91 protein-coding genes, 1 tRNA gene and 8 pseudogenes (2 of these 100 only partly in view) are annotated in these 115,343 nt (G+C 72.4%); 43 read left to right on the top strand and 57 right to left on the bottom strand.

The genetic code is table 11. From position 1 onward, the window contains the following. Positions 1-1,103, top strand: the 3' portion of a protein-coding gene (purB, locus tag CXR04_RS33580; protein ID WP_101425959.1) for an adenylosuccinate lyase. 337 nt of this gene lie to the left of the window's left edge; only the last 1,103 of its 1,440 coding nucleotides appear in the window; its start codon lies off the left edge, out of view; its stop codon occupies positions 1,101-1,103. A gap of 35 nt (positions 1,104-1,138) precedes the next feature. Here the strand turns inward: purB and CXR04_RS33575 are convergent, their stop codons facing one another. Then, a complete protein-coding gene (locus CXR04_RS33575; RefSeq protein ID WP_101425958.1) occupies positions 1,139-1,870 on the bottom strand; it encodes an ABC transporter permease in 732 nt (243 codons plus the stop codon). 3 nt (positions 1,871-1,873) lie between these two features. Beyond that, positions 1,874-2,620 (bottom strand): ABC transporter ATP-binding protein, encoded by a 747-nt coding sequence (locus tag CXR04_RS33570; RefSeq protein WP_101426738.1) that lies wholly within the window; start codon positions 2,618-2,620, stop codon positions 1,874-1,876. A gap of 100 nt (positions 2,621-2,720) precedes the next feature. On the opposite strand from CXR04_RS33570, the gene CXR04_RS33565 reads away from it, so the two are divergent. The 3 genes from CXR04_RS33565 to CXR04_RS33555 are packed head-to-tail and all read left to right on the top strand — an operon-like array spanning position 2,721 to position 5,822. Continuing rightward, a complete protein-coding gene (locus CXR04_RS33565) occupies positions 2,721-3,956 on the top strand; it encodes a sensor histidine kinase (protein WP_101425957.1) in 1,236 nt (411 codons plus the stop codon). Positions 3,957-3,960: 4 nt separating this feature from the next. Then, positions 3,961-4,620, top strand: a complete 660-nt coding sequence (locus CXR04_RS33560; RefSeq protein WP_101425956.1) for a response regulator transcription factor — start codon at positions 3,961-3,963, stop codon at positions 4,618-4,620. 44 nt (positions 4,621-4,664) lie between these two features. Continuing rightward, positions 4,665-5,822 carry an ROK family transcriptional regulator gene (locus tag CXR04_RS33555; RefSeq protein ID WP_101425955.1) on the top strand — a complete coding sequence of 386 codons (1,158 nt, stop codon included), beginning with the start codon at positions 4,665-4,667 and terminating at the stop codon, positions 5,820-5,822. A 111-nt stretch (positions 5,823-5,933) separates the two neighbouring features. On the opposite strand, the gene CXR04_RS33550 is transcribed toward CXR04_RS33555, so the two are convergent. Further along, positions 5,934-6,671: a GntR family transcriptional regulator gene (locus tag CXR04_RS33550; protein ID WP_101425954.1), complete on the bottom strand. Its 738-nt coding sequence runs from the start codon at positions 6,669-6,671 to the stop codon at positions 5,934-5,936. A 167-nt stretch (positions 6,672-6,838) separates the two neighbouring features. Between CXR04_RS33550 and CXR04_RS33545 the strand changes: the two genes are divergently transcribed. Next, the gene (locus CXR04_RS33545; RefSeq protein WP_101425953.1) at positions 6,839-7,585 is read left to right on the top strand and encodes an SDR family oxidoreductase; all 747 of its coding nucleotides are present in this window, start codon (positions 6,839-6,841) and stop codon (positions 7,583-7,585) included. A gap of 27 nt (positions 7,586-7,612) precedes the next feature. Here CXR04_RS33545 and sigJ read toward each other — a convergent pair whose 3' ends face one another. Then, positions 7,613-8,503: an RNA polymerase sigma factor SigJ gene (sigJ, locus tag CXR04_RS33540; protein ID WP_101425952.1), complete on the bottom strand. Its 891-nt coding sequence runs from the start codon at positions 8,501-8,503 to the stop codon at positions 7,613-7,615. 224 nt (positions 8,504-8,727) lie between these two features. On the opposite strand from sigJ, the gene CXR04_RS33535 reads away from it, so the two are divergent. From CXR04_RS33535 to CXR04_RS33525, 3 genes are all read left to right on the top strand, one after another. After that, positions 8,728-10,257, top strand: coding sequence for an alkaline phosphatase D family protein (locus tag CXR04_RS33535; RefSeq protein ID WP_101425951.1), 1,530 nt, complete (start codon positions 8,728-8,730; stop codon positions 10,255-10,257). Positions 10,258-10,318: 61 nt separating this feature from the next. Continuing rightward, complete coding sequence (locus CXR04_RS33530; protein WP_101425950.1) at positions 10,319-10,828, top strand: DUF1990 family protein; 510 nt, start codon at positions 10,319-10,321, stop codon at positions 10,826-10,828. A gap of 89 nt (positions 10,829-10,917) precedes the next feature. Beyond that, a complete protein-coding gene (locus CXR04_RS33525; protein WP_101425949.1) occupies positions 10,918-11,583 on the top strand; it encodes a GNAT family N-acetyltransferase in 666 nt (221 codons plus the stop codon). On the opposite strand, the gene CXR04_RS33520 is transcribed toward CXR04_RS33525, so the two are convergent. Next, positions 11,549-12,751 (bottom strand): trans-sulfuration enzyme family protein, encoded by a 1,203-nt coding sequence (locus CXR04_RS33520; protein WP_101425948.1) that lies wholly within the window; start codon positions 12,749-12,751, stop codon positions 11,549-11,551. The two genes, CXR04_RS33525 and CXR04_RS33520, sit on opposite strands and share 35 nt — an antisense overlap. A gap of 60 nt (positions 12,752-12,811) precedes the next feature. On the opposite strand from CXR04_RS33520, the gene CXR04_RS33515 reads away from it, so the two are divergent. Next, positions 12,812-13,282 (top strand): Lrp/AsnC family transcriptional regulator, encoded by a 471-nt coding sequence (locus CXR04_RS33515; protein ID WP_101425947.1) that lies wholly within the window; start codon positions 12,812-12,814, stop codon positions 13,280-13,282. A gap of 57 nt (positions 13,283-13,339) precedes the next feature. Then, a complete protein-coding gene (locus CXR04_RS33510) occupies positions 13,340-15,025 on the top strand; it encodes a DUF885 domain-containing protein (RefSeq protein WP_101425946.1) in 1,686 nt (561 codons plus the stop codon). 89 nt (positions 15,026-15,114) lie between these two features. Here CXR04_RS33510 and CXR04_RS33505 read toward each other — a convergent pair whose 3' ends face one another. From CXR04_RS33505 to CXR04_RS33495, 3 genes are read right to left on the bottom strand one after another with little or no spacing between them, the layout of a single operon-like run. Then, positions 15,115-18,129: an AAA family ATPase gene (locus tag CXR04_RS33505; protein WP_101425945.1), complete on the bottom strand. Its 3,015-nt coding sequence runs from the start codon at positions 18,127-18,129 to the stop codon at positions 15,115-15,117. After that, positions 18,126-19,295: an exonuclease SbcCD subunit D gene (locus CXR04_RS33500; protein ID WP_101425944.1), complete on the bottom strand. Its 1,170-nt coding sequence runs from the start codon at positions 19,293-19,295 to the stop codon at positions 18,126-18,128. Before CXR04_RS33500 ends, CXR04_RS33505 begins: the two co-directional genes overlap by 4 nt. Positions 19,296-19,346: 51 nt before the next feature. Then, positions 19,347-19,973 carry a YigZ family protein gene (locus tag CXR04_RS33495; protein ID WP_101425943.1) on the bottom strand — a complete coding sequence of 209 codons (627 nt, stop codon included), beginning with the start codon at positions 19,971-19,973 and terminating at the stop codon, positions 19,347-19,349. An 84-nt stretch (positions 19,974-20,057) separates the two neighbouring features. On the opposite strand from CXR04_RS33495, the gene CXR04_RS33490 reads away from it, so the two are divergent. Then, positions 20,058-20,465, top strand: coding sequence for a CoA-binding protein (locus tag CXR04_RS33490; RefSeq protein ID WP_101425942.1), 408 nt, complete (start codon positions 20,058-20,060; stop codon positions 20,463-20,465). Between the two features lie 43 nt (positions 20,466-20,508). Here CXR04_RS33490 and CXR04_RS33485 read toward each other — a convergent pair whose 3' ends face one another. Both CXR04_RS33485 and CXR04_RS33480 read right to left on the bottom strand, forming a co-directional pair. Next, positions 20,509-21,063, bottom strand: a complete 555-nt coding sequence (locus CXR04_RS33485; protein ID WP_101425941.1) for a YbaK/EbsC family protein — start codon at positions 21,061-21,063, stop codon at positions 20,509-20,511. A gap of 20 nt (positions 21,064-21,083) precedes the next feature. Beyond that, positions 21,084-21,656: a helix-turn-helix domain-containing protein gene (locus CXR04_RS33480; RefSeq protein WP_101425940.1), complete on the bottom strand. Its 573-nt coding sequence runs from the start codon at positions 21,654-21,656 to the stop codon at positions 21,084-21,086. A gap of 105 nt (positions 21,657-21,761) precedes the next feature. On the opposite strand from CXR04_RS33480, the gene CXR04_RS33475 reads away from it, so the two are divergent. Continuing rightward, on the top strand, positions 21,762-22,625 hold the full coding sequence (locus CXR04_RS33475) for an EamA family transporter (protein ID WP_101425939.1): 864 nt from the start codon (positions 21,762-21,764) through the stop codon (positions 22,623-22,625). A 155-nt stretch (positions 22,626-22,780) separates the two neighbouring features. Here CXR04_RS33475 and CXR04_RS33470 read toward each other — a convergent pair whose 3' ends face one another. Then, entirely contained in the window at positions 22,781-23,485 is a 705-nt protein-coding gene (locus CXR04_RS33470; RefSeq protein WP_101425938.1) for an acyltransferase, read from the bottom strand. A 119-nt stretch (positions 23,486-23,604) separates the two neighbouring features. On the opposite strand from CXR04_RS33470, the gene CXR04_RS33465 reads away from it, so the two are divergent. After that, the gene (locus CXR04_RS33465; protein ID WP_101425937.1) at positions 23,605-24,141 is read left to right on the top strand and encodes a gamma carbonic anhydrase family protein; all 537 of its coding nucleotides are present in this window, start codon (positions 23,605-23,607) and stop codon (positions 24,139-24,141) included. A gap of 92 nt (positions 24,142-24,233) precedes the next feature. On the opposite strand, the gene CXR04_RS33460 is transcribed toward CXR04_RS33465, so the two are convergent. Then, complete coding sequence (locus CXR04_RS33460) at positions 24,234-24,686, bottom strand: DUF4442 domain-containing protein (protein ID WP_101425936.1); 453 nt, start codon at positions 24,684-24,686, stop codon at positions 24,234-24,236. Positions 24,687-24,749: 63 nt separating this feature from the next. On the opposite strand from CXR04_RS33460, the gene CXR04_RS33455 reads away from it, so the two are divergent. Next, positions 24,750-25,706: a hypothetical protein gene (locus CXR04_RS33455; protein ID WP_101426737.1), complete on the top strand. Its 957-nt coding sequence runs from the start codon at positions 24,750-24,752 to the stop codon at positions 25,704-25,706. Between the two features lie 51 nt (positions 25,707-25,757). Next, positions 25,758-27,203 (top strand): MFS transporter, encoded by a 1,446-nt coding sequence (locus tag CXR04_RS33450; protein WP_101425935.1) that lies wholly within the window; start codon positions 25,758-25,760, stop codon positions 27,201-27,203. On the opposite strand, the gene CXR04_RS33445 is transcribed toward CXR04_RS33450, so the two are convergent. The 3 genes from CXR04_RS33445 to CXR04_RS33435 form a co-directional block, all read right to left on the bottom strand. Next, positions 27,134-27,997 carry a spermidine synthase gene (locus CXR04_RS33445; protein ID WP_101426736.1) on the bottom strand — a complete coding sequence of 288 codons (864 nt, stop codon included), beginning with the start codon at positions 27,995-27,997 and terminating at the stop codon, positions 27,134-27,136. The two genes, CXR04_RS33450 and CXR04_RS33445, sit on opposite strands and share 70 nt — an antisense overlap. Positions 27,998-28,097: 100 nt before the next feature. Further along, positions 28,098-29,267, bottom strand: coding sequence for an elongation factor Tu (gene tuf, locus CXR04_RS33440; protein ID WP_101425934.1), 1,170 nt, complete (start codon positions 29,265-29,267; stop codon positions 28,098-28,100). 293 nt (positions 29,268-29,560) lie between these two features. After that, positions 29,561-30,331, bottom strand: coding sequence for a DNA alkylation repair protein (locus CXR04_RS33435; RefSeq protein ID WP_101425933.1), 771 nt, complete (start codon positions 30,329-30,331; stop codon positions 29,561-29,563). A gap of 74 nt (positions 30,332-30,405) precedes the next feature. Between CXR04_RS33435 and CXR04_RS33430 the strand changes: the two genes are divergently transcribed. Continuing rightward, positions 30,406-31,221: a TVP38/TMEM64 family protein gene (locus CXR04_RS33430; RefSeq protein WP_101425932.1), complete on the top strand. Its 816-nt coding sequence runs from the start codon at positions 30,406-30,408 to the stop codon at positions 31,219-31,221. A gap of 48 nt (positions 31,222-31,269) precedes the next feature. Further along, positions 31,270-32,139, top strand: coding sequence for an undecaprenyl-diphosphate phosphatase (locus CXR04_RS33425; RefSeq protein ID WP_101425931.1), 870 nt, complete (start codon positions 31,270-31,272; stop codon positions 32,137-32,139). Positions 32,140-32,169: 30 nt separating this feature from the next. On the opposite strand, the gene CXR04_RS33420 is transcribed toward CXR04_RS33425, so the two are convergent. The 3 genes from CXR04_RS33420 to CXR04_RS33410 form a co-directional block, all read right to left on the bottom strand. Then, entirely contained in the window at positions 32,170-33,303 is a 1,134-nt protein-coding gene (locus tag CXR04_RS33420; RefSeq protein WP_101425930.1) for a CapA family protein, read from the bottom strand. A 106-nt stretch (positions 33,304-33,409) separates the two neighbouring features. Then, positions 33,410-34,312, bottom strand: coding sequence for a Gfo/Idh/MocA family protein (locus tag CXR04_RS33415; RefSeq protein ID WP_101426735.1), 903 nt, complete (start codon positions 34,310-34,312; stop codon positions 33,410-33,412). 79 nt (positions 34,313-34,391) lie between these two features. Further along, positions 34,392-35,609 carry an FAD-dependent monooxygenase gene (locus CXR04_RS33410; RefSeq protein WP_101425929.1) on the bottom strand — a complete coding sequence of 406 codons (1,218 nt, stop codon included), beginning with the start codon at positions 35,607-35,609 and terminating at the stop codon, positions 34,392-34,394. A 99-nt stretch (positions 35,610-35,708) separates the two neighbouring features. Between CXR04_RS33410 and CXR04_RS33405 the strand changes: the two genes are divergently transcribed. Next, the gene (locus CXR04_RS33405; protein WP_101425928.1) at positions 35,709-36,350 is read left to right on the top strand and encodes a TetR/AcrR family transcriptional regulator; all 642 of its coding nucleotides are present in this window, start codon (positions 35,709-35,711) and stop codon (positions 36,348-36,350) included. Between the two features lie 662 nt (positions 36,351-37,012). Here CXR04_RS33405 and CXR04_RS33395 read toward each other — a convergent pair. The 13 genes and pseudogenes from CXR04_RS33395 to CXR04_RS33325 all read right to left on the bottom strand — a co-directional run. Further along, positions 37,013-37,693 (bottom strand): uracil-DNA glycosylase, encoded by a 681-nt coding sequence (locus CXR04_RS33395; RefSeq protein ID WP_101425926.1) that lies wholly within the window; start codon positions 37,691-37,693, stop codon positions 37,013-37,015. Positions 37,694-37,787: 94 nt separating this feature from the next. Next, positions 37,788-39,368: an ABC transporter substrate-binding protein gene (locus CXR04_RS33390; protein ID WP_199850583.1), complete on the bottom strand. Its 1,581-nt coding sequence runs from the start codon at positions 39,366-39,368 to the stop codon at positions 37,788-37,790. 128 nt (positions 39,369-39,496) lie between these two features. Then, on the bottom strand, positions 39,497-40,279 hold the full coding sequence (locus tag CXR04_RS33385; protein ID WP_101425925.1) for an SDR family oxidoreductase: 783 nt from the start codon (positions 40,277-40,279) through the stop codon (positions 39,497-39,499). A gap of 17 nt (positions 40,280-40,296) precedes the next feature. After that, positions 40,297-41,055, bottom strand: coding sequence for a 3-oxoacyl-ACP reductase FabG (gene fabG, locus CXR04_RS33380; protein ID WP_101425924.1), 759 nt, complete (start codon positions 41,053-41,055; stop codon positions 40,297-40,299). A 167-nt stretch (positions 41,056-41,222) separates the two neighbouring features. Continuing rightward, positions 41,223-41,615 (bottom strand): DUF3037 domain-containing protein, encoded by a 393-nt coding sequence (locus tag CXR04_RS33375; protein WP_101425923.1) that lies wholly within the window; start codon positions 41,613-41,615, stop codon positions 41,223-41,225. After that, the gene (locus CXR04_RS33370) at positions 41,612-42,436 is read right to left on the bottom strand and encodes a HipA family kinase (RefSeq protein ID WP_199850690.1); all 825 of its coding nucleotides are present in this window, start codon (positions 42,434-42,436) and stop codon (positions 41,612-41,614) included. The genes CXR04_RS33375 and CXR04_RS33370 overlap by 4 nt, the downstream gene beginning before the upstream one ends. A gap of 78 nt (positions 42,437-42,514) precedes the next feature. Continuing rightward, positions 42,515-42,730, bottom strand: a pseudogene (locus CXR04_RS36735) (site-specific integrase); the annotation flags it as partial. Between the two features lie 12 nt (positions 42,731-42,742). Then, positions 42,743-43,328: pseudogene (locus CXR04_RS33360) on the bottom strand (transposase family protein). A 127-nt stretch (positions 43,329-43,455) separates the two neighbouring features. Beyond that, the gene (locus CXR04_RS33355) at positions 43,456-44,775 is read right to left on the bottom strand and encodes an epoxide hydrolase family protein (RefSeq protein WP_101425920.1); all 1,320 of its coding nucleotides are present in this window, start codon (positions 44,773-44,775) and stop codon (positions 43,456-43,458) included. 161 nt (positions 44,776-44,936) lie between these two features. Beyond that, positions 44,937-45,779 carry an alpha/beta fold hydrolase gene (locus CXR04_RS33350; protein WP_101425919.1) on the bottom strand — a complete coding sequence of 281 codons (843 nt, stop codon included), beginning with the start codon at positions 45,777-45,779 and terminating at the stop codon, positions 44,937-44,939. Between the two features lie 570 nt (positions 45,780-46,349). Continuing rightward, positions 46,350-47,075 carry an NADPH-dependent F420 reductase gene (locus CXR04_RS33340; RefSeq protein WP_101426733.1) on the bottom strand — a complete coding sequence of 242 codons (726 nt, stop codon included), beginning with the start codon at positions 47,073-47,075 and terminating at the stop codon, positions 46,350-46,352. Beyond that, positions 47,075-48,184, bottom strand: a complete 1,110-nt coding sequence (locus CXR04_RS33335; protein ID WP_234380619.1) for an LLM class flavin-dependent oxidoreductase — start codon at positions 48,182-48,184, stop codon at positions 47,075-47,077. The genes CXR04_RS33340 and CXR04_RS33335 overlap by 1 nt, the downstream gene beginning before the upstream one ends. A 642-nt stretch (positions 48,185-48,826) precedes the next feature. Further along, positions 48,827-49,045 (bottom strand): annotated as a pseudogene (locus CXR04_RS33325) (DUF5655 domain-containing protein); the annotation flags it as partial. Positions 49,046-49,282: 237 nt separating this feature from the next. Here CXR04_RS33325 and CXR04_RS33320 point away from each other — a divergent pair. Both CXR04_RS33320 and CXR04_RS33315 read left to right on the top strand, forming a co-directional pair. Then, positions 49,283-49,819 carry a MarR family winged helix-turn-helix transcriptional regulator gene (locus tag CXR04_RS33320; RefSeq protein ID WP_101425918.1) on the top strand — a complete coding sequence of 179 codons (537 nt, stop codon included), beginning with the start codon at positions 49,283-49,285 and terminating at the stop codon, positions 49,817-49,819. Then, complete coding sequence (locus CXR04_RS33315) at positions 49,816-50,199, top strand: hypothetical protein (RefSeq protein WP_101425917.1); 384 nt, start codon at positions 49,816-49,818, stop codon at positions 50,197-50,199. Before CXR04_RS33320 ends, CXR04_RS33315 begins: the two co-directional genes overlap by 4 nt. Before the next feature lie 182 nt (positions 50,200-50,381). Here the strand turns inward: CXR04_RS33315 and CXR04_RS35010 are convergent. After that, positions 50,382-50,447: transfer RNA gene (locus CXR04_RS35010), tRNA-Ile, on the bottom strand. Positions 50,448-50,573: 126 nt separating this feature from the next. Between CXR04_RS35010 and CXR04_RS35005 the strand changes: the two genes are divergently transcribed. The 3 genes and pseudogenes from CXR04_RS35005 to CXR04_RS36275 all read left to right on the top strand — a co-directional run. Next, on the top strand, positions 50,574-50,732 hold the full coding sequence (locus tag CXR04_RS35005) for a hypothetical protein (protein WP_159072422.1): 159 nt from the start codon (positions 50,574-50,576) through the stop codon (positions 50,730-50,732). Between the two features lie 426 nt (positions 50,733-51,158). Continuing rightward, positions 51,159-52,589 (top strand): hypothetical protein, encoded by a 1,431-nt coding sequence (locus tag CXR04_RS33305; RefSeq protein ID WP_101425916.1) that lies wholly within the window; start codon positions 51,159-51,161, stop codon positions 52,587-52,589. A 61-nt stretch (positions 52,590-52,650) separates the two neighbouring features. Beyond that, positions 52,651-52,897 (top strand): annotated as a pseudogene (locus CXR04_RS36275) (two-component sensor histidine kinase); the annotation flags it as partial. Here the strand turns inward: CXR04_RS36275 and CXR04_RS33295 are convergent. Further along, positions 52,894-53,106 (bottom strand): annotated as a pseudogene (locus CXR04_RS33295) (MmyB family transcriptional regulator); the annotation flags it as partial. The pseudogenes CXR04_RS36275 and CXR04_RS33295 sit on opposite strands and share 4 nt — an antisense overlap. A gap of 42 nt (positions 53,107-53,148) precedes the next feature. Between CXR04_RS33295 and CXR04_RS33290 the strand changes: the two are divergent. Together CXR04_RS33290 and CXR04_RS33285 are read left to right on the top strand one after the other, a co-directional pair. After that, a pseudogene (locus CXR04_RS33290) lies at positions 53,149-53,370 on the top strand ((R)-mandelonitrile lyase); the annotation flags it as partial. Between the two features lie 584 nt (positions 53,371-53,954). Beyond that, a complete protein-coding gene (locus CXR04_RS33285; RefSeq protein WP_101425915.1) occupies positions 53,955-54,983 on the top strand; it encodes a 3-oxoacyl-ACP synthase III family protein in 1,029 nt (342 codons plus the stop codon). 51 nt (positions 54,984-55,034) lie between these two features. Here the strand turns inward: CXR04_RS33285 and CXR04_RS33280 are convergent, their stop codons facing one another. The 5 genes from CXR04_RS33280 to CXR04_RS33260 all read right to left on the bottom strand — a co-directional run bounded on the left by CXR04_RS33280 (position 55,035) and on the right by CXR04_RS33260 (position 65,366). Beyond that, positions 55,035-55,601 (bottom strand): MOSC domain-containing protein, encoded by a 567-nt coding sequence (locus CXR04_RS33280; RefSeq protein ID WP_101425914.1) that lies wholly within the window; start codon positions 55,599-55,601, stop codon positions 55,035-55,037. Positions 55,602-55,697: 96 nt separating this feature from the next. After that, complete coding sequence (locus tag CXR04_RS33275) at positions 55,698-57,122, bottom strand: nitroreductase family protein (protein WP_101425913.1); 1,425 nt, start codon at positions 57,120-57,122, stop codon at positions 55,698-55,700. A gap of 12 nt (positions 57,123-57,134) precedes the next feature. Then, a complete protein-coding gene (locus CXR04_RS33270; RefSeq protein ID WP_101425912.1) occupies positions 57,135-60,320 on the bottom strand; it encodes a non-ribosomal peptide synthetase in 3,186 nt (1,061 codons plus the stop codon). Next, positions 60,317-62,158 (bottom strand): non-ribosomal peptide synthetase, encoded by a 1,842-nt coding sequence (locus CXR04_RS33265; RefSeq protein ID WP_101425911.1) that lies wholly within the window; start codon positions 62,156-62,158, stop codon positions 60,317-60,319. The genes CXR04_RS33270 and CXR04_RS33265 overlap by 4 nt, the downstream gene beginning before the upstream one ends. A gap of 97 nt (positions 62,159-62,255) precedes the next feature. Beyond that, positions 62,256-65,366: a non-ribosomal peptide synthetase gene (locus tag CXR04_RS33260; protein WP_101425910.1), complete on the bottom strand. Its 3,111-nt coding sequence runs from the start codon at positions 65,364-65,366 to the stop codon at positions 62,256-62,258. 144 nt (positions 65,367-65,510) lie between these two features. Here CXR04_RS33260 and CXR04_RS33255 point away from each other — a divergent pair, with 144 nt between their 5' ends. Beyond that, positions 65,511-66,338 carry a GNAT family N-acetyltransferase gene (locus CXR04_RS33255; protein ID WP_101425909.1) on the top strand — a complete coding sequence of 276 codons (828 nt, stop codon included), beginning with the start codon at positions 65,511-65,513 and terminating at the stop codon, positions 66,336-66,338. Positions 66,339-66,356: 18 nt separating this feature from the next. On the opposite strand, the gene CXR04_RS33250 is transcribed toward CXR04_RS33255, so the two are convergent. From CXR04_RS33250 to CXR04_RS33215, 8 genes are all read right to left on the bottom strand, one after another. After that, positions 66,357-66,614 carry an acyl carrier protein gene (locus CXR04_RS33250; RefSeq protein ID WP_159072421.1) on the bottom strand — a complete coding sequence of 86 codons (258 nt, stop codon included), beginning with the start codon at positions 66,612-66,614 and terminating at the stop codon, positions 66,357-66,359. Between the two features lie 62 nt (positions 66,615-66,676). Then, a complete protein-coding gene (locus CXR04_RS33245) occupies positions 66,677-68,560 on the bottom strand; it encodes an HAD-IIIC family phosphatase (RefSeq protein WP_101425907.1) in 1,884 nt (627 codons plus the stop codon). Beyond that, positions 68,557-69,588, bottom strand: a complete 1,032-nt coding sequence (locus CXR04_RS33240; RefSeq protein ID WP_101425906.1) for a 3-oxoacyl-ACP synthase III family protein — start codon at positions 69,586-69,588, stop codon at positions 68,557-68,559. The genes CXR04_RS33245 and CXR04_RS33240 overlap by 4 nt, the downstream gene beginning before the upstream one ends. Before the next feature lie 35 nt (positions 69,589-69,623). Next, positions 69,624-71,024, bottom strand: a complete 1,401-nt coding sequence (locus CXR04_RS33235; RefSeq protein ID WP_101425905.1) for an MFS transporter — start codon at positions 71,022-71,024, stop codon at positions 69,624-69,626. Continuing rightward, the gene (locus tag CXR04_RS33230; RefSeq protein ID WP_159072420.1) at positions 71,021-72,601 is read right to left on the bottom strand and encodes a GNAT family N-acetyltransferase; all 1,581 of its coding nucleotides are present in this window, start codon (positions 72,599-72,601) and stop codon (positions 71,021-71,023) included. The genes CXR04_RS33235 and CXR04_RS33230 overlap by 4 nt, the downstream gene beginning before the upstream one ends. 14 nt (positions 72,602-72,615) lie before the next feature. Then, complete coding sequence (locus CXR04_RS33225; RefSeq protein ID WP_101425903.1) at positions 72,616-77,181, bottom strand: condensation domain-containing protein; 4,566 nt, start codon at positions 77,179-77,181, stop codon at positions 72,616-72,618. Beyond that, positions 77,178-81,614: a non-ribosomal peptide synthetase gene (locus CXR04_RS33220; RefSeq protein ID WP_101425902.1), complete on the bottom strand. Its 4,437-nt coding sequence runs from the start codon at positions 81,612-81,614 to the stop codon at positions 77,178-77,180. The genes CXR04_RS33225 and CXR04_RS33220 overlap by 4 nt, the downstream gene beginning before the upstream one ends. Before the next feature lie 43 nt (positions 81,615-81,657). Then, a complete protein-coding gene (locus CXR04_RS33215) occupies positions 81,658-82,359 on the bottom strand; it encodes a hypothetical protein (protein ID WP_234380617.1) in 702 nt (233 codons plus the stop codon). An 827-nt stretch (positions 82,360-83,186) separates the two neighbouring features. On the opposite strand from CXR04_RS33215, the gene CXR04_RS33210 reads away from it, so the two are divergent. From CXR04_RS33210 to CXR04_RS33195, 4 genes are read left to right on the top strand one after another with little or no spacing between them, the layout of a single operon-like run. Beyond that, positions 83,187-83,453: an acetyl xylan esterase gene (locus CXR04_RS33210; protein ID WP_101425900.1), complete on the top strand. Its 267-nt coding sequence runs from the start codon at positions 83,187-83,189 to the stop codon at positions 83,451-83,453. Continuing rightward, on the top strand, positions 83,450-84,202 hold the full coding sequence (locus CXR04_RS33205) for a hypothetical protein (protein ID WP_101425899.1): 753 nt from the start codon (positions 83,450-83,452) through the stop codon (positions 84,200-84,202). The genes CXR04_RS33210 and CXR04_RS33205 overlap by 4 nt, the downstream gene beginning before the upstream one ends. Positions 84,203-84,260: 58 nt before the next feature. Then, positions 84,261-85,109, top strand: a complete 849-nt coding sequence (locus CXR04_RS33200) for a diiron oxygenase (protein WP_234380615.1) — start codon at positions 84,261-84,263, stop codon at positions 85,107-85,109. Then, positions 85,106-86,317 carry a cytochrome P450 gene (locus CXR04_RS33195; RefSeq protein WP_159072418.1) on the top strand — a complete coding sequence of 404 codons (1,212 nt, stop codon included), beginning with the start codon at positions 85,106-85,108 and terminating at the stop codon, positions 86,315-86,317. Before CXR04_RS33200 ends, CXR04_RS33195 begins: the two co-directional genes overlap by 4 nt. Before the next feature lie 11 nt (positions 86,318-86,328). On the opposite strand, the gene rsgA is transcribed toward CXR04_RS33195, so the two are convergent. Continuing rightward, positions 86,329-87,429 carry a ribosome small subunit-dependent GTPase A gene (gene rsgA / locus CXR04_RS33190; RefSeq protein ID WP_101425896.1) on the bottom strand — a complete coding sequence of 367 codons (1,101 nt, stop codon included), beginning with the start codon at positions 87,427-87,429 and terminating at the stop codon, positions 86,329-86,331. Positions 87,430-87,631: 202 nt separating this feature from the next. Beyond that, on the bottom strand, positions 87,632-88,192 hold the full coding sequence (locus CXR04_RS33185) for a GNAT family N-acetyltransferase (RefSeq protein WP_199850581.1): 561 nt from the start codon (positions 88,190-88,192) through the stop codon (positions 87,632-87,634). Between the two features lie 233 nt (positions 88,193-88,425). On the opposite strand from CXR04_RS33185, the gene CXR04_RS33180 reads away from it, so the two are divergent. The 3 genes and pseudogenes from CXR04_RS33180 (at position 88,426) to CXR04_RS34650 (ending at position 90,039) form a co-directional block, all read left to right on the top strand. Beyond that, positions 88,426-89,166 carry a class I SAM-dependent methyltransferase gene (locus CXR04_RS33180; RefSeq protein ID WP_101425894.1) on the top strand — a complete coding sequence of 247 codons (741 nt, stop codon included), beginning with the start codon at positions 88,426-88,428 and terminating at the stop codon, positions 89,164-89,166. 50 nt (positions 89,167-89,216) lie between these two features. Then, positions 89,217-89,376 (top strand): annotated as a pseudogene (locus tag CXR04_RS33175) (transposase); the annotation flags it as partial. Positions 89,377-89,655: 279 nt separating this feature from the next. Continuing rightward, positions 89,656-90,039, top strand: coding sequence for an MFS transporter (locus CXR04_RS34650; RefSeq protein WP_199850580.1), 384 nt, complete (start codon positions 89,656-89,658; stop codon positions 90,037-90,039). On the opposite strand, the gene CXR04_RS33165 is transcribed toward CXR04_RS34650, so the two are convergent. After that, the gene (locus CXR04_RS33165) at positions 90,027-90,776 is read right to left on the bottom strand and encodes a polysaccharide deacetylase family protein (protein ID WP_101425893.1); all 750 of its coding nucleotides are present in this window, start codon (positions 90,774-90,776) and stop codon (positions 90,027-90,029) included. The two genes, CXR04_RS34650 and CXR04_RS33165, sit on opposite strands and share 13 nt — an antisense overlap. An 8-nt stretch (positions 90,777-90,784) precedes the next feature. After that, on the bottom strand, positions 90,785-91,045 hold the full coding sequence (locus CXR04_RS35000; protein WP_159072417.1) for a hypothetical protein: 261 nt from the start codon (positions 91,043-91,045) through the stop codon (positions 90,785-90,787). A 190-nt stretch (positions 91,046-91,235) separates the two neighbouring features. On the opposite strand from CXR04_RS35000, the gene CXR04_RS33160 reads away from it, so the two are divergent. The 4 genes from CXR04_RS33160 to CXR04_RS33145 all read left to right on the top strand — a co-directional run bounded on the left by CXR04_RS33160 (position 91,236) and on the right by CXR04_RS33145 (position 97,089). Then, positions 91,236-92,423 carry a sensor histidine kinase gene (locus tag CXR04_RS33160; protein ID WP_101425892.1) on the top strand — a complete coding sequence of 396 codons (1,188 nt, stop codon included), beginning with the start codon at positions 91,236-91,238 and terminating at the stop codon, positions 92,421-92,423. Further along, positions 92,420-93,091: a response regulator transcription factor gene (locus CXR04_RS33155; RefSeq protein ID WP_101426731.1), complete on the top strand. Its 672-nt coding sequence runs from the start codon at positions 92,420-92,422 to the stop codon at positions 93,089-93,091. The genes CXR04_RS33160 and CXR04_RS33155 overlap by 4 nt, the downstream gene beginning before the upstream one ends. Positions 93,092-93,413: 322 nt before the next feature. Next, positions 93,414-94,532 (top strand): ROK family protein, encoded by a 1,119-nt coding sequence (locus CXR04_RS33150; protein ID WP_101425891.1) that lies wholly within the window; start codon positions 93,414-93,416, stop codon positions 94,530-94,532. A gap of 136 nt (positions 94,533-94,668) precedes the next feature. Beyond that, positions 94,669-97,089 (top strand): Ig domain-containing protein, encoded by a 2,421-nt coding sequence (locus CXR04_RS33145; RefSeq protein WP_101425890.1) that lies wholly within the window; start codon positions 94,669-94,671, stop codon positions 97,087-97,089. A gap of 150 nt (positions 97,090-97,239) precedes the next feature. Here the strand turns inward: CXR04_RS33145 and CXR04_RS33140 are convergent, their stop codons facing one another. Continuing rightward, on the bottom strand, positions 97,240-98,310 hold the full coding sequence (locus CXR04_RS33140; RefSeq protein ID WP_101425889.1) for an enolase C-terminal domain-like protein: 1,071 nt from the start codon (positions 98,308-98,310) through the stop codon (positions 97,240-97,242). A gap of 397 nt (positions 98,311-98,707) precedes the next feature. Between CXR04_RS33140 and CXR04_RS33135 the strand changes: the two genes are divergently transcribed. The 3 genes from CXR04_RS33135 to CXR04_RS33125 are packed head-to-tail and all read left to right on the top strand — an operon-like array spanning position 98,708 to position 101,837. After that, positions 98,708-100,009 carry an ABC transporter substrate-binding protein gene (locus CXR04_RS33135; protein WP_101425888.1) on the top strand — a complete coding sequence of 434 codons (1,302 nt, stop codon included), beginning with the start codon at positions 98,708-98,710 and terminating at the stop codon, positions 100,007-100,009. Continuing rightward, positions 100,009-101,007, top strand: a complete 999-nt coding sequence (locus tag CXR04_RS33130) for a carbohydrate ABC transporter permease (protein WP_101425887.1) — start codon at positions 100,009-100,011, stop codon at positions 101,005-101,007. Before CXR04_RS33135 ends, CXR04_RS33130 begins: the two co-directional genes overlap by 1 nt. A gap of 2 nt (positions 101,008-101,009) precedes the next feature. Next, complete coding sequence (locus CXR04_RS33125; protein WP_101425886.1) at positions 101,010-101,837, top strand: carbohydrate ABC transporter permease; 828 nt, start codon at positions 101,010-101,012, stop codon at positions 101,835-101,837. 64 nt (positions 101,838-101,901) lie between these two features. Here CXR04_RS33125 and CXR04_RS33120 read toward each other — a convergent pair whose 3' ends face one another. Then, entirely contained in the window at positions 101,902-102,675 is a 774-nt protein-coding gene (locus CXR04_RS33120; protein WP_101425885.1) for a FadR/GntR family transcriptional regulator, read from the bottom strand. Between the two features lie 373 nt (positions 102,676-103,048). Between CXR04_RS33120 and CXR04_RS33115 the strand changes: the two genes are divergently transcribed. Both CXR04_RS33115 and CXR04_RS33110 read left to right on the top strand, forming a co-directional pair. After that, positions 103,049-104,218, top strand: a complete 1,170-nt coding sequence (locus tag CXR04_RS33115) for a Gfo/Idh/MocA family protein (RefSeq protein WP_101425884.1) — start codon at positions 103,049-103,051, stop codon at positions 104,216-104,218. 256 nt (positions 104,219-104,474) lie between these two features. Next, entirely contained in the window at positions 104,475-106,844 is a 2,370-nt protein-coding gene (locus CXR04_RS33110; RefSeq protein WP_101425883.1) for an Ig domain-containing protein, read from the top strand. Positions 106,845-106,941: 97 nt separating this feature from the next. Here CXR04_RS33110 and CXR04_RS33105 read toward each other — a convergent pair whose 3' ends face one another. From CXR04_RS33105 to bla, 3 genes are all read right to left on the bottom strand, one after another. Further along, positions 106,942-110,331, bottom strand: a complete 3,390-nt coding sequence (locus tag CXR04_RS33105) for a S8 family peptidase (protein WP_101425882.1) — start codon at positions 110,329-110,331, stop codon at positions 106,942-106,944. A gap of 224 nt (positions 110,332-110,555) precedes the next feature. Then, on the bottom strand, positions 110,556-111,632 hold the full coding sequence (locus tag CXR04_RS33100) for a helix-turn-helix domain-containing protein (RefSeq protein ID WP_101425881.1): 1,077 nt from the start codon (positions 111,630-111,632) through the stop codon (positions 110,556-110,558). Between the two features lie 223 nt (positions 111,633-111,855). Next, positions 111,856-112,797 carry a class A beta-lactamase gene (bla, locus tag CXR04_RS33095; RefSeq protein WP_199850579.1) on the bottom strand — a complete coding sequence of 314 codons (942 nt, stop codon included), beginning with the start codon at positions 112,795-112,797 and terminating at the stop codon, positions 111,856-111,858. Between the two features lie 83 nt (positions 112,798-112,880). Between bla and CXR04_RS33090 the strand changes: the two are divergent. Further along, positions 112,881-113,021: pseudogene (locus tag CXR04_RS33090) on the top strand (helix-turn-helix domain-containing protein); the annotation flags it as partial. Here the strand turns inward: CXR04_RS33090 and CXR04_RS33085 are convergent. Continuing rightward, a complete protein-coding gene (locus CXR04_RS33085) occupies positions 112,978-113,676 on the bottom strand; it encodes a hypothetical protein (RefSeq protein WP_159072416.1) in 699 nt (232 codons plus the stop codon). The pseudogene CXR04_RS33090 and the gene CXR04_RS33085 overlap by 44 nt on opposite strands. A gap of 1,019 nt (positions 113,677-114,695) precedes the next feature. Then, on the bottom strand, positions 114,696-115,343 hold the final stretch of the coding sequence (locus tag CXR04_RS33080) for a glycoside hydrolase domain-containing protein (RefSeq protein WP_234380614.1). It continues 3,324 nt past the right edge of the window; the window shows 648 of its 3,972 coding nt (coding positions 3,325-3,972); its start codon lies beyond the right edge, outside the window — the gene reads right to left on this strand; the stop codon is at positions 114,696-114,698.

Raw genomic sequence — 115,343 nt, 5'->3', positions numbered from 1 at the left:
TCCAGGTGCGGCAGTCCCTGGAGCTGGTACGCGACCGCGCGGTCGCCGTGCTGGTCCGGCTGGGCGGGCTGGCCGGCGAGCACGCCGGTCTTGTGATGGCCGGCCGTTCGCACAACGTCGCCGCGCAGGCCACCACGCTGGGCAAGCGGTTCGCCACCGCCGCCGACGAGTTGCTGACCGCGTACGGCCGGGTGGAGGACCTGCTCGCGCGCTATCCGCTGCGCGGCATCAAGGGCCCGGTCGGCACCGCGCAGGACATGCTCGACCTGCTCGGCGGCGGTAAGGAGGGCGCCGCGAAGCTGGCGGAGCTGGAGCGCCGGGTCGCAGGACACCTCGGCTTCGCCCGCGCCTTCACCTCCGTCGGCCAGGTCTACCCGCGCTCGCTGGACTACGACGTGGTCGCGGCGCTGGTGCAGGTCGCCGCAGCGCCGTCGTCGCTGGCGAAGACGATCCGGCTGATGGCCGGGCACGAGCTGGTCACCGAGGGCTTCAAGCCGGGGCAGGTCGGCTCGTCCGCGATGCCGCACAAGATGAACACCCGCTCCTGTGAGCGCGTGAACGGCCTCATGGTGATCCTGCGCGGGTACGCCTCGATGACCGCGGAGCTGGCCGGCGACACCTGGAACGAGGGCGACGTGTCCTGCTCGGTGGTGCGCCGCGTGGCGCTGCCGGACGCGTTCTTCGCACTCGACGGGCTGCTGGAGACGTTCCTGACGGTGCTGGACGAGTTCGGCGCCTTCCCGGCGGTGATCGCCCGCGAGCTGGACCGCTATCTGCCGTTCCTGGCCACCACCAAGGTGCTGATGGCGGCGGTACGGGCCGGGGTCGGCCGGGAGGAGGCGCACGAGGTCGTCAAGGAGCACGCGGTCGCCGCGGCCCTCGCGATGCGCGAGCGCGGCGCCGAGCGCAACGAACTCCTCGACCGGCTCGCCGCCGACGCCCGCATCCCGCTGGACCGGGACCGGCTGGAGGCGCTGATGGCCGACCGGCTGTCGTTCACCGGCGCGGCCGAGGAGCAGGTGGCGGCGGTGGCGGCGCGGGTCGAGGAGGTCGTCAAGCGGCATCCGGAGGCGGCGGGGTACGCGCCCGGGGCGATCCTGTGACGCCGCCCGCCCCGGCCCCGTAGCGGACCGCGGCGCTACGCGTCCCGCCGCCGCAGCGTCCACCAGCCGGCCAGCACCGCCGCCCCCGCCCAGAGCGCGGTGACGGCCAGCCCGGCGAGCGGCGGCAGGTCCGTGGGCGGGTCGGCGTACATCACCTGCTGCCCGGCGCGGTCCGGCAGGAAGTCCGCGACGCCCGCCGACCCGCCACCGAACACCATGGACACCGCCAGCACGAACGGGATCAGGATGCCCAGCACCGCGACGCCGCTGCGCAGTACGGCGGCGAGCCCCGCGGCGAGCAGCGCCATGAGCGCCAGGTAGACCGCGCCGCCGACGATGCCGCGCAGCGAGCCGTCGTCGCCGAGGCCGGGGGCCCGGTCGCCGAGCGCGGCGCCGCCGGCCAGGAACGACACGAGGGTCGTCACCAGCCCGACGGCGAGCGTGAGCCCGCCGACGTGCGCGAGCTTGGCGCCGTAGAGCAGCCCGCGCCGCGGCACGGCGGCCAGCGTGGCGCGGATCAGCCCGCTCTGGTACTCGGACGACACCGCGAGCGTCCCGAAGACGATCGCGGCGATCTGCCCGGGGCCGACGCCCACGAGGACGGAGAACAGCGGGTCGAAGCCCTCGGGTTCGGCATCGGAGAGGGAGGCGTTGGCGAGGATCCCGAAGCCGGCGGTGGCGACCAGCACGCACGCCAGCGACCAGACGGTGCCGCGCAGCGTCGTGATCTTGATCCACTCGGCGCGGAGCACGGCGGTGGCAGTCATCGTTCAGACCTCCCGGGTCTCGCTGGTGAACTCCGCGGCGGAGGCGGTCAGCCGGAGGTACGCCTCCTCCAGCCCGCCGGCACTGCCCGCGACGAACTCCGCGAGCGGCACGTCGGCGAGCAGCCGGCCGCGGCCGAGCACCACGAGGTGGTCGGCGTACGCGGCGGTCTCCCCCATCAGATGGCTGGAGACGAGCACGGTGCGGCCCTCGTCGGCCAGCCGGCGCAGCAGCCCCCGGATCCACACGATGCCCTCGGGGTCGAGCCCGTTGGACGGCTCGTCCAGCAGCAGCACGGGCGGGTCGCCGAGCAGCGCGGCAGCGATGCCGAGCCGCTGGCGCATGCCGAGCGAGTACGTCCGTACGCGCCGGCCCGCGGCGGACTCGATCCCGGTCAGCCGCAGCACCCCGGCGACGCGGGCGTCCGGCAGGCCGTTGCTCGCGGCCAGCGCGCGCAGGTGGGCGCGGCCGGTGCGGGAGCCGTGGGCGGCCTGCGCGTCGAGCAGGGCGCCGACGTGCCGGAGCGGTTCCGCCAGCTCCGGGTACCGCCGGCCGCCGACGGTGGCGGTGCCGGAGGTGGCCCGGTCCAGGCCGAGGACGAGGCGCATGGCGGTGGACTTGCCGGCGCCGTTGGGGCCGAGGAAGCCGGTGACCCGGCCGGGACGGACGGTGAAGGTCACGGCGTCGAGCGCCCGGACGTCCCCGTAGTCCTTGGTCAGTTCGCGGACCTCGATGGCTGTTGCTGCTGTCATACGGGCCACGCTGCCGGTCGGGACGGTGCCGGGGCCTCCCCCGCGCGCGGGTCCGGCCTCCCCCGCGCGGGGGAGCCGCGGGCCGGACGGCGCTGGCACGATGAACGGCATGCCGCGCCTTCTCCGAACCCTCTCCCGCCCGCTGCGGCCGGTGCTGCGGTCAGTGACGTACACGCGGTGGCTGCACCTGTTCATCGCCGCGACCCTGGCCCTGCTGGGCGCCTTCGTCTGGGGCGTGGAGGACGTGCCGCCGGTGGTCAGCTATGCCGTCCTCGCCCTCGGCCCGGTGCCGCTGCTCGGCGTCGCGGCGGCCATCCCGGCCACCCGGCTCCTGGAGACGATGCAGGCCCGGCTCCTGCTGTTCCCGGGTCCGCACGGCACGGATGCGCAGCCGGATCCGGGGCTCGCACGCACGCCGGCCGACTCGTGGGCCGACCGGGGCCGGGTGTTCGTCTGGCTGGTGCTGCGGATGTGGGTGGGGCTGCTGGCCGCCGTGGTCGGCATCCAGGGCATCTTCCTGACCGTCGCGCTGACCTCCGCGCACCACTGGTCCTCGTTCGAAGAGGAGATCCTGCCGCTGCCGGGCCCGTGGCACGGGTCGTACCCGCTGCTCGTCCCGGTCGTGGTGCCGGCCCTGCTGGCGGCCGGCTGGGGGCTGGGCGTGCTGATCGCCGCGCTGGCGCCCCGGCTGCTCGGGCCCTCGGCCGCCGAGCGGCTGGCCGCGCTGGAGGAGCGCACCGAACGGCTACTGGAGCACAACCGGCTCGCCCGCGAGCTGCACGACACCATCGGGCACGCGCTGACCGTCGCCGTGGTGCAGGCCGGGGCCGCGCGGGCGGCGGGCTCGCCGGAGTTCACGGAGCGGGCGCTGGGCGCGATCGAGGACACCGGCCGGGAGGCGCTGGAGGACCTGGAGCGGGTGCTGCGGCTGCTGCGCCAGGAGGGTGCGCCGCCGTCCCGGCGGCCCGGGCTGGCCGAGGCGGAGCGGCTGGTGGCCTCCGCGCGCGGGGCGGGGGCGGAGATCAGCGCGGAGATCGACGGGCCGCTGGAGTCGGTGCCGGGGCCGGTGTCCCGGGAGGGCTACCGCATCGTGCAGGAGTGCCTGACGAACGTGCTGCGGCACGCGGGCCCGGTGCCGGTCAGGGTCCGTATCGCGGCCTCGGCGGACGGTCTCGAACTGCACGTACGCAACCGGCTGCCCGCGGGCGCGGCGCCTCCCGGACCCGGCGGCGGCCTGCGCGGCATCCGCGAGCGCGCCGCGCTGCTCGGCGGCGAGGCGGTCGCCGGCCCCTCCGACGGCGAGTGGCGGGTACGCGTCACCCTGCCGATACAGTGACGCCGTGCCCGTCTCCGTCCTCCTCGTCGACGACGACGCCCTGGTCCGCGCCGGGCTGCGGGCGATCCTCGAAGCGCAGCCGGACATCGAGGTGGCCGGCGAGGCCGCCGACGGCGCGGCGGTGATCCCCCTCGTGCGGCGACTGGCGCCGGACGTGATCGCGATGGACGTACGGATGCCGCTCATGGACGGCATCGAGGCCACCCGCGCCGTGCTCCGCGCCTTCCCCGAGCCGCCGAAGATCCTCGTCGTGACCACCTTCGAGGAGGACCGGTACGTGTACGGGGCGCTGCGCGCGGGCGCCGACGGGTTCCTGCTCAAGCGGGCCCGGCCGGCGGAGATCGTGCACGCGGTGCGGCTGGTCGCCGAGGGCGAGTCGCTGCTCTTCCCGGCCGCGCTGCGGTCGCTGGCCGCAGGGCACGGCAACGACGAGGCGCGCGCGGCGCTGGCGGCGGCGCGGCTGACCGAACGGGAGGGCGAGGTGCTGCGGCTGATCGCCCGCGGGCTGACGAACGCCGAGATCGCCGCGGAGCTGGTGCTGGGCACCGAGACGGTCAAATCGCATGTCAGTGCGCTCCTGGCGAAGCTGGGAGCCCGGGACCGGACGCAGGCGGTGATCACGGCGTACGAGTCGGGGTTCGTCGCTCCCGGCGCGGCCGGATAGCGGATACGATCCGCTATCCGGAAGCACGCTCAGGGAGGCTGACGTTGGCGCAGCTCACCGGCGGGGATCCGTCCCTGCTGCGGCGGATCAACTCGGCCGTCGTCCTGCGCGCGCTGCGCGACGCGGGCTCGGCGACGCTGACCGAACTGGTGCGTACCACCGGGCTCTCGCGGCCCACCCTGGACGGCGTGCTGGAGGGGCTGGCCGCCAGCGGGCTGGTGGTGGAGGCCCCGGCCGACGAGGGCACGACCCGGCGCCAGGGCCGGCCCGCGCGCAAGTTCCGCTTCCACGCCGAGTCCGGCCATCTGCTGGGCATCGAGATCGGCCCGCACCGGGTCTCCGTCCTGCTCTCCGACCTCGACGGCCGGCTGCGCGGCTCGGCGCTGCGCACGGTGGACGAGGCCGCGGAGGCCGACGACCGGCTGGCGAACGTACGGACCGTGGTGCAGGAGGTGCTGCGCAAGACCGGCGTGGCGCGCAGCACGCTGCGCGCGGTGGGCGTCGGCAGCCCCGGCATCGTCGAGGCGGACGGCATGGTGCGGCTGAGCACGGCGCTGCCCGGCTGGACGGGCCTCAACCTCGCGGAGCGGCTGGGGCGTTCGTTCCGCTGCCCGGTGCTGGTGGAGAACGACGCGAACACCGCGGCGGTCGCCGAGCACTGGAAGGGCGCCGCGCGGCACTCGGCGGACGTGGTCTTCGTCCGCGCCGGGCTGAGCCCCGGCGCCGGGTCGCTGATCGGCGGGCGGCTGCACCGCGGCTTCGGCGGGGCGGCGGGCGAGATCGGGGCGCTGCACCTGCTGGGCCGGGAGGCGACGCCGGAGAAGCTCCTCAGCGTCACCGGGGAGCCGCTGCACCCGCTGGACGAGCCGGCGGTGGCGGAGGTCTTCTCGCTGGCGCAGGACGGCGACAAGCGGGCACGCCGGGCCGTGGACCGGTTCATGCAGCGGCTGGTCCACGACGTCGCCGCGCTGGTGCTGGCGCTGGACCCGGAGCTGGTGGTGATCGGCGGCTGGGCGGCGGGCGTGGACGACGTGCTGGAGCCGCTCCACGCCGAGCTGGCCCGCTACTGCCTCCGGCCCCCGGAGGTCGTGCTGTCGCTGCTGGGCGAGGCGGCGGTGGCCACGGGCGCGCTGCGGCTGGCCCTCGACCACCTGGACGAGGAGCTGTTCGCCGTGGAGAGCACGGTCACGGCGAGGCGGTGAGCCGGCGGGCCGCCGGCCGGACGGGGTGTGCGCTCCCGGCCCGGCCGTCTCGCTGCGGCTTCCCGCTCCGCGCGGGGTGTCCCGCCCGGTCCGTACGATCCCTGCGGCGGCTCAGCTCGCCAGCACCGCCGCGTCCGCGTCGAGGGTGAGCCGGCAGGTGTCCGCGCGGTACGTCGAGACCGCGACGGCGGCGGTGCGCCCCCGGGAGACGTAGCGCGTGGTGACCACCAGCACCGGGGCGCCCGGCAGCCGGTCCAGCTCGCGGGCGTCCTCCGCGCGCGCCGAGCCCAGCTCGACGGTGCGGTCCTGGCCCTCCAGCGGCAGCCGGTGCAGCTCGTGCAGCACGTTGCGGGCGCGGGCGGCGCCGACGGAGGAGTCGCCGCGGCTGAAGCCGGGCGCGGAGACGCCCGGCACGTAGATCAGCTCGGCCGCGACCGGCTGGCCGTTGCGGCTGCGGGAGCGGTGCACCCGGTGCACCGGCTCCGTCGGGTCGGTGCCGAGCATGCGCGCGACGGCCGCGGGGGCCGCCACCGCGGCGGCGTCGACGGCCTCCCAGCCGTCGTCGGCCTCGCCCGGCCACATCTCGCGCGGGGAGCCCACCGGCACGCCGACGCGCGGCGGCGCGACGGTCGTCCCGACGCCCCGCCTGCGCTGCAGCCGGCCCTCCAGCTCCAACTGGTCGAGCGCCTGCCGCAGGGTCGCGCGGGCGACGCCGAAGCGGGCCGCCAGCTCGCGCTCGTTGGGCAGGATCTCCCCCACCGAGAACTCCGACTCCAGCGCCTCGCTGATCACGCCCTTGAGATGCCAGTACTTCAGCTCGGTCACGGTGTCCGGCTGCGTGGTCCCCACCTGATCCTCGCAATCCCCGTCGGCCTGGCCGCCTTTATGCGCGGTTGTTTATGAAAGGTTGTTGCAGTATCTCTCGCCGACAGTAGGACGCGACCCGGGCTTGGTCAAGACCAATGCCCCTGGGGTACGGTCCGTCCGGCGATCCGACGGACGGCGGAAAGGCAGCGATGGACCAGGTCACGGTGGTCACGGGGGGCAGCCGCGGCATCGGCGCGGCTGTCGTGCGGAGACTGGCCCACGCCGGTCACGGCGTGGCGCTCGCGTACGAGCGGGCGGAGGCCGCCGCGGAAGGGGTGGCGGCGGAGGCGCGGGCCGAGGGGGTGGCGTGCGTGGCCGTACGGGCAGACGTCAGCGACCCCGAGCAGGTCGACGCCCTGTTCGACACCGCCCGCGAGCGTCTGGGGCCCGTGACCGGGCTGGTGAACAACGCCGCGATCACCGGGCCGCTGGGCCGGTTCGACGAGACGTCCCTCGACGTGATGCGCCGGGTGCTGGACGTCAACGTCATGGGCACGTTCATCTGCACCCGCCGCGCGGTGCGCGAGATGTCCACCCGGCACGGGGGCGGCGGCGGCGCGATCGTCACCATCTCCTCCGGCGCGGCCACCCTCGGCAGCCCCGGCGAGTACGTGCACTACGCGGCGAGCAAGGCCGCCGTGGACACCATGACGCTCGGCCTGGCCAAGGAGCTGGGGCCCGAGGGCGTACGGGTCAACTCCGTGCAGCCCGGGATGACCGTCACCGACATGCACGCGGCGATGGGCGACCCCGAGCGGCCGTGGCGCAACCCGGAGCGGGTGCCGATGCGCCGCCCCGGGGAGCCCGAGGAGATCGCCGGCGCGGTGGCGTGGCTGCTGTCCGCCGAAGCGTCGTACACCACGGGCGCCGTGCTGCGGGTCTCCGGCGGCCTCTAGCCGCGCCTCCCGCCGCGGCGGGAGGCGCTAGGTCCGGACGCCGCGGAGCTTGTCCGGGTTGCGGATGACGAAGATGCGGGCGATCAGGCCGTCCCTGAGCTGCGGCACCATGACCGTGTCCGGCTCGCCCTTCGACAGGAGCAGCAGCCCGGGCTGGCCGTTGATCTCGCGGAACAGCAGCTCCGGCTCGGGCACCTCGTGGATGCCACTCGCCCTGCCGATGAAGATGCGGGCCGTCTTGTCGGCGCCCTCGATGACGCGGCGCGGCGCCTTCGCCTTGCCGCCGGAGTCCGAGATCACGTCCACGTCCGGGGCCAGCAGCGCCATCAGCCCCTCCAGGTCGCCGCCGGCGGCGGCTTCGAGGAACCGTTCGGTGATGTCGCGCTGCGCCGCGGTGTCCACGTCGTAGCGCGGCTTGCGCTGCGTGACGTGCCGGCGGGCGCGGCCGGCGAGCTGGCGCACGGCGTCCTCGGAGCGTTCGAGCATCGCGCCGATCTCCGCGTACGGGAAGCCGAATGCCTCCCGGAGCACGAAGACGGCCCGCTCCAGCGGCGACAGCGACTCCATCACGACGAGCATCGCCAGCGTCACCGACTCGGCGAGCAGCGCCCGCTCCGAGCTGTCCGGCGGCGTGTCCCCGAGCAGGTCGGTGGCCAGCGGCTCCGGGAGCCAGGAGCCGACGTACGCCTCGCGCCGCGCCTGGGTCTGGCGCAGCCGGTCGAGGGAGAGGCGGGTGGTGATGCGCACGAGGTAGCCGCGCGCGTCGCGGACGTGTTCGCGGTCCGCGCCCGACCAGCGCAGCCAGGTGTCCTGCACCACGTCCTCGGCGTCGGCGAACCCGCCGAGCATGCGGTACGCCACGCCCATCAGGACGGATCGGTGCTCCTCGAAGGCGTCGAGATCAGTGCCGTATGCCACCCCTCCATATCACCTGACGAGACACCCGCCTGTCCAATCCGGCCGCTCCCGGACACCCTCCGCCGCGCGGCGCACTTCCGGCATTGCAGGGGCAGTTGTTCACTTGTCGTTCGTGCCACGGGCAACACACGCCGGTAGGTCTGACGGCGCACGAGATCCGCACGTCGACGGGAGACCAGGTGAACACGGGAGACAGAGCGAGCGGCGGCCCAGCGCGCCGGTCGGTGCTGCGCGGCGGCCTCGCGGCGTCCGCCGCGCTGGCGGTGCCCACGCTGTCCGGCGGGGCGCCCGCACAGGCGCTCGCGGGCCGGCCGGGGGCGGCGTGGGGCGTACAGGTGGGCGATGTGACGGCCCAGGGCGGCACCGTGTGGGTGCGCGCCGACCGCCCGGCGCGGATGGTCGTGGAGACCTCTGCGACGGACTCGTTCCGCAAGGTGCAGCGCCGCCGCGGCCCGCTGCTCGGTCCGGGCACCGACTACACCAGCACCGTACGGCTGCACGGGCTGCCGCCCGGTGAGCAGGTGCACTACCGGGTGGTGCTGGAGGACGCGGACGACCCGCGCCGTTCCGGCGAGCCGGTCGCGGGCACGTTCCGTACGGCCCCGGGGCGCCGCCAGGACGTGCGCTTCGTCTGGTCGGGCGACGTCGCGGGACAGGGCTGGGGCATCAACCCCGACCGCGGCGGCTACCGGGTGTACTCCGAGATGCAGGGGCTCGATCCCGACTTCTTCCTGCACAGCGGCGACACCGTATACGCGGACGGGCCGCTGAGCGCCGAAGTGCCGCTGCCCGACGGCACGGTGTGGCGCAATCTGGTCACCGAGGAGAAGTCGAAGGTCGCCGAGACGCTCGCCGAGTACCGCGGCAACTTCCGCTACAACCTGCTCGACGAGAACGTGCGCCGCTTCAACGCGCAGGTGCCGATCGTGGTGCAGTGGGACGACCACGAGGTCGTCAACAACTGGTACCCGGGCGAGATCCTGACCGACGAGCGGTACACGGAGCGCCGCGCAGACGTGCTCGCGGCCCGCGCCCGGCAGGCGTTCGCCGAGTACTTCCCGGTGCCCACGCTGGGCGCCGACGGCGCCGGGCGGGTCTACCGCAAGGTCTCGTACGGGCCACTGCTCGACGTCTTCGTGCTGGACATGCGCACGTACCGCAACGCCAACTCCGACGGGCACGCCCCCGACGACGTCCACGGCATCCTCGGGGGCGAGCAACTGGCCTGGCTCAAGCGGGAGCTGCAGCGCTCCCGCGCGGAGTGGAAGGTCATCGCCTCCGACATGCCACTGGGCCTGGTCGTGCCGGACGGCACGAACATCGAGGCCGTCGCGCAGGGCGACCCCGGCGCGCCGCTGGGGCGTGAGCTGCAGATCGCCGAGCTGCTGCGGCACATCAAGCAGCGGCGGATCACCGGCACCGTGTGGCTGACCGCGGACGTGCACCACACCTCCGCGCAGCACTACGACCCGGCGCGGGCGGGGTTCAAGGACTTCGCCCCGTTCTGGGAGTTCGTCACCGGGCCGCTGCACGCGGGCGCGTTCCCGGGCAGTGCGCTGGACGGCACGTTCGGTCCTGAGCGGGTGTTCCTCAAGGCGCCGCAGACGGGCAACGTGGCGCCGAGCCAGGGCTTCCAGTTCTACGGCGAGGTGCGGATCGACGGCGGCAGCCGCGAGCTGACGGTGCGGCTGCGCGAGGAGGGCGGCGCGGTGCTGTTCACGAAGGTGCTGCAGCCGGGGCTCGTCGGGCAGTAGCCGGAACATCCGCGGACGCCCCGCGGCGGCGCGTCGCCGGCCGGCGCGTACGCTGCGGGGCGTGGACGACCTCACGTACGCCCCGGTCGGCGCCACCCGCGAGGGCCGCAGTCCCGCGGGCTACGACTCCTTCACCGTACGCACCCGCATAGGCGCAGGCCCGGCGGCGTACCGGGCGGCGACCGAGGCGGTGCTGACGTTCCGGATGCACCGGGCGGTCGGGGTCACCATCGACGCGGAGGGGCCGCGCGCCGCGCCCGGCGTGCGGCTCGTCGTCGGCCTGGGCCGGCGCCCGCTGCGTATCCTCGCGCCCTGCCGCGTGGTGTGGGCGGAACAGGGCGAGCGGCGCGGCGGGTTCGGGTACGGAACACTCGCGGGTCACCCGGAGACGGGTGAGGAGGCGTTCGTCGTGGAGTGGGCGGACGACGGCGCCGTCTGGCTGACCGTCACGGCGTACAGCCGCCCGGCCGCGCGGTGGGTGGCAACCATGGGACCGCTCCTCGGCGTCTTCCAGCGCGGGTATGCGCGGCGCTGCGGCCGGGTGCTGCGACGGCTCGCGAACGTCGGCTGAAAACCGCCCTCATAGGTCCGATTCACCCTTTACCATCCGGTCACAGCTCGTTCTTGATCACGCAATACCCGTCCGGAAAGCTGGAGTTCATGGCCGATCACACCGCACCGAGGGGGCAGGGCCCGCGGCGCGCGTCCGCGGCGCCCGGTCCGTCCACGATCGCCGCCGTCCTCCGGGCGGGTGGCAGGGCCCACCCCGTGCCGGACCGCCGTCCGGGGGCGCGCCCGCCGCGCCGCCGGGACGCGCCGGGGCCGCGGGCCGCCAGCCCCCTCACGGTCCGCGACGCCGGGCCCGAGGACCACGTCGCCGCGCTGGCGCTGCACCGGCGCTGCTCCCGGCGGACCCTGGCCATGCGCTACCAGGGCCCGCCCGACGAGGCCGACGGCTATCTGCGGCACCTGCTGAGCCCGCACTTCGGCCGGACGCTGGCGGTGCAGACGGCCGGCGGCCGGCTGGCGGCCCTCGGGCACCTGCTGTGGGACGACGACGAGGCCGAGTTGGCGCTGCTCGTGGAGGACGCCTGGCAGCGCCGCGGCCTCGGCACCGACCTGCTGCGCCGGCTGCTGAATACGGCCGCCGGCATGGGCTACGGCAGCGTGTACGTGGTGACGCGGTCGCTGGACGCCGCCATGGACGCCACCCTGCGCAAGGCGGGCGTCCCGCTGGAGTACCAGGTGGAGGGCGCCACGCTCGTCGTCACCGCGCACCTGGACGAGCGGCTCACCCCCGCGGCAGGTCCCGCCGGACCGCGCTGACGGCGGCGCGGCTCGCGTCCGCGGCCGGGCCCGGCTCCCCGGCCGCGTCGAGCGCCGCGCTCAGGTCCGCCCACAGGTCGTCCACGTCCTCAAGGCCGACCGACATCCGAAGCAGCCGCTCGCCGATGCCGCCCGAGCGGCGGTCGGCCGGGTCGACGATGCGGTGGCTGATCGAAACCGGGTGCTGGATGAGGGTGTCGACGCTGCCCAGGCTCACCGCCGGGGTGATCAGCCGCACGGCGCCGATGACCGCGTGCGGGTCGCCGCGCACCTCGAAGGCGACCATCGCGCCGCCGAGCCGCGGGTAGCGCACCCGGGTCACCGCCGGATGGCCGGCGAGCCGGCGGGCGAGTTCCGCGGCGGCCCCGGACTGGGCCCGTACCCGTACCGGAAGGGTCGACAGGCCGCGCAGCAGCAGATAGCCAGCGAGCGGGTGCAGCACGCCGCCGGTGGCGAAGCGGATCCGGCGCAGCGCGCCGGCCAGTTCCTCGTCGCAGGCGATGACGCCGCCCATCACGTCGCCGTGGCCGCCGAGGTACTTGGTGGCGCTGTGCAGCACGAGCCGGGCACCGTGCTCGGCGGGGCGCTGCAGGACGGGGGTGGCGAAGGTGTTGTCGACGAGCAGCGGGACCGAGCCGCAGGAGTACGCGACGGCGCGCAGGTCCGTCTCGGCGAGCGTGGGGTTCGCGGGGGTCTCGACGAGCACCAGCCCGGTGTCCGGGCGGAGCGCGTCGGCGACGCCGGCCGGGTCGGTCCAGGTCACCTCGGTGCCGAGCAGCCCGCTGTCGAGCAGGTGGTCGCTGCACCCGTAGAGCGGCCGGACGGCGACGACGTGCCGCAGGCCGAGGCTGCCGCGTACCAGCAGGCAGGCGCTGAGCGCGGCCATCCCGCTGGCGAACGCGACGGCCGACTCGGTGCCTTCCAGCCGGGCCAGGGCCTGTTCGAAGCGGGCGACGGTGGGGTTGCCGATCCTGCCGTAGACCTGCGGTCCTTCGAGCGGGGCGCCGGTGGCGGCGAACTCGTCGATACGGGCGGCCTCGCCCCTGCTGTCCGGGGACGGGTAGGTCGTGGACAGGTCGAGCGGGGCGGCGTGCAGGCCGAGGGCGGCGAGGTCTTCGCGCCCGGCGTGCACGGCCTCGGTGGCGAGTGAACGCGTCGGGGTCTCCATGCCCGGGATGCTGAAGCTTCCACGGGCATCCGCGGGAGTTGCCCGTGCTACGTTCGGCCGATGCCCGATTCACCCGCTCTCGATCCGGTGGACCTGGAGATTCTGCGGGTGCTGCAGAACGACGCCCGGACCACCAACCGCGATCTGGCCGCCGCCGTCGGCGTCGCGCCCTCCACCTGCCTGGACCGGGTGGCCCGGCTGCGCCGCGCCGGCGTGATCACCGGCCACCGGCTCGCGATCGACCCCGCGCGGCTCGGCCGCGGCCTGGAGGCGCTGCTGTCGGTGCAGGTGCGCCCGCACCGCCGCGACCTGATCGGCCCGTTCGTCGAGCGGGTCCGCTCGCTGCCCGAGTCCCGCGCGCTCTTCCATCTCACCGGGCCCGACGACTACCTGCTGCACGTCGCCGTCCGGGACGCCGCGGACCTGCAGCGGCTGGTGCTCGACGAGTTCACCTCGCGCCGGGAGGTCGCCCGGGTGGAGACGCGGCTGGTCTTCCAGCACTGGGAGTGCGGGCCGCTGCTGCCTCCGTAGGGCATGAGGTCGTTTTGGTGATGACGGCGCCCGCCCCCGTGTACGAGGATGGCCCGCATGCCCGACTCCACGAACCAGCGAATGCCCCGGCAGGTGGCGGACGCCTACGTCGACGACCTGATCGACCTCGACCCCATCAGCGGCACGATGCTCGGCGTGCCGGAGAGCTCCCGGGCTCTCCCCGACTTCTCCCCCGACGGCCAACAGGCCGTCGCCGAGCTGGGCCGCGCCACCCTTGCGGCCCTGGACGCGGCGGAGCGGCAGCCCGGCGCGGACAGCGACGCGGAGCGGCGCTGCGCGCGGCTGCTGCGGGAGCGGCTGAGCGCCGAACTCGCCGTGCACGACGCCGAGGAGGGCCTGCGGGCCGTCAGCAACATCCACTCCCCCGTGCACCTGATGCGCGAGTGCTTCACGCTGATGCCGACCGCGGGCGAGGACGACTGGTCGGACATCGCCGCCCGGCTGCGCGCGGTCCCGGCGGCGCTCGACGGCTACCGCCGGTCGCTGGCCGCGGGAGTGGACAAGGGCCTGTTCGGCGGGCCGCGGGCGACCACGACGTTCGTCGGCCAGCTCACCGAGTGGGCGGGCGGGGCACGCGGCTGGTTCGGCGACCTGACCGCCGCCGGGCCCGAGTCGCTGCGCGGGGAACTGGACGCGGCCGCGGGCGAGGCCACCGCCGCCGTGGGCGCGCTGCGGGACTGGATGCGCGACGTGTACGCGCCCGCCGCGGCCGGCTCGCCCGACGTCGTCGGGCGCGAGCGCTACGCCCAGTGGTCGCGCTTCTTCAACGGCGCGGACCTCGACCTGGACGAGTCGTACGCGTACGGCTGGTCCGAATACCACCGGCTGCTCGGCGAGATGAAGACCGAGGCCGCGAAGATCCTGCCCGGCGCCGGCACCCCCTGGGAGGCGCTGAAGCACCTGGACGAGCACGGCACCCACATCGAGGGCGAGGACGCCGTCCGCGAGTGGCTGCAGGGGATCATGGACGAGGCCATCGAGGCGCTCGACGGCACGCACTTCGACCTGGCCGGGCCGGTGCGGCAGGTGGAGTCGCGGATCGCCCCGCCCGGCGGCGCCGCCGCGCCGTACTACACGCCGCCCGCCGAGGACTTCTCCCGCCCCGGGCGCACCTGGCTGCCGACGATGGGCGAGACCCGCTTCCCGGTCTACGACCTGGTCTCCACCTGGTACCACGAGGGCGTCCCCGGACACCATCTGCAGCTCGCGCAGTGGGTGTACGTCAAGGACCAGCTCTCCCGCTACCAGTCGACGCTCGGCTGGGTCAGCGCCAACTGCGAGGGCTGGGCGCTGTACGCGGAGCGGCTGATGGACGAGCTGGGCTTCCTCACCGACGCGGAGCAGCGGCTCGGCTATCTGGACGCGCAGATGATGCGCGCCGCGCGCGTGATCGTCGACATCGGCATGCACCTGGAGCTGCCGATCCCGGACCACTCCCCCTTCCACCCGGGCGAGCGCTGGACGCCGGCGCTGGCGCAGGAGTTCTTCGGGATGCACAGCGGGCGGCCCGCGGACTTCGTGGAGAGCGAGCTGACGCGCTACCTGTCGATGCCGGGGCAGGCGATCGGCTACAAGATCGGCGAGCGCGCCTGGCTGCGCGGCCGGGACGCGGCGCGCAAGGCGCGCGGCGCGGATTTCGACGCGAAGGCGTGGCACATGGCCGCGCTGTCGCAGGGCTCGCTCGGCCTCGACGACCTGGAGGCCGAGCTGTCGGCGCTGTGACGCGGCGGTAGGACGGCGTACGGCCGCGGCCCGCTGGGTCGCGGCCGTACGCGTTGCCGGGGCGGGGGGCGCCGGGGGGGCGGTCGGCGTCAGCGGTCGGCGGCCGTGCGGTGCCGTACGTACGAGCCCGCACGGCCCTTGACGACCTCCAACTGCGCCGGGATCCGCCGGCGCAGCTCCGGCACGTGGCTGACGATGCCCACCGTGCGGTCCCGCTCGCGCAGCGCGTCGAGGACGTCCAGCACCTCGTCCAGGGTCTGTTCGTCCAGGCTGCCAAAGCCCTCGTCGATGAAGAGCGTGTCGAGCCGGACGCCGCCCGCCTCCTCCGCCACCACGTCGGACAGGCCGAGGGCCAGGGCGAGGGAGGCGAAGAACGACTCGCCGCCGGAGAGCGTGGCGGTGTCCCGCTCGGTGCCGGTCCAGGCGTCCACGACGTGCAGCCCGAGACCGTGGCGCCCCCGGCCGTGGGCGCGCTCGTCGGAGTGCACCAGCGTGAACCGGCCGGACGACATCCGCGCCAGCCGGGCCGTCGCGGCGGCGGCGACCTGTTCGAGCCGGGCGGCCAGCACGTACGACTCCAGCCGCATCTTCCGCTCGTTCTCCGCGGACGTGCCGGCCGCGAGCGAGGCGAGCCGGGCCACCCGGTGGTGCTCCGTACGCAATGGGGCCAGCCGGCGCACCCGGTCGGCGGCCTCGGCGGAGAGCCCGGCGAGCGCGTCGCACCGCTCGCGCGCGTTGTCCCCGGCGATGGCGGCGGTACGCAGCCGGCCGGCGGCGGCCGCGTACGCCTCCTCCGCGGCGCCGACGGCGGCGGGCGGCCGCGCGGCAGCCTCGGCGGCGCGCGGCTCGGCCAGCGCCTCGGCGACGGCCGCCTCCTCGGCCTGCCACGCCTCCAGCCGCGCCTCCACGTCCAGCAGCACGGCCGGGTCGAGCAGCGCCGCGGCGGCCTCCTCGGGGGTCTCGAAGCGGGCGCGGTAGGCGGCGTCGGCGACGCGTGCGTCGGCGTCCTTGCTGCGCTCCGCGGCGGCCGCGGCCTCGCGGGCGGCGCGGGCGGCGACGGCGAGCCGGCCGGCCAGCGACGTGAGTTGTCCCGCGCGCTCCTCGACGCCGGCGGCGCCGCCGCGGGCGGCGCGCACCTCGGCGTCGCGCGCGGCCCGTTCCGCGGTGAGCGCGTCGGCGCGGGAGGCGCGGGCGGCGGCGCGGCTCTCTGCCTGCTGCCGGCCGCGCACCCGGCGGGCGTGCTCCTCGTGCGCCTGGTCCAGTCGCTCCCGTACGGCGAGCGCGCCGGCGGCCAGCTCACGGGCCCGCCCCAGCTCCCCGGCCACGTCCGCGACGGCGGCGGCCAGCGCGTCCCGGCTCTCCTCGCCCGCCGCCTCGGCGGCGGCGTCGCGGGCCTGGCGCAGCGAGTCGAGCCGCAGGGCCGCCTCTTCGCGTACGCGCTCGGCGGCCCGGTAGGCGGCCAGGGCCTCGTTCTCCTCGTGCTCGCCGACGTGGGCGCCGTCCGCGGTGGCGGGGGCGGGGTGCGCGGCGGAGCCGCAGACGGGGCAGGGCTCGCCGTCGGCCAGCCGGGCGGCCAGCTCGGCCGCCATGCCGTCGAGGCGCCGCTCCTTCAGCTCCAGCCAGGTCTCATGGGCCTGCCCGGCGTGCTCGCCCGCGACGAGGTGCGCGTGCCGGGCCTCGTCGGTCCTGCCGGCCAGCTCGTCGCGGCGCTCGGCGGCGTCGAGGCGGCGGCGCGCGCCCTCGTGTTCGGCGGCGAGCTGCTCCGCGCGCGTGGCCGCGCCCTGGGCCTCGTCGACGCGGCGCTGGAGGCCGCCGCGCAGAGCGTCCCAGTCGTCGAGCCAGCCGGCGGCCTCACGCAGCACGTCCTCGTCGGCGCGGGACTCCTCGTCGAGCGTGGCGAGTTCACGGGCGATCCCGGCGCTGCGGGCCGCGGCGGCGCGGGCGGCGTCGAGGGCGCCCAGCTCCTGCCGGGTGCGGGCCTCGTGCGCGTCGAGCTGTTCCGGGCCGCCGCCGGCGACGGTGCCGGGCAGCGCGGCGCGGGCCGCCTCCTCGGCCGCGGCGGCGTGGCGGGCCGCGGCGGCGGTCCGGTCGCGCAGCTCCAGGGCGGGTGCCACGGCGGCGGCGTCGCGGGCGCGGCGCAGCGTCTCGCCGAGCGCGGCGCGCTCCTGCCGCCGTTCCGCGAGGGCCTGCTGCCGCTGCCGGGCGGCGGCGTGCAGCCGCTGCAGCCGGGCGAGTTCGCGTACGGCCTGAAGGTGTCCTTCCGCCGCCGTGTGGGCGGACTCGGCGGTGTGCAGCCGCAGCTCCGCGGCGTCCGCCAGCTCGCCGGCGGTGGCGCGGGCGACCGCGGCGTAGCCGAGCACGCCGTCGGCGAGGTCGGCCTCGCCCGGCTTGGCGGCGTCGGGCGACCAGCCGTCCGCGTCGCCGCCCGCGGCCGGGCCGCCGGCCTGCCGGATGCGCTGGGCGAGGTGCAGCAGCCGCTCGTCGCCCTCGCGTACGGCCTCCTGGGAGCGGCGGCGCAGCTCGGCGAGGTGGTCCTCGACGGCGGCGAAGCGGCCGGTGTCGAAGAGGCGGCCCAGCAGCTTGGCGCGGGCTTCCGCGTCGGCGCGCAGGAACCGCGCGAAGTCGCCCTGCGGGAGGAGGACGACCTGGCAGAACTGCTCGCGGGTCATGCCCAGCAGGCCGCCGATCTCCTCGCCGATCTCCTGGTGCGAGCGGCTGAGGCCGCGCCACTCACCGGCCGCCGGGTCGTGCTCGCGCAGCAGGGTGGTGGCCCGCTCGGTGGTGACGCCGGTGCCGTTGCGCTTGGGGCGGGGCTGGGCGGGCCTGCGGGTGACCTCCAGGCGGCGGCCGGCGAGGGTGAAGTCGAGCGCGACCTCGGTCGGGGTGTGCGGCTCGGCGTGGTGGCTGCGCAGGGTGCCGCCCTGGCGGACGCCGGGCACGCCGCCGTACAGCGCGTAGCAGACGGCGTCGAGGACGGAGGTCTTGCCGGCGCCGGTGGCGCCCTGGAGCAGGAAGATGCCGGCGCCCGACAGGGCGTCGAAGTCGACTTCCTGCGTGCCGGCGAAGGGGCCGAAGGCGGCGACGGCGAGCCGGTGGAGCCTCACCGGGCGGTCTCCTCGCGCGCGTCGGCGGCGCGCACGGCGTCGAACGCGGCGTGCAGCACGGCCCGTTCGTCGGCCGTCGCGGTCGCGCCGGGTCTGACGTGCGCCACGAAGTCCGCCGCGATCTGGCGGTCGTCGCGGCCCTGGAGCCGGTCGGCGTACGACGCCGCGGCGGCCGTGCCGTCCGCGGGCTCGGGGGCGAAGGCGAGGCTGACGACGTGCGGGAAGCGCTCCGCGAGGCGGGCCATCGGCTCGTGCGGGCGGGCGGTGTCGGTGAGCGTGGCCTCGACCCAGGCGCCCTCGACCGGCGTGAGAGCCGGGTCGGCGAGCAGGTCGGCAAGCCGGCCGTGCAGCCGCGCCAGCGGCCGGGGCACGGGGGCGTCGATGCGCTCGGCGGTGACGGCGCCGGCCGCGTCGAGGTCCACCAGCCACGTCGACTTGCGGTGGGCGGCTTCGGAGAAGGAGTACGCGAGCGGGGAGCCCGAGTAGCGCACGCGCTCGGCGAGGGTCTGGCAGCCGTGCAGGTGGCCCAGCGCGACGTAGTCGACGCCGGCGAAGACCGAGGTGGGCACGGAGGCGACGCCGCCGACGGTGATGTCCCGTTCGCTGTCGGAGACCTGGCCGCCGGTGACGAAGGCGTGCGCGAGGACGACGGAACGGGTGCCGGCCGGTCGGGCGGCGAGGTCGGCCCGTACCCGGTCCATGGCGGCGGAGAGCACGGCTGTGTGGCCGCCGCGGGGGGTGGCGAACTCTTCGCGCACCAGCGCCGGTTCGAGGTACGGCAGCCCGTAGCACGCGACGTCCCCGGCGTCGTCCCGCAGCAGGACGGGCTCGCCGACGCCCGCCGGGTCGGTGCGCAGGTGGACGCCCGCGCGGTCCAGCAGCCCGGCGCCGACGCCGAGCCGGCGCGCCGAGTCGTGGTTGCCGGAGATCATGACGACCGGCACGCCGAGCGCCCCGAGCCGGTGCAGCGCCCGGTCGAACAGCTCCACGGCGGCCAGCGGCGGCACCGCGCGGTCGTAGACGTCCCCGGCGACGAGCACGGCCTCGACCCCGCGCTCGGCCACCACCGCGACGAGGTGGTCGAGGAACGCGGCTTGGGCGTCGAGCAGGCTGACCCGGTGGAACGAGCGGCCCAGGTGCCAGTCCGAGGTGTGCAGGAAGCGCATGAGGCCCGACTGTAGCGGCGGGGTACGACAACCCGGGCCGGCACGCGCGTCTCACCCGGTGCCGTACACCTCGTCGCCGGGCCGGAGTTCGGCACTGCCCGCGGTGGCGTCGGCGAGCCAGGAGCGGAAGGCGTCCAGTTCGGCGGCGGGCACGGCGACCTCGATCCCGACGCTCTCGCCGTACGCCACGCCGCGTACGTCGCGCCCCGCGGCGTGCAGATGGCCGAGCACCCTGCCGGCCCGCCCGTGGTCGACGGTGACGGTGACCAGCCGCATCCGCAGCCGCGTCGCGGTGCCGAGCGCGTCCACGGCGGCGCCGACCGCGCCGCCGTAGGCGCGGATGAGGCCGCCGGCGCCGAGCTTGGTGCCGCCGAAGTAGCGGGCGACGACGGCGACGACGTAGCGCAGCTCGCGGCGGAGCAGCAGTTGCAGCATGGGCAGTCCGGCGGTACCGCCGGGCTCGCCGTCGTCGCCGGACTTCTGCACGCCGGCGTCGGCGCCGATGACGTACGCGAAGCAGTGGTGCGTGGCGTCGGGGTACGCGGCGCGCACCCGGGCGAGGACGGCCTGCGCCTCGGCCTCCGTGGCCGCGGGGGCGAGGGTGCAGACGAACCGGGAGCGGTTCACCTCGGTCTCGTGCACGCCCTCCCGGGCGACGGTCAGGTACCCCTCGCGCATCCCGCCACCCTAGCCGCGCTCCCGGACACCCCTGCCCCGGGCCGCCCAGGGAATCCGGGCCAGGCCCGCGTCGTTGTAGGGATCATGTACGCAGACCAGGAGACCATCCGCAGGATTCTGACCTCGACCGGCGACACCTGGGCGGTGGTCGGCCTGTCCAACAACCCCTCACGTGCCGCCTATGGCGTGTCCCGGGTGCTCCAGCGCTTCGGCAAGCGCATCGTCCCGGTGCACCCGAAGGCGGAGACGGTGCACGGCGAGCAGGGGTACGCCTCGCTCGCGGACATCCCCTTCCCCGTCGACGTGGTCGACGTCTTCGTCAACAGCGACCTGGCCGGCGGGGTGGCCGACGAGGCGGTCGCGGCCGGTGCGAAGGCGGTCTGGTTCCAGCTCGACGTGATCGACGAGGGCGCGTACGAACGGGTGCGCGCGGCCGGTCTCGACATGGTGATGAACCGCTGCCCTGCCATCGAGATCCCCCTGCTCGGCTGAGCGGAGGCAGGCCGAGGGGCAGGCAGCGAGGCCGGCGGGCGGATCAGGCGCCGAGTCCGTCGAGGACCACGGCGCCGGGCAGTCCGGCCAGCATCTTGCCGGGCACGATGAGCTTGCCGCGCCGCCGGCCGCTGCCGACGACCAGGTGCGGCGCGTCCGCGACCCGGGCGTCCACGAGGATCGGCCAGGTCTCCGGCAGCCCTACGGGCGTGATGCCGCCGTACTCCATGCCGGTCTCGGCGGTGGCGGTGTCCGCGGGCGCGAACGACGCCTTGCGCACGCCGAGATGGCGCCGGACGGTGCCGTTGACGTCGACGCGGGTGGTGGACAGCACGACGCAGGCGGCGAGGGTGACGTTCCCGCCGCGCTTCCCGGCGACGACGACGCAGTTCGCGGACTGCTCCAGCAGGTCCTGCCCGTACGTCTCGCAGAAGACGGCCGTGTCGGCGACCCCGGGGTCGGAGTCGACGTGCACCAGCTCGGCGGCGGGGACGGCACCGTCCCAGCCGCGCAGGGCGGCCGCCACGGGGTCGGCGAGCAGCTCCAGGCGCTCGGTGGCGGGGGCGGCGTCGTCGAAGTCTCCGATGGGTGCGCGCATGTCCGTGACCTTAACTCGACTCAGCGCGCGGGCGGTACCGAGACCGCCATCACCAGCTCCACCGGGTCCTGGCCCTCGTTCCGGTACGCGTGCGGGGCGCTCGCCTCGAAGCTCGCGGACGTGCCCGCGGGCACCAGGTGCGCCTGGCCGGCGACGACGAGCGTCAGCTCGCCCGCGGTCACGTGCAGCAGTTCTGTGGTGCCCGCAGGGTGCGGGTCGGAGCCGCTGCCGTCGCCCGGCATGAGCCGCCAGGACCACATCTCGAACGGGCCGGGGCTCTGCGTGCCGACGAGCAGCCGGCTGGCGCTGCCGGCCGTCGTCGTCCACATCCGCACAGCCCGGTGCGGCGGCACGAGCTGCACCTCGGGGCCGTGTTCGTAGTCCAGCAGCGTCGTGATGCTGATGCCGAGGGCGTCGGCGAGCTTGACCGTCGTGCCGACGCTGGGGTTCGTACGCGCCTGCTCTATCTGGATGATCATCCCGCGGCTGACGCCGGAGCGGCCGGCCAGCGAGTCCAGCGTGAAGCCGCGCTCGTTGCGCCAGTGCTTGAGGTTCCTGGCGAGCGCGTGGGTGAGGACGTCGAAATCCGCCAAGGCTCCGTCCAACTCCGTCCAATATTTTTGATGCGGTCGTCCAGTGCACTGAACTACACTGCGGAGAACCACAGCGTTCATCACAGTGTACTCGGGGGCTTCGTCGTGACCGCACTCTTCGCCTTGGCCACCAGCATCCTCTACGGGCTGGCCGACTTCGGTGGCGGGGTGCTCAGCCGGCGCACCCCCGCCCTCACCGTGGTCGTGCTCTCGCAGATCGCCGCGACGGTGGTGCTCGGCGGCGTCGTGGTGGCGACCGGCGCCTGGAGCGAGGCCGGTCCGCTGCTGTGGTTCGCGGTCGCGGCCGGCGTCGCCGGGCCGGTCGCGATGATCTGCTTCTACAGCGCGCTGGCCCGGGGCCCGATGGGCGTGGTCTCGCCGCTCGCCTCGATGGCCGTGCTGGTGCCGTTCGGCGTGGGCCTCGTGGCGTACGGGGAGCGGCCGGGCCCGGTGCAGTACGCGGGCGGGGCCATCGCGCTGGCCGGTGTGGTGCTGGCGTCCGGCCCCGTACGGGGTGCGCCGGTGGCGCGGCGGACGCTGCTGCTGACGCTGGGTGCGGCGGCGGGCTTCGGCGCGGTCTTCGCCTTCATCGCCGAGGCGTCCACGACCGTCACGGGGCTCTTCCTCGCGCTGTTCGTGCAGCGCGCGGTGAACGTCGCGGTGGGCGGCGCCGCGCTGTACGCCGCGGTGCGCCGGGGCAGCACGGCGCTGCCGGAGGGCGGTTGGGACACGATACGGGCGGCGGTGCCCGGGCTGGTGTTCGTGGGCCTGGCGGACGTGGCGGCCAACGGGACGTATGCGATAGCCGCGCAGCACGGCCCGGTGACCCTGGCGGCGGTGCTGTCGTCGCTGTATCCGGTGGTCACGGCGCTGGCGGCGCGGGGCGTGCTGCGGGAGAAGCTGCGCGCGGTGCAGGCGGCGGGCGCGGGTCTGGCGCTGGCGGGGACGGTGCTGCTGGCGTCGGGCTGATGCTCTTCGCGGTCCCGGGCGCGGCTCAGAAGTGGTTGCGGATCGTGTAGAGCAGCAGCCCGAAGGCGTGCAGGGACAGCACGACGGCCAGGACGACCCACAGCTTGCGGTCCGTGCTCATGCGGCGCCTCCCCTCGGGCGTCGGCCGGTCGCGGTCATGTCGCGGTCTCCAGTGTGCCCGGTGGCGCCGGGCGCAGCGGCGGGTGCCAGCCGGACTCCGGGTTCCAGCGGCGTACGATCCGGGCGGGCGCACCGGCGACGACCGCGTGGTCCGGCACCTCGCCGCGCACCACGGAGCCGGCGGCGACGACCACGTTGCGGCCGAGCCGGGCGCCGGGCAGGATCAGCGCGCCCGCGCCCAGCCAACTGCCTGCGCCGATCTCCACCGGCGCGGAGCGCGGCCACTGCTTGCCGACCGGCTCGTGCGGGTCGTCGTAGCTGTGGTTGGTCGAGGTGACGTACACGTACGGGCCGCAGAAGACGTCGTCGCCGATGGTGACGGGCAGGTCGGCGATCACGTGGCTGCCCCGGCCCAGCACCACGCCGTCGCCGAGCCGCACGGCGGTGTCCGGGCCGAGCGGGGCACCGGGCGCGAGGCCGACGGTGAGCGTCACCTGCTCGCCGATGATGCAGTGCGCGCCCAGCTCGATCCGCCGCTCGCCGAAGATCGTGCCCTGCGGGAAGGCGAGGACCGTGCCGGCACCGAGCCGCCGGAAGCGGTACGGGCCGGGACGCGCCGCACTCACCGCTCCGGTGCTCCGCACCCACCGCCAGCCGCGGTGCACGGCGCGCGAGAGCAGCCTGCTCGTCACGGAGTTGCGCTGCGGGTTCGGCACCCGGTCACCGTACCCCTCCCGGATCTCGCCTACGCTCTGAGCGAGCGCGGCCGCGGCCCCGGACGGCGACGGGCCGCCGGCGGCTCACCAGGACGTACGACGGCGGGCGGCGCGGGCCGCCGCGAGCACCGGGAGCGGACGACATGTCAGGACGGCCGGAGCCGCTGATCGCGGCGGTGGGCGGGCGGGAGCCCGCGGTGGACCCGAAGGCGTACGTGGCCGCGACCGCGGTGGTGGTCGGGGACGTGACGCTCGGCGCGGAGGCCAGCGTCTGGTACAACGCCGTGCTGCGCGGCGACTGCGAGTCGATCTCCCTGGGCGCGGGCAGCAACGTGCAGGACAACTGCACGGTCCACGCCGACCCGGGCTTCCCCGTCGTCATCGGCGAGCGCGTGACCGTCGGCCACAACGCGGTGGTACACGGCTGCACCGTCGGCGACGACGTCCTCGTCGGCATGGGGGCGACGCTGCTCAACGGGGCCGTGATCGGCGCCGGTTCGCTGGTGGCCGCGCAGGCGCTGGTGCCGCAGGGCATGGAGGTGCCGCCGGGCTCCCTGGTCGCCGGGGTGCCGGCGAAGGTGAGGCGGCCGCTGACCGGCGAGGAGCGCGAGCACATCCGCCTCAACGGCGCGGGCTACGTGGCCCTGACGCAGGTGCACCGCGAGTCCCTGGGCGGCTGAGCCGCGGGCTCCGGGGGCGCGGGTGCCCGTACGGACCGGGCCGCCGGCGGGTACGGCACCCGCGGCGGCGGCCCGGCCCGCGACCGCAGGTCTCAGTCGTTGGGGCGCAGCGTCCACAGCACCGTCATCCGGCCGCTGACGGCGCCGTCCCCGCGGACGATGTCGACCTCGACCGGGAACTCCGGCCGCTTTCCGGCGTCGAGTTCGGCCAGGACCTCGGCAACCGGCCGGCCAAGCCGCGCCTTGGCGGTGACGTCGCCCCTGGCGACCTTCAGGAAGTCGATCTCCGCCCGCACCGGCAGCGGCACGGCCCGCTCCATCTGGTCGCCGAACGCGGCGAGCACGACGGCGCCCGTCGCCGACTCGGCGAGGGTGAACATCGCGCCGGCGTGCGGGCCGCCGACGTGGTTGCGGTACTCGGGCTGGTCGGGGAGGCGAAGGGTGGCGGCCTCCGGGGTGATCTCGTCGTAGATCAGGCCGAGCGTGCGGACCATGGGAACCGATGCCTGAAGGAGCTCGCCCAGCGGCGGCATGGTGTCTGACATGCGGCCACGTTACCAACGGGTAATAAGTGTGGCCACTCCCCGTCGCCAGCTATGTTGTTCCGCATGTGGCCAGGACAGCAGCCCGGGGGCGAGCAGCACCAGCAGCAGCCGAACCCGTATCAGCAACAGCCCGCCCCGCACGGCCCGCAGGGCTACGACGGACAGCAGCAACACCAGCAGCAGGAGCAGTGGGGCCAGAGCGCGCCGCCCGGTGCGCCGGTACCCGGCAAGAGCGGGACGAGCCCCCGTGTGGCCGTCGCCATAATCGGCGCCGTCGCCCTGATCGCCGCGGCGGCCGTGACGGGCGTCGTGCTCCTCAACGAGGACGACGGCGGCGGTGGCAAGGCGAGCCCCGCGGGCGGGGGCGGTTCGCCCTCCGCCTCGTCCTCGCCGTCGCCGTCGCCGTCGGAGAAGCCCGTACTGCAGGACGACCCCGACAACCCGCGCGGCGTCGCCGACGACCAGAAGATCGAACCGGTCGTCTCCGGCTGGAAGGCCGTCTACAACGCCAAGCGCCACAACGTCTACGACGTGCCGCCGGAGTGGGAGGTGCAGTCCCCGACCATGACCATCGGCTTCGAGGACGACTCCGGCCCGCTGGTGTCGATGACAGGGGCCGCGCTCTACAAGGACGGCATCTGCAAGTACGCCAGCCGCGCGGGCGCCGGCACCAAGGGCGGCATCGGCGCGAAGAACACCAAGGAGGCCGTCGAGAACGAGGCCGGCGCCTGGGCCGAGGCCGCCTTCAACACCAGCAAGAAGGCGACCGTCGAGCAGACCGAGCCGGTGGCGTTCTCCAGCAAGCACGGGCTGAAGGGCCACATGGCCACCGCGACGGTCACCGGCGTGCCGCGCGAGACCAAGTGCTCGGCCGACGGCAAGGTCGTCGCCTTCACCTACACCGACGTCAAGGGCGAGTTCGCCACCTGGGTCCTCTACACCGACACCGGCGTGGACGACGAGGTGCCCGAGGACACCATCGCCAAGATCATGGACAGCCTGCGCCCGCTGGAGGGCTGAGCACGGAGAATCCCGGTTGCGGCGGGCCGGTGGACCCGGCATAGTCCGCGGGTGACCCAACCGTCCGCGGCCGACGCCGATTCCCCGCCCGATCCCGTACGGGACCCCGCAGCCGCCTCCGGGCCCGCACCCGGCCGCCACTGGGCGGGGCGCAACTACACGCTGCTGTCCCTCGCCGCGGTCATCACCAACCTCGGCGCCTTCGGCGCGCTGATCGCCTCGGCGTTCGCCGTCCTCGAAGCCGGCGGCTCCGCCACCGACGTCGGCCTGGTCGCCGCGGCGCGGACCACGGCGCTCATCGTCTTCGTGCTCGTCGGCGGCGCGGTCGCCGACCGGATCCCGCGACACCGGGTGATGGTCGTCGCGAACGCCGTCAACTGCACCTCGCAGGGCCTCTTCGCGGCGCTGGTGATCACCGACCAGGCGCACGTGTGGCAGATGGTGCTGCTGTCCGCGGTCGGCGGTACGGGGCACGCGTTCTTCGCGCCCGCCGCCGAGGGCATGGTGCTCTCGTCGGTCACCGGCGAGCAGGCGGGCCGCGCCTTCGCACTGTTCCGGGTCGGCATCAACGGCGCCGGTATCGGGGGGGCCGCGCTCGGCGGCGCCATGGTCGCGGCGGTGGGGCCAGGGTGGGTGCTGGCCGTGGACGCGGCGGCGTTCGCCGTCGCCGCGGCGCTGCGGGCGTTCCTCGACGTCAGCGGCATCCCCGAGCGGCAGCCCGGCAGCGGCATCCTCACCGATCTGAAGGTCGGCTGGCGGGAGGTGACGGGGCGGCCCTGGCTGTGGTCGATCGTGCTGCAGTTCGCGGTCGTGAACGCCGTGGTGGGCGCGGCGGAGGCGGTGTACGGGCCGCTGGTCGCGCGCGAGCACCTGGGCGGCGCGGGGCCGTGGGGCCTGGCGATGGGCGCTTTCGCCGCGGGGACGCTCGCGGGGGCGCTGGTGATGACCCGCTGGAAGCCGCAGCGGGTGCTGTTCGCCGGGGCGTTGTGCGTCTTCCCGCTCGCGCTGCCGCCCGCGGCCCTGGCGGTGCCGCTGCCGGTGGCGGGGCTCGTGGGGGTGATGTTCGTCTCCGGCCTGTGCGTCGAGGTCTTCGCGGTGGCGTGGATGATGGCGCTGCACCAGGAGATACCCGAGGACAAGCTGTCGCGGGTCTCGTCGTACGACTGGCTGGGCTCGATCGCGCTGATCCCGGTGGCCACCGCGCTCGCCGGGCCGATGCAGAACCTGGTGGGCCGGTCGGCGGCGCTGTGGGGCTGCGCGGCATTGGTCGTTGCGCTGACCGCGGCGGTGCTGTGCGTGCCGGACGTACGGCAGTTGCGGCGGCGTACGGAGCCCGCGGCGGCCGGATCCGCGGGCACGGACCGCGGGGACGGTTCGGATGCCGGGGACGGTACGGACGGCGCCGCGGACGCGGAGCAGCCGGCGGATCAGCCGATCGTGAAGGCGCCGTCCGGCGGCTCGGGCGACGGCACGGCGTCGGCGTCCCCGACCGGCTGAGCGCCCGCCATCAGCCGCCGCAGCGCCGGCCCGTACTCGACGCGGGCGGGGAACGGGTCGGCCGCGGTACGCCGGGCCAGCTCCGCGAGCGGCAGCCCCCGGCCGGCTTCCGCGCCGTGCTTCGCCGCCACCACCAGGATGTTGCCGAAGCGGCGGCCGCGGAGCACCGACGGCTCGGCGATCAGGCACAGCTCGGGGAAGACGGCCGCGGCGGTGGCCAGTTGGGAGCCGAGGAAGCGGAACGGCACGCTGTCGGCGAGGTTCGCGACGTACAGCCCGTCCGGGCGCAGCGCGCGGGCGGCGGCGCCGACGAACTCCAGCGAGGCGACGTGCGCCGGCACCCGCGCGCCGCCGTAGACGTCGGCGATGACCAGGTCGCAGCTCGCCGCCGGGCGCCGCTCCAGCGCGGCGCGGGCGTCGAGGGCCCGTACGGCGACGCCGCAGTCCTGCGGCAGCGGCAGGTGCTCGGCGACCAGGGCGATCACCCCGCGGTCGGACTCGGCGACCTCCTGCCGGGAGCCGGGCCGGGTCGCCGCCACGTACCGGGGCAGGGTCAGCGCGCCGCCGCCGAGGTGCACGGCGTCCAGCGGGCGGCCGGGCGGGAAGCCGAGGTCCACCACGTGCGCAAGGCGGCGCGCGTACTCGAACTCCAGGTGCGTGGGGTCGTCGAGGTCGACGTACGACTGCGGGGCGCCCTCGACCGTGAGCAGGTACGCGCGCGGGCGGTCGACGTCCGGCAGCAGCCTCGCGGTGCCGCCGTCCACGGCGGCGACGACGGGGACGGGCTCCTCCACACCGGCCATTGTGGCGGAGGAGGCCCGCCTTCCGTACCCGGATGCGCCGATGCGCGGGTACGGAAGGCGGGCGGCGGACCGGGCCCGGCGTGCGCCGGGGTCAGTCCACCCCGGTGACGGTGCCCGCGCCGACGGTGCGCCCGCCCTCGCGGATCGCGAAGCCGAGCCCCACTTCAAGCGGCACCTCGCGGCCCAGCTCGACCGCCATCGCGACGGTGTCGCCGGGCCTGGCGACGGCCGTCACGCCGAGGTCGACGTCGCCGACGACGTCCGCGGTCCTGATGTAGAACTGCGGCCGGTAGCCGGTCGAGACGGCCGTACGCCGGCCGCCCTCGGCCGCGGACAGCACGTACACCTCGGCCGTGAACCGCCGCCGCGGCACGACGCTGCCCGGCGCGGCGACGACGTGCCCGCGGCGCACCGCGTCGCGCGCGACGCCGCGCAGCAGCAGCGCGACGTTGTCGCCGGCCTGCGCGGAGTCCATCGGCTTGCCGAAGGTCTCCAGACCGGTGACGACCGTCTCCACCTCGGCGCCGAGGATCTGCACCCGGTCCCCGACGCGCACCGTGCCGCGCTCGACGGCGCCGGTGACGACCGTGCCGCGGCCGGTGATGGTGAGCACGTTCTCCACCGGCAGCAGGAACGGCGCGTCCAAGTGCCGCTCGGGCATGGGCACGTAGGTGTCCACCGCGTCGAGCAGGTCCGCGATCGCCTGGGTCCACGCCGGGTCGCCCGCGAGCGCGCGCAGCCCGGAGACGCGGACCACCGGCACCTCCTCGCCCGGGTAGCCGTGCTTGGTCAGCAGCTCGCGGACCTCCAGCTCGACGAGGTCGGTCAGCTCCGGGTCGCCGGCGTCGGCCTTGTTGAGCGCGACGACCACGTGCCGTACGCCCACCTGGCGGGCGAGCAGCACGTGCTCCGCGGTCTGCGGCATGACGCCGTCGACCGCGGAGATCACCAGGATCGCGCCGTCGAGCTGGGCCGCGCCCGTGACCATGTTCTTCACGTAGTCGGCGTGGCCCGGCATGTCGACGTGCGCGTAGTGGCGGGTCGCCGTCTCGTACTCGACGTGCGCGATGTTGATGGTGATGCCGCGCACGGACTCCTCCGGCGCCCGGTCGATGCGCTCGAACGGGACGAAGGTGCCGGTGCCGCGGTCGCTGAGCACCTTGGTGATCGCGGCCGTCAGCGTGGTCTTGCCGTGGTCGACGTGCCCCATCGTGCCGATGTTGACGTGCGGCTTCGTCCGCACGTACGCCTGCTTGGGCATGATTCTTCCTCGCGGATCGCAGTGGCTGCGCGGACCCCGGGGCCCGGCCGGCCCTCCCCCGCTGGGGTCCGCTGGAGCGATCACGGGAAGGGGCGGATTCGGGCGCCGTCGGCTGCGGCTGCCGGCACTGCCGCGAGTGCGGCCGGCACAGCCTTCGGCGCGTCCGCTGCCGCGGACGTGTGCGCGAGGAAGGCGTACCGGAACATGCCCACCATGATCGGGTACGGGTCCCCCGCACGTCGACCGGTTTTTCCGGCCGCAGGGCCGGGGAACGGCGGACGGGTGCGGCGGGGTCAGAAGTGCTTGAGCGCCTCGCGTACGGACAGCGGGGACAGCTCGGCGCGGTGGGCGTCGACGAACGCGCGGACGGCCCGCGGGTCGGTCTTCGCGTACTCGCGCAGGCACCAGCCGACGGCCTTGCGGACGAAGAAGTCGCGGTGGCCGGCGCGGCGCAGGCAGTAGCCGAAGAGCCGGCCGGTGTCGGTGGCGTCCTTGAAGCGCAGTTGGTGCAGCAGGGCGGTACGGGCGACCCACAGGTCGTCGTCCTCGATCCACTCGTCCATGGCGCCGGCCAGCGCGGGATCCGCGGCGACGAGACCGCCGACGACGTGCGCGGCGAGCGCGTCGACGGTGTCCCACCAGGAGGTCGTGACGACGAGGTGGCGCACGGCCGGCAGAGAGCCGGAGGAGCAGCGGCGCACGTGGCGGCGGAGGTAGTCGACGGCGAAGTAGTGGTACTCGCGCTCCGGCAGCCGCCAGCAGCCGAGCGCGATCGCCACGCAGTCCGCCTCGGCGGGCCGCGCCGTGCCGGCGAGGACGGCGCGGGACAGCTCGCGGCGGCGGGGCGCGGGGATGCCGAGGAACGGGGCGACGCCTCGCAGGTACGCCGCCGAGCGCGCGGCGCGCTCGGGGTCGGCGGCCGCGGGATAGGCGGCGGTGAGGCGGTCGAGGACGGTGTCGGCGAGGGGACTGGCGGGGGCCACCGGGACGCCTGCGCCCACCGCGGCTCCCGGGGCTGCCGAGGCGTCCGGGGCAGCGGCGGCGCCGGGGTGCTGCTGGGCCATGACGCCCACGATAGCGACCGGAGTTGAGGGGGACGTCACGGTGCGGTGACTGCCCCGTCGGTTAGGCTCCCACCGTGCCCGAAACCGCCGAGGCGCCCGTCGCCGGCCGCGCCGTCCGCTGCGGCCGGGCTCTGCTGTCCCCGCGCTCCCGGCTCGCCCTGCTCCTGGTGCTGCTCGCCGGCGCGGCGGTCGTGGTGATCGTGTGGCGGCCGCACCGGCTGCTGGCCGACGGCCTGCCGCCGCAGTTCACCGGCCTGTCCGCGGTGCTCCTCTTCGCCGTCGCGTACGGGCTGTGCACCGCGGCTCTCGTACCGCGGCCGCTGCTCAACCTCGCCTCCGGCACGCTCTTCGGCGCCCAGGCGGGCCTGGCCGGGTCGGTGTCGGGCACGGTGCTGGGCGCGGGCGTCGCGTTCGGGATAGGCCGGCTGCTCGGCCAGGATGCGCTGCGTCCGCTGCTGCGCGGGCGGCTGCTGACGGCGGCTGACCGGCAGCTCAGCCGGCACAGCTTCCGCTCCATGCTGGTGCTGCGCACCTTCCCCGGCGTGCCGTTCGCGGGCGTGAACTACGCCGCCGCGGTCTCCCGGATGAACTGGACGCCGTTCCTCGTGGCCACCGCCGTGGGCTGCGTGCCGAACACCGCCGCGTACGTGATCGCCGGCAGCCGGGCCTCCGACCCGCTCTCCCCCGTCTTCCTCGGGGCCCTCGGCTTCATCGTCGCCAGCATGGCCGGGGGCGCCGCGGTCGCCATGCGCCGCCGCCGGCGCTCGGCCTGCCGGACCGCCCCGGGCGGAGTGATCTCTTCCGCCACGCCCGCGGAAGAGCCCGCCGCCGGCCCCGCGAGCATGGCCGCAGCCGACCCTGGGGCCACGCGCCTCATGTCGGGGCCTTAACATCTCCTCCAACCCGTCGGCCGAACTCAAGGACATGTGCAGCCCCGTATGAGCTGGATCGAAGCAGTCATCCTCGGACTCGTCCAGGGGCTGACGGAATTCCTGCCGATCTCCTCCAGCGCCCACCTCCGGCTCACGGCGGCCTTCGCCGGCTGGGAGGACCCGGGCGCGGCCTTCACCGCGATCACCCAGATCGGCACCGAGACCGCCGTGCTGATCTACTTCCGCAAGGACATCGCACGGATCGTCTCCGCCTGGTTCCGCTCGCTGACCGACAAGGCGATGCGCTCCGACCACGACGCCAAGATGGGCTGGCTGGTCATCGTCGGCTCGATCCCCATCGGGGTGCTGGGGCTGACGTTCCAGGAGTCGATCGAGGGTCCGTTCCGCGATCTGCGGCTGATCGCCACCACGCTCATCGTGATGGGCCTGCTCCTCGGCTTCGCCGACTGGCGCGCCTCCACCGGCGGCGGGAGGCACCGCGCGGCGGTGCAGCGCAAGGAGCTGAAGGACCTCAACACCCGCGACGGCCTGCTCTTCGGCTTCGCCCAGGCGCTGGCGCTGGTGCCGGGCGTCTCCCGGTCGGGCGCGACGATCACCGGCGGCCTGCTCCTGAACTACAACCGCGAGGCCGCGGCCAGGTACTCGTTCCTGCTGGCCATCCCCGCGGTGCTCGCCTCCGGGCTCTTCGAGCTGAGGAAGGTCCCCGGGGCGACGCACATGAACTGGGGCGCGACCGTGGCCGCAACCGTTATCGCATTCCTTGTCGGATATGCCGTAATTGCATGGTTTATGAAATTCATTACAACGCGGAGTTTTGCACCCTTTGTCATCTATCGCGTGCTGCTGGGCATCCTGATCTTCGCCCTGGTCGCGGCCGGCGTCCTGGAGCCGGACGCCGGCGACACGGCCCACTGACCCGCGCGGGCCGCCGGCCGTCCCGCGGCGTCAGAACGACGCTTCCCTCAGGCCGTCCTCCGCCGCGCCGCGGCTGAGGACGGCGGCCCGTACCCGCGCGTGCACGTCCGGGTACGTCTCGGGCGTCGCGGGCACCACGCGGAACGGCGGCCCCGTCTCCGAGTGCTGGGCCAGGAACTCCGCGCGGGTCACCTGCCAGCCGTCGCGGGCGGGGGTGAAGGTGAAGCGGGCCGCGGAGCCCTCGTTGCCGCGGTACATCGACGGGATGAAGCTGGCGACCTGGTCGCCGAGGCCGTAGACGACCCAGGTGCCGTTGACCTTCTCGTACGGCTGCGGCACGTGGTTGTGGGTGCCGACGATCAGATCGATGTCCTTGCGGCCGCCGCTGCGCGAGCGCGTCAGCCGGTCGGCGAGCCGCCGCTGGGCGATGTCCGGCTCCTGCTGCCACTCGGTGCCCCAGTGCACGCTGACGACGACCACGTCGGCCCCGGCGCTGCGGGCGGCCCGGGCGTCGGCGACGACCTGGCGGGGATCGAGCATCGCGAGGGACCAGGGCGCGTCGGCGGGGACGCCGGCGTTGCTGCCGTAGGTGTACGAGAGGTGGGCGACCCGGGCGCCGCCCGCGGACATCAGGGCGGGGCGGCCGGACTCGGCGCGGGTGCGGGCGGTGCCGGCGTAGTGCAGGCCGGCTCCGTCGAGGGCGTCCAGGGTGCGGCGTACGCCGTCGGCGCCGGAGTCGAGCGCGTGGTTGGAGGCGGTGGAGCAGCCGTCGTAGCCGACGTCGCGCAGGGCGGTGGCGAGTCCCGGCGGGGACTGGAAGGACGGGTAGCCGGTGAACGGGCCCTCGCGCGGCCCGAGCGGGGTCTCCAGATGGCACAGCGCGAGGTCCGCCGCGGCGACGGTGGGCGCGACGGCGGCGAACATGGGGCGGAAGTCGTAGTCCTCTCCCCCGGCGTCCGTGGCCGCCTGCGTCATGATCGAGGGGTACGGGATGACGTCGCCTGTCGCCAGCAGGGTGAACGGGCGGGCGCCGGGCCCGGGTCCGGCCGCGGCGGGCGCGGCGGAGGGGTCGGCGGGCGCGCAGCCCGCGGCGATCAGGGCCGCGGCGGCGAATGCGGTGGCGGTGCCTGCGGCTGCGGTGAGCCGGATACGGCGCCGGGGCATGGGCGCCCCCTTCGTACGGTCGGAGCACGAACGGGGAGCAGCTTGCCCCTTTTTGTATGATTAACTGCTTATCAGTCCGGCTTTGTCCGGCATGCGGGTGGCGAAATCAACCCGCCCGGCCCACCTCGCGGACGATCCGCTCGCACAGCTCGTGGGTGGCGAGCGCGTCCCGCGCGCTCAGGAGCTCCCCCGCCCGTACCGCGTCGAGGAACGCGAGCACGACCTGCTCGATGCCGCGCTGCCGGGCCACCGGCACCCAGTCGCCGCGCCGCCGCACGCTGGGCTGGCCCTTGTGGTCCACCACCTCGGAGAGGTTGCGCACCTCGCGCTTGGTGTCCTGCCCCGACACCTCCAGGAGCTCCTCGGCGGAGCCCGACAGCCTGTTCATCGCGCCGATGGCGGTGAAGCCGTCGCCGGACAACTGCAGGACGACGTGGTGCAGGAGCCCGTCGCGGACGCGGGCGCGCACGTCGGCCTGCTCGACGGGGCCGGGGGCGAGGAAGCGCAGTGTGTCGACGACGTGGATGAAGTCGTCGAAGACCATCGTGCGGGGGTCCTCGGGCAGCCCGACGCGGTGCTTCTGCAGGATGATCAGCTCGCGCGGGTGCTCCAGGCACTGCGCGTAGCCGGGGGCATAGCGGCGGTTGAAGCCGGTCATCAGCGAGACACGACGCTCCTCCGCGAGCCGTATGAGACGGTCGGCGCCCGCGAGGTCGTACGCCAGCGGTTTGTCGACGTAGACGGGGACGCCCGCCTCCAGCAGCGCGGTGGCCAGTTCGACGTGCGCTTCGGTGGGGGCGTGCACGAACGCGGCGTCGAGGCCGGCGGCGAGCAGCGAGCCGAGGCCGCGGTGGCGGTGCGCGTGCGGGATGCGGTGGGTGTCGCCGACGCGGTCGAGGGTGGCAGGGGTGCGGGTGTGCAGGTGCGGCTCGACGCCGGGCAGCGACGCGAGCACCGGCAGGTACGCCTTCCGCGCAATGTCGCCGAGCCCGATCACACCGGCCTTCAGGGGCGTGGCTCCCGTGGTCATGTCCGCTCCCGTCCCCAGCCGTCGGCCCGCGGACCGCCGCGGCGCAGGAGGACCTGCGTCAGGGCGCCGCCTGTGCGGGGGAAGCATACGGGCCGCCCTGGCCGGCACCGCCGCCGGGCGGCTGCCAGTCCGCGATGCCGTCGAGACCGCGCAGCACGACGCGGGGGCCGAGCAGTCCCACGCCGCGGATGAGGGCGTTGCGGGTGCGTACGGCGAGCGGTCCCGTCAGGTTGATCAGCCGGCCGGCGCGGGCGGAGCGCAGCGCCACGGCGCGGGTGCGCGGGACGCGGTCGCGGGTGTAGCGCTCCAGGGCCTCCGGTACGGCCGCGGGGTCGGCGGCGGCGTGGTGGGCGAGGACGACGCCGTCCTCGACGGCCTGGTTGCCGCCCTGACCGAGGTTCGGGGTCATGGCGTGGGCGGCGTCGCCGAGGAGCGCGACGCGGCCGCGGTGGAAGGCGGGCAGCGGCTCGGCCAGCCAGCGCACGTCGTGGTGGAGCACCTGACCGGGCTCGGCGGCGGCGAGGACGGCGGGCACCGGGTCGTGCCAGCCGGAGAAGCGGCGGCGGAGTTCGGCCAGTTCGCCGTCCGGGGCGCGGCGGCCCGCGGGTGCGAGGGCGGCGGCGTACGCGTACACGCGGCCGTCGGCGAGCGGCTGCGAGCCCCACAGCTCCCCGCGGCCCCAGGTCTCGTGCGGCGCGAACGCGACGGGCCCCGCGGGCAGGACCAGCCGCCAGGTGGTGCAGCCCGCGTACGCCGGGCCGGGGTGGTCGGGGAAGAGCACGCGGCGGGCGGGCGAGCCGATGCCGTCCGCGGCAACGACGAGTTCGGCCTCCAGCACGCCGTCCGGCACCGCGACGCGCGCGGGCTTGCCGGGGCCGCCCGGGTCCTCGACCTCGGCGGCGGCTCCGGTGCGGATGGCGCCGGCCGGCAGCCGGGCGGTGAGCAGCGCGGCGAGGTCCGCGCGGTGCACGAGGGCGATGCCGCCGCCGAACCGCTCGGCCACGGCCGCCGCGTCGGTACGGGAGAGCCAGCGGCCTTCGGGCGTGCGCAGCCCGCCGCTCCCCTCCCAGGCGGCGAGGTCGCGCACGGCGTCGCCGACGCCGATGGCGTCGAGGGCGCGCTGGGCGTTGGCGGCGAGGGAGATGGCGGCGCCGACGGGCTCGATCGAGGCGGCCTTCTCCAGGACGGTGACGGACCAGCCGCGGCGGTGCAGCGCGGCGGCGGCCGTGAGCCCGCCGGGTCCTGAGCCGATGACGAGGGCGCGCGGCTGCTTCAAGGGAGCCTCCTGGAACTACACCTGTAGTTACGCGGCCGAGGGTAGCACGCGCGCGACTACGGATGTAGTGACAGCCGACACGGGAGATAGGTTGGGGCCGTGCCCGACCCGAACGCCCCTGCCCCTCCCGCCGGTCCGCCCGCGTCCGCCGCGTCTTCCGCCTCGGCCCTGTCCCGGCAGGAAGTCCTCGCCGACGCCGCCATCGCGCTGCTCGCCGAGCGCGGCATGCGGGGCCTGACCCACCGCGCCGTGGACGAGGCCGCGGGTCTGCCGCAGGGCTCCACGTCCAACCGCGCCCGCACCCGGGCCGCCCTCCTCGAACTCACCGTCCAGCGCCTCGCGGAGCGCGAGGGCGGGGTGCTGCGCGTCGGCGAGCTGCCCCCGCCGGCCGCCGACCCGGGGCCGCTCGCCGACGCGCTGGCGGGACTGCTGCACCGCTTCCTCACCCGGCACCGCACCCTGCTCGTGGCCCGCTACGAGGTCGCTTTGGAGGCCACCCGGCGCCCCGAACTCCGGGCGATCTACGACCGCGCGGGCACCACGTTCGCCGACGCCGCGCACGCGCTGCTCGCGGCCTGGGGCTCCGCCGACCCCGAACGGCACGCGCAGGAACTGATCGCCTGGACCGACGGCATGATGTTCCTGCACACGGCGGGCCGGGTGAACGGGTCGCGCACGCCGACCAGGGCGCGGCTGCGCGCCGGGTACGAGGACCTGCTGCGCGGCATGCTCGGCGGCTGACCGCCGGGCGGAGGCGGCAACTCCGCGGGGCGGGTGTCACCCTTGCGGGGAGTACCGGGGCGGCGCCGGGCGCAGCAGTGTGGCCGGGTGCGCTCCACTCCCGCGGCCGGCGCCCTGCTGACCGGCCTCACGACGCTCGCCGCCGTCGCCGACTGCGTCGCCGTCTCCCCCGACCCCGGCACCGGCACCCGGCAAAGCCCGGGCCCCGGGTGGCCAACCACGACCGCGCCGGAACCCGCCGCGTCGCCGCTGCCGGGGCGCGAGGAGTTGGCGACGATCGGCCCGGTGCCACGCCCGCGGCGCACTTCCGCCTCCCCCGCACCGGCACCGTCCACGGGCACGGGCACGGGCACAGGCACAGGCACGGCGCGGCCCGAGGTATCCGCTCCGGACGGCCCCCCTCCGGCGCCGGAGGCACCGGCCCCCCGTACGGCGCGGGACGGCCCGGTCCGTACGGCACAGCCGGCCCCGCCGCCACCGCCATCGGCCGCTTCCGGCGGGGGCGTCGATCTGTGCGCCCTCGCCGGGGACTACGGCCGGTGGGCCCCCGGCAGCCGGGAGGACGCGGCCTGCACGGAGTACTTCGAACGCTAGGCGCCGCGCCCCGGCCCGTACCCGCGACGCCCGGACCGTACCCCCGCGGACGAGTCCCCGGCCTGGCCTCAGTCCCCGGCCGCGGCCAGGTCCGGGATCCGCCAGTCGATCGGCGCGTGTCCGTGCGCCGCCACCGCCTCGTCGATCTGCGAGAACGGGCGCGAGCCGAAGAACTTCTTCGCCGACAGCGGCGACGGGTGCGCCCCCTGGACCACCACGTGCCTGGCGGTGTCGATGAGCGGCAGCTTCTTGCGCGCGTACGCCCCCCACAGCACGAACACCGCCGGATCGGGCCGCTCCGCCACGGCGCGGATCACCGCGTCGGTGAACTCCTCCCAGCCCTGGCCCTTGTGCGAGTTCGCCTCGCTCTCGCGCACCGTCAGCACCGCGTTCAGCAGGAGCACTCCCTGCTCGGCCCACGGCATCAGATAGCCGTTGTCCGGGACCGGGTGGCCGAGGTCGTCGCGCAGTTCCTTGAAGATGTTGCGCAGGGAGGGCGGGGTGCGCACCCCGGGACGCACAGAGAAGCACAGCCCGTGGCCCTGCCCCGCCCCGTGGTACGGGTCCTGGCCGAGGACGAGCACCTTCACGCTCTCGTACGGCGTGGCGTCGAGGGCGGCGAAGACCTCCTCCCGCGGCGGGTACACGGGGCCGCGGACGCGCTCCTCCTCGACGAACGACTCAAGGCGCGTGAAGTAGGGCTTTTCCAGCTCCTTGCCCAGGGCGTCCTGCCAGGACGGGGGCAGCATCGGGGACACGGGTGAGGGACCTCCGGTCGGTGCAGAAGATCGGTTCAGCGGGTCGTTGCGCAGCAGACAGTACCGCCGGGCACTGACAACTCCCCTACCAACTGGTCTTCTTGTACAGCTCCCACATCCGCATGATCGTCGAGGCGTCCAGGCTCCACTCCACCCCGGCCACGTCGTCGTCCGCCGCGATGTACTGCCGCGCCTGCCACAGCGGCAGCAGCCGGGCGTCCTCGGCGAGGATGTCCTGCGCCCGCGAGAACTGCTCGTTGACCCCGGCCCGGTCCGCCTTCCGGCGCGAGGCGGGCAGCAGGTCGTCGGTGATCTCCTCGTTCTCGTACGGCGTGCCGAGGGCGTTGCGCGCGCCGGTGAAGGGGGCGATGTAATTGTCCGGGTCGGGGAAGTCCGGGGACCAGCCGCGGCCGAAGACCGGGTATTCGCCCTTGTTGTACGCGGCGGCGAACTTCTCCCACTTGCGGCCCTTGACCGTGACCTCGAACAGCCCGCTGTCCTCCAACTGCCGCTCCAGCTCCTCGAACTCCCGCGCCGTCACCGAGCCGTACCGGTCGGTGGTGTACCAGAACGTCAGCGGCACGGGCTCGGTGACGCCCGCCGTCTGCAGCGTGACCGCCGCGGCCTCGGGGTCCGGCTCGCCGTAGCGGTCGAAGAAGGGGGTGGTGTGTCCGGTGATGCCGCGCGGGATCATCGAGTACAGCGGCTCGGCGGTGCGGCCGTAGACCTTGCGTACGAGCGCGTCGCGGTCGATCACCTGGGCGACGGCCTGCCGCACGGCGAGGCTGTCGGCGTACTCGTGCTCGGGGTTGAAGACCAGGTAGTGGATCTCCGGCATGACCACCCGGCTGAGCGCGATCGACCCCTTCTCGTCCGCCGTCTTCTCCAGCTCCGGCACCCGGTCGGGCGGCAGCCCGCGGTACGTGACGTCGATGTCGCCCTTCTTGAGCGCGTCGGTCATCGCGTCGGAGTCGTCGAAGTAGCGGATGCTGACGGAGTCGTTGCGCAGCTCCGCGTCGCCCTGGTAGCTGGAGTTGCGCTCCAGCTCGGCGACCGACCCCTTCTTGTACGACGCGAGCGTGTACGGCCCGGAGCCGACCAGGGTCCCGGGTTCTGCGAGCTTGTCCGCCGGGTACTCCTCGGGGTCGACGAGCGAGGTGGCAGGCGCGGCGAGGATGAACGGGAAGGTGGCGTCGGGGCGCTTGAGATGGAAGGTGACGGTCCGGTCGCCTTCGGTCTCGACCTTCTCCAGGCTGTCCAGCAGCCCCGCGGGGCCGGTCTCGGCGTTGATGGCGAGCACCCGGTCGAAGGAGTGCTTGACGGCCGCGGCGTCGAGCGCGTTGCCGTTGGAGAAGGTGAGGTCCTCGCGGAGCTTGCAGCGGTACGTGCGGCTGTCGGCGCCGGTGAACCCGCAGCTCTTGGCCGCGTCGGGCTGCGGCACGGTGCTGGTGCCGGCGTAGTGCATGAGCGTCTGGTAGACGTTCCGGTACAGCTCCCAACTGCCGTCCCAGGCGGCCGCGGGGTCGAGCGTGCTGGGCGCGCTCGTCGTACCGACGTCTATGTGCCGCTCGTCGTCGCCCGACGCCGACAGCGTGCCGCAGCCGGCCAGCATCGAGACAGGTATCAGCACCGCGGCGACCCGCCGCGGGCCCGACCGGAAGAACACGTGCCAGTCCCCCTCCTTGCACCTGTTCGATGGGGTGCGCAGACCCTACCCCACGGCCGGTGGATCACGGATCCCCCGGGACGGCGCTGTGACCCGGGGGAACGCGTGGGGCGTGTGTGACTGCTGGTTCAGCTCCAGCCGGCGTTGAGGAAGATCCCGCCCTCGATGGCGAGCGTCTGCCCGGTGATCCAGCTGGCCTCGTCGGAGAGGAGGAACGCGGCGGCGCCGCCGATGTCCTCGGGCACCCCGAGGCGGCCCAGCGGGTAGCCCGCGGCGGCCTCCTCCTCGCGGCCCTCGTACAGCGCGACCGCGAACTTCGTCTTCACCACGCCGGGCGCGATGGCGTTGACCCGGACGGCGGGCGCGAACTCGTGCGCGAGCTGCAGGGTCATGTTGATCATCGCGGCCTTGCTCATGCCGTACGCGCCGACGAACGGCGACGCCGAGAGCCCGGCGACGGAGGAGACGTTGACGATCGCGCCGCCGTGCTCGCGCTGCCACGCCTTGTACGTCTGCTGGGCGAAGCCCAGGGCGGACAGCACGTTCGTCTCGTAGACCTTGCGCACCGCGTTCAGGTCGACGTCCGCGATGGGGCCGAACACGGGGTTGGTGCCGGCGTTGTTGACCAGGTAGTCCACCCGGCCGAACGCCTCCATGGTGCGCGCCACCGCCTCGGCCTGGTGCTCCTCGTCGTGGGCCTTGCCGGGTACGCCGATGGCCCGGTCGGCGCCGAGCCGCACCACGGCCTCCTGCAGCGCCTCCTCGCCGCGGCCGGTCACGCACACCCGGTGGCCGCGGGCGACCAGGGCTTCCGCGATGCCGTAGCCGATGCCGCGGCTGGCCCCGGTGACCAGGGCGACCCGCCCGCTGCCGGCGCCCTGCGGCGCGCCGGCGCTCTCCTGCTGCGTCATGTTCTCGTCCCCCGGCCTCAGTCGAGCGGCCCGCCGGCCACGTACAGCACCTGGCCGGAGACGAAGCCGGCGTCATCGCCCGTGAAGAAGGCGATGGCGCCCGCGATGTCGTCGGGCTGGCCGACGCGCTGGACGGGGATCTGGGAGGCGGCCGCGGCCTGGAAGTCGGCGAAGTCCATGCCGACCCGCGCGGCGGTCTGCGCAGTCATCTCGGTGGCGATGAAGCCGGGCGCGACGGCGTTCGCGGTGACGCCGAACTTGCCCAGCTCCTTGGCGAGGGTCTTGGTGAAGCCCTGCAGCCCGGCCTTGGCGGCGGAGTAGTTGACCTGGCCGCGGTTGCCGAGGGCGGAGCTGCTGGAGAGGTTGACGATGCGGCCGAAGCCGGCGTCGACCATGTGCTTCTGGCAGGCCCGGGACATCAGGAAGGCGCCGCGCAGGTGCACGTTCATGACCGTGTCCCAGTCGTCCTCGGCCATCTTGAACAGGAGGTTGTCGCGGGTCACGCCGGCGTTGTTGACGAGGATGACGGGCGGGCCGAGCTCGGCGGCGGCGCGGGCGACGCCGGTCTCGACGGCGGCCGCGTCGGAGACGTCGCAGCCGACGGCCAGCGCGGTGCCGCCTGCGTCGGTGATCTTCCCAACGGTCTCCGCGCAGGCGCCCTCGTCGAGGTCGAGCACGGCGACGGCGCGCCCCTCGCGGGCCAGGCGGACGGCGGTGGCCGCACCGATGCCGCGCGCGGCGCCGGTGACGATCGCGACCCTTCCGGTGGTGGACATGCTGGTGTTCTCCTCGCGCTGGCTGGGGCCGGGGTGCCGTCCGACGATCGGTGAGCAACCGCTTAGTAGGTACGGCTCACGTGACGCTAGAAGTCCGGCCCCGCCGTGTCAACGGGGCGCCGCGGCGGGGTGTCCGTACGCGGGTGCGCCCCGGCCCGTACGCCATGTCACACGGGTACGCGCACCAGCAGCCCCAGCAGCCGCTCCACCTCCGCCTCCGGGTCCTCGGTCAGCCCGGAGTGCACCGGCCCCGGCTGCACCACCGTGCTGCGCGGGGCGACGAGCCAGCGGAAGCGCCGGCCGGCGTCGTCCCCGGCCGCCTGCCCGGCCCGCGCGCCGCCGCAGCCCACCTCTTCCACCGCACGCAGCGCGGCCCGTACGCCCGCGATGTCCACCTCGGGGTCGAGGGCCAGCAGCCGGCGCTCGTCGAGGTAGGTGCGGGCGCACAGGTAGGAGTGGGCCCGGCAGTACACCAGCACCCCGGCGTTGATCTGCTCACCGCGTTCGACCCGCGGCACGACGCGGAGCAGCGCGTACTCGAAGACCTCGCGCCCGCTCATCGCTCCCCCTTCCGCGGCGCCTTGCCCGTCAGCCACTCCGGCGCCTTCGACGGCCCGTCCGCGCTGCGCTCGCCGACGGCGATCCGCTCCCCCACCCGCGGCGCGCGGGCGGCCAGCGTCTCGACGTACGCGGCCCGTACCTCCGCGGGCGACCCGAACCCCGGCTCGTCCGCCAGCCACTCGTCCGGCACCTCGGCCACCGTCTCGGCCAGCAGCTCGGCGGTCACCCGCGGCGCCAGCTCCGCCGCCGCGGCGGCGACGTCAGGACCGAAGGGGGCGAGCGCGTGGTCGGAGGCGTCGTACGGCTTGTCGGCGGCGGAGGCGGCGGCGGGCCAGTTGTGGTGCCAGATCAGGGTGGCGCCGTGGTCGATGAGCCACAGGTCGCCGTGCCAGACGAGCATGTTGGGGTTGCGCCACGACCGGTCGACGTTGCCGACGAGCGCGTCGAACCACACCACCCGGCCGGCTTCCGCGGCGTCCACCCGGAAGGCCAGCGGATCGAAGCCGAGCGACCCGGGAAGGAAGTCCATCCCGAGGTTGAGCCCGCCACTGGCCTTGAGCAGCGCCTGCACCTCTTCGTCCGGCTCGGAACGCCCGATGACCGGATCGAGCTGCATCCCGACCAGATCCGGCACCCGCAGCCCGAGCCGCCGCGCCAACTCCCCACTGATCACCTCGGCGACGAGCGCCTTGCGGCCCTGCCCGGCGCCGGTGAACTTCATGACATACGTACCGAGGTCGTCGGCCTCGACGACACCGGGGAGCGACCCACCCTCACGCAGCGGTGTGACATAGCGGGTCGCGGTGACTTCTCGCAGCATCATCCCAGGCCATCCAACGTTTCCACCTTGCAATCGCCGGAGGGAGCGGTGAAGGTAAGACGAGGAGATCGGCACCGATCAGCCCTGGGGAGAATCTGGGGAGTTTCGGCTGCCATCCTGACCCTCCCGCCTCCCCAGCAACCCGTCGATGGCGGTGCGCCCTTTGCTTCCGGCCTCCGGCATGAAGTGAGCATAGTAACTGAGTGTGATGGCCGGAGAGGAATGCCCGAGCCATCGCGCCTGCGTCACCACGGACTCCCCCGCCTCCAGCATGACCGAGGCATAGGTGTGCCGCCGTGAGTCTCTTCAGCGTTGCAACTCCAGGGTGAGAACGGCCTTGGCGATTGACGTCATGCGGTGGGGCTGCATCGGGATCTGCGGAGATCCGCCATGACTCCAGGCGGGACACGATCCGAATGATTCGGTGGGTGCGGGCGGCGGTCAGGTCGTGGGTGGGGCCCGGCAGTGCGGGTGAGAGCCACAGCGGCCGGCCACCGGAATCAGTGGCAACCTGCACGTCCACGCCGTGGCGCCGGTGCTTGTGGGAGTAGTCGGCCCGGCCGTCGCCGACCCGATCGCACTCGGCGAGGGTCCCGTCCAGGAGGACGAAGTCAGGATCATGGTCGCGTAGCGTCTTCAGCAAGCCCGGTGCACGTGCGGCGAGAAGGTCGACGACCGCGCTGGTGCGGGCGTGGGCGGTGGACTCGCTGACACCGAACCCGGCAGCGATCTTCGCCGGAGTGGTGTGCACGCACAGGTACACCAGCGCCACCATCGCGCGGTGAGACGGACGGAGCTTGCAGCGCCGGTCGCCCTCACGGGTGACAAGCAGCATGGAGACCCACTCCACGAGCGCATGCGGCAGGCCGAGTGCGGCAGGATGGATGACCAACGAGGCCCGCGAACTATGGGCACGGGTGCTGTGCAGCCCGTAGATGCCACGAGGGCGGCGACGGTGGAGGTGTCCTCACCTCCACCGCCGCCGCCCTCGCTGCGGCCCGTTCGCCGCGGGGGGCGGCTTACTTGACCAGTCGGGCGAACTTCCTGACCTCCTGGGTGAACAGCCGGGGCTGCTCGAACGCCGCGAAGTGGCCGCCGTAGGGGATCTGGTCGTTGTAGTAGACCAGGTTGCTGTAGGCGCGCTCGGCCCAGATCTTCGGGCTGCGGACCAGTTCGTGGGGGAAGACGCTCAGTCCGACCGGCAGGTCGAGCTTGGTCAGCTCGGAGGCGCCGTAGTTCTGCCAGTACAGGCGGGCGGAGGAGGCGGCGGTGTCGGTGAGCCAGTACAGGGTGATGTTGTCCAGCATGTCGTTCAGTGACAGGACACCTTCGGGCCGGCCGGTGTTGTCGGTCCAGTCGAGCAACTTCTCATAGATCCAGGCGGCTTGTCCTGAGGGAGAGTCGGCGAGGGCGTAGCCGATGGTCTGCGGACGGGTCGACTGTTGCAGGGAGTATCCGGAGAGCTGGCTGAAGAAGGTCTGGATCTGGGCGAGAGCCGTCTCTTCGGCGGGAGTGGTCGTGTCGGTGACCGGCGGGCTGAAGGTGTACTCGGGGAAGTTCAGGTGCACTCCCAGCAGGCCCTTGGGCCGCAGCTTGCCCAGTTGGGTGGTGACGGCGCCGCCCCAGTCGCCGCCCTGGGCGATGTACCGGGTGTAGCCCAGGCGTTCCATGAGGGTGGCCCAGGCCGCCGCGATGCGGGCGTTGGTCCAGCCGGTGGTGGCGGGCCGGTCGGAGAAGCCGAACCCCGGCAGCGAGGGGACGACCACGTGGAAGGCGTCCTGTGGGCTGCCGCCGTGCGCCGTGGGGTCGGTCAAGGGGCCGATCGTCTTCACGAACTCCACGAAGGAGCCCGGCCAGCCGTGGGTGAGGATGAGCGGCGTGGCGTTCGTGTGCCGGGAGCGGACGTGCAGGAAGTGGATGCCCAGGCCGTCGATCTGCGTGCGGTACTGGCCCAGGGCGTTGGTCTGCCGTTCGAAGCGGCGCCAGTCGTACTGAGTGCGCCAGTACTGCAGCAGGCCGGTCAGCTTGGCGAGTTGGACGCCCTGGGAGTTGTCGGTGACGGTCTCCTGCTCGGGCAGCCGGACATGGGCCAGCCGTTGGCGCAGGTCCGTCAGCAGGGCCTCCGGGACGCGCAGGTCCAGCGGTGTGATCCGGCTGGTGGCCTTCGGCAGGTTCAGCGGGCCGACGGCGCCGGCGGAGGCGGTGGCGAGGTCCGTGCCCAGGACGGCCGGGACGGCGGTCGCCAGTCCGGCGATGGTGGTGGTTCGCAGCAGACTGCGCCTGGACGGGCTAAAGGAGGACTCGTCCGCGACCGGACCGGGGTGATGCGGTGAACGCATGGATGTGCTCCAACTTCGAAGGGGCGCCGGCCGGCGGAGTACGGGCTGCGCGCAGGGAGGTCAGTAGAGGGTGGCGGGGAGCGGGGACTTCCTTCTCCGCGGACGAGAGGCAGTGCCTGCCTCTCGTCCGCTTCACCCGCAACTGTGCTGCCGCCGCGCCGTCACTTCGTCAGGAAGTCACGCAGGGCCGCGTTCACTTCGTCTGCGTGAGTCCAGAGCAGGCCGTGCGGTGCTCCTTCGATCTCGACGTAGTCGGCCTCGGGGAATGCCTTGTGGAATCGGCGCGCGGTGGCGTCGATCGGGAGGATGTTGTCCTCCGTTCCATGGAGGATCAGGGCGGGTTTGCCGCTCGCCCGGACCGCCTCGACGTCGCCGCGGAAGTCCTCGATCCATGCCGGGACCACGGCGTATGCAGCCGCCGGTGCGCTGCCGATAGCGACATTCCAACTGCCGGTCACTACCTCCTGGCTGATACGCGTGCCGAGGTTCTCGTCGAGGTTGTAGAAGTCCTTGTAGAACTGCGTGAACCAGGCGTACCGGTCGCCCTTCGCGGTCGCGGCGATGCTGTCGAAGACCTCCTGGGGCACCCCGTCGGGGTTGTCGTCGCGGGCGACGAGGAACGGCTGGAGTGAGGCGAGGAAGGCGAGCTTCGCGACGCGCTCGTGACCGTGACGGCTCACGTAGCGCGCGAGTTCTCCGGTGCCCATGGAGAAGCCGACAAGCACGACTTCCGTCAGGTCGAGAGTCTCGAGGACCGCGTTCAGGTCGGCGGCGAAGGTGTCGTAGTCGTAACCGGTCCCCACCTTCGACGACTGGCCGAATCCGCGACGGTCGTACGTGATGACCCGGTAGCCCTGGGCCAGCAGCTCGCGCGTCTGGCGTTCCCAGCTGTGCCCGTTCAGCGGATACCCGTGGATCAGGACGACCGGCTGGCCCGAACCCTGATCCTCGTAATAGAGATCGACCGGCGTGCTGTTCTCCGTGCCTACCGTGATGTAACCCATGACCTCTTCCTTTCCTGCCGATACTTCCATTTCAGGGCCGACATTTTTGGGCCGACGAACAAATTCCGGCCACACGCTGCGAGTGGAAACAAATCTCAACGATCAGTGTGGGGGCGGAACAGTGTGTGCTTCCGAGGGCTGCTGGCGCCTCAACGAATCACCACGTGATGCGCAAGAGTTTGGGGTATCAACCCTGTGTGGCGCGCGTGACCCGTGCGAAGTCGGACGGTGTCGCCTGACGGAACACGCCACCGCTCGCTACGAATTCATCGCCATGCTTCTTCAGATGGCGATCGAACAGCGGACACAGGCACGACGGTGAGATTCTTCCCCATGCTGCCCTTGAGCGCCTCAAGCACCAGCAGCCCGGCCAGACCATGTCCGCTGAACTCATTGTCTATCTCGGTGGGGAAGAGGATCCGCTCCTCGCAGGCGCCGGAGAATCGACGAACTCGGCTCTGCCGACCGGAGATCCGTCGCTGAGATTCACGGTGTAGGAGCTGATCGGGCCGGTGAGATCCAGCCTGACCGTGACGGATGCCCCAGTTTCGTCGATCAATTCTTGAGTCATCAGGCTCTTCTTTCGTAGGAGCGATCGCGAGAGGGCGTCGCGGGCGAAGAGAGTTTCAACGGGCGCTCGAGAGGGCCGGCCGGGGCAGGGACGTCGGTGAGCGCGCGAAGGCGGTCGACGTCGACGTTGGCTCCGAACGCAGGGGTTCCGGGCTCAAGCAGGGCACCCGCTGCGAGGTTGCCGATGATGAGTGGGTGGAATCCGAGGGTGTCGATCAGCTCCGAGACGACGGCAAGGTCCTCGGATGAGTCGCCGGCAATCGCGATAGCCTTGCGGCTGAGGTGGTGTGCGGGACGTGCCTCGTCCTCAAGGTCGTGGTAGCCCATGTGGTTGAGGGCTTTCACGACGCGCGCGCTCGTAAGGAACTGCTGCACGGCAGCGCTCGACGAGGTATCGGCCGGGAGGATCTGGTCGCGGGGACCATCGACCTCCCACCAGTGGTTCATCGCGTCGATGACCAGTTTGCCTGCCAGCTTCTGGATCGGCAGGTCGCGGTGTCTACTGAGCGGGAGGGCGAGGATCACCACGTCGGCGGTCTCCGCGGCCTTGGCCGGCCACACGGCGGTCGCTCCGGGGGTGAGTACCTCGGTGGTCAGAGCGATCTTCGCGGGATCACCCGACCCGGAGATCAGGACCCGGTAGCCGGCGGCGACCGCCAGGCGGGCCAAGACGGTACCGACCTTCCCGGCCCCCAGGATCCCGATCGTTGTGACGGGGGCGGTCATCATGCCGCTCCCGCCGTGGCCGCGGGCTGTTCCGCGAGAAGCTCACGGACCCGGGGGATCACCTGGGTGCCGTACAGCTCGACCGAACGCAGCCGTGCGGAGGCCGAAACGGTGCCGGCGGCAGAGTAGATCATGTCGAACCGGCCCGCATCCAGCACCCGAATCGCGTGGGCGATCTTGGTCGCGACCGTCTCGACCGAACCGACGTAGAGCGAGCCGCGCTCCACCTCGGTGTCGAACTCCGCACGGTGGATCGGCGGCCAGCCGCGCAGGGCACCGATCCGGTCGCGGATCTCCCGGTATCCGGGGTAGAACAGCTCCTTGGCCTCCTCATCGGTCGGGGCGACGAAGCCGGGCGAGTGCAACCCGACCGGCTGTGCCGTGGTGCCACTCGCCAGGCTCGCGCGCCGGTACAGATCCACATAGGAAGCGAACCGGTCGGGGGCGCCGCCGATGACTGCGAGCATGAGCCGGAACCCGTAGTGAGCGGTGCGGATCACGGACTGCGGTGAGCCTCCAACGCCTACCCAGGTGTGGAGACGTCCCGAATCGGTCTTCGGGTACACGTCCGCCTCATGCAGAGCGGCGCGGGTGGTGCCCTCCCAGGTCACCGGCGTCTCGTCCAGGAGCCGATGGAACAGGTCGATCTTCTCCTCGAACAACACCTCGTAGTCCTTCAGGTCGTAGCCGAACAGCGGGAACGACTCGGTGAACGAACCACGTCCGAGAATCACCTCGGCACGGCCATGGGAGAGCGCGTCGACCGTGGCGAACCGCTGGAACACCCGCACCGGGTCGTCCGAGGACAGCACCGTCACGCCCGAGGCGAGCCGGATACGCTGCGTGGCGGTCGCGATGCCTGCCAGCACCGTCTCCGGGCTGGAGATCGCGTACTCAGGTCGGTGGTGCTCGCCCAACGCGACCACATCGATGCCGATTTGATCGGCCAGCACCGCCTCGGTCACCGCAGCGCGGATCGCCTGCGCGTGGGAGACGATGTCGCCCCGGTCGTTGCGGGGCCGGTCACCGAAGCTGTCGATGCCAAACTCGACATGCGAGGCATCCATCCTGTTCAACTCCTGCGACATACCGTTCCCCGGGGTGTCCATCGGCGTCACCTTCATCCATCTAGTTGACGCGTCAACCATGCCTTCACTTAGTTTATCTGTCAACTACACAACGCGACTCATGACGACACAAGTTGACGCGTCAACGCCTGAGGCCCCAGTCTAGTTGACTAGTCAACCACCTTCATCGGAAGAACCCCATGCCCGTATCCACCGCTCAGACGCCCGCAGAGGACTTGAACGTCTGGCATTCGCCTGCTGGCGACACCCCACCCGCTGCCACCATGCAGCCCAGCAGGGGGTACAACTCGGAGCCGAGCAGGCCCATTCGCCGTCCAGGCCCTCTTGGCCCTAGGGGCTGCACCTGGGGGCCCCGAGCCCGCCTCGTCCCCCTCGAACCCCTGGCCGACGACGCCTCCGGCCAGGTGCTGCGTGACGCCGCACCCGCCGCCGGCACCGCGCAGGAGGCCACCGCGCTCGGGGAACGTCTCGGCGGGCTGCCTCTCGCTCTGGAGACCGCGGGCCGCTACCTCGCCAACCCCACCAGCCGCTACCGCACCTTCACCACCTACCGGCACGCCCTTGCCACCGAGTTCGGCGACCTCGTCGGCGCCGAACATCCGCAGGAGATTGGCTGTCAGATCTCGTCTCGTGAACAAAGCCAAGGCAGGCGGCGGCATCCGATCAGGCCGCCGCGTAGCTCGCCCGGAACAGATCCTGCGCCCGCTCCACGTCCCTCGGCGTGCGGAACTGCACCTCCAGATTCACCCGTCCCGTGGTGACCGGGACCGGACACGTCCCGGGTGAAGCCGGAACAAGGTCGACGTCCTTCGGGTCGGCCTTCAGATAGACCAGCACCTTGTCCTGCTGAGGCGGGATGAGGCAGGCGAAGTTCCGCAGCCGATGCGGGTGGCGCAGCCGCAGACAGGATGGACCCCCACGAGTGGGGAACCTGCGACACGATCGCAGGCCACGAACCACCAGGCACGCCAACAGGGCGCCGAGGACACCTGATCTTCCTGCACTCTCCCCGGGCCAACGCCACTGTGTACCACCCCCGATTGCCGAACACCCGCCCCGGTGACCTCGTCGAACCCAGAAACTAAACATGCTTACAGTAAACATGGATATAATCTCTCCATGCCTGCACCGACCGACCGGCCATCGCCCTCCACGGGCTTCCTGGTCTGGCACCTGAATCTCCGCTGGCGGACGGCGATCGACCGGGCCCTCGCACCGCTGGGACTGACGTCGTCGCAGTACGGCGTCCTGGCCTCGCTCTCCGCGTTCTCGGCCGGCGGAGCCCGTCCGCGGCAACGGGAACTGGCCGACTTCATCGGGCTGGAGCCGATGCACGTCTCCAAACTGACGCGGGCACTGGAGCGGGCGGGGCTAGTGGAACGCACCGACCATCCAGGCGACACCCGCGCTGTACAGCTCACCGTGACCGAACGCGGCGCCGAGGTGGTCACCGCCGCCCGTGAAGAGGTCCTCAGGGTCGAGGAACAGCGGTTGGCGCCTCTCGGCGGGCGCCGCAGCGAGCAGAGCACGGCGCTCACCGAAATGCTGCTGACACTGCTGCGCCACGCCGAGACCCTCAACAGCGACAGGGCAACCAGCGAACCGGAACAGCCGCTCTCGCACACACAGGCAGCACAGGACAAGGAGGTCTCATGAGTCTGCGAGCCAGACCAACCGCCGCCCGCAACCTGACGGTCGCCGCTCTTCTGGTCGCCGCCGCGGGGTTCGCGGTCCAGATGGCGGCCGGGGTGACGGACACCCCGACGATCCCTCCCGGCCTCGTCGCCATCCTGGCCGCAGCGGCGCTGGTCGCGTTCCTGCCCGGCCGCGGTGCACCGGTCGCCGGCCCTGTCGCAGGGATCTTCAACCTGGTCGCCCTCTTCGTGGTCAGCGCAGCGGACAGGCTCTACGAGCCAAGTCCGGCAAGCGCCTTCGTCGGAGCCTGGTTCATGGTCGTGGCACTGATCGTCGCCACCGCCGCCGGCTCAGTCGCCACCGTGCGGAACTACCGGCCGCGGCCGGCACCCGGCCGCTGAAGGCACCTCCGGGTACCCCCTCCCCGCCTCGTGAGGGGGCCCGGGCCAGAACGCGTGATCGTGTGGCGCTCCGGCCAGCAGCCGGCCAGTCAACGATCTCGGCGACCCTCCGGGGTGCGGACGCTGATGCGAACTCAGCAGGAAACCGCGGGTCGAAACGATCCCTCTGAGGGGTCTCCGGGTCGGGCGGGTGGGACTCGAACCCACGGCCGACGGATGATGAGTCTGCGGGCAGCACCGTCCGCCCGAAAGCGGCCGATCCCGGCCGTCTTCCGTTCACAACAGTTCTCCACTGCCTCGACCAAGATCAACGGACGGCGGTGCGCGTCCTCCGCGCGGGGCGCGCAGGTGTGGCGCATGGAGTGCGGCGGATAGTGCGGAACGAGCTGCAATTCACCGTCGTCGCCGAAGCAGTAGGCGGCTTCGACAGCGGCCACCAGGTCTGTGGACGCCAGTTGCTGTCGGCCAGGAGACGCCGGGAGCGGCAACACACCCTCCGCAGCTCTCACACCGGCGACGACGACGGCTCATGACGCCAGTGCCCCCAGCACGCCCCGCGGTGCGGGCCGTCGCCAGAGCGTCCAGCGAGAGGCACGCCCGGATGCGCTCGCCGCCCAGCCGGTCGGCGGGCAGCCGCATCTCGGCCCGACCGCCACCGCGCGCGGTGAGGACCAGGACGGCGTTCGCCCCTCCCGGAGCGGCGAGGAACGAAAGCAGCAGGATCGGCCCGTCGCCGAGCAGGACCCCGGTCACCTCCGCGCTACACTCCCGAGCAGATTGAGCTATTTTGTCCCTATTTATTCGCCCGCCAACCTGCCACCGACACTGAATCCCGTAGGGCCCTGAATGGCCCTACATCCTTAGGGGATAGCTGGATGACTGCCGTGACTCCGAGCACTATCCGCGCAACTCTGGTCTCCCGAGGACCGGCGCTGAGCGGCAGGCTCCTTCCCGCGACAGTGGCGGTGACGTTCGCGCTGGCACAGCTAGCCCTCGTACGCCCGGGGATGGGGCTCGGCTGGGACGAGACGGTGTACGTCAGCCAGATCAGCGGGCACGCCCCGGCGGCGTTCTTCAGCGCCCCGCGCGCTCGCGGCGTCTCTCTGTTGGTGGCGCCGATCGCGGTCTGGTCGTCGTCGACTCCGCTGCTGCGGGTCTACCTCGCCGTCCTGTCCGGCATCGGGCTCTGGCTGGCCCTGCGCGCCTGGCGCGGTCTGTTCCCCGCGAAGGTGCTCGCACTGGGCGGTGCCCTGTTCGCCTCGCTGTGGGTGACGCTCTTCTACGGCCCGCAGGCGATGCCTAACTACTGGGTGGCGATCGGGGCGCTGGCCGGTGTCGGCTGTTTCCTGCACGCCCAGGCGGACCGGACCCGGCGCGCTCCGGTGTGGGGGCTCGCGGCGGCCGCGGCGCTGATGGCGTTGATGAGGCCGATGGACGCGGCGTGGGTGGGCCTGCCGCTGCTCATGGCAAGTGCCGTCGTCCGCCGATGGCGGTACAACTGGCTGTCGCTCGCCCTCGCTGCGGGGCTCGCGGCCGGTGCGGCCGGATGGGTGATCGAGGCGTACACCGGTTACGGCGGCCTGGGCCGGCGGCTCCACGACGCCTCGCTCATCCAGGGCGGGCTGAGCTGGAACGTCGCCGTTGACGACCAGATGCGCAGTCAGAGCGGCCGCACTCTTTGCCGGCCGTGCACCGGTGGGATGCCGAATCCGGTGCTGTTCGCCTGGTGGCTCGTCTTTTCCATGCTGGCCGCGGTCGGGCTCGCAGTGGCGGTCCGGGCCCGACGCGCCGTTGGAGCCACCGCGTTGCCGCTTGCCTGCGCGGCGGCGGCCGCGTTCCCGTACCTGTTCCTGATCGGCTATGCCGCTCCCCGGTTCCTGCTGCCGGCGTACGCTCTGCTGGCGATTCCGGTCGCCTACGGCCTCGTCTCCCTGGTACGGGCCACCCCTGGCGGTGCCTGGCGGGCGACTGCGGTGACGCTGGCCGCTGTCACTCTCGCCGGGCATCTGGTGGTGCAGTTGTCCGTGCTGCACCAGACCGTCGGTCGCGCCACCGAAAGCCACCGCGACTGGGCCAGGACCGCCGCCGCACTGAACCGCGCGGGAGTCCGGCCGCCGTGCGTGCTCACCGGTGACGGGGCGATCGCGCCGCACATCCCGATCGCCTTCAGCGCCGCCTGCTCGTCGGCCGACACCGACGGGCACAACGGCAACACCACTGCGGCGGCGCTGGCTCGTGAGGCGGGCCAGATCCCGGTAGCGGTGCTTACGACCCGTACGACGCCGCCGCCGACCTTCGCCCGCGGCTGGCGGCTGATCCACGTCCACCGGCAGACCTACGCGTACGTCGGCCCGGCCGTCCAGAGGTTCAGCAGGGCCGGGAACGCTTGACCAAGCGGACGAGCAGGGGGCGATAAGCACCATGGCGAACAGGCGCAGGCTCTGACGCCCCACCGTCTACGCCAGCACCTCCCTGGAAGAAGGGCAGGCCACCCTCGACCAGGGCAACCGCGCTCTGCTGTTCGGCCTGCCGTTCCTGCTCCTGGTCGTCGTGGGGGTGACCTGGCTGGTCACCCCGCCGCGCGCTGCGACCGCCTGTCGCGGGAATCCGGGCGGAGATGGCCAAGATCAGCGCCGGTGGTGAACTCTCCCGCCGGGTGCCCGAGCCCGCCTCGTACGACCGGATCGCCCGGCTGGCTTCCCGGGTGGCGGACCAGGTGGCGAGGAGGCGTAGTCCCTCTTCGGAGGGTGAGCCGGGCTCGGCGGTGTAGATGGTGAGGGTGAGGCCGGGGGCCGCGACCATTTCCAGGCCCTCGAAGGCGAGGGTGAGGTCGCCGACGGCGTGGTGGTGGAAGCGCTTGGTGCCGGTGCCGTGGTGCCGTACGTTGTGGGCGCCCCAGCGGGTGCGGACTCCCACGTCGGCCTGCGGGGCGGCCCCGCCCCCGGCTTCGAAGGCGTCGGCCTGTGCCAGCGCCGCGGCGGGCCCGTCGAGGTCATCCGGCCGGGCGACCGCGTCCGGTTCGAGGCGGACGAGGAGCACTGGCACGGTGCCGCCCCGAACCGGCTCATGGTCCACCTGGCCATCAACGACGCCGACGCCGACGACGACCGCGTGCACTGGCCGACCCCCGTCACCGACGAGGAATACGCCGCCGCCCCGCCCACCGACTGACCCCGGACCCGGCCCGCAGCCCCACAGCCCCCTCCTTGCCCACGTCTCCCTGCGAAAGGCACACCGTGACCACACTCGCCCTCGTCGGCGCCGGGGCACCTCCCACGCCCACGAGTCGGTGATGAAGCGGCGTCGCCACATCATGAGAACCTCGTGACGATCGCCCACCACCGCGGCCACGGCGAGACGGCGGAGACGAACGACGTGATATGCCGCTCGCGGCCGTCGGGCTGCGGGACATCAACCAGGCACAGATCACCACTCGTTGCGGTAGACCCGGCGCACTCCATGGGTCCTCAACTCCAAACCGGCCGCCCCTCTCCCCATCCTCCAGGATCGCGGACCGGGCAGACGGGAGTGGCACTTCAAGTCCTGAACGGCCCGCTCACCTTCGTCTGTTGGCCATCGCCGCCCTCGGCCGACAATCTCGGTGATCGTGCCAAGCCGTCTGTGGGGCCGGTTTGGGTACCTTCCCGGGTGAACTCGCTAGAATGGCGATCTCATACGGAACGATCAACTGGCCTTGACGAGTGCCGTCCGACTCTCTGGCGTCGGGTGCCGCCGCCCCCTGCGAGGAGGCTTGGATGCCGTTCGGGATCGTCGCCATCGGCGAATCTCTCGGCGAGCCGGTGAAGATCACCGACTCCGTGGCCGAGGAGTACGCCGCCGAGAAGGACACCCTGCGGACCTGGGGCTACCGGCGCTTCCACCGCGCCGAGGACGACGTGCTGCTTACGGACCTGGCGGTGCGGGCGTGTGAACAGGCCCTCAAGGAAGCCGCGGTGGACGCCGCCGAGGTCGACCTGGTGGTGCTGGCCACCGCGGACTTCGCCGAGTACCTGTGCTGGGACGCGGCCGCCGCGGTGCAGGGCCGGATCGGGGCCGTCAACGCCGAGGCGATGGTGATCAATCAGGCGTGCAGCTCCGGGACGATCGCCTTCGACGCCGTCGCCGGGCGGTTCGCCACCCACCCGGACTACCGCAACGCGCTCATCATCTCGGCGAACCGCGTCTGCGACACGTACCAGAACCGGATGGACTCCACCGCGACCGTGCTGTCCGACGGCGCCGCGGCGGCGCTGGTGCGGCGCGGCCACGACCGGGGCCGGTGGCTGGCCACCGAGGTCATCACGGACGGCCGGTATGCCGACTTCTTCCGGATGGAAGTGGGCGGCACCGCCCGGCCCTATGGCACGCCCGGGACGTCCGGCACGCAAGGGCTGCGGGTACGCAATCCGCTCGACCGCCTCGGGGAACTGCTCGACAACGACGCCCGCCGGATGCTGGCCTTCGTCCAGAAGTTCAGCGGGAACATGCGGGTGGCGGTGGACCGCGTCTGCGCCCGCACCGGAACCGAGATCGGCGAGATCAAGCGGTTCATCCACCTCCACGACAACCAGAAGGCCGCCGCCGACATCGCCCGGGCGCTGGGCGTTCCCCGAGAACGGCTCACCGGTGAAGTGGCCATGGACCACGGCCACTTCGGCGCGGCGGACCAGTTGCTCGGGCTGCGTCGGCTCCTGCGGGCCGGCGAACTCGGGCACGGCGACCTGGTCGCCCTGACCACCCTCGGCAGCGGGATGCACTGGGCCGTCACATTGCTCCGCGTCTGAGCCGCAGGAGGCGCGGCGCCCCCGGCGCCCCGCCTCCCGCCCGACCGGCGGTCAGAACTCCCCGTCGACGGCCACGTGCACCTTGTCGCCCGTACGGACCACACCCCCGGTCACGATCTTCGCGCTCATACCGCGCAGGCGCAGCTCCCGCCCGACCCGCGAGTTGACGAACAGCACCGCACTCCATCCGAAGCGCGTCTGGAACTTGCTGCACCCGAGGTGCAGCTCGGTCGTCGCCTCGATGACCGCCGACCCGATCTGCAGCCGTGTCCCCGGGGGGATGTTCGCGACGCTCAGGTCGAGGTCGACGTAGAGCTGATCGCCGGCGAGCGGCCAGCGCCCGCGGTCCCGGGCCACCAGCGCCGCGCAGCGGGCGTTCATCACCGTGATCTGCCGGTCGACGTCGGGATCGCCGGTGATCTTGTCGCGGCTGCCGCGCCGCTGCCACATGTCGCCGACCAGTCCCTCGGAGAGGTCGAGCACCCCCTCGTCGAGCATCTCCCGCTCCCCGACCTCGGGGCGGCGGACGATCATCTCCAGGGTGCCGCTCTCCATGGGCGATGCGCGGATGTGATCGAGCCCTGCCTCAAGTTCGGCCCGCGTGAGAAGTGTCGTCATGACTGATCAACCGCCTGTCGGTCGCCGTGGCCGCACCGCGGGCGCGGGTGAAGGCCCGGCTCCGTGCGGTTCTTCCGCTCCGTTTCCCGCACGTGCTCAGCGCTCCACGCCGACGGCGATGGCGGCCAGGGCGTCCTGGGCTCCGACCGCGGCGCGCAGTTCCGAGTCGACGAACGTGAGGCCGCTGCAGGCGAGCCGCAGCGCCGTGACCGCGAGGTAGACCCGGCTCAGCGCGAAGCCGGCCGAGAGCAGCGACGCGCGGTAGGTGCGCGCGTCGGGGGCGATAGCGGGCCCGGGCGCCGGGGTCAGGAAGACCACGGCGGCGGCGTCGCGGCCGGGCTCCTGGTTCAGGCAGGCCCGGTACGTCGCGTCCCGGGCGGTGGACGCCGTACGCTCCAGGCCGCCGGATGCGCGGCAGTACACGCCGGGGGCCGACTCCGCGACGCCGTGCGCTGCGAGCCGTACCTCGTGCAGCGTGCCCGCGTCCCCCGGCATCGCCCCCGCGGCCACGTCGGTGATCCACCGGGCCGCGGTCTGCGGGACGACGGCCGCGCCATCGAGCCGGCGCGTGGTACGCCGGCCGTTCACCAGCAGCTCAAGCGTCCGGTCGCCGGCCTCGTCGGGAACCCGCACCGCCGCCCGGGCGCCCGGACGACCGCCCGCCCGGCCGCGGCGCCAGTCCTCGACCTCCGCCGCCCCGCGCAGGCTTCCCGCCTCGTGGACCGCGGCCACCAGCGGGAACTCCTCCGCGCCCGCACCGAGGTCCCCCGGGGCGGTGTTCTCTCCGCCAGCCACGGCGGGGGCACCGTCGCCCAGCACGATCAGCACCATCGGGAACTCCTCGGGCGCCCGCGCCCCGATCAGGCGGCCGACCGCCGCGTCGTCGAAGGCGGTCTCCACGCGCGCGGGCAGGCCCTGCGCCGACGCCGCAAGCACCGCGTGCGCCGCGACGCCCCCGCAGTCCCAGCCGACGTGCCGATAGCCGCGCTCGCTGTAGCGCCAACAGCTCCGCCACGGCACGCCGCTGACGACGAGAGTCGTCGCGTCGCCTGCCGCCGGCGGTCCGATCAGCGTGAGCGCGTGGGCGCGCGGGTCGTAGTGCCAGACGCCGTCGGTGAGGCCGCCGACGCCGCGGGCGCTGACGTACACCTCGTACGGGTGCCGGTTGCCCGCCGAGCCGGCGGCCCGGTAGTACTCGCCGGAGCGCGGAGAGCGGCTTTTGACGCCGGCGCACCGGGCGAGCGTCACGGACAGGTCCGCAAGGCCCGGGGGCCGGCCCGCCGGCGTCCCGGCCACATCGCTGCCGCCGAGCAGCGGTGCCGCCGCCACCGGGGCACCGGCCGCAGCCGGCAGCGCCACCCGCGGCAGGTGCTGCGGATACTCCTTGGACTGCGGCGGCCGTGTTTCCGGCAGCAGCGGGATGAAGTCCTGACGCACCCGGTCGTCGTCGACCGGCTCCAGCCAGTGCCGGTCGGTGGCGTAGGCCGTCAGCCGGTGGAATGTCTCTGCCAGCGTTTCCACGATTCCCCTCCCCTACGACTGCTGCACGCCCGGGCCCGCCGGCGTCGCCGCCCGGCGCACTATCGCCTCGCGGTCGATCTTGCCGTTGGGCGTCACCGGCAGCGTGCTCAGCACGGTCCACTTCCTCGGCACCATGTACGCGGGCAACACGGCCCCCAACTCCTCGACCAGCGCGGCCAGATCGGGTTTCGCCGCGCCGGCGGCGGGCACCACCGCCGCCACGAGCTGCTTGTCCGCGCTGTCGCTCCCCGCGGCGAGGACGAGGCAGTCGGCGACTCCGCCGGCGGACGCACTGATGACCGCCGAGCGGACCTCGTCCGGCTCGATGCGGAATCCACGCACCTTGACCTGGTGGTCGCGCCGGCCGAGGAACCGCACGTTGCCGTCGGCGTCCAGCCGCACCAGGTCGCCGGTCCGGTAGAGGCGGTACGGCAGGTCGGGGCAGAACTCCCCGAACGCGGCGGCGGTACGTTCCGGGTCACCGAGGTAGCCCGCCGCAAGTCCGGCGCCCGAGGCGTACAGCTCGCCGACGGCGCCGGGCGGGACCTCCCGGTGCCGCGCGTCGAGGATGTGGATCCCCGTCCCCGCCACCGGCCGGCCGATCGGCACCGGGTCGGCCACGTCGGCGGCGCGGAGCATCCGGTGCACGGTCGTGAACGTCGTGTTCTCCGTCGGTCCGTAGCCGTTGACGACCGCGAGCCCCGGATGCCGGTCGAGCACGGCCCGCACGTGCGTAGCCGAAACGACGTCGCCGCCGGTCAGGAGCGTGCGCAGCCCGCCGAGCCGGTCGAGGGCGAAGTCCACGAGCAGCCGGAACAGCCCGGCGGTGAACCACGCCACCGTGACCCCGCGGTCGCTGAGGAACAGGCCCAGGTCGTTCGGGTCGGCGAGGTCGTCCGGTCCGATCTCCACGGTGGCACCGGTCAGCAGGGCGCCCCAGATTTCGAGCGTCGACGCGTCGAAGGAGAGCGGTGACATCCGGAGCACGCGGTCGCCCGGCCCCACGGCGGCGTACCGGGACAGCCCTGCGACCAGGCGCTGGACACCGCGGTGGGGGACGCAAACCCCCTTCGGGCCGCCGGTGGAGCCCGAGGTGAAGGCGACGTAGGCCAACTGCTCGGCCGGGCCGGCCGGCTCGGGCTGCACGTCGTCGGCCGGAGGTCCCGTGCGCCAGTCCGGTTGCCACGTCGGTACGGCCCGTCCGCCGGCCCGGGCTGCCAGGGACTCGCCACCCGCGCCGAGTACGGCGCGGGGACGGAGGATCTTCAGGATCCGCTCGGTCCGCGCCGCCGGAGCCTGACTGTCCAGGCCGCAGTAGGCCGCGCCGCTGCGGACGACACCGAGCACGGCCACCACCTCGGCGACGGAGGGCGGGCACGCCACGAGCACCCGATCACCGGGGTGTACGCCGGCCTGCCGCAGGAAGTCGGCCTGCGTGCTCACGGTCCGGTCGAGGTCCGCGTAGCTGAGCGTGACGTCCCCTTCCCGTACGGCCGGGGCGTCGGGGGTACGCGCCACCTGGGCGCGAAACCGGTCGTCGAGCGAGCCCGCGCCGTCGTCCGCCTCGTCCGCCGCACCGGAGGCGAGGGCGGCCAGCCGGGCCCGCCCGGCGGCGTCGACGCACCTGATCGAGCCGAGCCGCGCGCCCGGGTCGTCCGACAGCGCGGACAGCGCCTCCCGCCAGCCGGCGACGAATCCGGCGGCGTCGCGTGCGTCCCAGACGCCGGTGGCGTACTCCAGGTGGCCCGCCAGCGTCGGCTCCGCACGATCCAGGAACAGTTCGAGGTCGTACTGCGAGCCGCCGCCGTGGCCTTCCTCCACCGCGATGTCGAGGAACCGGGACGGGATCGCGGCGGGAACCACGTCGTGGTGCACACCCAACGCGATCTGTACCAGCGGGTGCTGGCGGGCGGAGCTGACGATGCCGAGCGAATGGACGATGTCCGCGAACGGCACCGCGTCGTTGTCGAGGCTCGCGACCAGGCTCTGGTGCACAGCAGCGAGGTAGTCCGCGACGACGGCATCGGGCGGGACGTCGACACGTACGGGAAGAAGGTTCACGGTGAGACCGACCAGCTCCGCCAGCTCCGGCGGGCGGCCGGCGACCGGCATCCCGACGACGAGCTGTTCCACGTCGGCGTGCCGGGCCGCCGTCAGCCCGAGCGCGGCCAGCATGAACGCGGTCGTCGTGATCCCGGCGGACGCCGCGGCGGACCGCACGCGCCCGGTCAGCTCGCGGCACAGATCCACGGGAGCGCGAGTGCCGCGGGTGTCGCGCCGCGGTGCCCGCGGCTTGTTCGAGGGCAGCTCCAACGAATGGGGCACGCCGTCCAGTTGCCGCTTCCAGAAGTCGAGCTGTACGGCGTGGACGCCCTCGGTGCGCTGCCGGCGCAGCAGTGTGTCGTGGGTGTCGGCCTGGACCGCCGGGCCGGGCGCGTACTCCTCGCCGGCGGCGAGCGCATCGTACCGGGCGAAGATCTCCCGCAGGACGAGCGCGACGCTCCAGCCGTCCAGCAGAATGTGGTGCGCGGCGAGCACGAGGACATGGCGCCGGGCACCCGCCGATGCGAGTGCGAAGCGGATCGGCGGGTGGCGGGCGAGATCGAACGGCTCACCGCCCATCTGCTCCGCGAGGGCACCGACCGAACCGTACGGAAGGTGCTCCAGCGTCGGTTCGACGTCGGTCACCTTCCGGGTGATGCGCCCGCCCGGAACCGGGAAGACCGTCCGCAGACCGTCGTGCCGGCGCGCGGTCTGCCGGATCGCCCGCTCCAGAAGATCCGGGCGCAGCCCGCCGGTGAGGTGGCAGGCGAACACCAGCCGATAGGGCGCGTCGCCCAGGATACGGTTCCCCAGCCACAGGCCCTCCTGCATGGAGGACGCCGAGTCTGCCGGGACGGGTCCCTCTGGCTGTTCGGCCGGCCGGGCAGCGGCGCGGGGCCCGTCCGCCGGCTGCCCCGCCAGCGCCTTGTCCAGGACCAGCGCGAGCGGTACGTCGGCGAGCAGGTCGGCAAACCGTAGCCGGACGCCCCGCTTGGCGGCGTTGCCGATGATGGACAGGGCGCGCAGGGAGTCGCCGCCCAGACCGATGAAGGTCGTGGTGGCCAACTGCGCGTCGCTGATGTACTCGGCGCCCGACACCGACAGGCTTGTCCGGGCCAGGTCGGCCAGCCATGCGGGCTGCGGGTGACCGGTCACCGCTCGGCGACCGCGGCCTTCTTCTCCAGCGCGGCGTCGACCCACGCGGCCAGCTCTGCGACCGTCGAGTTCCGGTAGAGCGTCGCGATGCCGACCCGGGTGCCCACGGTCTTGCTGATCGTGGCGACCAGTCGCAGTGCGGTCATGGAGTCGCCGCCGATGGTGAAGAAGTGGTCGTTGCGGCCGACGGAGTCGGTGCGGAGGACCTGGGACCAGATACCGGCCAGGAGCCGTTCGGTGTCGGTGACCGGCTGGTCACCGCTGTCGCGGGTGGGCAGCGGCTGCACGGCGAGGTCGCGCAGGGCGGCGCGGTCGAGCTTGCCGTTCGCCGTCAACGGCAGAGACTCGACGACCGAAACGGAAGACGGGAGCATGTGCTGCGGCAGCCTGCCGGACAGCCAGTCACGGACATCCTCGAACGTGCCCACACCCCCGACGCTCCCGGCCGCCTCGGTGACGAACGCCGCCAGGGCCGGACCCTCACCATCGTCGGTCAACTCGACCACAGCCGTGCCGATTCCGCCGTGGGCAGCCAGGGCCGCTTCCACCTCACCCAACTCGATCCGGAAGCCCCGCAACTGCACCTGACGGTCCAGCCGACCCACGTACGCGAACTCCGTCGCCGCCCCGGGGACGGCCCGCACCTCGTCCCCTGTGCGATACCAACGCCCCGGCAGGCCCCCGACAGTTGCCTCGACGAACCGATGGCCGGTCAGCTCGGGCCGATTCACGTAACCCCGCGCCACGCCGGCGCCCGAAATCCACAACTCGCCGGGCTCCCCCACGGGTAGTTCCTTGATCTCCGCCCTGTCACCGACTTCTCCGATGCCGGGGTCCACCACGGCAAATGCCAGGTCGCTCAAGGGCCGGCCGATCGGGCTGCCTTCCCCGTCCACATCAGCAGCAGTCAGCTCGCGAACGGAGGCGTGCACCGTCGCCTCCGTAATCCCGTACAAGTTCCACACCCGCGGCCGCTCACCCACCGAACGCTCAAGCAACCCCGCGATCTGCCCCGCACGAACCGCCTCACCACCCAGCACCACATGCCGCAAACCACCCGGCACACCCTCACCGGACAAAAACGGCATCAACCGCAACAACGCCGACGGCGTCAAACTCGCCACCGACACCCCCCGCTCACCCAACAACCGCCGAAACGCCACCGGATCACGACTGTCCTCATACGACACCAACTCCACCCGGCCACCAGAAGTCAACGCACCCCAGACCTCCCACACCGAGAAATCAAACCCCACCGAGTGAAAACACGACCACACATCATCCCGCGACCAGCCAAACCACTCCCCCACCCGATCAAACAACCGCGCCACCGAACCATGCTCCACCCCCACCCCCTTCGGCTCCCCCGAAGACCCCGACGTATAAATCACATACGCCAGATCCCCCACACCGACCTCCGGCAACACCACCCCATCACCGGAAACACCATCCGCAACCCCAATCAGCTCCGCGTCGTTCGACAACTCCGCACCCACACCACCACGGACGTCATCATCGACCACCACGAAACGCACCCCGGAATCCCGCACCATAAACCGCAGACGCTCACCCGGATAACCCGGATCCAACGGCAGATACGCACCCCCCGCGCGCATCACCGCCAAAAGCCCCACCACCACATCCACACCACGCCCCATACACACACCCACAACCTCACCCCGACGAACCCCCCGCCCCACCAACGACCGGGCAAGCCCATCCGCACGCCTCACCAACTCCCCATACGACAACACCCCACCAGCACCCGACACCGCCACCGAACCCGCAGCCCGCTCACCCCACACCGCCACCAACGACGGCACAACCACGCTGCCCATCACACACCACCCCAAAATCACCCCGGGTCAACAACCCGACCAACGCACAGAAACCACTGCTCACATCGAGCCGTCGATACGACGGCGTGCTTTCACCTCACTCGGCAGTCGCTTCCCCCACAGCCTCCCGCAGGCATTCCGCGTACCCGTGCACGACATCGGCGACTTCCGCGGCCGTGAAGTGGTCGCTCGAACCGTCAACCATCAGGCCGTCGTCCACGACGCTGACCGTGAGCGGAAGCTCCGTGACGGTGTGGTCGGTCACCGTGGCGATGAAGTCGGCCATGCTGGTCGCGGCGAAGTCCGTGTAGGTGAACCAGGTCGTGGGGGCCGGCAGCCCGAACCGGCTGCGCATAGCGGCGAAGGGGAAGTGCCGGTGCTCCAGCATCTCCAGCTCGGCAGCCGCCACGTGCGTGACCCGCTCGCGCCACGAGGCGCCTTCGGCGGGCGGGAGAACCGGCACCGCGTTGAGAAACACACCGACGGCCAGGTGGGTGTCCCACGCTTCCGGCCGGGCGTTGGCCACGGCGAGCGTCCCCGGACGCGGCGTACCCGGGCCGGCGCCCAGCTCAAGGGCGCGCAGGTGCGCCGCGAGGAACAACTGCTTGGGCGAACACCTCCATGCCGCGCAGGCCCGGCCGATGTCCTCCCGCAGGCGCCCGTCGATGGAGTAGGTCGCCGACCACAGGGCCGGCTCCCCGTCCTGCCGGCGCCGCTCCGGCACGGTCAGCGCCCGCCACTGCCGGGTCATGCCGGACCAGTACGCCGCCGACTCCTCCGAGGCGAGGGCCTCCGCCTCGGCCTCCGCCGCAAGCCTGCAGACGTCGACGGGCGCAGCAACCCCGGTGCCGCGCAAGGCGGCCAGGATCTGGTCGAAGAAGACCGACACGCTCCAGCCGTCGAGCAGGGCGTGGTGGTGGGACAGGAACATCCGGGCACGCCCCCCTGGCAGGACGGCGCACGTCAGCCGCCACAGAGGGAAGTCGTCGCGGTAGAAGGGCCGCTCGCGCTCGCGCTCGCGGATCTGTTCGATCCGTTTGCCCGCCGCGTCCGGCGCGAACGTCGACAGGTCCTCGTACTCCAGCAGCGGGTCAGGAAGTGCGCGGACGAGTTGTACCGGACCGTCCGCACCCGTCAGGTCGAACTCGGTCCGCAGGCCCGGCTGGGCGTTCGTGACCGCCGCCAGGGCCGCGGCCAGCGCGGACGGGGTGAGACCGGGCGCGTCGAGCACCGTCTCCGACACGACGTGGTAGGTCGGGCGGTCCGGGTCGCGCTCGCTCTCGTAGAGCATTCCCGTCTGGATGAGCAGGGCCGGATACGCGCGTTCCACCGTGCCGGCCGGGACCGGAACCGGATCTGCGGCGGGCTGCGGGGGGTCGGCGACCAGAGCGGCCGGCGCGGTCGCTGCCGCCAGGTCTGCCAGCACCGGGTGGACGAAGAGGTCGCCGACGCTGAACTCCAGCCCCTTCTCCTCGGCGGCCACGGACGCACGCAGTGCGGTCATGGAGTCGCCGCCGATGGTGAAGAAGTGGTCGTTGCGGCCGACGGAGTCGGTGCGGAGGACCTGGGACCAGATGCCGGCCAGGAGCCGTTCGGTGTCGGTGACCGGCTGGTCGCCGCTGTCGCGGGTGGGCAGCGGCTGCACGGCGAGGTCGCGCAGGGCGGCGCGGTCGAGCTTGCCGTTCGCCGTCAACGGCAGAGACTCGACGACCGAGACCGAGGACGGGAGCATGTGCTGCGGCAGCCTGCCGGACAGCCAGTCACGGACATCCTCGAACGTGCCCACACCCCCGACGCTCCCGGCCGCCTCGGTGACGAACGCCGCCAGGGCCGGACCGTCGCCGTCCGCTTCACCGTCGAGCAGTTCGACCACTGCGGCGTCGATTCCGCCGTGGGCAGCCAGGGCCGCTTCCACCTCGCCCAGCTCGATCCGGAAGCCCCGCAACTGCACCTGACGGTCCAGCCGACCCACGTACGCGAACTCCACCCCCGACGCACCGGACGTCGCCACCACTTCGTCCCCGGTGCGATACCAACGCGCCGACACACCCCCGACGGTCGCGTCGACGAACCGCTTCACCGTCAGCTCCGGCCGGTTCACATAGCCCCGCGCCACGCCGGCACCCGAGATCCACAACTCGCCGGGCTCCCCCACCGGAAGCTCCGCGACCTCCGCACCAACCGCGACGTCGCCCACCTTTGCGTCCACCACGGCAAATGCCAGGTCGCTCAAGGGCCGGCCGATCGGGCTGCCTTCCCCGTCCACATCAGCAGCAGTCAGCTCGCGAACGGAGGCGTGCACCGTCGTCTCCGTAATCCCGTACAAGTTCCACACCCGCGGCCGCTCACCCACCGAACGCTCAAGCAACCCCGCGATCTGCCCCGCACGAACCGCCTCACCACCCAGCACCACATGCCGCAACCCACCCGGCACACCCTCACCAGACAAAAACGGCATCAACCGCAACAACGCCGACGGCGTCAAACTCGCCACCGACACCCCCCGCTCACCCAACAACCGCCGAAACGCCACCGGATCACGACTGTCCTCATACGACACCAACTCCACCCGGCCACCAGAAGTCAACGCACCCCAGACCTCCCACACCGAGAAATCAAACCCCACCGAGTGAAAACACGACCACACATCATCCCGCGACCAGCCAAACCACTCCCCCACCCGATCAAACAACCGCGCCACCGAACCATGCTCCACCCCCACCCCCTTCGGCTCCCCCGAAGACCCCGACGTATAAATCACATACGCCAAGTCATCGACACCCACCTCCGGCAACACCACGTCGGTGTCAGCTTCGCCACCGGAGACTCCCACCAACTCCGCGTCGTTCGACAACTCCGCACCCACACCACCACGGACGTCATCATCGACCACCACGAAACGCACCCCGGAATCCCGCACCATAAACCGCAGACGCTCACCCGGATAACCCGGATCCAACGGCAGATACGCACCCCCCGCGCGCATCACCGCCAAAAGCCCCACCACCACATCCACACCACGCCCCATACACACACCCACAACCTCACCCCGACGAACCCCCCGCCCCACCAACGACCGGGCAAGCCCATCCGCACGCCTCACCAACTCCCCATACGACAACACCCCACCAGCACCCGACACCGCCACCGAACCCGCAGCCCGCTCACCCCACACCGCCACCAACGACGGCACAACCACGCTGCCCATCACACACCACCCCAAAATCACCCCGGGTCAACAACCCGACCAACCCACAAAAACCACTGCCCGACGAACGTCACGCCACCTGCGCCCAACTGGAGAACCGGATTCCGCCGGGCACGATCGCGCGCGTCTTGTAAAGTCGCGGCCATGACTCCAGATCCCGGAATTCCGGCTGCGGTTGCCGAACTCGACGCCTACCTCGATGCGGCGCCACGCCCCGACTGCGACGCGGTGGAAGTCGGGCCGTTCACCCTGTTCGTATCGCGGTCGCCGTGGCCGTACTACGCACGGCCGACCGTGGGTCGCGGTGCTCCGGTCACCGGCGGCGATCTCGACGCGCTCGCCGCCGCCTGCGCCGAGCACGGCGTCGCCACCGAGATCGAGTGGGTGCACGAGGTCCGCCCCGAACTTGCCGGGCTCGTCGGGCGCCACGGGCTGGCCCTCAGCTCGCACGCGCTCATGAGGGCGCAGACGGGGGACGTGACCGCGTCGGCGGTCGACGGGGTCACCCTCCGCGTGGTGGAGGCCGGTGACCCGGCTCTGCTGGCCGGGCGCGCGACGGCCGATGTGGCCTTCACGGCCGGGGGTACCGGGACCGGGCCGGAGGGCGCCGCGGAGCGGGACGCCTTCCTGAGCAAGCTCGACCCCGAGATGGCCGCCCATCTGAACGACCGCGCGCGGCGCGGGCTGACGGTCACCGCCGTCGCGGAGGATCCCATGGGGGGCGTCGTCGCGGCCGGCAGCTACCAGCCGGTGGGTGAGTTCGCCGAGATCATGGCTGTCGCCACCCTGCCGTCGGCCAGGCGCCGGGGGCTGGCCGGTGCCCTCACCGCGCTGCTGGCGCGGCACGCGCACGACGCGGCCGGGGTGCGGACCGTTCTGCTCTCCGCCCAGGACGACGCGGTCGCGCGCGTCTATGCGCGGGTGGGCTTCCGGCAGGTCGGTACGGCGCACGCCGCCGAGGCCGCGGGCTGACCAGGGCTGTGGCATCGGTCAGCCCGCCGTTTCCGCCGCCTGCCCCAGGCCCTCGGCGACCAGGGCGGCGAGTTCGCCCACGGTGTGTACGGCCATGAAGCGACGTAGGTCGAGCTTGATCGGCAGATCCTGTTCCAGGTTGACCATCAGGGACAGGGCCTTGAGGCTCGACCACTCGTCGATTTCCTCGAACCTGGACTCCGCGGTCAGCCCGTCCGGGTCCAGGCCGGTGATCGGAGCGATCATCTCGGTGATCTGAGTCATCAGCTCGGACATCTGTGCCTTCTTTCTGAGGACGCCACCTCCCGCCTCGCCCCGCGGGACCACGGTGGGCGAGGTCATCGGGACCGGGTGGTCTCACCCTCCAGGTCGATCCATGCCGGTGCCGGCCGGGGCGGCGGTTCGAGGAGAAGTTCGTGGGTCTGCCCCGGCTCGTCCACGGGGGTGAAGCCGGCCTCCCGGATGAAGGCCGCCGCGGGGCCGTTGCGCGCGGTGGGGATGAAGTCGGCGACCAGGCGCTGCGCTCCCCGGCTCGCCGCGCGTTCGGCCACGTGGTGCAGGACCGCGAACTCGATGCCGCGGGAGAACACCCGGCAGCTCATGACGAAATTGTCGATCGTCCACTGCTCCGGTGCCGTCGAGAGCAGGACGGCTCCGACCGCGTCCTCCGAGCCGAAGCGGTCGGCGACGTCGAAGACGAGGACCGTGCGGCGGTCCGACGCCACGGCCTCGTCGATCTGCGCTGCCGTCCAGCGTAGGTTGGTGGTGTTGAACTGGTTGGTGCGGTGCAGGAGTTGGTGGACGCGCGGCACGGCGTACGGGTCGGCGGGGCGGACCCGTACGCGCAGCTCCAGGCTGTCGAGGAAGTCCCGGGTGCCGCCGGCCGCGGCGAAGCCGTCGCGGCGCCGGACCTCGGCCCGGTAACGCCCGGTGCGCTCCAGGTCGGTGTCGGTCAGCCGCACGACGTCGAAGAGGCCGGTGCCGAGCAGCCGGGCGGCGTGGTCGGCGGGGTCGCCGTTCGCCCGTACGACGCGGACGTCGGGCAGCGCCTCGCGGACCAGTTCGCATTCGAAGGCGCTGTCGTCGAAGAACACCATGCTGTCGAGGCCCAGGTTGAGGGAATGGGCCAGCTCCCGCAGGTTCTCGTCCTTGGGCAACCAGTTCACCGCCTGCGCCACGAAGTCCTCCGCCTGCAGCACCATCGCCGGGTGCTCGGCGAAGACCCGGTCGACGGGCTCCGGGCTGTTCTTGCTGCACACGGCCAGGAGCACACCCTGCCGGCGGAGCATCTTCGCGCGCCGCTGGACTTCGAGGTAGGCGTTGCCCGGGTAGAGCGGGCCCAGCTCGATACCCGTGGGCCCGTCGTCGCCGACGACGCCGCCCCAGAGGGTCTGGTCCAGATCCAGGGCGAGGACCTTGCGGGACAGGCCGGTCAGGGCGCGGCAGAACGCCGCCGCCTCCGTCGCGTACAGGTCCTCCACGCCGGGCGACCAGGCCATGCGGGCGAAGCGGTAGCGGCGTTCGTCGCGCAGCGCGACGGGTTCGTTCGCAACGAGGGTTTCGAGGTCGAGGACGTGGACCTCCTGGGTCCTCTCCGGCAGGTCGAGCAGCACCAGGTTCGCCCGCCGCCAGGCCCGGCCGAGGGCGGCCCGGCTGCGCTGGGCGACCAGCGACCGGTATTCGAGCACCGACAGCGGCACGGTGTGCAGCAGCATCGTGGCGCCCGTACGCGCCGCAAAGTCCGCGGCCAGGTCGCCGATCTCGACGGCCCGAGCCGCGACGTGCCGGTCGAGCACGGCGAGGTCGGTGGGGTCCCAGTCGTGCGGCAGCAGGGCTTCGTCGTGCAGGAGGCAGAGGACGACGTCGGGCTCGAAACCGGCCAGCGGCGACGCGGGGTCGCCGAGGTCGAGGGTCAGCCGGCCGTAGCCCGTCAGGAGGATCTCGGCGTCGATCCCGGCCGACAGCAGCGCGGTGCGCAGCAGCGGCAGGAGGCCGTCCGCGGTGAAGGTGCCGGTGAGTCCGACCCGCAGGGGTCGGAGCGGCCGGCCCTCGCCGGCGAGGAGCCGGGCGGGGACACCGGCCAGCAGGCCGCCGACCTTCGCCCGCTCGACCACCCCGGTCAGCTCCCGGATCGAGGGCAGCAGCCCGGGGTCCGGGGCTGCGCCGTCCGCGGTGAGACGGCGCAGCCGGGCGAGCAGGTCCGCCGTGGGTGTCCCGCTCATATGCGGAGCAGGGTGACGGCCCAGTGCATGCCGCCACCGAGGGTCGTCAGGGCGACGATGTCGCCGTCCTGCAGCTCTCCGGCCTGCGTCAGCCGGTGCAGGCCGAGCATCTGGTCGGCGGAGCCGAAGTGGCCGAGGTCGAGGGCGAGGTCGCCGTTGAAGCGCTCCAGGGGGACGTCCAGCACCTTGGCGATGTCGGCCATGGCCTGCTGGTTGTCGTTGAGGTGGAGGAACCGCTTGATCTCGCCGGGCGCGATGCCCGTACGGGCGCAGACGCGGTCGACCGCCACCCGCATGTTCCCGCCGAACTTGTTGAAGAACTCCAGCATCCGGCGGGCGTCGTTGCCGAGGATCTCCGCGACGCGGCCGAGCGGGTTGGCCTGCTTCTGCAGGTCGTCCTTGTCGCCCGCGCCGTCGACGCCGAAGGGGTGGGCGGTGCCGCCGACGTCCATCCGGAAGAAGTTGGCGTACCGGCCGTCGCTGATGGTCTCGGTGGCCAGCCACCGGCCCCGCTCGTGCCCGCGCCGTACCAGCGCGGCCACCGCGCCGTCCGACAGGACGCTCGTGCTCGTCTCCATCCGGTTCTGGTACGTGTCGCAGATCCGGTTGGACGCGACGATAAGCGCGTGGTGGTAGTTCTCGTGGGTCGCGAACCGGCCGGCGGCGGTGTCGAAGGCCATCACCCCGGAGCAGCACGCCTGGTTGACCAGGATCGCCTCGGCGTTGACGGCCCCGATCCGGCCCTGCACCGCGGCGGCCGCGTCCCAGCACAGGTACTCGGCGAAGTCCGCGATGGCCAGCACCACCAGGTCGACCTCGGCGGCGTCCACCGCGGCTTCCTTCAGGGCCTGTTCACACGCCTGTACCGCCAGATCGGTCAGCAGCACTCCGTCATCGGCGCGGCGAAAGCGCCGGTAGCCCCACGAACGCACCGTCTCATGGCTGGTCGTGTACTTTTCGATCTCCGCGTCGGTGACCTCCACCGACTCACCGAGAGATTCGCCGATGGCGACGATCCCGTACGACATCTCACTCCCCTGCGATTCTGTTGGAACGAGGCCGGTCACGTGGACGCGGTCCGGGCGGGCGCCACCGGTTCGGCGGGTTCGGCCCCGGTGGACTCGGCCTCGGCTGCCTCCGCCTTCGCCTTCGCCTCGTCCCCGTCGCGGGGCGTGTCCCCCTCGCTGCCGAGCCGCTTACGCAGCGCCACGGTGGGGATCAGCATGAGCAGACAGCCCACCGCCAGGCCCGCGACCAACGGCACGCCCTTCCCGACCGGCAGCATGGCGGCGGCCATCGCCGGGCCGATGATCGAGCCGCCGGTGATCGCGAACGCGAACAGGGCGTTGGCCCGGCCTCGTACGCGGTCGTCGACGACGTCGTTGAGGAGCGCGGCGAGGACCGGCGTCACCATCACCTCGGCCGCCGCGAAGGGCACGCTCGACACGAAGAGAAGGACGAGCGCCGTCGCCCCGTCGGTCCGGCCGGCGAGCAGCACCAGGATCCAGCTCACCCCCCACAGCAGCCCGGCCGCCGTCAGCCAGGTGGTCCTGCGGACCTTCCCCAGGCGGGGCATCACCACGAACTGGGCCAGCACGACGACCACGACGTTGATGACGAACGCGCCGGAGACCCCCCGCGCGGAGACGGCGTCGTTGATCGTCAGGTATCCCGGCAGAACGGACTCGAAGAGGCCGTAGTAGAAGACCGCGGCCAGGCTCATCGTCGCGATGATCAGCATCACCACGGGGGTGCGCAGCACCGTTCGGTACGACGGCTTGGGCCCCTCGTCCTCGCCGCCCTCGTCCTTCCCCTTCTCCTTGCCCGAGTCGCTCGTCGCGAGCACCAGGACGACGGCCATGAAGAGGAACGTGATGCCGTCGATGATGTACAGCATCTGGTACCGCTCAAGCGTGCCGTTCACGAGCGTACCGCCGAGGAGGACGCCGAGCCCGACCGCGCCGTTGAAGATGCCGAACTGGAGCCCGAAGAACACGGTGCGCTCGTTCGCCGGCACCGCCGTGGCGAACATCGTCCTGATGACCGGGCCGATGCCGCCCTGCGCGAGGCCGACGACGAGCGCGGCGGTGATGGCGATCCAGGGCCGGTCGGCGAACGCGTAGAGGCCGGTGCCGACTGCGGCCAGCACCATCACCGTGGGCATGATGACCCGGTGGCGGTACCGGTCCAGCATGGCGCCCCAGGCCAGGCCCGAGGCGAACGCGGCGACCGCGGAGACCGCGAGCGCCCCCGCGGCGATCCGGATGTTGATGTCCCGTACTTCGCTCAGGTAGATGACCAGGAAGGGCATCACCACCCCGATACCGAAGGCGTTGACGACGTCGGCCAGGATGAGGATGCGGGCCCGGCCGGGCAGCCGCCGGAGCACGGCCAGCACGTTGTTCTGGGGCGGGGCGGCGTCGGCTTCCGCGCTCCGGGGCGCGATGTCGGGGGACTCGCTCATGGCCGCGGGTCCACTTCGGCGAACCAGATGGTGCGGCCCGCGACCGGGAGGAACCCGGAGCCGGGCAGGGTCTCGGCGAGTTCGCGCTGTCCGTCCTCCTCGGCGACGGCCGTCAGCGACGCCGCCCCCGCCTCGTCGGCCAGGCGCGCCGCCGCGGCGAGCAGCGCCGCCGGGGCGCCCTCCCCTTCGGCCTCCACCACGACCTGGGCGGCGAGCACCCAGGCGTCCTCGCCGACGGCGGGCGCGGTGAGCGCGAGCCAGCCGACGGGCGCGCCCGAGGCGCGGCAGACCAGCAGCGCGCCGTCGTGCTCCTCGACCAGGTCCCTGCGGATCTCGTCCGGGTCGGAGGTCATCCGGGCGCCGCCGGGCATGGTGGCCTCCGCGACCGTACGGCTTGCCAGGGCGACGAACTCCTCGACCGCGGCGCCGTCGGCACGGTCCATCACCTCGACGGTGAATTCCCCGGGCGCCTCCACGGGGGCGGCGCCCTTGTCACGCCGGGTGATCAGGTGGTGGCCGATGGGCCGGAAGCCGTGCTTGCGCACCCAGGCGACCGACGGGTGGTCGTCGTCGGGCGTGCCGGTCACCATGCCGGTCTTGCCGTGCGCCCGGGCGTGCTCGCGGACCTCGCCGAGCAACCGCTCGCCCAGGCCACGCCTGGCGACGGCCGGGTGGACGACGATGAACATCAGGTGGTTGGTAGGGTCCTCCACGCCTTCTTTGTCGCCGGACTGGGCGTAGGCCAGGAGCTTCCCGCCGTCGCGTACGACGCGGCGCAACGGGTCGGAGCCGGCCACGAAGGCGAGGTCGTCTCCGCCGGCCTTGCGCACCTTGCCGAGCTTGGAGAGCGCGGCGCGCTCCTCCTCGTCGTCGCGCATCGGCTCGGACTCGGGCAGGTCGGGCGCGAGCTGCAACGCGTAGTGGAGGACGTTCTCCCCGGTCCGCTCCAGCCGGAAGCCGGCGCGGCCGAGAACGCCCTGGGCGCCGGTGTTGTCCGTCGTGGTCTTCGCGACGATGCGGCGCACGCCGGGCTGGGTGAACGCCCAGCGGGTCAGCTCGGCCACCGCCTCGGTGGCGTAGCCCTGGCCCCGGGCCGACTCGGCCAGGCTGAAGCCGATCTCCGCGACGCCGTCCGCCGGCGGCCGGTGGAAGCCGATGTCGCCGAAGGCGGGCCCGCCGGGCTGCGCCGAGACGAGGTACATGCCGAACCCGAAACGCAGTTCGTCCGGGGTGCGCGTCTGGAAGTTCCTGGCCCCGAAACCGGTGCCGACGAGTGGGTAGTTCTCGACGTACCCGTCGGAGACCGCCTCGCCGTCCAGCACCTCCAGCAGGCCGGCCACCTGGGCCGGGGACAGTTCACGCAGGCGGATCCGCTCGGTGGTGAGCACGTTGGCCGCTGCCCAGCCCGGAACCCGGACGGTCCGCGGGCCGGGCCCGTCCCAGATCCGGGCGATGTGGTCGAGGCACTCCTCCTGGGAGCCCACGAAACCGGTGGTCTCCCACCCGTCCGGCAGTTCCTTCTGGTCCGGCCACGTCGAGTGCCGGCCGCTGTCGTTCGTGACTACCTGGTAGGGCATCGTGGCGCTGTCTCCTAGGCACTGGTGGGAACTGTCGACCGGGATACGAAGTCCCATAGCCGCGACTTGGGGAAGAAACCGGTCTCGACGCAGTGGCCGATCACGACCCGCAGGAGGGCGAGGTCGGGTGCGGGGCACTTGAGGCCGGCCAGGGCCGCCGTCGTCATCCGGGTGTCGTGCGAGACCACGGTGCCGGCGGGCGCCGTGAACTGCCGGAGGAACGGCGCCGCCTCCGCGTCCGCCTCGTCGGCGCCCTCCCGGGTGAGCCAGTCGGCGACGCTCTGCGGGTCCGTGAGGATGGCCGGGTAGCCGAGGTCGCGCAGGATCCCGGTCAGCGCGGGCATGGTCAGCTGTTCGGGGTTGAGGACGTGGAACGTACGGCCGGAGTGGGACGCGTTGTCCGACAGCCGCAGCACGGCCGCCGCGGCGAAGTCCACCGGCGTGACGTTCATGGTGAAGCCCGGTGCGTCCGGCACCAGCCCGCAGCGCATGATGGCCCGCACCAACTGGTACAACAGGTTCGCCCTGGGGTCGGGGAGGAAGGTCCCCGACGTGCTGTCGCCGATCAGCCCGCCGACCCGGTGGACCGTCGCGTCGAGCCCGTTCTTGACGGCCGCGTGGATCACCTGTTCGGCTTCGAACTTGGAGCGCGAGTACGGGTTGTCGAAGTTCTCGCCGCGGTCGAAGTCCTCCTCGCGGACGGTGACCGCCCGGCCGTCGCCCGGTGCGGCGCCCACGGCGGACGCGGTCGACACGTGCGCCATGCGCCAACCGTGGGCCAGCGCCAGCTCGGCGAGGAGCCGGGTGGGCGCCACATTGGCGGCCCGCAGGTCCTCGATCCGGCCGAACATCTTCGACTCGGCCGCGGAGTGGACGACGGTCCCGATACCGGCGATCGAGGTGCCCAGCGTCTGGGCGGTCAGCTCACGCAGGTCGACTTCGACGACCGTGACCCTGCCGGGCACCTGGGGCAACACGTCCGGGGCGTAGCGCGCGACGGCCTCTTCGAGCCGGGTCGTCCCGCCGACGCCGTCGCGCGGCCGGACCGGGCAGACGACCGCGCCCCCGGGTTCGCGCAGGAGCGTGGCGAGCAGGTGCGCGCCGAGGTAGCCGGCCGCGCCGGTGAGCAGGACGTCCCCCCGGCCCGCCGGGGAGCCGGCGGACGAGGAGGCGGTCACGCGCTCCGCCGTCACTCGCTCCGCGGTGGCGGCGGTGGACCGGGCGGCGGGCTCCGGTTCCTTCTCCGGCTCGGTCTCGGCGGGCGCCGCTTCCGGTTCGGCCGCCGTACCGCCGCCGGCGAGCCGGTCGAGGTGGGCGGCGAAGGCCCCGACGGTGCGGTGGGCGAAGAAGTCCTGGATGGTGGCCTCGGGGAAGCGGTCCTGGATCTCGGCCAGGCACGCCAGGACCAGCATGGAGTGGCCGCCGGCGTCGAAGAAGTCGTCGGCTGCGCCGGCGATGTCCACGCCGAGCGTCTCCGACCACAGCCCGGCGACGTAGCGCTCCGTCTCCGTCATGGCCGTCTCCCCGGCTTCCTCTCCTTCCGGTTGCGGGTCCCCGGCCGGCCGGTCGCCGACCGGGCCGCCCGGCTCGGGGATGGCCGCCTCCGGCGCCGCGGCGAGGGCGGCGAGGAGCGCGTCGTAGTCGTCCGCGAGGCCGCGCACCGTCGACTCGTCGAACAGCGCGGGGTCGTATTCGAGGTCGAGACGCAGGCGTCCGTCGGCGGCGGGAGTCACGTACAGCGTGAGGTCGTACTTCGCGCCTAGCCCCGGCAGCTCTACGGGGCGGGCCTGCCGCCCGTCGAAGTCGGGCAGGGCGAACTGGTCCGGCATGGTGAACATGACCGAGAACAGCGGGGTCCTGTCCGGTTCCCGGCGCGGGTTGAGCGCGGCGACCAGCCGGTCGAACGGGAAGTCCGAGTGCCGGATCGCGTCGAGGACGGTGGTCTGCAGGTCCCGGGCGAGCGCGTCGAAGCCCTGTCCTGGCGTGATCCGCGCCCGGAGCACGAGGGTGTTCAGGAACGGGCCGAAGACACCCTGCGCGCGCTCGGACGTGCGCCCGGTGGCCGGCGTGGCGATCGACAGGTCGTCGGCGCCGCTGCGCACGCGCAGCAGGACCGCGTACGTCGCGAGCATCGTGCTGAAGAGGGTGACGTCGAGCCGCGCCGCCAGCTCCCGGGCCCGGGCGGACTGCCCGGCGCTCAGCGTCCACGTCCACTGCGCGCCCGAGCCCTCGCGCACCTTGGGCCGCGGCCGGTCCGTGGGGACCGGCACCAGGTCCGACGCCCCGTCGAGTTGCTCCAGCCAGTAGGCGCGGCCGGCCGAGTCGTCCGTGCCGGCGGCGAGCACGTCGTGGTACTGCACCGGTGCCGGCGCCGCCTGGCCGCGGAGCCCGGCGCGGTGCCGGCGGTAGTCCTCGGCGAGTTCGTCGACGAGGATGCCCATCGACGTCGCGTCACAGACCGCGTGGTGGGCGGTGAGCACGACAAGGCTCCGCTGCGGGCCGCGCACCAGCGTGCCGCGCAGCGCGGTGGCGGCCCCGAGGCACCGCACCGGCGGGTCGCTCATCTCGCGGGTCCACTCCCGGACGTCGGCGTCGTCGACGAGCGGGCGGCGGTCCGCCACGCCTGCCTCGACGACCTCCAGCGCGGCGCCCGGCTCGGGGCGGATCTCGGGTACGAACCGGCCGCCGTCCCGGGTGAACACGGTGCGCAGCGCGCTGTGGCGGACCTGGGCGTCGCGGAAGGCGGCGGCCATGGCCGCCTCGTCCACGCGACCGGGGACCTCGAACGCCAGCGTGACGTTGTGCTGGTTGGAGTCCGGCTGCATCAGGTCGATCATCAGCATGCCCTGCTGGACCGCCGACGCCTGGTACGTGGTGACCGGCTCGGCCGGCTCCGCGGCCGGCGCCGGCGCGGCGGCGGGCGGATGGGCTGCGGCGGCCGGCAGGAGGTTCGCCATCGCCTCGAACGTGCCCGCGTCGAGCAGGTCCGCCAGGCTGGGCGCGGTGCCCAGCCTGGCCTGGATCCGCTGCTGGAAGCGGAGCAGGGTCAGCGAGTCGCCGCCGCTCTGGAGGAAGCCGGTCTCCGGCTCCGGCGCGACGCCCAGCAGGTCGGTCCAGAGCGCGGCCAGCGCCTCGCGCGGCGGCAGGGCAGGTCCGGCCGGATCGAGCGCGGCGGCGGCAGCGGGTGCGGCCGGCGCGGCGGCGGGCTGCGTGGGGTCGGGACGTACGGAGTGCACGCGGCGGTTGAAGCCGTATCCCGGCAGGTGCCGGCGGCGCCCCGGGATGCCCCCGGTGAGGTCGGCGGGGGCTCCGTGGCACCACGCCTCGGCGGCGGCGCCGGCCACGGCCGCGGCGGCGTCCTGGTCACGGGCCAGTACGGGGACGAGCGCCGGCGGCGTCGGCAGCCGGCCGGCCAGGGGCAGCAGCGCCGGGTGCGGCCCGACCTCCATCAGCACGGTGGCCCGGTCGTCGGCGCAGGCGAGCGTAAGGGCGTCCCAGAAGCGGACAGGCTCGGTCAGGTGGTCGCGCCAGTAGCTCGCGTCGGGCGCCTGCGTCATCACGCCGTGCGAGCAACTGATCCACTGCGCCCCGGTGGGTGCCGACCACGTGACGAGTTCCGCCGCCGCGGCGAAGTCGTCAGCCATGGGCGCGAGTAGCCCGCTGTGGAACGCGTGGGAAGTGCGCAGCCGGCGGCACTTCAGCCCGGCGGCCTCCAGGCGCGTCTCCAGTCCGGCGACGGCGTCGGCGTCTCCGCTCAGCACCAGGTCGCGCGGGCTGTTGTGGACGGCGACGCACACGTCAGGGGTCTCGTCGGCCAGCGCGGCCACGGCGTCGGCACCCCACCCGTCCGCCGGGTCGGCGGCGGACCGGACCGCGAGCATCGCCCCCGGCCGGGTCCGCTCCGCCATGAGCACGCCGCGCCGCGCCACCAGCCTCAAGGCGTCCTCGTCCGAGACCGCCCCGGCCGCGGCGGCCGCGCAGAACTCGCCCACGCTGTGCCCGAACACGGTGTCCGGCGTGATGCCGTATCGGCGGAGCACGCGCAGCAGACCGAGTTGTACGGCGACGATGGCCGCCGCCGCGACGTCCGTACGGGCGAGGGCGTCGGCCAGCTCCGGCCTGAACATGCAGTCGAGCAGTCCGGTCGGCAGCTCGTCCCGGAGCAGTGCGTCGGCCTGGTCGAGCCAGGCGCGGAACTCGGGGTACGCCCGGTAGGCGCCGGCCGCCATGCCGGTGTACTGGCTGCCCTGGCCGGTGAAGACCAGGACGGTGCGGGGCGTGGCCGCGGGTGCGGCGCCGCGGCGGTTCGCCGGGCCGGTGCCGGGCTCGCGCAGGGCTCGTACCGCGGCGGCGGGATCGCCGGCCACGACGGCGAGGCGGTGCTCGAACCGTTCGCGGCCGTGCGCCAGCGTCGTCACCGTGTCGTCGAGGGACAGGTCCGGGCGGTCGTCCAGGAATGCGGCGAGAGCGTCGGCGGCGCTGCGGAGGGCCGTCTCGCTCCGGGCCGAGAGCGGGAGGACCCGGGGCAGCCGCGCCTCGTCGTCCTGCATGCCGTTCTCCGGCGGGTAGTCGTCGGTCACCGGCCGGCCTCCGCACGCTGAGTGATGGTTTCGTCCTGCTCGGTGAACTCCCTGAGCACGACGTGGGCGTTGGTGCCGCCGACGCCGAAGGAGCTCACCCCAGCGAGCCGTGCGCGGCCGGTGTCCTCCCACTGCTCGGTCTCCGTGAGCAGGCGGAGCCGGTCGCCCGAGGCGATCTCCTCGATCGGCTTGACCGAGTTGGCCGTCCCGGGCAGGACGCGGTCGCGGACCGCGTGCACCGCCTTGAGGAACCCGGCGATGCCGGCCGCCGTGTTGCAGTGCCCGATCGACGCCTTGACCGAGCTGATCGGCAGCGGCGCGTCCCGCTCGCCGACGGCTTCGGCCAGCGCCGTGGCCTCGACCGCGTCGCCCAGCCGGGTGCCGGTCCCGTGGGTCTCGACGAAGCCGAGGTCGCGGCCTTCGACTCTCGCCGACGCCAGGGCGCGCCGGATGACGGAGACCTGGCCGTCGAATCCCGGGGCCGCGTAGCCGGCCCGGGCGCGGCCGTCGTTGTTCACGGCCGAGCCGAGGACGACGGCGTGGACCGGGTCGCCGTCGCGGAGCGCGTCCGAGAGCCGGCGGAGCAGGACGACGCCCGCGCCGTCGCCGCCGACGGTGCCGGTGGCCCACTCGTCGAACGGCCGGCAGACGCCGTCGTCGGCGTAGATCATGCCGGGCTCGTGGACGTAGCCGCCGTCGGCGGGATCGAACACCGAGACGCCGCCGGCGAAGGCGTAGTCGCTCTCGCCCGACCGGAGGCTCGCGCAGGCCAGGTGGACGGCGACGAGGGACGTCGAGCAGGCGGTGTCGATCACGACGCTCTCGCCGCGCAGGTCGTGCCGGTAGGCGTAGCGCGAGGCGACGAACGCGGGTTGCGACAGGAACGCCGCGGTCAGGTCCTCGTCCAGGCCCGTGGCGGCGGCGGGCGCGGGCGTGTTCGCGCAGCCGACGTAGATGCTGGTGCGATCGCGCAGCCGGTCGAGCGTCACGGCCGCGTCCTCCATGGCCGCCCAGAGGCATTCGTGGAGCATCCCGTGCTGCGGGTCGGTGGCCCGCGCCTCGTCCGGGGTCAGGCCGAACAACTCGGCGTCGAACGCCCGCGGTTCGTCGAGCCGGCCCCACCGGGCGATATGGCGGCGGCCGCCGCCGACCTCGACGATCGCCGCGTCGGCGCCGGCCACACAGTCGCCGGACAGGTTCCGCCAGAAGGCGCGGACGTCGGCGGCGCCGGCGAAGCGGCCGGCGGTGCCGACGACGGCGATGGGCTCGCCGGCCGCCACGGCCGCCGGGGCCGCGGCGCCGTACGGTCCGTCGGCGGACGCCGCCGCCAGGAACTCCGCCTGCGCCCTGATGGACGGGAAGCGGAAGAGGTCCGCGATGCGGAGTTCCGCTCCGGCGTGCCGCTGGAGCGCCGACTGCAGCCGAGCGAGCAGCAGCGAGTGGCCGCCGGCATCGAAGAAGTTGACGTCGTCGCCGGGCGGAACGTCGTCGAGCACGTCACCCCAGGCGGCGCGCACCGCGTCCAGCGCGCGGGGGGTGACGGTCGCCCGCGCGGCGGCGGGCGGCGCGGCGCCGGCCTGGTCCGTCGCGTCTGCACCCAGCAGCGCCGGGGTCGGCAACTGCTTCGCGTCCACCTTGCCGTTGGCGTTGAGCGGGAGCGCGCCGACGGGCGCCCAGCGGGTCGGGATCGCGGCGGCGGGCAGGACCCGGGCCAGGCGGTCGCGCACCTGTGCCGGTGTGGCGCCGGGCTGGAGGACGACGTAGGCCGCGATCTCCTTCTCGCCGCGCGGGTTCCGCCAGCCGGCGGCGTGGGCCTCGCGGACGGCCTCGTCGGCGAGCAGCGCGGCGCGGACCTCGCCCAGCTCGATCCGCTGGCTGCGGATCTTCAGTTGGTCGTCCCTGCGTCCGATGAACTCCAGCTCGCCGTCCGGGAGCCGCCGTACGCGGTCGCCGGTGCGATAGAGGGTGGCTCCCGGCCGGTCGCCGAAAGGATCCGGTACGAAGCTCGCGGCCGTACGGCGTGGGTCGCCCAGGTAGCCGGCGGCCAGGCCCGTACCGCCGAGGAGCAGTTCACCGGGGGCGCCGACCGGGAGAAGGTCGAACGTGCCCTCACGCACCACGTACGCCTCGGTCCCAGGCACGCAGCGCCCGAGCGGGAGCGCCCGGCTGCCTTCGTCGACCCGGTCGACCGGCGCGAGGACGGAGGTGAAGGAGTTCTCCGTCGGCCCGTACGTGTGCACCAGCACACCCGGTCCGCACCAGGCGAGCGCCCGCGCCACATGCGGGACGGAGGCGACGTCGCCGCCAAGGGACAGCAGGGTGAGGGACTGCAGCAGCTCGGGTGCCTCGGTGACGAGGGAGTGGAAGACCGGGGTGGTGATGATCAGCGCCGTCACCCCGAACCGGTGGACGGCGTCGCGGAGTTCGACCGGGGCGAGCAGCAGGTCCCGGTCGAGGACGACGAGCCGCGCACCGTGGGTCAGCGCGCCCCAGACCTCGAACGTGGCGCCGTCGAAGTTCAGCGGGCACACCTGCGCCACCCGGTCGTTCTCGTCGATCCGCAGCCGGCCGTCGTGGTGCATCAGCCGGGCGACGCCGCGGTGCGGGAGCAGGACGCCCTTCGGACGCCCGGTGGAGCCGGACGTGTAGAGCACGTTGAACAGGGTGTCCGGGGTCAGCGTCACGTCCGGCGGCTCGTCACCCCCGGCTTCGGCTTCGGTGCACACCTCCGCCAGGGTGTGCGCCGCACAGCCGAGGCGGTCGGCACCGTCGGCCAGCTCGGCCGTGGTGAGGATGCGGTGCATGCCCGAGTCATCGATGATGCCGGCGAGCCGGGCGGCGGGGTGGCCGGGGTCCATGGGCACGTACGCCTTGCCGGCCAGGGTGATCCCGAGGAAGGCGACGACGGCGTCCGAGCCGCCGGGCATGAGTACGCCGACGGTCGGGGCCGGCTCGTCGCCGTCCGCCGCCAGCAGCCAGTTCGCCACGCGCGAGGCGGCGGCGACCAGTTGGGCGTAGGTCAGTTCCTCCTCGCCGTGGACGACGGCGATCCGGTCGGGGTGGGCCCTCGCCATGTCGAGGACCAGGTGCGGCGGCGGCACCGAGACCTCGGCGGGGGTCTCGTTCCGGGAGGCCGTCGCGGTGGTGTCGCCGTCGGCTTCGCGCAACAGGTCGGCCAGCGCGGCGTCGGGCTCCGCGGCCGCGGCCGTCAGCAGCCCGTGCCACTGCGCGAGCACGGCGCGGACGGTCGTCGGGCGGTAGACGGCGGCGTCGTACTCCAGCTCCAGGATCAGCCGGTCGGGGCCTTCGAGAACCGCCGCCGAGAGGTCGTACTTGACGGCCCCGAGGTCGATGTCCAGACGGGACACCTCGGTCTCCGGCAGCACGCGCGCAGGCCGGGGCTCGCTCTCGTGGGCGTACAGGCTGCGGAAGGCCGGGTAGCGGCGGCCCTGCGCGGCTAATGCGGCGCGCAGGGCGCCGGTGTCGACCGCGGACTGCTCGAACGACTCCAGCACCTGGAGGTGGAGCGAGGCCAGATGGTCGCTCCAGGGTGTCGCGGGGGCGAAGGACGTACGGACCGGCAGCACCCGGCTCAGCATGCCGAGCGTGTGGTGGGTGCCGGGATCGACGCGGGCGCTGAAGGGCGTGGCCAGCAGCCCCTCGTCCAGGCCGCTCCACTGGTGCAGCACCACCGACCAGCCGGCGAGGCCCACGGTGGACATCGACACCCGGTCCCGCTCGACCATCCCCCGCAGGGCGGCGAGTTCCGCACCGTCGACGACCACTTCCTCGCGGGCCGCGCGCGACTGCCGCGCCCCCCGGACGAAGTCCGGAACCGGCTCCAGCGTCTCCGGGTCGGAGCCGAGCAGGTCCAGCCAGTAGCCGACGGCGTCGGGGTCCGCGGGGGCGGCCGGCGTCTCCTCTCCCGTGCCGGCGGGCGCCGGGGAGGTGCCGTCGACCGCCGCGTCGTAGAGCGCCAGGAAGTCTTCGACGGCCAGTTCGACGGACCAGCCGTCCATGACCAGGTGGTGCACGGTGAGGACCAGTACCGCGCCCCCGGGGTGCAGCAGCAGGTCGGCCCGTGCGACGCCGGCGGAACCTATGGGGATCGGCCGCCGGCCGACCTGCGCGGCCCATGCGGCCCGCGCTCTTCTGTCCCACTCCTCCGGGATACGGACCACGCGCAGCGAGGGCTCGACGGCGTCGGGGATCGTCTGGCGCAGTTGCCCGGAATCGTCGAGGTGGAACGACGAACGCAGGGCGGGGTGCCGGTCGAACAGGCCGTGCAGCGCCGCCCGGATCGCGCCCTCGTCCGGCCGGGCGTGGAAGTCGAGGGCGGTCGGGACGTTGTAGCGCGGGGACTCGAGGTCCTGGCCGGCGGCCAGCCACAGGTCGAGCTGCTCGGATGTGGCGATCCGGGTGGCGTCGCTCATGTCCAGGATCCTGACGGCCGCGGTGCTGCTCTGTGGTGTGCCATCAGTTCGCGCCCTCCGCGGCCAGGCGGGAGGTCCGCTGGTACGTCTCGTCCACGGCCCGCCAGAGGCCGGGGAAGAGCGAGTGCTCGGCCAGGCGCTCCAGCCCGCTGATCGGCGCACCGCGCATGCTCAGCGGCTCGGCGGGGGTCGCGGACCCGTCGCCGGGCCGGGCCGCCGGGTGGCCTCCGATGAGGCTGCGGACCAGGCGCAGGTGGAGCTGGTTCCACTCCATGGTCTTGCAGTCGAGCAGGTGTATGCCGTTGCGGACCTCCGCGAGGACGGCCAGCCGCTCGCCGGGGGCCGGCGCCTCCAGCCGGCCCAGTTCCTCGATCAGGTCGCGATGGCCGACGCCGTGCCGCTCCAGCGCGGCTTCGAACGCGCGCCACACGGCCGTGCAGACGCGGCGCAGGTTACGGCGGCCGGGCGAGTCGAGGCCGGTGGACTCGGGCATCAGCACGTCGCGCATGCTCAGGAAGCTGGCCTGCGAGAAGGACTCCTGGAGTAACCGCACGGTCTGCACGGGGAATTCCCCGAGCCCGACGGTCCGGTTGAGCAGCCGGCCGGCGAGGACGAAGTCGTCCTCGTCCAGGGCATTACAGACGCGGCAGAGTTCGTGGTGCATGGAACACCACGAGTATTCGCTGATCAGGTGGACCATCTGGAACATCCGGTGGTCCGGGTTCAGGAGCTTGGCCTGGGGCACGAGTGCCTGTAAGGCTAACGTGATGCCGATTTCGGCTTCGTAGTCGCTGTCCCGGTCGTACTCGAATCGAAGGAGACGGTCCGGTTCTTCCGGGTTGAGCACCGCCCGTGCCTCGCCGGGTCTCCCGGTTTCACCGCGCGCAACAGCCACCAGCGATCGCCCTCCCCCGTTTGCCGAGACAAGCTGGCCGGAGGAAGCGTATGCCAATCTCTGCCACAGGTGAAGGCCCGGCCTCGTTTACGCACCTTACAGGCGCCCCGGAACTCCTTCGACGCATCGATGCTTTCACATGCAATCAGCGCCCCGGCGTGCGGGACTTGCAGGTCAGACGGGTCGCGGACGCCCCGATCCCGGTTGCGGACCGGCGGGCGTACACCGGTCGGGCCGGGATGCATGACCTCCAAACGGAACAAACACCGGCGTCGCTTCCACACCGGTCGATAATTTCCGCACAACCGACTCGGGCAGGTCACATGAAAGCGAAACCGGTGGCTCCGCCCCCGGTTCTCGCCCACTCCGGCAAGGCTTCGGCCGTCGCGTACTCCGGGCTGCGAACAAGCAGGTCAGCGCAGCACCCGCACGGGGCCACGCGGTATCTGCCCAAAATCGCCGTCAACTGGGGGCCTTCACCTGCAGCGGAGATTGGCATAGGCTCCGTCCCACCATCGGGGGAGGGGAGATCTCCGAAGCGCTGTTGCGCGCACTGAAACCGGAAGATCCGGCGGCGAGCCCGCGGCAGGAGCCGGGACGCGCGCCTTCCGGTCCGATCGGGTACGTTGACTATTTCCGCTGCCCACAAGGCACTCCAGGCAAGGATTTACCAGTCAATGAGCAATGGCAACGGGGAAGCCCAGATCCGCGAAGTGCTGTCGACGTTCCACCCGGAACTCGTGAACATTCCGGCCGACGTGGACTTAATCGATTCCCGGCTGATCAACTCGCTGGCATTCATCACGTTCATGCAGAACCTGATCGACGCCACGGGCCGTGAGCCCGACCTCGACTCGGTCCCGATCGGCAAGCTCCGTACCATCGAAGGGCTTACGGAGATCTTCTTCGGCTCGGACGCGCCCTCGGCGCAGGTGGCGGAATGACGCCCGGGCAGGCGGTCACCGCCGGACGGGGGCTGGGCTCGCTGTCCGCCGAGGAATTCCGGATCCTCGAGTCCGTGGACGCGCTGGCGCTGGAGTGGGCGGCGCGGATCGGCGCGCCCGCCGAGCGGCACGCCGAGCTGCTGACCGTCGCGGACCTGTCCCGCATCGACTACTTCGACAGCTTCCCGCAGCTCGCGCACCGCGTCACGCCCTGGCTGGACAATCCCGGCGACGACGATCTCGTACTCACCTCCGCGTCCTGCTACGGCGCCTACTTCTCCCGTGCCGGGTCCACCGTCGGGGACCGGACGCTGCTCACCGTGCGGCAGACGTGCCGCCGGCGGGAACGCGAGTATACGCCGCTGCGCCGGCAGCGGGAGTTCCAGATGCGCGAAGTGGTGATGATCGGCGGCCAGGCCGAGGTCCGGGCGTTCCTGGACGAGGGCCGGGAGGCGATCAGCGACATCGCCGCGTCGCTCGGCACCAGCGGTGACTTCCTGATCGCCACCGATCCGTTCTTCAAGAAGGACGACGAGCGGCTGCTCCACCAGAAGCTGTTCCCGACGAAGCAGGAGTTCACAGATGCGAGCGGCCTGGCCATCGCCTCCGTGAACTCGCACCGGAACTTCTTCGGTGAGCGCTGCGACATCAGGCTCGCAGACGGGACGCACGCCTTCACCGGCTGCATCGCCTTCGGTCTGGAACGCTGGGTCGACGCGCTGATCCGCAGTCGGCACGAGTCGGCGTAGGCAAGAGGACAGGAGTCACATGACCACCACGACCGAATCGTCGGACCGTTTCTCCGCAGTGCTCGAGCGGCTGACCGAGAAGTCCGTCACCGACCACTACAACCCGTACACCCATTTCGACTGGCCGGACTCCCTGCCGGAGAACGCCTACTGGATGTCACCATCGCTGCTCAGCATCCACGGCACCGAACTCGAGAACGAGTTGACCGAGTCGCAGAAGATGACGCTCAGCAAGTGGGAGAGCATCAACTTCTACAGCATGAACGTGCACGGCATCCGTGAGCTTCTCAACGAGGTCATCGACCGGATCCACACCCGCGGGTTCGAGGAGACGTCCGAGTTCTTCCACCACTTCATCGGCGAAGAGAACGAGCACATGTGGTTCTTCGCCGAGTTCTGTCTGCGCTACGGCGGAAAGCTCTACTCGACGCTCCGGATCAAGGGCGAGTCGGAGAAGGAGACCGACCTCGCCAACTTCCTGGTGTTCAGCCGGATCCTGATTTTCGAGGAGCTGGTGGACCACTACAACATGACCATGGCGGGCGACGCACTGCTCCACGAGACCATCCGCGAGATCAACCGGGTCCACCACCGTGACGAGTCCCGGCACATCGCGTTCGGCCGCGAACTGGTGAGCATGCTCTATGAGCGTGCCCGTCCGTCGATGACGGAAGAGCAGCGGGGCGAGGTCGAGTCCTACCTCAAGGACTACATAGCCGTGATCCTGAATTCCTTCTGCAGCTCCGTCGTCTATCGCGACGCCGGGCTCGGCGACATGCCGGGGCTTCGCACCCGGGTGCTCGCCCACCCCGGACGCAAGGAAGCGGTGCGGCGTGCGGTGCGTAAGCCGATGGGTTTCTTCGTCAAGCAGGGTATTTTCTCGGACAACACAATTCCCGGGCTGTGACCGCTTCGCGCGAGAGGACGGCGGTGCCGTTCAGCGAGATCCGGGACCGGCTCGGCGAACGGCACGCCCCGGCGGAGGTCGCCCTCGCCGAACTCGAGGCCGACCCCAACCCGGTGCTGCGACGCCTGCGGGAGGAGAGCCCGGTGGCGGTGTGCACCGAACTCGAAGCGCTGCTCGCGCTGCGCTGGGCCGACGTGCAGACGGTGGTCTCCACCGCGGAGTTGTTCCGCTCGGACCAGCCGGACAGCTATCTGACCCGGTTCGTCGGGCCCAACATGCTCCACAGCGAGGGGCAGGAGCACCGCGCCGCACGGTCGGCGATGCTGCCCGCGTTCCGGGCCGCCGACCCCCGGATGCCGGCCGAGGTCGCGGGGCGTTACGCGGAGTTGCGCGGGTCGTATGCGGACGGCACGCCGTGCGACCTCGCGGCCGAGTTCTGCGTCCCGCTGGTCGCCCGGGCCACCATCGACCTGCTCGGCTGCGAGGACACCGTGACGCCGGCGCAGATGGACCGCTGGGGCCCGCTGGTGAGCGAGGGCGCCTTCGACTTCCGCGAGTTCGGCACCCCCCGGGACGACGTCGACGGTGTCCGCGCCGAGATCCTGTCGATGGTCGCGGAGTACGTCGCGGGCAGGCGGCGTGCGCGCCCGGACACGGTGCTGGGCTGTATGGCGAAAGCGTCGAGTTCGCAGGACGAGACGCGCCGGATGGTCGAGTTCATGATCATCGGGGCGGACGCGGGGCCACGGGAAGGGCTGAGTACAGTGCTGGCGTGCGTGCTCACCGCGGACGGCGAAATGCGCCGGCGGCTGGCAGCATCGCCGGCCCTGCGCCAGAGCTTCGTGGACGAGGCGTTGCGCTGGGAGTCGCCGATCGGCGGCATCACCCGCGAGGCGCGGGTCGGCACCGAACTCTCGGGCGTCGCGATCGAGGCCGGTACCCGGGTCATCGGGGTGCTGCCCAGCGCGAACCGGGACCCGCGGCGCTGGCCGGACGGCGACGCCTTCGTACCGGACCGCGGCGACCGGGCGCATCTGTCGTTCGGGGCCGGCGCACACGGCTGCATAGGCGCCGCGCTGAGCCGCCGGCTCGCGGACGCGATGGTCCTGGCCGTGGCGTCGGACCCGGCCGTGCGGCCGTACGCCGTCCCCGAGTACCGCGGCTGGTGGTACCGCGGGCCGTCGGCCGTACTCGCGTCCTGGAACTGACCCCGGGGCTCTCAGGGGCGCGGTTTGCCCGACTCCGCCTTCATGAGCTTCCACCGGTGCTTCCCCTGGCGCGCCCGCTCGGCGGCGAGCCGGGCGTCGGAGCGAGCCGCGATCCTCTCGTTCTCGCGTAGCAGTTTGTTGTAGCTCACCAGGCGCCGCGCGGGGAGCAGCCCGTCCTCGATGGCGGCCTTCACCGCGCACTGCGGTTCCGCGTCGTGCGCGCAGTCGTGGTACCGGCATTCGGCGGCGAGCGCTTCGACGTCCGCGAACGTCCGCTCCAGCCCGTCGCCGCCGTACAGGCCGACGCTGCGCAGCCCCGGCGTGTCGATGATGACGCCGCCCGGGACCGCGATCAGCTCGCGGGCCGTCGTGGTGTGACGGCCCTTCTCGTCCCGTTCCCGGGTCTCCCCCACGGCCATCACCTCGGCCCCGGCCAGGGCGTTGGTCAGGGTCGACTTCCCGGCGCCGGACGGGCCGATCAGCGCGGTCGTGCCGGGCAGGCACGCGCGGAGCAGGTCCATGCCCTCCCCGCTCACCGCGCTGACGACAAGGACCGTCACACCGGGCGCCGCGGCCTGCACGTCGTCGGCGTGGCTCCGGTCGCGGGCGACGTCGGCCTTGGTCAGCACGACGACCGGCTGCGCCCCGCTCTCCCAGGCCAGCGCCAGACAGCGCTCGATACGCCCGAGGTCCGGCTTCGCGGCGAGCGAGGACGCGATCAGCACGGCGTCGACGTTGACGGCGAGCGCCTGCCCGTCCGACGCGGACCCGGCACTGTTCCGGACGAGCGCGGTGCTGCGCGGCAGGAGTGCGGCGAGCGCGACCGGGCCCCGCGAACCGGGATCGACCGCGGCCCAGTCGCCGGTGCAGGGGCAGTTGACCGGGTCGGGGTCCAGCACGGGCGCCGTCTCAGCTCGGACGGTATGTACCCCGGCGCCGGAGGGGTCCGGAACGACGACGTCGCAGCGGCCGAGATCGACCCGCGCCACGCGCCCCGGGACGAGCCCGGCTGCGGCGAACGGGGCGAAGTCCGCCTCTCGTTCCCCGGTCCAGCCGTAGGCGGCGAGCGGGTGGCCGGTCCCCTGCGGGGCGTAGTTCTGGTGCGATGTCACGCGTGGGCCTTTCCGGGCGGATACGGCGACGAGCCGGTCTCAGGCGGGCGCACTTGCTCGGGTTTCGCAGCGAGCAAGAGTAGTGCAGGCGGCAGCCGGTGTGGGCTGATCGGCCGCGGCTCCCCCGAAAGCCCTGCGGGCGAGCGCGGTGCGCAGGCTGCCTGCGCGCTCCGGGAAGTGGCAGACCGAGTCGACACTCCCCTCAAATGTCCTGACCGGCGGCCCAGTCGGCACGGCACAGCTCGTACTCGACCTCGCCGTGCTCGCTGCCCGGAAGCGGGTCGTCGAAGTCCAGATGGAAGGTCCTCACGTACTTCAGGCCAACCCGCTCCATGACTCGGCGGGAGGCCGTGTTGACCGCCATGGTCTGCGCCCACACACGCTGGACGCCGAGCTCGGTGAACCCCATGCGGATCAACGCGCGGGCTCCTTCCGTGGCGTAGCCCCGGCCCCAGACCGACGCCTTGAACCGGTATCCGAGCTCCACGTGCTCGACGCTGCCGTCCCGGGGCGGCTGCAGACTCAGCCATCCCACGAACTCCCCGGAGGAGCGCTCGATGGCGGCCCATCGCCCCGCCGGCCCCAGACGGTAGTCCCGCAGGATCTTCGGCAGCACCTCGTCCTCGATCTGGGCACGCGCCGTAGGTTCACCGGTCAGGAAGCGCATCACTTCGGGATCGCTGTCCAGCTCGACCAGAATGTCCACCTCAGCCTCGGTGAAACGGCGCAGCACCAGCCGCTCCGTCTCCAGGACCACATCCACCAACGACCTTCTCCCCCGCAGGAAACACCGGGCCGCCATACTGCGCGACCGGCCGATCCGCAGTCCAAGGCATTCTGGTCCCTTTGTGGGTCCGATCGCTGTCCGATCCACCGGACATACCCCGGGGCTCGTCCGGCGGATCACGGGCCGAGCCGGGGCCGAACCGAGGCGGGGGCCGGCCAGTGCCCTCATCGTGTTTGACCGCCCCCGGCAGGCAGTGCTGGAGTCGGCACGTGGACAGCATCCCCGCCAACCGGCGGCTCTGGAACCAGATCAGCAGCGCCTACCAGCACAAGCACGACCCGCGAATCGGCGCCACACCCCGGCTGTGGGGCATGTACTCCATCCCCGACGCGCACCTGCACGCCCTCGGCGATGTCACCGGCAAGCGCGTCCTCGAACTCGGCTGCGGCGCCGGCCAGTGGTCCAGGGCGCTCGCCGCCGAGGGCGCCACCGTGGTCGGGCTCGACCTGTCCGAGGCCCAGCTCGCCGCAGCCACCCGCACGATGGGAGCAGCCCGCTACCCGCTGGTGCAAGGCGCCGCCGAACGACTCCCCTTCGCCGCCGACAGCTTCGACCTGGTGTTCTGCGACTTCGGTGGGCTCAGTTGGGCGCCCCCGCACCTGGCCGTCCCGGAGGCCGCGCGCGTCCTGGACCGAGGCGGGCGTCTGGTGTTCAACGTCGCCAGCCCATGGTTCGAAGCTTGCTACGACGAAGCCGCCGGCCGCGTGACCACGACGCTGCAGCAGGACTACTTCGGGCTGAACACCATCGCCGAAGACGACGGCGCGACCAGCTATCAGCTCACCTACGGCGACTGGGTCAAGGTCCTGCGCGGCGCGGGTCTCATCGTCGACGACCTCATCGAGCCGCGGCCCGAAGCCGGAACACCCAACGGCTACAACGAAACCGACCCACCCGACTGGGCACACCGCTGGCCGGCGGAACTGCTCTGGGTAACCCACAAACCGTAAGTCCGCCGCCCCGAGACGTGAAGTCATCCCCTCGCCCGGCGGGCCCAGGCCGTGTCCTGCGCGAGCGCTACGGCCCGGGGAAAAGCGGTCTACGAACGCTTCCGCCGTTGGTCGGCCGACGGCACCTGGGACCGGCTGCCAGCCCACGTCCAGCAGCACTCGGATGCCGTCGGTGCGATCGACCGGAGTGTGGTGGGCGTGGATTCCAGCCGGCAGCCCACGGACTGCACCGGGCGGATCCCCTCCGGACCTGGACAGACATCTCGTCCCACGGGGAGGTGAGCAAGGCAGCCTGGTGGGTGACGCCGCCGGAGAAGGAGGTCGGGATGCCGGTGCAAGACGGTTTCGAAGGAGCTGCCACGCGAGAAGCTCGTCAGGAACCAACTGCGCGAGCTGCTCACCGAGTACGGAAAGATCGACTACCTCTGGTTCGACGGCTGGGGCTGGCAGGTCCCGTACTCGCAGATCCCCTACCAGCCGGTCAGGGACATGATCCACGAGCTTTCGCCCCAGACGGTGGTCGCCAACAACGTCGCCTACGACCTACTACCGCAAGCGCGATCGCGGATCAGCACCGTCTACGGCACCGCCATGTTCCTCGGAGGCGCGATCGGATCCGCAATCGGCTCCCTCGCCTACGACCACTTCGGGTGGACGGGCGCCACCACGACAGCGGCGACGTTGTCCATCGGCGGACTCCTCGGCACGCTCGGCACCCGCCGACCCGAGAAGCAGCACCTGCCCCGGCAGCAGAACGCCGTGCGGACCGGAGTTCGCAGCCGATTTGGATGTGCGGCAACGGACAGCTTCGTCAGCCCGTGGCTGTCGGCGCAGGTGCGCCGCAGTCTGGGCGGCGGCGCTCACGGCCGGTAGACCTTGCCCGGTTGGGGGCGGGCGGGGGACATCAGTTGGGAGACGGTCACGAAGGTGAAGCCGCGGGCGCGGAGGTCGCGGATGATGTCCGGTACGGCGGGGATCGTGCCTGCGTAGCGCTCGTGCAGGAGGATGATGCCGTCGCGGCCGGTCTGGTCGAGGACGCGCTGCTTGATGAGGGCGGTGTCGGTGGTGGCGTAGTCCTTGGCGGTGACGCTCCAGAGGATCTGGGCCAGGCCGAGGTCCTTGAGGACCTTCGACACTTTGTCATTGGTGGTGCCCTGCGGCGGGCGCATCAGGACGGGCGCCTTGCCCGTCACCTTTTCGATGTCCTTCTGGACGGGCAAGACCTCGGCGCGTATCTGATCGTCGTTCAGCGCGGTCAGGTCTTTGTGGGACCAGGTGTGGTTTGCTATTTCGTGCCCTTCGGCCGCCATGCGGCGGATGGTCTGCGGATATTTCTCCGTGTGGCCTTTTCCTTGCAGGAAGAAAGTCGCGGGCACCTTTTCCTTTTTGAGGATGTCGAGGAGATCGGGTGTCGGGGCGCTCGGGCCACCGTCGAATGTAAGGGCTACGCACGTGGCCGTGGTGCAGTCGACGGGGCCTCGGGGTTTGTGGTCCTCCGCCGCCGCGGCACGGGCGTCGGCGGGGGAGGTGACGCCGGTGAGGGTGCTGCAGGCGGCGAGGCCGGCGGCCAGGATCGCGGCCGCCGTGGCGGCGTGTGCGGTGCGGCGCATGGGGGCGGTCACCTGTCCGCGGTGTCGACGGTGGGACACAGGGGGCGCAGGCTGCGGCGGAGCGCGGTTCCGGAGGCGACCACGCCGACGAGGATCAGCAGCATCCGACCCACGGCCGGTCCGTGGAATGCCTCCCGGAACAGCACGGGCGACGACGGCAGGTCCGTCAGGCGGGCGGCTAACGGCAGGCCGTCCGCCCCGGCCGGCACACCGATCACGAGGGCGCCGGCGGTGAGAATCGGCCGTAGGCCGACGGGAGAACTCTTCAAGGGTGTTTCCTTTCGCGCTGAAAAACGCTGCTGGAAACACGTTAGGAATGGCGGCGGGGTTCTTTCTTCGGCGGAAAGTAGGTGCCGAAAGGATGACTCCCGGAGAATCTCTATACTTTGGTATAGAAGTGAGTGCGGTGAACACCCCGTCAAGGCAGTCGACCGTTTCGACGCCGTACGATAGCTCGCTATGGAATGGGGAAAGATCGCACGGCACCGACGGCTGCTCGACGCCGCCGTCGCGGCGGGAAGCGCGGCGCTGTGCATGACGGTCGGCTTCGCGCAGTCGAGTGGCGTGTCGGTCTATCCGCGACTCGTCGATGTCGCCGCCCCCACGCTGTTGTGGCTGGGGAGCCCGCTGCCGCCGGCCCTGGCGGCGCTCTACGCGGCGGTGCCGTGGGCAGGCTGCGCGCTGCTGATGTGGCGCCGGAGGCGGCCGGTCGCGATCTGCGTGGTCCTGGTCGTCGCGGCGACAGCCACTCCGCTCGCGCCTGCCGCGCTGGTCGCCCTGTTCACCGTCGCCTCAATGTGCTCGGCGCGGACCACAGCAGCCGTCACGGCACTCGCCCTGATCCCGGTGCCGCTCTACCTGGTGCTGGACCCCTTCCTCACGGCAGCCGTACTCGCCGCCGCTGTGACCGGTGGTGTCCTGGTCGGGGCCGCGGTCGGGTGGGGCCTGTTCCTTCGCGGGCTGCACGAGCGCGGGGAGCAGCTACGCGCACGGGCCGCCTGGCGGGCAGAGCAGATCCGTCAGCGCGAGCGCGAGGCGCTGGCGCGGGAGATGCACGATGTGCTCGCCCACCGGTTGTCCCTGCTGAGCGTGCACGCCGGCGCCCTGGAGTTGAACCGTGAGGCATCCCCGGCCCAGGTCGCACAGGCCGCAGGGGTCATCCGGTCCAGCGCGCACCAGGCGATGGAGGATCTGCAGAAGATCCTCGGCGTGCTGCGCACCCCCTTGCAGCCCGACGGCAGCGATCCCGAGCCGCCGCAGCCCGCCCTCGGTGACCTGACGCGGCTGCTCGACGAGTCCCGGAGCGCCGGGATGCGTGTCGACGTGGATCAGGACATCGCCGAGCCGGGGGCGGTCCCGGCCACGATCGGCCGCACGGTCTACCGGATCGTGCAGGAAGCCCTCACCAACGCCCACAAGCACGCACCCGGACAGGCCGTCCACATCCATCTGCACGGCACTCCGGGAACAGGACTGGATATAGCGATCATGAATGACTTGTCCGACTCCGGCAGCGCTCGTCTCCCGGGGAGCGGGTCGGGGCTCTCCGGCCTGCGGGAGCGCGCCGCACTGGTCGGTGGCAGCCTCAGCTACGGCCGGACGGAGCGGACTCATGAGGTCCGGGCGCACCTGCCGTGGCCCGCATGATCCGGGTCCTCCTGGTCGACGACGATGCTCTGGTGCGCGCCGGTCTGCAACTGATGCTCGCCTCCGCGAAGGACATAGACGTCGTCGCCGAAGCGGGCGACGGCAGCGAGGTCGACGCACTGGTCAACCGTCACCGTCCCGACCTGGTCCTGATGGACATCCGGATGCCGGGCATGGACGGCCTGGAAGCAACCAGGCTGCTGCGAAACCGCCCGGACGCCCCCGAGATCGTCATGCTGACCACCTTCACCAGCGACGACTATGTCCTGCGTGCACTTCAGGCCGGCGCCGCCGGGTTCCTCCTCAAACACACCCGCCCCGACCGGATCATCGACGCCGTCCGGCAGGCCGCCGCGGGTGAGCCCGTCATGTCCTCCGAAGCCCTCAGCCAGCTCATCGACACCGTCACGACCAACAACCCCGAACCCACAGCGCCCGCCGGCACCCTGTCAGCGGCCGAGGCCCGACGCCGCCTGGAGGCACTCGGCTCCCGCGAACACGAAGTCGCCCTCGCCGTCAGCCAGGGCCGCACCAACGCCGATATCGCCGCCACGCTCTACATGAGCGTCCCCACCGTCAAGTCCCACATCTCCCACATCCTGGCCAAGCTCGATCTCAACAACCGCGTTCAGATCGCTCTGCTCGTCTACCGCGCGGGCCTGACCTGACCACCGGTCGCGTGGGCGGCGCACTTCTTTCCTGTCTCTGTGATGTCCGGGCAGTCCCGGAGATCGCCGGGCATGCCACAGGCGGTCGGAGGCGGATCCACGATGTGGCTTCCCAGCGGAGCCCGCCCCGACGGCACCGAAGTGGCGAAGGTCCGGACCGGGTTCGGGTGGGTCGAGGGTGAGCCGAAGTGCCTCGATAGGAGCCTGGCCCGGGTTTCCTTGTCGGCGGGGACGTGGATCGCCTCGTTCACCTACGCCCCTCGGCCAGGCAAAATACTTCTGGTTGCTTCACAAATAACTGCGCTTCTAAGGAAAGCCGAACATGATCACCACCGGAGGCGATCCCTCACTGCTGCGCCGGGTGAACCAGGCCGCCGTCCTGCGTGCGCTGTACGCCGCGGACGCGCTGACCCTCACCGAGTTGGTGAAGGCCACCGCGGTGGCCCGCAACACCGTGGAGAACGCGCTGGCCGGCCTCGTCGAGCAGCAGTGGGTGGCGGAGGTGGCCCCGGCGGCCGAGGGGCCGCGCCAGGTGGGCCGCCCTGCCAAGCGATACCGCTTCCGCGGCGAAGCCGGTTGTGTCCTGGGGCTCGACATCGGCGTCCACAAGATCCTTGCGATCGTGGCCGATCTGCGCGGCAACGTCCTCGCCCTGCACCGTACGGCCGTGGGGCCGGCCCACTCCCCCGTCGAACGCATCGCCGCCGCCCGCTCGCTGGCCCGTCGCACCCTGCGCTCGGCTGCCCAGGGTGTAACCGACGTACGCGCCACGGGAGTCGCCACCACCGGTGTGGTCTCCGCGACCGGCACGGTCACCGTCAGCGGGCGGATGCCGGAGTGGGCGGGCACCGATCTGGCCGCGGCCTTCGCGAAGACCTTCGGCGTGCCGGTCGCGGTGGGCAACGACTCCTCGCTGGCCGCGGTGGGCGAACAGTGGCGGGGGGTGGCCAGCGGCCACCAGGACGTGATCTACATCCACGTCGGTCACCGCATCGCCGCGGGCGTGCTCCTCAACGGCCGGCTGCGCGCCGGGCACCACGGCGCCGCGGGCGAGATCGGCGTGCTCCGCGGCTCCGGCTGGCACACCGCGCCCGGCCGTCTGCTCGCCCACGGAGATTCAGCGGAAGCCCTGTTCGAAGCCGTACGCGCCGGCGACGACCGCGCCGAGCGGACCCTGGCCGGCTTCACCGGCGACCTCGCGCAGGGCGTGGCGGCCATGGTCCTGACGGTCGACCCGGAGCTCGTCGTCGTCGGCGGCGGTCTCTCGCGCGCCGGCGAACTGCTTCTCGCGCCCCTGCGGAGCCGCCTCGCCGAGCTGTGTCTCTTCCCGGTCGAGGTGGCCGCCTCCACGCTCGGCGACGAGGCCGCAGCGCTCGGCGGCGTACGGCTTGCACTCGACGCGGTGGAGCGGGAGTTGTTCCGCCTGCCGGGCACCACCTGACACCGGACTCCGCCCGCCCGGTCCGCTCCCACCCTTGACGGGGCACCGACATCCGTAATTAATTCTAGAAGAGTAAGAAATATTTGCCGGATGTGACCTGACGCCATGCCGCGGTCCGCGGCGGGAGAGGACACCCATGCCCCTCAGACATCGACGCCCCTGGCGCGCCTCCGTGGCAGTCGGCGCGCTGGCCCTCGGGCTCACCGCAACCGGCCTGCCGGCAAGCGGCGTCGAGCCCGCCGTCGGCGCGGCCTCCGCGCTGTCCGGGACGGCCCGGCCCGGCGAAGCGGCGACGGTACGGCTCGACGCCGGCTACCTCGTCGTCGGGATGGACGCGACGGGCACCGTCACCTCCCTCACCGACGCCCGGACCGGCACGGACCACCTCGCGACCGGCAAGTCGGCGCCGCTGGTGAGTCTCGTCGTCGACGGGCGGCAGATACCGCCCACCGAGGTCGTACGCAGCCGCACCCGGCCCGGCGTGCTCACGTTCGCCAACCGCGAGGCCGGCTACGAGATCGACGTACGCGCAGCCGGCCGCGGCACCTACACCACCCTCACGGCGACCCGGGTCGCCGCCCCCGACGGCGCCGAGGTACAGACGCTGCTGTGGGGACCGGTGGCCACAGACATCACGCAGACGGTGGGCGAGACGGTCGGCGTGGTGCGCGACGACGAATTCGCCATCGGGCTACGGCCCCTGACGGACCGTACCGAGGGCGCTTGGCCACAGGAGTACCAGGACTTCGGCTGGGAGTCCGAGGTCGCGGACAACCCCTCCGACCTGCAGGTCGCCTCGCACGAGGAGTGGAGCGCCGCGGGCCGGACGCCCTGGGGCTCGGTGCTGCGCGCTTTCACCTACGACTACACCGAGGAGCGCGTGCGTCAGTCGCGCACCGGTCACCACATCCCCGTCGGGCCGCTGCCCGGGGGCGAGGGGAGGATCGCCGGCTCGGAGATCGCGCTGTTCGGGTCGGCACCCGAGCTCGCCCCGACCGTGCTGTCCGAAATCGCCGCGGGTGAGAAGCTGCCGTATCCGACACAGGACGGGCAGTGGCAGAAGGCGGCGCAGGCGTCCAGCCAGTCCTTCCTGGTGCTGGGCGACCTCCGGACGGGCAACATCCCCACCGCCGCACGCCACGCCAGGGCCGCCGGCATCGACTACCTCTACTCGCTTCCGAACGCCGTGGGGCCGTGGCAGTCCACCGGGCACTACGGGTTCGACGCCAGCCTCGGCGGCAGCGACGCGGGCGCCAGGGAGGCCGTCGAGCTGGCCGCGGACCACGGAGTACGCCTCGGCGTCCACACCATCTCCGACTTCATCGGCACCGACGACCCCTACGTCACCCCTTCCCCGGCCGACGACCGGCTGGCCCTCACCCGAAGCGCGCCGCTCACCCGGCCCGCCGCCGCCACCGACACCACGCTCCACCTGGCGTCCGACGCGCCGCTGGAGGGCGGCATGTACGGGAAGGTGCTGCGCCTCGGCGACGAGTTCGTGTCGTACGAGAACGCCCGGCAGACCGGCGCGGAGTGGGAGGTGACCGGGGTGCGCCGGGCCCGGTGGGGCTCGGTCGCGGCTCCCCATGCGGCGCGGGACCGGGCGAGCCGGGTCGCGGTCAACAGCTACGGCGGCCCGATCGGCGGGGAGGGCATCATCCGGGAGATCGCCTCGCGCCTGGCGACCGCCTGGAACAGCACGGGGATCATGTCCAACTCCTATGACGGCGTCGAGTCGGCATCCGAGTCCGGCTGGGGCAACTACGGCCAGGCGCTGCTCGTCAACGGCACGTACGAGCAGAACGGGACCGGGGACGGCTTCATCACCGAGACCAGCCGGATGACGTCCAACACCTGGGACGCACTGACCCGCGCCAGTTGGGGCGAGGTCGGCGTCACCAGCATGGACCAGGTGTTCATCAACAACGAGTTCTACCGCGCCAACTTCCTGCCCGGCATGCTCGGCTGGATCAGCCTGTCCGGCTCGGAGGACCTGCTGAGCATCGAAGGCAAGCTCGCGCGCGGCGCCGGCCTCAACGCGGGCGTCGGCTTTCAGTCCTCCGTGGCCAGCCTCGACGGCGGCGGCGAGAACACGGCGCGGGTCCTCGATGCGATCAAGCAATGGGAGACGGCACGCAATCTCGGCGCCTTCACCGGGGCGCAGCGCGAGCAACTGCGGGACAGGACCACCCAGTGGCACCTGAGCGTCGTCGAGGCGGACCGCGAGTGGTCGCTGCAGCAACTCGACGCCGGCGGTGCGCCGATCGGTGACCCGCAGCGTGTGGTGGCACCGCGTCCGCGGCTGACGGCCGACGAGTTGCCCGGGGCGGCGCTCGGCGGGCTGTACGAGACGAAGGTCGCGACGAACACACCGGCGACGGTGCGATTCGAGGTGACCGCCGGCGCCCTCCCCCACGGCCTGACGCTCAACCGGGACACCGGCGGCATCACCGGGACACCGGAGGAGAAGGGGACGGCCGCGTTCACGGTCACGGCTCACCAGACGGGCGGCCTGCCCGTCGCCACCGAGCGCTACCGCATCCGCGTCACGCGCTGACCCCGGCCGGCAGCGAGCGGGCGGCGGCCGTCCCGGCCGTTGCCCGCGCCGGCCGGCCCCACCGGGTCCGGTCACCGGCCGCGGCGAAGCCGGGTGTGCGCTCTCGCCCCTCGTGGAAACGGGCCGTCCCCCCGGCGCGCCGCCCCCGGTTCAGGCCCGGGGGCACGCGACTCCGCCCGACCAGCCCTCCTGGTCGTACCCGATGCCGGGCGCGGTCGGCGCCCGAAGGAGTCCGTCGGGTCCGACCGACGGTTCGCGTACCACGGGATTCGTGTAGACGAAGGACTCGTAGTACGTCGCGTTGGAGATGGCCATGCACAGGTGGGCGTTGACGATCCCGGCACCGTGGACCTCGGCTCTGAGCAGGAAGCTGTCGGCGAGGTGGGCCACGCGCATGGCACCGGTGATGCCCGCCTTGTACTGCGCACTGGTCCGCACCCGCCCCGCCGCGCCGGACGTGATGAAGTCGGCGGCGTTCATGTGGGCGCCGTCCGAGGTCTCGGCGACGAGCAGGGGGACGCCGACGCGCTCGGCGAGCCGGCGGTACGCGGTGACGCTGAACTCCCGCATCGGCTCCTCGTACCAGGTGTATCCGGCCTCCGACAGGGCCTCGCCGAGATAAACGGCGTCCGCGAGGTCGAACGCAGCGGAGCCGTCGTACATCAGCGGGACCTCGTCGCCGACGTGGTCCCGAAGCTCGTGGCACAGCCTGGCGTCGGCCCGTACGTCACCCCAGGCGTGCAGCTTGATCGCGGCGAAGCCGGCCTCCACGCACTGGTCCGCGACGTCGAGGTACTCCGCCGTGCTGGCGAAGGTCACCGTGCTCGCGTAGGCGGGTATGGCTTCGCGGTACGTGCCGAGCAGTGTGTGGACGGGGAGTCCGGCGGCCTTGCCCGCGAGGTCCCACAGCGCGACGTCGACGAGCCCGAGGGCGTAGATCGGAAACTCCTCGATGCGGTCCAGCTCCCACAGCCGGTGCCACAGGAACTCGCGATGGGAGGGATCGCGGCCCACCAGGTCCTCCCGGATACGGCGTTCGACCAGGTCGGCGAGGATGGTCCCGCGCCGGGTGTGGGCCTCGCCGCTGATCCCGTCGTCCGTACGGATGCGCAGGATCCCGCCCACGGCGGGGCCTTCCGCCCCGGGCAGGCCCGTGCGCCACCGGAAGTCCGGCTGGGCAGGCAGGTCGACCAGTTCCACGGTCACGTCGGTGATACGCATCGCTCGCTCGCCCCTCGCGTAGGAAGACATGGGCCGGCTGCCGCATCCGCCTGCGGCCGCTCGATACCGGCGCGGCACCTTCGGTGGGGGCACAACAGACGGCGTCGACTGTGGACGGGCGTCCGCCCTCCACGCCTCAGTCCTGCGCGGTCGACCATATGTATCACATCTATCCACCCATGCTGCGGAGATGGTTCTGCTCTATCTCTTGACCCGATCACGAGCGGAGATCCATACTCACAGCACTCGGCTGGCCGGATGTGCACCACGAGCGGCCACCCCTGGCGGCCGTAGCGCCCACAAGAGTAAGAGCAATGCGGCGTTGCCCCGCGGGCGAACCTGAGCACGCCGGCAGCGCACTCACCCATCACCGCCACCGACACCGACGGGCAGAGCAATGAGACTCACCACACGCAATCCGACGTTCCTGAGAGCCGGCGCCCTCGCAGGCGTCCTCGTACTGGCCGGTTGTACGGCAGGCGGCAGCGGCGACGACACGTCCGAGGACGGCAAGGTCGCCCTGACCTTCCTCACCTTCGAGACCCCGAACCTCGACGCGGAGTACTGGGACGCGGCGATCAAGCGCGCCTCGGCCAAGGTGCCCGGCGTGACCGTCAAGAAGCTCGTGTCCCCCAGCGCCGACCGCACCGGTTACGCGAAGCAGTTGGACAGCACCGGCCAGTTCCCGGACATGATGATCGGCCTGAACCCGGCCGGCTTCGCGGAGGCGGGCAAGCTGGCCGAGTGGTCCGAAGGCGAGCTGAAGAACTACGCGCAGCCGGACGCCAACACCTATGACGGCAAGGTCTACCAACTCCCGTATTCCACCCAGGCCACGCTCGTCTACTACAACAAGGAAGCCTTCGCCGACGCGGGCGTCGACGCACCGCCCCGCACGTACGACGAGCTGCTCGACACCGCCGCCGAGCTCAAGGCCGAGGGGATCAACCCGTTCGTGGTCGGCGGCGGCGGCAAGGACACATGGGCCGACATGTTCCCGCTGATCTGCACCGTGGCCACGGATCTCTACAAGGAGACGCCGGACTGGCTGTCCCAGCGCACCGAGGGGAAGGTCAAGTTCAGCGATCCGGCCTTCGTCTCCGCCGCCCGGAAGGTCGCCGACCTGGCCGACAAGGGCTACATCGACCGGGCCGGGCTGTCGCGCACGTACGCCGACACCGAGCAGGCGTTCCGCGACGGCAAGGGCGCCATGTATCCGATGGGCACATGGTTCTCGGCGTCCGCCGACACGAACAAGACGAGCTTCGAGACCGGGGTGTTCGCCTGGCCCACGGACGACGGCTCGCCCGCCCTGCCGGGCGTCACCGGCGGTGGCATGTCCGTCAGTTCGCAGGCGGCGGACGTGGAGCTGGCCAAGAAGTGGGCGCGGGCCTTCATGGAGGACGAGAAGAACCTCGACGCCGCCGTCAAGGCCGACGGTCTCATCATCGACATCAAGGGCTACTCGCCCCCGGCCGACATGGGCCCCGTCTACCAGGCGACGGTCGACAGCTACGAGAAGGCGCTCGGCGCCGACGGGGTTGTCAACTCCTTCTCCCAGGAGACCGGCGACGGCTCCCTGCCCCCGGGGTTGGCCGACAAGGCCGCGGCCGGGGTCCAGAAACTGCTCAGCGGCAGCATGACGGCCGAGGAGTTCGGGGAGTACATGGACTCGCAGTGGGACAAGGCCACGCGATAGTGGAGATCAGGACTCGACGTCGCATCCGCCCGCCGGCTGCCGCGCCCCGGGGAGGGGGTACGGCTGCCGGCGGGCAGCGGGCAGTACGGGCGAAGCGGCCGCCCGCCCCGTCCCGGCGGGCACGCTCGCGGGCCGGTCTGAGCCGCTTCGCCGTGTTCGCGGCCCCCGGGCTGCTGGTCTACGTGGCCCTCGTCCTCGTACCGATCGGCATCGCCGTCGGCTACGGCCTGACCAACAAGAACCCGTTCAACCCGCCCACCCAGTTCGTGGGGCTGGACAACTTCTCCGACCTGTCCTCCGACGACGAGTTCCACACGGCTCTGCAGAACACCGTCGTCATCACGGCCATCGTGACCATCGCCACCAACGCGGGCGGCCTGGCCATCGCCATGCTCCTGGACCGGCGCGGCTGGCTGTACAACGCGCTGCGCAGCGTGTTCTTCGTCCCGGTCGTTCTCAGCGCGGTCGTCGTCAGCGTCATCTGGCAGACCATCCTCGTCGACGACGGTCTGCTCAACTCCATGCTGCGGCAGGTGGGGGTGGACCACCCGCCGGGCTGGCTCTCCGATCCCGGCCTCGCGCTGTACACGGTCTCGTGGGTCATCGCCTGGCAGGGGTTGGGTTTCTGCGTGGTGATCTACCTCGCAGGGCTCCAGGGCATCCCGCAGGAACTGCACGAGGCGGCGGCCATCGACGGCTGCGGGCCGCTGATGCGCTTTCGCCACGTCACCTGGCCGATGCTGGCGCCCGCCGTCACGATCAACACGGTGATGTCGCTGATCGGCGGCTTCAAAGCGTACGACCAAGTCCAGGTCCTGACCAACGGCGGCCCGGGACCCGGCACGACGTCCACCCTCGCCTTCCATGTGATCCAGACGGCCTTCACCGGCAATCACATCGGCTACGCCTCAGCGATGGCGGCCGTGATGCTGGCCCTGGTCGCGGCGATCTCGGTGGTCGCGCTCAGGCTCCTGCAACAACGCGAGGTGTCCTCCTGATCATGAGAAGAACACGGACCCGGCTGCGGCCGTTCCTCGCGCTCCTGACGGGCGCCCTCTTCTTTCTGCCGATCTACCTCGTGCTGGTCAACGTCTTCAAGGACGGCTCGGCCATCGTGTCGAACCCGATGGGCCTGCCGCTGCCGCCGACCCTGGACAACATCGAGAGTGTGCTGACCCGTTCGGACCATCTCTTCTGGTACGGGCTGGTCAACAGCATCGAGGTCACGGCCGTCTCCATCCTGCTCATCACCGCGATATCCGCCATGCTCGGCCACTACCTCGCCCGCTCGACCAGCGTGCTGGGCAAGGTCGCGATGGTCGCGCTGCTGTGCGGCCTGATGGTGCCGCCGGCGGTGATCCTCACCCCGATCACCGACGTCCTCAGGTCGCTGGGCCTCATGAGCAGCGTGCCCGGGCTGGTCCTGGCCTACGTCGGCTACTACGTGCCCTTCGGCGTCCTCGTCTTCGCCGGGTTCGTGAAGACGATCCCGCGCGAACTCGAAGAGGCCGCAGAGCTCGACGGGGCGGGCCCGTTCCGCGTCTTCTGGCAGGTGGTCTTCCCGCTGATGAGGCCGGCGTCGGCGAGTGTGCTGATCTTCCTGGGCGTGTGGATCTGGAACGACTTCCTCAACCCGCTGATCATCCTGGGACCGGCCACGGGCACCACCGTGACCGTCGGCATCTACCGGGCGATCGGCGAACACCAGGCGGACTACGGCTCGGTCTTCGCCCTCATGCTGCTGTCCACGCTGCCGATCCTCATCTTCTACCTGGCCTTCCAGAAGCACTTCGTCAAGGGCCTGACCGGCGGAGCGACGAAGGGGTGAGGCAGCCACGAAGCTGCCCGGTGTCCGCGGACCGGTTCTCCGGTCCGCGGACACCGGGCAGGGGTCACGACGGGGTGTCCTCGCCGGGGGCGATACGGCGCCAGATCTCCTTCTGGAACTGCTGGGCCGTCATGTCGACATGCTCGGCCATCAGCGCCTCGGCGCGGCTCGAATCGCCCGATGCGATTGCCTCGGCGATGGCCTCGTGCTGGTCGGCTGCCACGCGCAGGGATCCGCCCGCGACCCCGGCCAGCCCTATGGTCATGACCTGGCGCTGCAGGCGGCGCATCGCCTCGATGGTGGAGACGTAGAACATGTTGGCCGCAGCAGCCGCGATGCCGCCGTGAAAGGCTTCGTCGGCGAGGGTGAACGCCTCGATGTCGTCCCCCGCCGCCGCGTCGGCGGACTCCCGTGCCGTCTCCCGTACGGCCTTGACCTGCGCGGGGGTGGCTCGCTGTGCGGCGAGGCCGGCGGTGGTGGTCTCCAGGTGGCGGCGGAACTCGAAGAGTTCGTCCACCTGCCGCAGGTCCGCGGGCAGGAAGTTCGTCAACGACTGCTGCCAGGAGGACTGTTCCGGCTCGGCTACGTAGATGCCGCGGCCCTTCTGGACGGACAGCCTGCCCAGGGCGGAGAGGATCTTCACCGCCTCCCGCACCACGGTCCGGCTCATCTCCACGTGGTCGGCCAGGTCCTTCTCCGTGGGCAGCCGGTCACCGGGCTGCAGCCCGGCCCGGATGACGTACTCCAGGATGCGTTCAGCCGCCAGCTCGTACCCGGGACGGTAACCGCCGGCGGTGCCTGCGGACGCCGGCGCGGAGCCCCTCTCTGACTGGGTCAACGCCCTTCCCTCGCTTCCCTCGTGTGCAGCCGCCCGGAGCAGTCGCTCACCGCGACACCGGCACATAGTTCTGATGTATCGTGCTGCCCATGGTCAGTGAATCACATGTAAATCAGTGACTCCAGGAGCCGGCAGTGCCGGCCCCTCCCTCATCGTAGCCGCGGCGCTCCGCCTTGCTCCCGCTCGGCCCTTCGCCTCAGGTCAGTAAGCGCCGCTGTACGGGTACGCCCCCGGCGCACCACCGCACCGCGAGTGCTCCCCCGGAGGGCCCGTGCCGCGCTCCGTGACCGGCCCGGCATGTATCCGGTCTATCCTCCCGCCGCCGCGACACAGCCGGCGAGCGCACTCACGAGACCCACGAAGGGCAACCACGTTGAACGACATCAGGATCGGCGTCATCGGCCTGGGCATCCGCAGCAGTCTGGCCGGCCTCGTCCACCGGCCGGGCTCGGGCTCCGTGGTGGCCGCCGCTTGCGACCGCGACCCGCGGATTCTCGCGCTCGCCGGCGAGCGCTTCGGCGCCGGGGTGCGGACCACCCGGGACCACCGCGAACTGCTGGACGCGGGCCTCGACGGCGTGCTCGTGCTGACCCCGGACCACACTCACGAACGGATCGGCCTGGACTTCCTCTCCCGCGGCGTCCCGGTGTTCCTGGACAAACCCATGGCGATCACCATCGAGGGGTGCGACCGGCTGCTCGCCGCCGCCCGCGAGCACCGGACCAAGCTGTACGTCGGTCACAACATGCGGCACCTGCCGGCCGTGGCGGCGATGCGGGAGATGGTCCGGAACGGGACGATCGGCGAGGTGAAGGCCGTCTGGTGCCGCCACTTCGTCGGCCACGGCGGGGACTTCTACTTCAAGGACTGGCACGCGGACCGGCGCAACACCACCGGGCTGCTGCTACAGAAGGGTGCCCACGACATCGACGTCATCCACTGGCTCGCCGACGGCTACACGCGGCGGGTGAACGCCATGGGCGGGCTGACGGTCTACGGCGGCCTCGACTCGCGCCGGGAGCGCGACGGACAGCGGATGACCGACTGGCTGTCGGAGGAGAACTGGCCGCCTCTCAGCCTGACCGGCCTCAACCCGGTGGTGGACGTGGAGGACCTCAGCATGATGCTCATGCGGTTGGACAACGGCGTCTTCGCAAGCTACCAACAGTGCCACTACACCCCGGACTACTGGCGCAACTACACGGTCATCGGCACCGAGGGGCGCATGGAGAACTTCGGCGACTCCGACGGAGCCGAGATCCGGGTGTGGAACCGCCGCTCGGACTACCGGGCCGAGGCCGACGTGCTGGTTCCCGTCGAGGCCGCGGCCGGCTCCCACGGCGGCGCCGACCCGCTGCTGGTCGCGGAGTTCCTTCAGTTCGTACGGGAGGGCAGGGCCACGGTCACCTCACCGGTGGCGGCCCGCGAAGCGGTCGCCGCCGGCTTCGCGGCCACCGTATCGCTGCGGGACGGCGGCAGGCCCGTCGACGTCGCCCCCGTCGCGCCGGAGGTGGCGGCCTACTTCGCCCGGGGGCAGCGGTGATCCCGCCCACCCAGAATAGATCCTAACTAAGTATTGACTGGCCCCCGAAGCCCCTGCACGCTAGATCGCACTTATGCAGCACGGTTGGCCGGTCAGGGCTCGACATGATGGGTTGAGGGCTGCCAAGATTCCCGAATCTCACCTCTCTGCCCCTTTCGCCCTCCGTATAAGGATCAGAACTATGAGCGGCACCGGCCAGTGGCGGATGCCCGCCAACCGTGCGCTTCGCCGAGGTTCGCTCCACTGAGGAGGAAACATGGACAGACGTCGCTTCCTGGTTGCCGGTGGCCTGACATCGATCACGGCGATGGGGGTCACCATCGCCCCCGCGCGCGCGGAGCAGGCGGCCGAGGCAGGGGCGTCCCGGCCGCTGGCGGTCACCGCAGGCTTCCTCGCGGTCGGTCTGAGCGACTCCGGTCGTGTCGACAGCCTGGTGGACCTGCGCAACGGCACCGACTACCTGGCGGGCGGATCCCCGGTACCGCTGGTCAGTGTGGTGGCGGACGGCAGCCATGAGGTTCCCCGCAGCGTACGGGTCGCCTCGGACCACCCGCAGATCCTGGAGTTCACCGGAGAGAAGGTGACCATCCGCGTGAAGGTCGCCGGTTTCCCGACCCACGCCACCCTGGAGGTCGTCGGGCTGACGGCCGCTCCGGGCGTGGATGTGCAGACGCTGCTGTGGGGCCCGCTGCCGACCGTGATCGGCGAGACGATCGGTGAGACCGCGGGCGTCGTCGCGAACGGGGAAGTCGTCCTGGGGCTGCGTCCGCTCAACGACAAGACGGTGGGCGGGTGGCCCAACGAGCATCTGGCCTACGGGTACAGCGACGATCTCATCTGGAACCCGTACGGCCTGCAGACCGGCGAGAAGGACGAGTGGCTGGCGAGCAACGCGGCGGCCAAGACCCGCTGGGGCAGCGTCCTGCGCGCCGCTACCTACGACTACAGCCGGCCGCGTGTCCGGCAGCGCACCACCGGGTACGAGATCCCGCTCGGCCCGCTGCCGGCGCCGGAGGGCCGGATCGTCGGGTCGAAGATCGCCCTCTTCGGCAGCGCCCCGGACCTCGCCCTGACCGTACTCAGCCACATCGCCAGGGGACACGACCTGGCCTATCCCACCATCGACGGCCAGTGGCAGAAGGCCGCGCAACGGACCTCGCAATCCCACTTCTGGGTCCATGACCTCAACACCGGCAACGTGACCGCCGCCAGCCGGTTCGCCAGGCAGGCCGGCGTCAGGAGCATCTACGCGATCTCCGGAAACGGCCCGTGGAAGTCGCACGGGCACTACGAGTTCAACGGCTCGTTCGGGGGATCGGACGCGGCGGCGGCCCAGTTGGTGGCCACGGCGGCCCGTGAGGGTATCGAGGTCGGCGTGCACACCCTCTCCAACTTCATCGACACCGGCGACCCCTACGTCACCCCGCCGGCCGATGCACGGCTGGCCGTGGGCGGGAGCTTCAAACTGACCCGTCCGCTCGGCCAGTCCGACACCACGCTGTACGGGGACGGCGACCGCCCGCTGGCACCAGGTGTGGACGGCAAGAGGCTGCGGATCGGGGACGAGTTCCTCACCTACGACGCCGTCTCGCCGGTCGGCGCCGCGGAGTGGGAGGTCAGCGGCCTGAAGCGGGCGCAGTGGGGATCGGCCGCGCAGTCCTACCCGGCGGGCACCGACGCCGCCCGGCTCATCCAGAACGGCTACGGCGGCGCGATCGGCGGGCTGCCGATCATCGACGAGATCGCGACCCGGCTGGCCACCGCGTACAACGGCACCGGCGTCCTCGCCACGTCCTACGACGGGCTGGAGGCGGCGGGCTACACCGGCTGGGGCGGCTACGGCTTCGCCCGACTGGTCAACGGCGTCTACCGGCAACTCGACTCCAAGGACTTCCTCACCGAGTGCAGCAACCTGTCGTCCAACACCTGGGACGCCCAGTCGCGGGCCAGTTGGGGTGAGATCGGCGTCACGGATTACGCGCAGATCCTGCGGAGCAACACGTTCTACCGTGCCAACTACATGCCCGGCATGATGGGCCAGCAAGGGCTCTCCGGGAACGACAGCCTGCAGAAGATCGAAGTCACCATGGCGCGCGCCGCGTCGCTCAACGCCGGCATCAACTTCGAGACCAGCGTGGGCAGCCTCGCCTCCGGCTCCCACACCACCGAGCTGCTCGAAGCCATCAGGATCTGGGACGCCGCGCGCATCTGCGGTGCCTTCACCCCCGCGCAGAAGACGGAGCTGGGCGACCCGGCCAAGTACTGGCATCTGACCGAGGTCACGCCGAACGAGGAGTGGTCGCTGCAGGAGAGGGACTCCGCCGGTGCGCCGATCGGCGAGCCGCAGCCGGTGAACGCGTCGACGCCCGGCTTCACCACCCCGGAACCGCCGAATGCCCGAATCGGCCGGCTGTACGCGTTCAAGGTGGCCTCGCGTACCCCGCAGACCCTCCGCTACGAGGTCACCTCCGGCAGCCTGCCGCGTGGGCTCACCCTCAACGAGGACACCGGCGGCATCACCGGCGTTCCGGAAAGCACGGGCACCAGCAAGTTCACCGTCACCGCCCGCAACGGCGGCAGCGTCGCAGACGCCCGGATCACGTACCGGGTGCGGACCACCGGGTGACGTAGGTCCGCGGCCTGGCGTGCGGGTGGTGCTCGCACGGATCGAAGGAGCCGGGCGGGTCGCCCCCTGGGGGGACCCGCCCGGCTCCGGGGTGTGGCTATCGCACGTCGTAGGCGCGCCTGATGGTCTGGGTGACCGCGTTGCCGTTGGTGTCGGTGAACGTGGCCTTCAGCGTGACCTCCTCCGCCGAGGCGTCGGTGTGGTCAAGGACGGCTGTCCACCGGCCGTCCCGTTGCTCGGCGGGGGCTTCGGTCCAGGTGGTGCCGTCGTCGTAGGAATAGGACAGCGTGGCCTCCTCGATCGCGCCCGGGGTGTATCCCGCGTGGCCCTCGACCGACAGGCCGACCCTGATGCCGCCCTCCGCGGGCAGGGTGTTCATGCCGTCCACCGGTATGTCGTACGCCGGGAAGAGGATCGGCAGGCCGCGCGAGTACACGTCCGGCTCGCGGTGGGAGCGGAAGCTCCAGGTGGTGGTGACGGCTGTGGAGCGCAGCCAGGCGCGGTCCGAGGACGGGATCTTCTCCAGGTTCTGGGTGAGTTCGTACGCGGAGTCCTCGTCCGGCACCCTGAACACGTCGTACGGCCAGGCGCTGGTGGCGATCTGCTCGCCGTTGCGCTTCAGCACCAGGTTGCCCAGGTCGCCGAACGAGCCGCCCGGGGACCAGTGGTCGCCGGAACCGTCGAGCCAGAGCGCGGTCTGGAAGCCGATCAGGTCGCCCTGCCGCTCGGCGGCCAGCATCACTTCGCCGTCCGCGTCGCGGGCCGCGGCCGGCCGCAGCGGGCCGCCGTACCACTCCTCGGCCCTGCGCTGTCCGGCCCGGTACGTACGCTCCTGGTCGCCCATGAACGCGGCGAACGGGAAGCTGGTCATCGCGCCGTGGTACCAGGCGTCGTCGCCGGGCGTGTAGTAGGCCGTGCGGGTGCCGGGGACGGTGACCCGGCCGAACGGGCTCACGGATACGTAGTTGCCGTCGCTGCCGGAGGGGCGCAGGAACATCGCGTCGATGTAGTCGCCCTCCTTGCCCATCGCCTTCCAGGTCTCGGCGACCTGCGCCAGGTCGGAGTCCCGGGGCCGGTAGACCTGGTCGGAGTGCAGCGGGCCGCCGGTCGGGAAGGTGAGGTTGTAGACGTACGACTCGTCGCCCTGCGTGCCCGCCGCGCGCCACGTGGGCCGGAACTCGAAGGTGCCGTCCTGTGCCTTGCCGTCGACGTCCGCGTAGAACTCCTCGACCGTGCCGTCGGCCAGCAGCGACCCGGTGATCTGCCAGGTGTCGTCCCAGGTGCGGGCGTAGCCGAACGAGGTGTTGCTCACCGTCGAGGGCCGGGGGGTGCGCAGGCTCAGCCGGTGGCCCTCGCGGGCGTCGAGGACGACGGTGGTGTCCCGGGTGATCCGTAGCTGCGGCTGCGCGAGGAAACTCATCGACTCGGTTTCGCCGTTCGCGCCGCGCGTGTCCACGAAGCTGCTCAGGGAGTAGTCGCCGGGGCGTACGCGGTACGTCTGGTCGGGCGCGCCCGAGTTGGTCCGGCGCTCGCCCTTGTTGATGTCGAGGCTGACCAGGTCCAGGGAGGAGGCGCCCGCCGCGGGCTTGCCGTTGCGGTCGACGGCCTTGACCCGGAGGGTGACCGTCTCCGGCTCGACGTAGAGCGTGACGGGCACGGAGACCCGCACGTCCTCGCCGGTGGCCGTGATCCGGCCGGTGACGCCACCGTACTGGGCGTCCGTCAGCCCGGCGGTGGGATCGATCTCCAACGGCACCTCGACGGTGGCCCCCGCGGGGACGCGCACCTTGCCGTCCTTCAGCTTGGCGATGCCGGAGCGGACGTCGCTGCCGTCGTTGCCGTGCACGCCGCTGAGCTTCAGGTTCAGGGTGAGCGCGCGGTCGCCCGTGTTGGTGAAGGGCACCTGCACGGTGCTGCGGTCCGAGTCGTCCTGCGGCCAGTTGTAGCTGCCGGCCTGGACGGCGGGTGCGGACAGCACCTTCTGCTCCACCGCGCCGGCCACGTCGAGCACCCCGCCGCCGGTCTGGTCGGCGCCGGCGACCTTGCCGCCGGTACGGGCCGAGGCGACCAGGGCGGCCTTGATCTGCTGTGCGGTCCAGTCCGGGTGGGCCTGGCGGACGATGGCCGCGGCGCCCGCGACGTGCGGGGTGGCCATGGAGGTGCCGGACATCGTCCGGTACGCGTAGACGCCGCGGCCACCCGCACTTGCGGCGGAGATGTCGACGCCGGGCGCGGCGATCTCGGGCTTGAGGGTGTGGGTGACGGCCACGGGACCGCGGCTGGAGAACCACGCCGTGGTGTCGTCGCGGTCGACGGCGCCGACGGTCAGCACGCCGGGTACGCAGCCGGGCGAGGAGACCGTCTCGTTGTTCGAGCCGGTGTTGCCGGCGGCAACGACGAATAGGGTGCCGGTGTTCTGCGAGAGCCGCTTCGTGGCCTCGGCCACCGGGTCGGTGCAGTCGCCGATCGTGGGGTTGCCCAGGCTCATGGACACGACGTCGGCCTGCTCGCCGACGGCCCACTCCATGCCCGCGATGATCCAGGAGTCCAGGCCGTAGCCCCGGTCGTTGAGGACCTTGCCGATGGCCAGGGACGCGCCGGGGGCCACGCCCTTCTTGCTGCCGTCGCCGGCCGCTCCGGAGCCGCCCACCGTGGACGCGGTGTGGGTGCCGTGGCCCACCCGGTCGTCGGTGGACGCGGAGTCCGTGAAGTTCTCGGACGCGACGATCCGGTCCGACAGGTCCGGATGCCCGGCGTCCACGCCCGTGTCCAGCACGGCCACCTTGGTGCCCGTGCCGTCGTAGCCGGCCTCCCACGCCCGGGGCGCGTTCACCTGCGCGGTGGACCGGTCCAGGGTGGCTTCGACCTTGCCGTCCAGCCATAGCTTGGCCACCGTGGCACCGGAACGTGAGCGGGGGTTGCCGAGGTCCTCCCAGAAGGCGGCGGCACTGTCCTTGCGTGCCGTGAGCGCCACTCCGTTCACCGATGGGAGGCTCAAGCTCCGCTTGGCCCCGCGGGGTGCTGCGGGTGTGCTGTCGGCGACGTTCACGCCGTCCCGGTAGGTGGCGATGAGGGGCAGGGTGGCGGTGCTCTTGTCGTCATATCCGTCGCGGATGAGCCCGGTGACGTTGAACAGCCGCTCGTCGACCCGGCCCTCGGCGATGGCCTGCGAAGCGCTCTCCGGGTAGACGTAGAGGTCCTTGCCCGCCTGGTAGGTCTGGGCCATCGGCTGCGTACCGTCCTCGCGGGGCAGCACCGCCGCCGACTTGCGGCCCGAGGGGTCCGTGGTCACCAGCACCTTGTCGCCGGTGACGAGCGTGACCGTCGTCTGACCGCCGTCCTTTGCCGCGGTTGCGCTGCCGGCAATGGGCCTCTCCCCCGAGGTCCCCTCGGGCCGCGTATCGGCCGCTCCTGATGGCGTGACCGCGGTGACGCCCAGGACGGCGGCCGTGGCCACGCCCAAGGCTATGCGGGTTGTGGGGCGCATGAATCTCCCAACTCGACGCACTGAACATGCCATGTCGGGGCTGCAGCCTGGCAGATGAGCGGAATGCGTGGGGGTTCCGCGCGTGGCGGGTCTCCCCCGTGACGGGTCCCCGTCACCGTGGCCATCTCATGTGCTGCGTCGGCGCGTTGGGGCTTCGGCCGGGCAGGTGCACGGGCCGTCCGTCCGGCACCGCCGTCAAGCCGGCGGCGGAACTCGTACGGCGATCAGCCACCCGTCGGAGGCGGACTCGCCGCGCCCTCCGAGTGACGCAGGCACAGCCAGCCGGCGCGGGCGGCGTGCCACCCGAGCTGCAGTCGTGAATCCGCTCCGGCCAGATCCATCAGACGGCGTGTTCGCCGTTCCACCGTGCGGATGGACAGGCCGAGTTGCGAGGCCACCCGCCGGTCGGAGAATCCCGCCAGCAGCAGGGCGAGGACTTCGAGTTCCCCTCCGGTCGGTTGCTCCTCCGCGGCCGGCTTCGCGTGCACACCCGAGGGGGTGTGGAGCACCGGCCGGGCCCGGTCCCATTCCCCCTCGAAGAGATGGACGAGCGCCGTCAGCAGGCCGCTGCGGTGAATCACGATGGCGCTCGGTTCCGCATCGGAATCCGCCATGTCCAGGGGGACCATGGCGCGTTGCCGGTCCGAGACGACCATTTTCAGCGGCAGCGAATCGGCCAGACGCAGTTCGAGGCCGGACTTGACGGCTCCCCGCACATCCCTGACCACGCCGGGACCGTCCAGATAGTCCCTGGCTGCGACGACCCGGAAGTCGACACCGCGATCCAGCGCGGAACTCTCCGCCAGATCGGCGTCCTCACGCGGCACCGCGACGGGCGCGCCGACAAGGAATACGAGCAACTCCCGCTGGGCGCCGAACTGCAGTTGATGGAACCGGTGCGCCACCTGCTCCACACCGGCGACCACCTCCACGACGCCGCCCGCGGAGTTCACGGCCGTATTCCGGTACTGCTCGATGAGCATCGAGAAGGCGCTCTCGGCCTGATGCAGCGCATTGCGCTGCTCGACCAGGAACGGGGCCAGGGCCACGGAGGGCGGAGCGAGCCGATAGCGTACCGACAGGGCCACGTCCGACCGCCCGGCCGGGCGGGATTCATCGCCGTCTGGCCAGTCGGCGACCGATACCAGACCCCGCTTCTCCAGGTCCGCCAGAACACGTGCGACCTCGGCCGCCGCAATTCCGGTCTGCCGGGCGAGATCGTGCGGACAGGCCATCGGCTGAGCCATCAGCGCCATATAGACGGCCTCCGCGGCCGGCCCCAGTCCCAGCGCCCGCAGCATCCGCTCCTCCTCGGGGCAGATTCGTACACCCGAACTCTATCCCGCCGTCGAGGCGTTGCCAGTAGCGGCGGGCGAAAGGTGGCGCTCGCGGGTGACAGAGCGCTTCCCGGCAGACCGCCTCCGGCCAGGCTCTCGCGCTGCACGTTCTACACCCAGGTCACCCGGGCGAGTATCACCAGCAGGAAAAGCCCGCAGCAGACGGCGACGTGGCGGATCGTCCGGTTCACGGCGTCGCCATCGCGTCCGAGACCACGGCGGCGGCCTTGGCGATCAGCTTGTCGTCGGGCTCGGCGTCCCGGTCGGTGGCGTTGGAGAGCACCGCCATGACCAGCGGCGCGGCGTCCGGACGCCAGACGACGGCGATGTCGTTGCGGCCGCCGAAGGTGGCTGCGGTGCCGGTCTTGTCGCCGACCTCCCAGTCCTTCGGCACGCCGGCGCGGATCGTCTCGTCCCCGGTGGTGTTCTTGCGGAGCCACCCGGCCAGCCGCGCCCGCTCCGGCATGCCGAGTACGTCCCCCAGCACGAAGGCGCGCAGGTTCCCGGCGAGCGCTCGCGGGGTGCTGGTGTCCCGTGCCGAATCCGGCTCCCAGTCGCTGAGCGCGGGCTCGATCCGCTCCATCCGGGAGGTGTCGTCACCGGTGTTCTCCCGCAGGAACGACTGCAGCGCCTTCGGTCCGCCGAGCTCCTCGAAGAGGAGGTTGGCGGCGGCGTTGTCGCTGTAGCGCACGGCGGCGTCGCACAGCTCGCCCAGCGTCATCCCGTCGTCCACGTGCTTCTCGGTGATCGGCGAGTTCGCGACGAGGTCGCTCCTGTCGTACGTGATCTCCTTCTTCAGGCCGGACAGCTTCCGCTGCCGCAGCACCGCCCCCGCCTGGAACGCCTTGACGGTGGACGCGAACGCGAACCGCTCCCCGTCGCGGTACGCCACTTCCCGGCCGGTCCGCGTGTCCACGGCGTACACCCCGAGGCGGGCGTCGTGGGCGCGCTCCAGCTCTTTGAACTCCCGCGTCGCGCGCTGCTGCGCGGCCGCCGCGGTGGGGGCGGACGGTGCGGCCCGGTGGTCCGGGGCGGTCGTCGTACGGCTGCCGTCGGAGCACGCCGCCGACGTCATCGCCACGAGGGTCGCCGCCGTGAGGCCCAGCAATCGGTTCGTGAGTCGCTGCATACCGAGTCATCCTCGCCACCAGCGCTCATACCGTCCAATACGTTCCTGTGCTGTTTAATGCGCTTTCCGCATACGATCCGGTCATGGACCTTGTCGGAGCCTGCCGCGCCTTCGTCAGCGTCGGCACGCGGGAGAGCTTCACGGTCGGCGCGGCGGCCGCCGGCCTGTCCCAGCCCGTGGTCAGCCGCCGCATCGCCGCCCTCGAAAACCACCTGCGGCAGCGGTAACGCGATCGCTACGGCAGGGGACCGAGGTCGCCGTCGACGATGGTTTCCGGGATCGGGGGCGGTCCCAGAGGGCGAGGATCTCGTTCGCCAGGGCGACGGTCGCGCGCGGATCCCAGTCGGCGCAGACCTCGATGGCGGCGGCCGACAGGCTGCGCGGGACGGCACCGGCGAGGGGCGCGCGGCGCGGCCTGCGATGCAGGTTCAGGTGCAGGCTGGTGAGGGCGGGGAAGAGGGTGGCGAAGTCGGTCAGGCTCGGCGTGTCCGCCACTCCCTTGAGCCGCAGGGACGTGATCGAGGGCAGCGCCACCTCCGGGAGGGCGACGCGGTCGGTGAAGTCGAGGCTCAGCGTGGTCAGGAGCGGTACGGCCTGGAGCCCGGCGAGGTCCAGGCCGATCGGCACGCTGTCGAGCACGAGTTCCCGGACGCCGCTGTGGGCGAGTGGTCGCAGGGACAGCGTGGAGGTCGGATTGCGTACGTGCAGACGCCGCAGCCCGGTCAGACCGCCGAAGGCGGGCAGCTCCGACGTGCGGTGGTCGGCCGTGCCCAGCGCGAGGGACCCAACGGATTCCCGGTGGAGTACGGCGGAGAGCTCGTGGATCAGCGACGCCTGGGGAGCGACAGGTTGGGTGCCTCGGGGAGCCGGCGCAGGCACGCCATCTGTTCCGCGTTCGTCACCGGGATCTCGATCTCGTCCGTGCGGCACTCGGCCAGGATCGATTCGGCGGACTCGACCGTGCCGAACCGCGGCCACGCGTTGACGGCCTCCTGCCGGACGCCGGGTTGAGGCGCGTCCTTGTACGCCCGAGGACTCGACGGCCGCCTTCGCGCCGAGGTAGTCCTGAAAGGTCCGGTGGATGAAGTCGGCGGTGCTCGGCGTGGGTTCCCGTAACAGCCCGCTGCGCAGCAGGTCGACATCAGGTGAAGAGGCAGGGAGGCACGCTGTCGCCGCGGCACCGAAACCCCGCGCCGGCACTCGGGGGTTCAGTGCCCGTAGCTCCACTCGCACAGTTCCACGACCGCCGGGTCGACCTGACCGCGTGCCGATCGGCACTGTGCCGCCATGTCGACGCTCGGCGGAGCCGAGTCCTTCGGGAGGCCGTGCGCCGTACGGGGGCGCGGCAGCGAGGTCCGGGAGCCCGCCGTCGACTTCGGCTTCGGATGCGGGCGGGGAACCGCGGCGCGTGGTGCTTGGGCAGGCCCTGCCTCGGCGGCAGGTGCCGGTCGGGGCGGGGCTGCCTGCCGCGTCGGCGGTGGCTTCTGTTCGCCCTCGGGGGCCTTCGGTGTCCCGGAGCCGTCCTGTCTCGACGCGGACTTCCTCGTCGGCGTGGTCGCGTCCGGGGCGGGCTCGTCGTCCGGGGTGTGCGCCGCGTGGGCGGGCTGTGCCCGCTCTCGCTGCGCGTCCGGATCCGGCGAGCCCGACACCGACATACAGCCTGAGGTGAGAACCGCCATCGCGGCGGCGCTCCCGATCACGTTCCAGCGCATCCGCCTACCCTGGCGGACTCCGTGCCTCCGCTCGCGCGCCACGCCGAGGGGAGGTTGCCCGGCTCGGCGTGATTGCCTCCGGCGGGTGTCAGCCGTCGAACAGCACGTGCGAACAGCCGCCTTCTCCGCGCGAGGACCGGAGCCCGGGGCGGTGGCGGCCCCGGGCTCCGGTCGGCGTCCCGTCCTCTACGGGCGTTCCCGGATGGCGATGGCGTCGTAGACCAGCCAGGAACCGGTGGCGTTGGTGAGCGTCAGGGTGTTCCGGCCGGTACGCAGCCGGGCGGCCGGGAGCGTGACATCGAGGGTGCTCGGGCGGATCGCCCCGTCCTTTCCGTCGCCCCAGTGGTAGCCCTGCCCGCCGCCCTTGGGAACGGTGACGTTCGTGGCCGGACCATCGTTGAGGGAGAGCTGCAGGGTCGGCGGTCCGGATTCGTGGGTGTCGATGAGCCAGGCGGTGAGTGCCAGATCGGCGGCGGGGGCCTCGTCGAGGTCGAAGCGCAGGGTGAAGGTGTGCGGCTTGGCGCCCGCCCAGCCGTCGCTGGGGCCGGGGTGGATGTAGCTCCACGCGGTGGCGGGGTCGCTGCTGCCGATCGTGAAGTCGACGTCGTCGGGGAACGTCTTGGGGTAGTCGCCGAAGCGGGCCGGGGACAGCGCGAACTCCCCCGTCGCCAGGTCGATGGTGCCGACCAGGGCCACCTTGCGGCTCACCGTCGCGGACAGTTCGCGGTCGACGCCGCCTTCCTCCCATGCGGCGGTGAGCGTCAGGGACTGCTCCCCGGCTGCGTCCGCCGGCGGGGTGACGGTGAACGTGGTCGTGGCCTTGTCGCCGGCCGC

This window comes from Streptomyces sp. CMB-StM0423 (genome assembly GCF_002847285.1).
Classification (GTDB): Bacteria; Actinomycetota; Actinomycetes; order Streptomycetales; family Streptomycetaceae; genus Streptomyces.
Note: the sequence above shows the minus strand (reverse complement) of the source record. Positions and strands in the feature narration are given on the sequence as shown.

What these genes read in the sequence shown, in the direction of transcription:
- CXR04_RS33575 (WP_101425958.1), bottom strand. Translation starts at nt 1,870, where the DNA reads ATGACTGCCACCGCCGTGCTCCGCGCCGAGTGGATCAAGATCACGACG.
- CXR04_RS33570 (WP_101426738.1), bottom strand. Translation starts at nt 2,620, where the DNA reads ATGACAGCAGCAACAGCCATCGAGGTCCGCGAACTGACCAAGGACTAC.
- CXR04_RS33565 (WP_101425957.1), top strand. Translation starts at nt 2,721, where the DNA reads ATGAACGGCATGCCGCGCCTTCTCCGAACCCTCTCCCGCCCGCTGCGG.
- CXR04_RS33545 (WP_101425953.1), top strand. Translation starts at nt 6,839, where the DNA reads ATGGACCAGGTCACGGTGGTCACGGGGGGCAGCCGCGGCATCGGCGCG.
- CXR04_RS33525 (WP_101425949.1), top strand. Translation starts at nt 10,918, where the DNA reads ATGGCCGATCACACCGCACCGAGGGGGCAGGGCCCGCGGCGCGCGTCC.
- CXR04_RS33520 (WP_101425948.1), bottom strand. Translation starts at nt 12,751, where the DNA reads ATGGAGACCCCGACGCGTTCACTCGCCACCGAGGCCGTGCACGCCGGG.
- CXR04_RS33515 (WP_101425947.1), top strand. Translation starts at nt 12,812, where the DNA reads ATGCCCGATTCACCCGCTCTCGATCCGGTGGACCTGGAGATTCTGCGG.
- CXR04_RS33510 (WP_101425946.1), top strand. Translation starts at nt 13,340, where the DNA reads ATGCCCGACTCCACGAACCAGCGAATGCCCCGGCAGGTGGCGGACGCC.
- CXR04_RS33500 (WP_101425944.1), bottom strand. Translation starts at nt 19,295, where the DNA reads ATGCGCTTCCTGCACACCTCGGACTGGCACCTGGGCCGCTCGTTCCAC.
- CXR04_RS33495 (WP_101425943.1), bottom strand. Translation starts at nt 19,973, where the DNA reads ATGCGCGAGGGGTACCTGACCGTCGCCCGGGAGGGCGTGCACGAGACC.
- CXR04_RS33490 (WP_101425942.1), top strand. Translation starts at nt 20,058, where the DNA reads ATGTACGCAGACCAGGAGACCATCCGCAGGATTCTGACCTCGACCGGC.
- CXR04_RS33485 (WP_101425941.1), bottom strand. Translation starts at nt 21,063, where the DNA reads ATGCGCGCACCCATCGGAGACTTCGACGACGCCGCCCCCGCCACCGAG.
- CXR04_RS33465 (WP_101425937.1), top strand. Translation starts at nt 23,605, where the DNA reads ATGTCAGGACGGCCGGAGCCGCTGATCGCGGCGGTGGGCGGGCGGGAG.
- CXR04_RS33460 (WP_101425936.1), bottom strand. Translation starts at nt 24,686, where the DNA reads ATGTCAGACACCATGCCGCCGCTGGGCGAGCTCCTTCAGGCATCGGTT.
- CXR04_RS33455 (WP_101426737.1), top strand. Translation starts at nt 24,750, where the DNA reads ATGTGGCCAGGACAGCAGCCCGGGGGCGAGCAGCACCAGCAGCAGCCG.
- tuf (WP_101425934.1), bottom strand. Translation starts at nt 29,267, where the DNA reads ATGCCCAAGCAGGCGTACGTGCGGACGAAGCCGCACGTCAACATCGGC.
- CXR04_RS33435 (WP_101425933.1), bottom strand. Translation starts at nt 30,331, where the DNA reads ATGGCCCAGCAGCACCCCGGCGCCGCCGCTGCCCCGGACGCCTCGGCA.
- CXR04_RS33425 (WP_101425931.1), top strand. Translation starts at nt 31,270, where the DNA reads ATGAGCTGGATCGAAGCAGTCATCCTCGGACTCGTCCAGGGGCTGACG.
- CXR04_RS33420 (WP_101425930.1), bottom strand. Translation starts at nt 33,303, where the DNA reads ATGCCCCGGCGCCGTATCCGGCTCACCGCAGCCGCAGGCACCGCCACC.
- CXR04_RS33395 (WP_101425926.1), bottom strand. Translation starts at nt 37,693, where the DNA reads ATGCTGCCCCCGTCCTGGCAGGACGCCCTGGGCAAGGAGCTGGAAAAG.
- CXR04_RS33385 (WP_101425925.1), bottom strand. Translation starts at nt 40,279, where the DNA reads ATGACGCAGCAGGAGAGCGCCGGCGCGCCGCAGGGCGCCGGCAGCGGG.
- fabG (WP_101425924.1), bottom strand. Translation starts at nt 41,055, where the DNA reads ATGTCCACCACCGGAAGGGTCGCGATCGTCACCGGCGCCGCGCGCGGC.
- CXR04_RS33375 (WP_101425923.1), bottom strand. Translation starts at nt 41,615, where the DNA reads ATGAGCGGGCGCGAGGTCTTCGAGTACGCGCTGCTCCGCGTCGTGCCG.
- CXR04_RS33370 (WP_199850690.1), bottom strand. Translation starts at nt 42,436, where the DNA reads ATGCTGCGAGAAGTCACCGCGACCCGCTATGTCACACCGCTGCGTGAG.
- CXR04_RS33355 (WP_101425920.1), bottom strand. Translation starts at nt 44,775, where the DNA reads ATGCGTTCACCGCATCACCCCGGTCCGGTCGCGGACGAGTCCTCCTTT.
- CXR04_RS33350 (WP_101425919.1), bottom strand. Translation starts at nt 45,779, where the DNA reads ATGGGTTACATCACGGTAGGCACGGAGAACAGCACGCCGGTCGATCTC.
- CXR04_RS33340 (WP_101426733.1), bottom strand. Translation starts at nt 47,075, where the DNA reads ATGACCGCCCCCGTCACAACGATCGGGATCCTGGGGGCCGGGAAGGTC.
- CXR04_RS33335 (WP_234380619.1), bottom strand. Translation starts at nt 48,184, where the DNA reads ATGGACACCCCGGGGAACGGTATGTCGCAGGAGTTGAACAGGATGGAT.
- CXR04_RS33320 (WP_101425918.1), top strand. Translation starts at nt 49,283, where the DNA reads ATGCCTGCACCGACCGACCGGCCATCGCCCTCCACGGGCTTCCTGGTC.
- CXR04_RS33315 (WP_101425917.1), top strand. Translation starts at nt 49,816, where the DNA reads ATGAGTCTGCGAGCCAGACCAACCGCCGCCCGCAACCTGACGGTCGCC.
- CXR04_RS33285 (WP_101425915.1), top strand. Translation starts at nt 53,955, where the DNA reads ATGCCGTTCGGGATCGTCGCCATCGGCGAATCTCTCGGCGAGCCGGTG.
- CXR04_RS33280 (WP_101425914.1), bottom strand. Translation starts at nt 55,601, where the DNA reads ATGACGACACTTCTCACGCGGGCCGAACTTGAGGCAGGGCTCGATCAC.
- CXR04_RS33265 (WP_101425911.1), bottom strand. Translation starts at nt 62,158, where the DNA reads ATGGGCAGCGTGGTTGTGCCGTCGTTGGTGGCGGTGTGGGGTGAGCGG.
- CXR04_RS33260 (WP_101425910.1), bottom strand. Translation starts at nt 65,366, where the DNA reads ATGGGCAGCGTGGTTGTGCCGTCGTTGGTGGCGGTGTGGGGTGAGCGG.
- CXR04_RS33255 (WP_101425909.1), top strand. Translation starts at nt 65,511, where the DNA reads ATGACTCCAGATCCCGGAATTCCGGCTGCGGTTGCCGAACTCGACGCC.
- CXR04_RS33250 (WP_159072421.1), bottom strand. Translation starts at nt 66,614, where the DNA reads ATGTCCGAGCTGATGACTCAGATCACCGAGATGATCGCTCCGATCACC.
- CXR04_RS33245 (WP_101425907.1), bottom strand. Translation starts at nt 68,560, where the DNA reads ATGAGCGGGACACCCACGGCGGACCTGCTCGCCCGGCTGCGCCGTCTC.
- CXR04_RS33240 (WP_101425906.1), bottom strand. Translation starts at nt 69,588, where the DNA reads ATGTCGTACGGGATCGTCGCCATCGGCGAATCTCTCGGTGAGTCGGTG.
- CXR04_RS33235 (WP_101425905.1), bottom strand. Translation starts at nt 71,024, where the DNA reads ATGAGCGAGTCCCCCGACATCGCGCCCCGGAGCGCGGAAGCCGACGCC.
- CXR04_RS33230 (WP_159072420.1), bottom strand. Translation starts at nt 72,601, where the DNA reads ATGCCCTACCAGGTAGTCACGAACGACAGCGGCCGGCACTCGACGTGG.
- CXR04_RS33220 (WP_101425902.1), bottom strand. Translation starts at nt 81,614, where the DNA reads ATGAGCGACGCCACCCGGATCGCCACATCCGAGCAGCTCGACCTGTGG.
- CXR04_RS33210 (WP_101425900.1), top strand. Translation starts at nt 83,187, where the DNA reads ATGAGCAATGGCAACGGGGAAGCCCAGATCCGCGAAGTGCTGTCGACG.
- CXR04_RS33205 (WP_101425899.1), top strand. Translation starts at nt 83,450, where the DNA reads ATGACGCCCGGGCAGGCGGTCACCGCCGGACGGGGGCTGGGCTCGCTG.
- CXR04_RS34650 (WP_199850580.1), top strand. Translation starts at nt 89,656, where the DNA reads ATGATCCACGAGCTTTCGCCCCAGACGGTGGTCGCCAACAACGTCGCC.
- CXR04_RS33165 (WP_101425893.1), bottom strand. Translation starts at nt 90,776, where the DNA reads ATGCGCCGCACCGCACACGCCGCCACGGCGGCCGCGATCCTGGCCGCC.
- CXR04_RS33160 (WP_101425892.1), top strand. Translation starts at nt 91,236, where the DNA reads ATGGAATGGGGAAAGATCGCACGGCACCGACGGCTGCTCGACGCCGCC.
- CXR04_RS33155 (WP_101426731.1), top strand. Translation starts at nt 92,420, where the DNA reads ATGATCCGGGTCCTCCTGGTCGACGACGATGCTCTGGTGCGCGCCGGT.
- CXR04_RS33150 (WP_101425891.1), top strand. Translation starts at nt 93,414, where the DNA reads ATGATCACCACCGGAGGCGATCCCTCACTGCTGCGCCGGGTGAACCAG.
- CXR04_RS33145 (WP_101425890.1), top strand. Translation starts at nt 94,669, where the DNA reads ATGCCCCTCAGACATCGACGCCCCTGGCGCGCCTCCGTGGCAGTCGGC.
- CXR04_RS33140 (WP_101425889.1), bottom strand. Translation starts at nt 98,310, where the DNA reads ATGCGTATCACCGACGTGACCGTGGAACTGGTCGACCTGCCTGCCCAG.
- CXR04_RS33135 (WP_101425888.1), top strand. Translation starts at nt 98,708, where the DNA reads ATGAGACTCACCACACGCAATCCGACGTTCCTGAGAGCCGGCGCCCTC.
- CXR04_RS33125 (WP_101425886.1), top strand. Translation starts at nt 101,010, where the DNA reads ATGAGAAGAACACGGACCCGGCTGCGGCCGTTCCTCGCGCTCCTGACG.
- CXR04_RS33110 (WP_101425883.1), top strand. Translation starts at nt 104,475, where the DNA reads ATGGACAGACGTCGCTTCCTGGTTGCCGGTGGCCTGACATCGATCACG.
- CXR04_RS33105 (WP_101425882.1), bottom strand. Translation starts at nt 110,331, where the DNA reads ATGCGCCCCACAACCCGCATAGCCTTGGGCGTGGCCACGGCCGCCGTC.
- CXR04_RS33100 (WP_101425881.1), bottom strand. Translation starts at nt 111,632, where the DNA reads ATGCTGCGGGCGCTGGGACTGGGGCCGGCCGCGGAGGCCGTCTATATG.
- bla (WP_199850579.1), bottom strand. Translation starts at nt 112,797, where the DNA reads ATGCAGCGACTCACGAACCGATTGCTGGGCCTCACGGCGGCGACCCTC.